Annotated in this window: 113 protein-coding genes (2 of these 113 running past the window's edge); 67 read left to right on the top strand and 46 right to left on the bottom strand. The window is 68.8% G+C overall.

Features of this window, described 5'->3' with window-relative positions; translation table 11 throughout:
• Positions 1-173, bottom strand: partial view of a choice-of-anchor P family protein gene (locus tag ACLJRL_RS13855; RefSeq protein WP_410656542.1) — the start only. Its footprint begins 604 nt before the window's first position; 173 of the gene's 777 nt are visible here — the first part of the coding sequence; it begins with the start codon at positions 171-173; its stop codon lies beyond the left edge, outside the window.
• Between the two features lie 294 nt (positions 174-467).
• Entirely contained in the window at positions 468-617 is a 150-nt protein-coding gene (locus ACLJRL_RS13850) for a hypothetical protein (protein ID WP_410656541.1), read from the bottom strand.
• Between ACLJRL_RS13850 and xrtP the strand changes: the two genes are divergently transcribed.
• A complete protein-coding gene (gene xrtP, locus ACLJRL_RS13845) occupies positions 604-1,101 on the top strand; it encodes an exosortase P (protein ID WP_410656540.1) in 498 nt (165 codons plus the stop codon). The two genes, ACLJRL_RS13850 and xrtP, sit on opposite strands and share 14 nt — an antisense overlap.
• Entirely contained in the window at positions 1,101-2,489 is a 1,389-nt protein-coding gene (locus ACLJRL_RS13840) for a glycosyltransferase (RefSeq protein ID WP_410656539.1), read from the top strand. The genes xrtP and ACLJRL_RS13840 overlap by 1 nt, the downstream gene beginning before the upstream one ends.
• Positions 2,490-2,568: 79 nt before the next feature.
• Here ACLJRL_RS13840 and ACLJRL_RS13835 read toward each other — a convergent pair whose 3' ends face one another.
• Positions 2,569-4,494 (bottom strand): N-acetylmuramoyl-L-alanine amidase, encoded by a 1,926-nt coding sequence (locus ACLJRL_RS13835; protein WP_410656538.1) that lies wholly within the window; start codon positions 4,492-4,494, stop codon positions 2,569-2,571.
• A gap of 142 nt (positions 4,495-4,636) precedes the next feature.
• Between ACLJRL_RS13835 and ACLJRL_RS13830 the strand changes: the two genes are divergently transcribed.
• The 3 genes from ACLJRL_RS13830 (at position 4,637) to groL (ending at position 7,539) form a co-directional block, all read left to right on the top strand.
• Positions 4,637-5,299 (top strand): HAD family hydrolase, encoded by a 663-nt coding sequence (locus ACLJRL_RS13830; protein WP_410656537.1) that lies wholly within the window; start codon positions 4,637-4,639, stop codon positions 5,297-5,299.
• Positions 5,300-5,532: 233 nt separating this feature from the next.
• Complete coding sequence (gene groES, locus ACLJRL_RS13825) at positions 5,533-5,826, top strand: co-chaperone GroES (protein WP_007031106.1); 294 nt, start codon at positions 5,533-5,535, stop codon at positions 5,824-5,826.
• A gap of 99 nt (positions 5,827-5,925) precedes the next feature.
• Positions 5,926-7,539, top strand: a complete 1,614-nt coding sequence (gene groL / locus ACLJRL_RS13820; RefSeq protein ID WP_410656536.1) for a chaperonin GroEL — start codon at positions 5,926-5,928, stop codon at positions 7,537-7,539.
• A 261-nt stretch (positions 7,540-7,800) separates the two neighbouring features.
• On the opposite strand, the gene ACLJRL_RS13815 is transcribed toward groL, so the two are convergent.
• On the bottom strand, positions 7,801-8,121 hold the full coding sequence (locus tag ACLJRL_RS13815; RefSeq protein WP_410656535.1) for a WhiB family transcriptional regulator: 321 nt from the start codon (positions 8,119-8,121) through the stop codon (positions 7,801-7,803).
• 230 nt (positions 8,122-8,351) lie between these two features.
• Here ACLJRL_RS13815 and ACLJRL_RS13810 point away from each other — a divergent pair, with 230 nt between their 5' ends.
• From ACLJRL_RS13810 to ACLJRL_RS13790, 5 genes are all read left to right on the top strand, one after another.
• Positions 8,352-9,272, top strand: coding sequence for a MerR family transcriptional regulator (locus ACLJRL_RS13810; protein ID WP_410656922.1), 921 nt, complete (start codon positions 8,352-8,354; stop codon positions 9,270-9,272).
• A 9-nt stretch (positions 9,273-9,281) separates the two neighbouring features.
• Complete coding sequence (locus tag ACLJRL_RS13805) at positions 9,282-10,118, top strand: hypothetical protein (protein ID WP_410656534.1); 837 nt, start codon at positions 9,282-9,284, stop codon at positions 10,116-10,118.
• Between the two features lie 140 nt (positions 10,119-10,258).
• Positions 10,259-10,855 carry a response regulator transcription factor gene (locus tag ACLJRL_RS13800; RefSeq protein ID WP_003073605.1) on the top strand — a complete coding sequence of 199 codons (597 nt, stop codon included), beginning with the start codon at positions 10,259-10,261 and terminating at the stop codon, positions 10,853-10,855.
• Between the two features lie 394 nt (positions 10,856-11,249).
• Entirely contained in the window at positions 11,250-11,822 is a 573-nt protein-coding gene (locus ACLJRL_RS13795; RefSeq protein WP_125789073.1) for a sigma-70 family RNA polymerase sigma factor, read from the top strand.
• On the top strand, positions 11,823-12,767 hold the full coding sequence (locus tag ACLJRL_RS13790) for an anti-sigma-D factor RsdA (RefSeq protein ID WP_410656533.1): 945 nt from the start codon (positions 11,823-11,825) through the stop codon (positions 12,765-12,767). It abuts the gene before it with no gap.
• A gap of 67 nt (positions 12,768-12,834) precedes the next feature.
• Here ACLJRL_RS13790 and ACLJRL_RS13785 read toward each other — a convergent pair whose 3' ends face one another.
• Positions 12,835-13,221 carry a DUF5319 domain-containing protein gene (locus ACLJRL_RS13785; RefSeq protein ID WP_410656532.1) on the bottom strand — a complete coding sequence of 129 codons (387 nt, stop codon included), beginning with the start codon at positions 13,219-13,221 and terminating at the stop codon, positions 12,835-12,837.
• A gap of 134 nt (positions 13,222-13,355) precedes the next feature.
• On the opposite strand from ACLJRL_RS13785, the gene guaB reads away from it, so the two are divergent.
• The 7 genes from guaB (at position 13,356) to ACLJRL_RS13750 (ending at position 21,639) form a co-directional block, all read left to right on the top strand.
• Positions 13,356-14,867: an IMP dehydrogenase gene (gene guaB / locus ACLJRL_RS13780; protein ID WP_410656531.1), complete on the top strand. Its 1,512-nt coding sequence runs from the start codon at positions 13,356-13,358 to the stop codon at positions 14,865-14,867.
• Positions 14,868-14,948: 81 nt separating this feature from the next.
• The gene (locus tag ACLJRL_RS13775) at positions 14,949-15,422 is read left to right on the top strand and encodes a DUF3574 domain-containing protein (RefSeq protein WP_410656530.1); all 474 of its coding nucleotides are present in this window, start codon (positions 14,949-14,951) and stop codon (positions 15,420-15,422) included.
• Between the two features lie 161 nt (positions 15,423-15,583).
• Positions 15,584-16,717: a GuaB3 family IMP dehydrogenase-related protein gene (locus tag ACLJRL_RS13770; RefSeq protein WP_410656529.1), complete on the top strand. Its 1,134-nt coding sequence runs from the start codon at positions 15,584-15,586 to the stop codon at positions 16,715-16,717.
• A gap of 579 nt (positions 16,718-17,296) precedes the next feature.
• The gene (locus ACLJRL_RS13765) at positions 17,297-17,551 is read left to right on the top strand and encodes a hypothetical protein (protein ID WP_410656528.1); all 255 of its coding nucleotides are present in this window, start codon (positions 17,297-17,299) and stop codon (positions 17,549-17,551) included.
• Positions 17,552-17,693: 142 nt separating this feature from the next.
• Entirely contained in the window at positions 17,694-19,400 is a 1,707-nt protein-coding gene (locus ACLJRL_RS13760) for a GMC family oxidoreductase N-terminal domain-containing protein (protein WP_410656527.1), read from the top strand.
• Between the two features lie 9 nt (positions 19,401-19,409).
• The gene (locus tag ACLJRL_RS13755) at positions 19,410-20,132 is read left to right on the top strand and encodes a maleylpyruvate isomerase family mycothiol-dependent enzyme (RefSeq protein ID WP_410656526.1); all 723 of its coding nucleotides are present in this window, start codon (positions 19,410-19,412) and stop codon (positions 20,130-20,132) included.
• A 52-nt stretch (positions 20,133-20,184) separates the two neighbouring features.
• Positions 20,185-21,639 carry an FAD-binding oxidoreductase gene (locus tag ACLJRL_RS13750; RefSeq protein WP_410656525.1) on the top strand — a complete coding sequence of 485 codons (1,455 nt, stop codon included), beginning with the start codon at positions 20,185-20,187 and terminating at the stop codon, positions 21,637-21,639.
• Here the strand turns inward: ACLJRL_RS13750 and ACLJRL_RS13745 are convergent.
• Genes ACLJRL_RS13745 through ACLJRL_RS13735 form a run of 3 tightly spaced genes read right to left on the bottom strand, consistent with a single transcriptional unit; the run spans position 21,636 to position 24,767 of the window.
• Entirely contained in the window at positions 21,636-23,081 is a 1,446-nt protein-coding gene (locus ACLJRL_RS13745) for an aldehyde dehydrogenase family protein (RefSeq protein WP_410656524.1), read from the bottom strand. The two genes, ACLJRL_RS13750 and ACLJRL_RS13745, sit on opposite strands and share 4 nt — an antisense overlap.
• Positions 23,082-23,136: 55 nt before the next feature.
• Positions 23,137-24,171: a zinc-dependent alcohol dehydrogenase family protein gene (locus ACLJRL_RS13740; protein ID WP_410656523.1), complete on the bottom strand. Its 1,035-nt coding sequence runs from the start codon at positions 24,169-24,171 to the stop codon at positions 23,137-23,139.
• Between the two features lie 53 nt (positions 24,172-24,224).
• Positions 24,225-24,767, bottom strand: coding sequence for a DinB family protein (locus ACLJRL_RS13735; protein WP_410656522.1), 543 nt, complete (start codon positions 24,765-24,767; stop codon positions 24,225-24,227).
• Between the two features lie 127 nt (positions 24,768-24,894).
• On the opposite strand from ACLJRL_RS13735, the gene guaA reads away from it, so the two are divergent.
• Complete coding sequence (guaA, locus tag ACLJRL_RS13730) at positions 24,895-26,451, top strand: glutamine-hydrolyzing GMP synthase (RefSeq protein WP_410656521.1); 1,557 nt, start codon at positions 24,895-24,897, stop codon at positions 26,449-26,451.
• 178 nt (positions 26,452-26,629) lie between these two features.
• Here the strand turns inward: guaA and ACLJRL_RS13725 are convergent, their stop codons facing one another.
• A complete protein-coding gene (locus ACLJRL_RS13725; RefSeq protein WP_410656520.1) occupies positions 26,630-26,869 on the bottom strand; it encodes a hypothetical protein in 240 nt (79 codons plus the stop codon).
• Positions 26,862-28,130: a PspC domain-containing protein gene (locus ACLJRL_RS13720; protein WP_410656519.1), complete on the bottom strand. Its 1,269-nt coding sequence runs from the start codon at positions 28,128-28,130 to the stop codon at positions 26,862-26,864. Before ACLJRL_RS13720 ends, ACLJRL_RS13725 begins: the two co-directional genes overlap by 8 nt.
• A gap of 109 nt (positions 28,131-28,239) precedes the next feature.
• Here ACLJRL_RS13720 and ACLJRL_RS13715 point away from each other — a divergent pair, with 109 nt between their 5' ends.
• Both ACLJRL_RS13715 and ACLJRL_RS13710 read left to right on the top strand, forming a co-directional pair.
• The gene (locus ACLJRL_RS13715; protein WP_410656518.1) at positions 28,240-29,601 is read left to right on the top strand and encodes a PspC domain-containing protein; all 1,362 of its coding nucleotides are present in this window, start codon (positions 28,240-28,242) and stop codon (positions 29,599-29,601) included.
• 7 nt (positions 29,602-29,608) lie between these two features.
• Positions 29,609-30,316, top strand: a complete 708-nt coding sequence (locus ACLJRL_RS13710; protein ID WP_410656517.1) for a response regulator — start codon at positions 29,609-29,611, stop codon at positions 30,314-30,316.
• An 89-nt stretch (positions 30,317-30,405) separates the two neighbouring features.
• Here the strand turns inward: ACLJRL_RS13710 and ACLJRL_RS13705 are convergent, their stop codons facing one another.
• Together ACLJRL_RS13705 and ACLJRL_RS13700 are read right to left on the bottom strand one after the other, a co-directional pair.
• On the bottom strand, positions 30,406-30,759 hold the full coding sequence (locus tag ACLJRL_RS13705; RefSeq protein WP_410656516.1) for a hypothetical protein: 354 nt from the start codon (positions 30,757-30,759) through the stop codon (positions 30,406-30,408).
• Complete coding sequence (locus tag ACLJRL_RS13700) at positions 30,756-31,691, bottom strand: DMT family transporter (protein WP_410656515.1); 936 nt, start codon at positions 31,689-31,691, stop codon at positions 30,756-30,758. Before ACLJRL_RS13700 ends, ACLJRL_RS13705 begins: the two co-directional genes overlap by 4 nt.
• 101 nt (positions 31,692-31,792) lie before the next feature.
• Here ACLJRL_RS13700 and ACLJRL_RS13695 point away from each other — a divergent pair, with 101 nt between their 5' ends.
• A complete protein-coding gene (locus tag ACLJRL_RS13695; protein ID WP_410656514.1) occupies positions 31,793-32,692 on the top strand; it encodes a LysR family transcriptional regulator in 900 nt (299 codons plus the stop codon).
• On the opposite strand, the gene ACLJRL_RS13690 is transcribed toward ACLJRL_RS13695, so the two are convergent.
• The 7 genes from ACLJRL_RS13690 to ACLJRL_RS13660 all read right to left on the bottom strand — a co-directional run bounded on the left by ACLJRL_RS13690 (position 32,689) and on the right by ACLJRL_RS13660 (position 39,659).
• Positions 32,689-33,747, bottom strand: a complete 1,059-nt coding sequence (locus tag ACLJRL_RS13690) for a serine/threonine-protein kinase (RefSeq protein WP_410656513.1) — start codon at positions 33,745-33,747, stop codon at positions 32,689-32,691. The genes ACLJRL_RS13695 and ACLJRL_RS13690 overlap by 4 nt on opposite strands.
• Positions 33,748-33,760: 13 nt before the next feature.
• Entirely contained in the window at positions 33,761-35,362 is a 1,602-nt protein-coding gene (locus ACLJRL_RS13685; protein ID WP_410656512.1) for a serine/threonine-protein kinase, read from the bottom strand.
• Positions 35,363-35,580: 218 nt separating this feature from the next.
• Complete coding sequence (locus ACLJRL_RS13680) at positions 35,581-36,420, bottom strand: hypothetical protein (protein WP_410656511.1); 840 nt, start codon at positions 36,418-36,420, stop codon at positions 35,581-35,583.
• A gap of 256 nt (positions 36,421-36,676) precedes the next feature.
• Positions 36,677-37,939, bottom strand: coding sequence for a hypothetical protein (locus ACLJRL_RS13675; RefSeq protein ID WP_410656510.1), 1,263 nt, complete (start codon positions 37,937-37,939; stop codon positions 36,677-36,679).
• Positions 37,940-38,279: 340 nt separating this feature from the next.
• Positions 38,280-38,585: a hypothetical protein gene (locus ACLJRL_RS13670; protein WP_410656509.1), complete on the bottom strand. Its 306-nt coding sequence runs from the start codon at positions 38,583-38,585 to the stop codon at positions 38,280-38,282.
• Between the two features lie 197 nt (positions 38,586-38,782).
• Positions 38,783-39,070: a chorismate mutase gene (locus tag ACLJRL_RS13665; RefSeq protein WP_410656508.1), complete on the bottom strand. Its 288-nt coding sequence runs from the start codon at positions 39,068-39,070 to the stop codon at positions 38,783-38,785.
• 169 nt (positions 39,071-39,239) lie between these two features.
• Positions 39,240-39,659, bottom strand: a complete 420-nt coding sequence (locus ACLJRL_RS13660; RefSeq protein ID WP_410656507.1) for a DUF1707 domain-containing protein — start codon at positions 39,657-39,659, stop codon at positions 39,240-39,242.
• A gap of 90 nt (positions 39,660-39,749) precedes the next feature.
• Here ACLJRL_RS13660 and pcrA point away from each other — a divergent pair, with 90 nt between their 5' ends.
• Complete coding sequence (gene pcrA / locus ACLJRL_RS13655) at positions 39,750-42,161, top strand: DNA helicase PcrA (RefSeq protein ID WP_410656506.1); 2,412 nt, start codon at positions 39,750-39,752, stop codon at positions 42,159-42,161.
• Between the two features lie 673 nt (positions 42,162-42,834).
• On the opposite strand, the gene ACLJRL_RS13650 is transcribed toward pcrA, so the two are convergent.
• On the bottom strand, positions 42,835-43,521 hold the full coding sequence (locus ACLJRL_RS13650; RefSeq protein ID WP_410656921.1) for a M23 family metallopeptidase: 687 nt from the start codon (positions 43,519-43,521) through the stop codon (positions 42,835-42,837).
• Between the two features lie 532 nt (positions 43,522-44,053).
• On the opposite strand from ACLJRL_RS13650, the gene ACLJRL_RS13645 reads away from it, so the two are divergent.
• The 8 genes from ACLJRL_RS13645 to purH all read left to right on the top strand — a co-directional run bounded on the left by ACLJRL_RS13645 (position 44,054) and on the right by purH (position 53,549).
• Positions 44,054-45,895: a hypothetical protein gene (locus ACLJRL_RS13645; RefSeq protein ID WP_410656505.1), complete on the top strand. Its 1,842-nt coding sequence runs from the start codon at positions 44,054-44,056 to the stop codon at positions 45,893-45,895.
• Positions 45,892-46,275: a hypothetical protein gene (locus ACLJRL_RS13640; protein ID WP_410656504.1), complete on the top strand. Its 384-nt coding sequence runs from the start codon at positions 45,892-45,894 to the stop codon at positions 46,273-46,275. The genes ACLJRL_RS13645 and ACLJRL_RS13640 overlap by 4 nt, the downstream gene beginning before the upstream one ends.
• Positions 46,276-46,392: 117 nt before the next feature.
• Entirely contained in the window at positions 46,393-47,562 is a 1,170-nt protein-coding gene (gene sucC, locus ACLJRL_RS13635) for an ADP-forming succinate--CoA ligase subunit beta (RefSeq protein ID WP_410656503.1), read from the top strand.
• Position 47,563: 1 nt separating this feature from the next.
• Complete coding sequence (gene sucD, locus ACLJRL_RS13630) at positions 47,564-48,451, top strand: succinate--CoA ligase subunit alpha (protein WP_410656502.1); 888 nt, start codon at positions 47,564-47,566, stop codon at positions 48,449-48,451.
• A gap of 311 nt (positions 48,452-48,762) precedes the next feature.
• A complete protein-coding gene (locus ACLJRL_RS13625) occupies positions 48,763-49,587 on the top strand; it encodes a DUF5336 domain-containing protein (RefSeq protein ID WP_410656501.1) in 825 nt (274 codons plus the stop codon).
• Between the two features lie 167 nt (positions 49,588-49,754).
• Complete coding sequence (locus ACLJRL_RS13620; RefSeq protein ID WP_410656500.1) at positions 49,755-51,296, top strand: DUF6350 family protein; 1,542 nt, start codon at positions 49,755-49,757, stop codon at positions 51,294-51,296.
• 76 nt (positions 51,297-51,372) lie between these two features.
• Entirely contained in the window at positions 51,373-51,990 is a 618-nt protein-coding gene (gene purN / locus ACLJRL_RS13615; protein ID WP_410656499.1) for a phosphoribosylglycinamide formyltransferase, read from the top strand.
• On the top strand, positions 51,987-53,549 hold the full coding sequence (purH, locus tag ACLJRL_RS13610) for a bifunctional phosphoribosylaminoimidazolecarboxamide formyltransferase/IMP cyclohydrolase (RefSeq protein WP_410656498.1): 1,563 nt from the start codon (positions 51,987-51,989) through the stop codon (positions 53,547-53,549). The genes purN and purH overlap by 4 nt, the downstream gene beginning before the upstream one ends.
• 125 nt (positions 53,550-53,674) lie before the next feature.
• Here the strand turns inward: purH and ACLJRL_RS13605 are convergent, their stop codons facing one another.
• Entirely contained in the window at positions 53,675-54,394 is a 720-nt protein-coding gene (locus ACLJRL_RS13605; protein ID WP_410656497.1) for an SRPBCC domain-containing protein, read from the bottom strand.
• A 183-nt stretch (positions 54,395-54,577) separates the two neighbouring features.
• Here ACLJRL_RS13605 and ACLJRL_RS13600 point away from each other — a divergent pair, with 183 nt between their 5' ends.
• The 10 genes from ACLJRL_RS13600 (at position 54,578) to ACLJRL_RS13555 (ending at position 64,907) form a co-directional block, all read left to right on the top strand.
• Positions 54,578-55,075, top strand: a complete 498-nt coding sequence (locus ACLJRL_RS13600; protein WP_410656496.1) for a pyridoxamine 5'-phosphate oxidase family protein — start codon at positions 54,578-54,580, stop codon at positions 55,073-55,075.
• Between the two features lie 32 nt (positions 55,076-55,107).
• Positions 55,108-55,545: a VOC family protein gene (locus ACLJRL_RS13595; protein ID WP_410656495.1), complete on the top strand. Its 438-nt coding sequence runs from the start codon at positions 55,108-55,110 to the stop codon at positions 55,543-55,545.
• A gap of 497 nt (positions 55,546-56,042) precedes the next feature.
• Positions 56,043-56,747 (top strand): hypothetical protein, encoded by a 705-nt coding sequence (locus tag ACLJRL_RS13590; RefSeq protein ID WP_410656494.1) that lies wholly within the window; start codon positions 56,043-56,045, stop codon positions 56,745-56,747.
• 14 nt (positions 56,748-56,761) lie between these two features.
• Entirely contained in the window at positions 56,762-58,354 is a 1,593-nt protein-coding gene (locus ACLJRL_RS13585) for a DNA polymerase Y family protein (RefSeq protein ID WP_410656920.1), read from the top strand.
• A gap of 2 nt (positions 58,355-58,356) precedes the next feature.
• The gene (locus ACLJRL_RS13580; RefSeq protein WP_410656493.1) at positions 58,357-58,509 is read left to right on the top strand and encodes a hypothetical protein; all 153 of its coding nucleotides are present in this window, start codon (positions 58,357-58,359) and stop codon (positions 58,507-58,509) included.
• Positions 58,510-58,512: 3 nt separating this feature from the next.
• Positions 58,513-61,866 carry an error-prone DNA polymerase gene (locus ACLJRL_RS13575; protein ID WP_410656492.1) on the top strand — a complete coding sequence of 1,118 codons (3,354 nt, stop codon included), beginning with the start codon at positions 58,513-58,515 and terminating at the stop codon, positions 61,864-61,866.
• Between the two features lie 106 nt (positions 61,867-61,972).
• A complete protein-coding gene (locus ACLJRL_RS13570; RefSeq protein WP_410656491.1) occupies positions 61,973-62,482 on the top strand; it encodes a hemerythrin domain-containing protein in 510 nt (169 codons plus the stop codon).
• A 68-nt stretch (positions 62,483-62,550) separates the two neighbouring features.
• On the top strand, positions 62,551-63,051 hold the full coding sequence (locus ACLJRL_RS13565; RefSeq protein WP_410656490.1) for a VOC family protein: 501 nt from the start codon (positions 62,551-62,553) through the stop codon (positions 63,049-63,051).
• Positions 63,052-63,190: 139 nt separating this feature from the next.
• A complete protein-coding gene (locus ACLJRL_RS13560) occupies positions 63,191-64,258 on the top strand; it encodes a reverse transcriptase family protein (RefSeq protein WP_410656489.1) in 1,068 nt (355 codons plus the stop codon).
• A 25-nt stretch (positions 64,259-64,283) separates the two neighbouring features.
• Positions 64,284-64,907: a pentapeptide repeat-containing protein gene (locus ACLJRL_RS13555; RefSeq protein WP_410656919.1), complete on the top strand. Its 624-nt coding sequence runs from the start codon at positions 64,284-64,286 to the stop codon at positions 64,905-64,907.
• A 72-nt stretch (positions 64,908-64,979) separates the two neighbouring features.
• Here the strand turns inward: ACLJRL_RS13555 and ACLJRL_RS13550 are convergent, their stop codons facing one another.
• Complete coding sequence (locus tag ACLJRL_RS13550; RefSeq protein ID WP_410656488.1) at positions 64,980-67,841, bottom strand: glycohydrolase toxin TNT-related protein; 2,862 nt, start codon at positions 67,839-67,841, stop codon at positions 64,980-64,982.
• A 117-nt stretch (positions 67,842-67,958) separates the two neighbouring features.
• On the opposite strand from ACLJRL_RS13550, the gene ACLJRL_RS13545 reads away from it, so the two are divergent.
• Positions 67,959-68,258 (top strand): DUF3017 domain-containing protein, encoded by a 300-nt coding sequence (locus ACLJRL_RS13545; protein ID WP_410656487.1) that lies wholly within the window; start codon positions 67,959-67,961, stop codon positions 68,256-68,258.
• A gap of 47 nt (positions 68,259-68,305) precedes the next feature.
• Here the strand turns inward: ACLJRL_RS13545 and ACLJRL_RS13540 are convergent, their stop codons facing one another.
• Both ACLJRL_RS13540 and ACLJRL_RS13535 read right to left on the bottom strand, forming a co-directional pair.
• Positions 68,306-69,478 (bottom strand): MFS transporter, encoded by a 1,173-nt coding sequence (locus ACLJRL_RS13540; RefSeq protein ID WP_410656486.1) that lies wholly within the window; start codon positions 69,476-69,478, stop codon positions 68,306-68,308.
• A 197-nt stretch (positions 69,479-69,675) separates the two neighbouring features.
• Positions 69,676-69,996 carry an ArsR/SmtB family transcription factor gene (locus ACLJRL_RS13535; protein WP_410656485.1) on the bottom strand — a complete coding sequence of 107 codons (321 nt, stop codon included), beginning with the start codon at positions 69,994-69,996 and terminating at the stop codon, positions 69,676-69,678.
• Positions 69,997-70,162: 166 nt separating this feature from the next.
• On the opposite strand from ACLJRL_RS13535, the gene ACLJRL_RS13530 reads away from it, so the two are divergent.
• A complete protein-coding gene (locus tag ACLJRL_RS13530) occupies positions 70,163-71,332 on the top strand; it encodes an MFS transporter (protein ID WP_410656484.1) in 1,170 nt (389 codons plus the stop codon).
• 3 nt (positions 71,333-71,335) lie between these two features.
• On the opposite strand, the gene ACLJRL_RS13525 is transcribed toward ACLJRL_RS13530, so the two are convergent.
• A complete protein-coding gene (locus ACLJRL_RS13525) occupies positions 71,336-71,524 on the bottom strand; it encodes a DUF1918 domain-containing protein (protein ID WP_410656483.1) in 189 nt (62 codons plus the stop codon).
• A gap of 113 nt (positions 71,525-71,637) precedes the next feature.
• Between ACLJRL_RS13525 and ACLJRL_RS13520 the strand changes: the two genes are divergently transcribed.
• The gene (locus ACLJRL_RS13520; protein ID WP_410656482.1) at positions 71,638-72,282 is read left to right on the top strand and encodes a spermidine synthase; all 645 of its coding nucleotides are present in this window, start codon (positions 71,638-71,640) and stop codon (positions 72,280-72,282) included.
• 16 nt (positions 72,283-72,298) lie between these two features.
• Complete coding sequence (locus ACLJRL_RS13515; RefSeq protein WP_410656481.1) at positions 72,299-72,880, top strand: GNAT family N-acetyltransferase; 582 nt, start codon at positions 72,299-72,301, stop codon at positions 72,878-72,880.
• 19 nt (positions 72,881-72,899) lie between these two features.
• On the opposite strand, the gene ACLJRL_RS13510 is transcribed toward ACLJRL_RS13515, so the two are convergent.
• From ACLJRL_RS13510 to ACLJRL_RS13485, 6 genes are all read right to left on the bottom strand, one after another.
• Positions 72,900-73,529 (bottom strand): response regulator, encoded by a 630-nt coding sequence (locus ACLJRL_RS13510; protein ID WP_410656480.1) that lies wholly within the window; start codon positions 73,527-73,529, stop codon positions 72,900-72,902.
• Complete coding sequence (locus ACLJRL_RS13505; protein WP_410656479.1) at positions 73,526-74,809, bottom strand: sensor histidine kinase; 1,284 nt, start codon at positions 74,807-74,809, stop codon at positions 73,526-73,528. Before ACLJRL_RS13505 ends, ACLJRL_RS13510 begins: the two co-directional genes overlap by 4 nt.
• A 3-nt stretch (positions 74,810-74,812) precedes the next feature.
• Positions 74,813-75,553 (bottom strand): ABC transporter permease, encoded by a 741-nt coding sequence (locus tag ACLJRL_RS13500; RefSeq protein ID WP_410656478.1) that lies wholly within the window; start codon positions 75,551-75,553, stop codon positions 74,813-74,815.
• 10 nt (positions 75,554-75,563) lie between these two features.
• Positions 75,564-76,472, bottom strand: coding sequence for an ABC transporter ATP-binding protein (locus ACLJRL_RS13495; RefSeq protein ID WP_410656477.1), 909 nt, complete (start codon positions 76,470-76,472; stop codon positions 75,564-75,566).
• A gap of 105 nt (positions 76,473-76,577) precedes the next feature.
• Positions 76,578-77,159, bottom strand: a complete 582-nt coding sequence (locus tag ACLJRL_RS13490) for an HhH-GPD-type base excision DNA repair protein (protein ID WP_410656476.1) — start codon at positions 77,157-77,159, stop codon at positions 76,578-76,580.
• A gap of 38 nt (positions 77,160-77,197) precedes the next feature.
• Positions 77,198-78,070 carry a LysR family transcriptional regulator ArgP gene (locus ACLJRL_RS13485; protein WP_410656475.1) on the bottom strand — a complete coding sequence of 291 codons (873 nt, stop codon included), beginning with the start codon at positions 78,068-78,070 and terminating at the stop codon, positions 77,198-77,200.
• A 66-nt stretch (positions 78,071-78,136) separates the two neighbouring features.
• On the opposite strand from ACLJRL_RS13485, the gene ACLJRL_RS13480 reads away from it, so the two are divergent.
• Positions 78,137-78,751, top strand: coding sequence for a LysE/ArgO family amino acid transporter (locus ACLJRL_RS13480; RefSeq protein WP_410656474.1), 615 nt, complete (start codon positions 78,137-78,139; stop codon positions 78,749-78,751).
• A gap of 3 nt (positions 78,752-78,754) precedes the next feature.
• Here ACLJRL_RS13480 and ACLJRL_RS13475 read toward each other — a convergent pair whose 3' ends face one another.
• Positions 78,755-79,609: an aldo/keto reductase gene (locus ACLJRL_RS13475; protein ID WP_410656473.1), complete on the bottom strand. Its 855-nt coding sequence runs from the start codon at positions 79,607-79,609 to the stop codon at positions 78,755-78,757.
• A 2-nt stretch (positions 79,610-79,611) separates the two neighbouring features.
• Positions 79,612-80,475, bottom strand: coding sequence for an NAD-dependent epimerase/dehydratase family protein (locus ACLJRL_RS13470; protein ID WP_410656472.1), 864 nt, complete (start codon positions 80,473-80,475; stop codon positions 79,612-79,614).
• A 115-nt stretch (positions 80,476-80,590) separates the two neighbouring features.
• Here ACLJRL_RS13470 and ACLJRL_RS13465 point away from each other — a divergent pair, with 115 nt between their 5' ends.
• Positions 80,591-81,025: an Lrp/AsnC family transcriptional regulator gene (locus tag ACLJRL_RS13465; protein ID WP_410656471.1), complete on the top strand. Its 435-nt coding sequence runs from the start codon at positions 80,591-80,593 to the stop codon at positions 81,023-81,025.
• Positions 81,026-81,133: 108 nt separating this feature from the next.
• On the top strand, positions 81,134-82,021 hold the full coding sequence (locus ACLJRL_RS13460; protein ID WP_410656470.1) for an esterase/lipase family protein: 888 nt from the start codon (positions 81,134-81,136) through the stop codon (positions 82,019-82,021).
• Positions 82,022-82,024: 3 nt separating this feature from the next.
• Here ACLJRL_RS13460 and ACLJRL_RS13455 read toward each other — a convergent pair whose 3' ends face one another.
• The 3 genes from ACLJRL_RS13455 to ACLJRL_RS13445 all read right to left on the bottom strand — a co-directional run bounded on the left by ACLJRL_RS13455 (position 82,025) and on the right by ACLJRL_RS13445 (position 84,226).
• Positions 82,025-83,026, bottom strand: a complete 1,002-nt coding sequence (locus ACLJRL_RS13455) for a DUF2203 family protein (RefSeq protein ID WP_410656469.1) — start codon at positions 83,024-83,026, stop codon at positions 82,025-82,027.
• Positions 83,027-83,047: 21 nt separating this feature from the next.
• Complete coding sequence (locus tag ACLJRL_RS13450; protein ID WP_410656468.1) at positions 83,048-83,638, bottom strand: hypothetical protein; 591 nt, start codon at positions 83,636-83,638, stop codon at positions 83,048-83,050.
• 84 nt (positions 83,639-83,722) lie between these two features.
• Complete coding sequence (locus tag ACLJRL_RS13445) at positions 83,723-84,226, bottom strand: hypothetical protein (protein ID WP_410656467.1); 504 nt, start codon at positions 84,224-84,226, stop codon at positions 83,723-83,725.
• 243 nt (positions 84,227-84,469) lie between these two features.
• Between ACLJRL_RS13445 and ACLJRL_RS13440 the strand changes: the two genes are divergently transcribed.
• Together ACLJRL_RS13440 and ACLJRL_RS13435 are read left to right on the top strand one after the other, a co-directional pair.
• Positions 84,470-85,687: an NADP-dependent isocitrate dehydrogenase gene (locus ACLJRL_RS13440; protein WP_410656466.1), complete on the top strand. Its 1,218-nt coding sequence runs from the start codon at positions 84,470-84,472 to the stop codon at positions 85,685-85,687.
• Positions 85,688-85,921: 234 nt separating this feature from the next.
• Positions 85,922-86,227: an SH3 domain-containing protein gene (locus tag ACLJRL_RS13435; protein ID WP_410656465.1), complete on the top strand. Its 306-nt coding sequence runs from the start codon at positions 85,922-85,924 to the stop codon at positions 86,225-86,227.
• Positions 86,228-86,246: 19 nt separating this feature from the next.
• Here the strand turns inward: ACLJRL_RS13435 and ACLJRL_RS13430 are convergent, their stop codons facing one another.
• Positions 86,247-86,990 (bottom strand): MBL fold metallo-hydrolase, encoded by a 744-nt coding sequence (locus tag ACLJRL_RS13430; protein WP_410656464.1) that lies wholly within the window; start codon positions 86,988-86,990, stop codon positions 86,247-86,249.
• An 83-nt stretch (positions 86,991-87,073) separates the two neighbouring features.
• Between ACLJRL_RS13430 and ACLJRL_RS13425 the strand changes: the two genes are divergently transcribed.
• Genes ACLJRL_RS13425 through ACLJRL_RS13405 form a run of 5 tightly spaced genes read left to right on the top strand, consistent with a single transcriptional unit; the run spans position 87,074 to position 89,965 of the window.
• Positions 87,074-87,508 carry an SRPBCC family protein gene (locus tag ACLJRL_RS13425; protein WP_410656463.1) on the top strand — a complete coding sequence of 145 codons (435 nt, stop codon included), beginning with the start codon at positions 87,074-87,076 and terminating at the stop codon, positions 87,506-87,508.
• Positions 87,509-87,543: 35 nt separating this feature from the next.
• The gene (locus tag ACLJRL_RS13420) at positions 87,544-88,341 is read left to right on the top strand and encodes an exodeoxyribonuclease III (RefSeq protein ID WP_410656918.1); all 798 of its coding nucleotides are present in this window, start codon (positions 87,544-87,546) and stop codon (positions 88,339-88,341) included.
• 31 nt (positions 88,342-88,372) lie between these two features.
• Positions 88,373-88,681 carry a nucleotidyltransferase family protein gene (locus ACLJRL_RS13415; protein WP_410656462.1) on the top strand — a complete coding sequence of 103 codons (309 nt, stop codon included), beginning with the start codon at positions 88,373-88,375 and terminating at the stop codon, positions 88,679-88,681.
• Positions 88,671-89,009, top strand: coding sequence for a DUF86 domain-containing protein (locus tag ACLJRL_RS13410; protein WP_410656461.1), 339 nt, complete (start codon positions 88,671-88,673; stop codon positions 89,007-89,009). The genes ACLJRL_RS13415 and ACLJRL_RS13410 overlap by 11 nt, the downstream gene beginning before the upstream one ends.
• Positions 89,010-89,065: 56 nt before the next feature.
• Positions 89,066-89,965 (top strand): hypothetical protein, encoded by a 900-nt coding sequence (locus ACLJRL_RS13405; protein ID WP_410656460.1) that lies wholly within the window; start codon positions 89,066-89,068, stop codon positions 89,963-89,965.
• On the opposite strand, the gene ACLJRL_RS13400 is transcribed toward ACLJRL_RS13405, so the two are convergent.
• Positions 89,959-90,459: a cupin domain-containing protein gene (locus ACLJRL_RS13400; protein ID WP_410656459.1), complete on the bottom strand. Its 501-nt coding sequence runs from the start codon at positions 90,457-90,459 to the stop codon at positions 89,959-89,961. The two genes, ACLJRL_RS13405 and ACLJRL_RS13400, sit on opposite strands and share 7 nt — an antisense overlap.
• Positions 90,460-90,523: 64 nt before the next feature.
• Between ACLJRL_RS13400 and ACLJRL_RS13395 the strand changes: the two genes are divergently transcribed.
• Positions 90,524-91,045, top strand: a complete 522-nt coding sequence (locus tag ACLJRL_RS13395) for a MarR family winged helix-turn-helix transcriptional regulator (protein ID WP_410656458.1) — start codon at positions 90,524-90,526, stop codon at positions 91,043-91,045.
• A 59-nt stretch (positions 91,046-91,104) separates the two neighbouring features.
• Here the strand turns inward: ACLJRL_RS13395 and ACLJRL_RS13390 are convergent, their stop codons facing one another.
• Positions 91,105-91,986, bottom strand: a complete 882-nt coding sequence (locus ACLJRL_RS13390) for a glycoside hydrolase family 19 protein (RefSeq protein ID WP_410656457.1) — start codon at positions 91,984-91,986, stop codon at positions 91,105-91,107.
• 398 nt (positions 91,987-92,384) lie between these two features.
• Between ACLJRL_RS13390 and ACLJRL_RS13385 the strand changes: the two genes are divergently transcribed.
• Positions 92,385-92,714 carry a hypothetical protein gene (locus ACLJRL_RS13385; protein WP_410656917.1) on the top strand — a complete coding sequence of 110 codons (330 nt, stop codon included), beginning with the start codon at positions 92,385-92,387 and terminating at the stop codon, positions 92,712-92,714.
• Between the two features lie 427 nt (positions 92,715-93,141).
• Here ACLJRL_RS13385 and ACLJRL_RS13380 read toward each other — a convergent pair whose 3' ends face one another.
• The gene (locus tag ACLJRL_RS13380) at positions 93,142-93,888 is read right to left on the bottom strand and encodes a S1 family peptidase (RefSeq protein WP_410656456.1); all 747 of its coding nucleotides are present in this window, start codon (positions 93,886-93,888) and stop codon (positions 93,142-93,144) included.
• A gap of 163 nt (positions 93,889-94,051) precedes the next feature.
• On the opposite strand from ACLJRL_RS13380, the gene trpS reads away from it, so the two are divergent.
• The gene (trpS, locus tag ACLJRL_RS13375; protein ID WP_410656455.1) at positions 94,052-95,071 is read left to right on the top strand and encodes a tryptophan--tRNA ligase; all 1,020 of its coding nucleotides are present in this window, start codon (positions 94,052-94,054) and stop codon (positions 95,069-95,071) included.
• 38 nt (positions 95,072-95,109) lie between these two features.
• Positions 95,110-96,135 (top strand): YhjD/YihY/BrkB family envelope integrity protein, encoded by a 1,026-nt coding sequence (locus ACLJRL_RS13370; RefSeq protein WP_410656454.1) that lies wholly within the window; start codon positions 95,110-95,112, stop codon positions 96,133-96,135.
• Position 96,136: 1 nt separating this feature from the next.
• Here ACLJRL_RS13370 and ACLJRL_RS13365 read toward each other — a convergent pair whose 3' ends face one another.
• Positions 96,137-97,378, bottom strand: coding sequence for a D-alanyl-D-alanine carboxypeptidase family protein (locus ACLJRL_RS13365; protein WP_410656453.1), 1,242 nt, complete (start codon positions 97,376-97,378; stop codon positions 96,137-96,139).
• 43 nt (positions 97,379-97,421) lie between these two features.
• Here ACLJRL_RS13365 and ACLJRL_RS13360 point away from each other — a divergent pair, with 43 nt between their 5' ends.
• From ACLJRL_RS13360 to ACLJRL_RS13350, 3 genes are all read left to right on the top strand, one after another.
• On the top strand, positions 97,422-97,676 hold the full coding sequence (locus tag ACLJRL_RS13360; RefSeq protein ID WP_410656452.1) for an SCO4848 family membrane protein: 255 nt from the start codon (positions 97,422-97,424) through the stop codon (positions 97,674-97,676).
• Between the two features lie 79 nt (positions 97,677-97,755).
• Positions 97,756-99,180, top strand: a complete 1,425-nt coding sequence (locus tag ACLJRL_RS13355) for a S8 family peptidase (RefSeq protein ID WP_410656451.1) — start codon at positions 97,756-97,758, stop codon at positions 99,178-99,180.
• 84 nt (positions 99,181-99,264) lie between these two features.
• A complete protein-coding gene (locus ACLJRL_RS13350) occupies positions 99,265-100,497 on the top strand; it encodes a M14 family zinc carboxypeptidase (RefSeq protein WP_410656450.1) in 1,233 nt (410 codons plus the stop codon).
• Between the two features lie 55 nt (positions 100,498-100,552).
• On the opposite strand, the gene ACLJRL_RS13345 is transcribed toward ACLJRL_RS13350, so the two are convergent.
• From ACLJRL_RS13345 to sdhC, 5 genes are all read right to left on the bottom strand, one after another.
• Positions 100,553-101,518: a hypothetical protein gene (locus ACLJRL_RS13345; RefSeq protein ID WP_410656449.1), complete on the bottom strand. Its 966-nt coding sequence runs from the start codon at positions 101,516-101,518 to the stop codon at positions 100,553-100,555.
• Positions 101,519-101,674: 156 nt separating this feature from the next.
• Positions 101,675-102,445: a succinate dehydrogenase iron-sulfur subunit gene (locus ACLJRL_RS13340; protein WP_410656448.1), complete on the bottom strand. Its 771-nt coding sequence runs from the start codon at positions 102,443-102,445 to the stop codon at positions 101,675-101,677.
• Positions 102,445-104,199 carry a succinate dehydrogenase flavoprotein subunit gene (gene sdhA / locus ACLJRL_RS13335; protein WP_410656447.1) on the bottom strand — a complete coding sequence of 585 codons (1,755 nt, stop codon included), beginning with the start codon at positions 104,197-104,199 and terminating at the stop codon, positions 102,445-102,447. The genes ACLJRL_RS13340 and sdhA overlap by 1 nt, the downstream gene beginning before the upstream one ends.
• Positions 104,200-104,230: 31 nt before the next feature.
• Entirely contained in the window at positions 104,231-104,644 is a 414-nt protein-coding gene (locus ACLJRL_RS13330; protein WP_410656446.1) for a succinate dehydrogenase hydrophobic membrane anchor subunit, read from the bottom strand.
• Between the two features lie 2 nt (positions 104,645-104,646).
• On the bottom strand, positions 104,647-105,090 hold the full coding sequence (gene sdhC / locus ACLJRL_RS13325; RefSeq protein WP_410656445.1) for a succinate dehydrogenase, cytochrome b556 subunit: 444 nt from the start codon (positions 105,088-105,090) through the stop codon (positions 104,647-104,649).
• A gap of 458 nt (positions 105,091-105,548) precedes the next feature.
• Between sdhC and ACLJRL_RS13320 the strand changes: the two genes are divergently transcribed.
• From ACLJRL_RS13320 to ACLJRL_RS13295, 6 genes are all read left to right on the top strand, one after another.
• Entirely contained in the window at positions 105,549-106,688 is a 1,140-nt protein-coding gene (locus ACLJRL_RS13320; RefSeq protein ID WP_410656444.1) for a BMP family lipoprotein, read from the top strand.
• An 82-nt stretch (positions 106,689-106,770) separates the two neighbouring features.
• Complete coding sequence (locus tag ACLJRL_RS13315; RefSeq protein ID WP_410656443.1) at positions 106,771-108,345, top strand: ABC transporter ATP-binding protein; 1,575 nt, start codon at positions 106,771-106,773, stop codon at positions 108,343-108,345.
• Complete coding sequence (locus ACLJRL_RS13310) at positions 108,342-109,433, top strand: ABC transporter permease (RefSeq protein ID WP_410656442.1); 1,092 nt, start codon at positions 108,342-108,344, stop codon at positions 109,431-109,433. The genes ACLJRL_RS13315 and ACLJRL_RS13310 overlap by 4 nt, the downstream gene beginning before the upstream one ends.
• A gap of 38 nt (positions 109,434-109,471) precedes the next feature.
• On the top strand, positions 109,472-110,701 hold the full coding sequence (locus ACLJRL_RS13305; RefSeq protein ID WP_410656916.1) for an ABC transporter permease: 1,230 nt from the start codon (positions 109,472-109,474) through the stop codon (positions 110,699-110,701).
• A gap of 1 nt (position 110,702) precedes the next feature.
• Positions 110,703-111,140 (top strand): cytidine deaminase, encoded by a 438-nt coding sequence (locus ACLJRL_RS13300; protein WP_410656441.1) that lies wholly within the window; start codon positions 110,703-110,705, stop codon positions 111,138-111,140.
• Positions 111,137-111,418, top strand: the 5' portion of a protein-coding gene (locus ACLJRL_RS13295) for a thymidine phosphorylase (RefSeq protein ID WP_410656440.1). 999 nt of this gene lie beyond the right edge of the window; the window shows 282 of its 1,281 coding nt (coding positions 1-282); it begins with the start codon at positions 111,137-111,139; its stop codon lies beyond the right edge, outside the window. The genes ACLJRL_RS13300 and ACLJRL_RS13295 overlap by 4 nt, the downstream gene beginning before the upstream one ends.

The raw sequence follows: 111,418 nt of genomic DNA, 5'->3' as shown, positions 1-111,418 counted from the left end.
GCGAGAGGCCCGGCCTTCACCGCGTCCTGGCCGAGGAGTTGCACGTCGACCTTGACGCCATACGCGGAGCCGTCACCGGGGGCCGCCGAGGCGGGCACCGCACCGGCGAGAGCCACGCTCGCCACCACAGCGGCGAGCAATCCGCCTCGTCGCAAGAGGTGCGTGTTCTTCAACTGGTCCTCCGAATTGATTCGTGGGGGTTTTCCTTTAGCGGCCGTTGCTAAGGCGCGACCGTTGCGGACGAATCACTGCTGGCCTGATTCGGCTCGCGGATCGTCTATCGTCGAGTGTTTCTCAATTTGTACAGAAAACTGCGACGATCACCGGATCAGGTGGTCTTGCGGCCATTCTTCGCAGGTCATCGGAAGCGTCACTCGTTCGGCGTAGTAAGTTTCTTCACGATCGTGCCGAAAGGGGTCATGATCACCTTGAAAAGGCGAACCCCGGTCGAAAGGGCCGGTTCCCGCTCACTTACTCTCGTCGGCGAGCTCCCTGTCCGCTTCGTCGAATCCCATCGTCCGCAGCGTCTTTTCCGAGAGGGTCACCGTGGCTGTTGCGAGCGCTCCCTTGCCGAGTTTCAGCCGGTTTCCGCTGCGTGTCGCGGTGCTGGCGGTCATCGCCGTCGCGGTCGGCCTGGTGCTGGCCGAACGCGCCTACCGGGTCTTCGAAGTGCAGTTCGCCGGGGCGATACTGAGGATCATCACCACATCGGGTGTTTTTGTCGCCGGTGAACGCGAGACGGTCTACTTTGGGTTGTCAGGCGATACTCCACTCGGGTTGCGAATGACGCCGGAATGCTCTTCGGCATTCATGTTGCTGCCCCTGTTGTTGGTGACCGCCGCCATGTTGTATTTCCGGCCGAGAAATGCGAAGAGGCTGTTCACTTCGCTGGCCATTTCGGCGGTAGTGGTGATTCTTGTCAATCAGATGAGGATTTTGGCCATCTTCGGCCTCGTGAACTGGCTCGGGGTCGACGAAGGTTATTACTGGGGTCATACTTTGCTCGGTTCGATGGTCAGCGTTCTCGGCGGCGCGATCGCCCTCGTGCTGTTCGTCTGGCTGAGCACCCGCAAGCCCCGCGCCGAACGCCGGGCCGCCTGATGGGCGGCGGCTCGATCAAGATCCTGCTGGCGATCACCCAGGCGTTCGCGCTCACCATGAGCGTCGCGTTCATCGTGTACGTCGTCGTGATCGTCGTGCCTTACCTGCGCCGCAGACCCGCGCCCGTCGGCGATCCCGGCGACTTCACCTGGCACTTCTTCGTACCGTGCCGCGACGAGCAGACCGTCATCCGCGAGACCGTGCGCTACCTGCGCTCCACGTTCCGGCACGCGCACGTCTGGGTCGTCGACGACGACTCCGAGGACCGCACCGCCCGGGTGGTGCGGTCGATCTGGCGGCGCAACGGCGGTTTCGACCCGTACCTGCACCTCGTTCCCCGCCGCCGTCCGGAGGCGAGGACGGGCAAGGGCGACGCGCTCAACGCCGCGTACCAGGCGCTCAACGACTGGATGGGGCCGGGCGCGAGCCGGGAAGACGTGGTCGTCGTGGTGGTCGACGCGGACGGTCGTCCGGCCGCGAACTGCCTCGAGGTCTGCGCCGCGGACCACCTGTTCGGCGACGAGACGATCGGCGCGGTCCAGCTCGACGTCTGGATGGGCAACGCCGACAGCCGTCCGCCGGGGAAGAACTGGTTCTCGCGTGCCTTCGGGCTGAAACTGGCGCAGATGCAGGACCTCGAGTTCCGCACGGCCATCGCGGCGATCCAGACCTCACGCGGGTTCACCGGCACGATCTCCATGGGCGGCAACGGTCAGTTCACGCGACTGTCCGCTTTGGACTCGATCGCCGGGCCGGACGAACAGCCGTGGCGCGGCTCGCTGCTCGAGGACTTCGAACTCGGCGTGCACCTGCTGACCGCGGGCTGGCGTACCGGGTACACGCCCGACTCCCACGTGAAGCAGGAAGGGCTCTACAGCCTGCGGCGGTTCCTCGTGCAGCGCACGAGATGGGGGCAGGGGACCATGCAGTGCTCGCGGTACCTGCGGCGGATCTGGGACTCGCCGCATGTGAGCACGCTGGGCGCGGCGGAGATGATGTACTACCTGGCGCAGCCGTGGATGCAGCTGCTCGGCTCGCTGCTGTACCCGATCCCGTTCATCCTGCTGATGTTCAGCACCGCGGGGGATCCGGCGCAGGTGTGGACCTGGTTCGCCGACGACGGCGCGTGGATCCTGTTCGCGATCTACGGGTCGTTCGGGCTGCTGCCGTTCATCGTGTGGGGCCCGATCTATCAGTTCAAATGCCTGAAGAGCCGCAATCTCCTGCGCGGGCTCGGGATGGGTTTCGCCTACGCGCTGTACATCTACACGTTCTACATCACGTCGTGGCGAGCGCTGTTCCGCCTGGTCCGCGGCCGGAACGGCTGGTCGAAGACGCGGCGGAACACCGAACACGCCCCGGGCGTCAAGGTCGCCCTCGACTCCTGACCTGCGTTCAGCCCCCTAATCGCGATCCGGTGGGCCGGATCCCGCACCTGACCTGGGGCGGTGCGGGATCCGGGGCCGGTCAGAACGCGGGCAGGATCCGGACGTCGTCCGCCTTCACGAACGCGATGCGGTGCCCGAACTGGATCTGGACGTACCGCGTCTTGCCCTTGACGACCACGTGATTCGCCGGGTCGAACGTCGTCGCCGAGTAGTACTCGGAGCCGAGCACGTTGCCGAGCGAGTACCGCTGCCCGGCCGCGAACGTGTAGGGCAGCGGGATGACCTGCTGCACCGGCACGTTCGCCGGGTAGGCCTCGGCTTCGGGGTACGCGCGTCCGAAGACCGGCACGGTCTCCAGCCCGGGCTTCGGCGTGACGACCAAGCCGAACGCCGGGCTCGTCGCCGGCGTCGTCCGGGTGTCCCGGAACCAGCCCTTCTGGCCGAGGTACCAGACCGCCGTCCAGCCGTCACGCCGCTCGGCGACCACATAGCGTTGGCCGGTTTCCGCGCGGCTGCCGATGTCGGAAACGGCCATCGTGCTCACCGAACCGTCCGGGCGCAGGCCGATGTCCTTGAGCAGCGGCGCCGAGTCGGTCGGCTCACTGCGCAGCACGACCGAGCCGGAACCCCTTGCGGGACAAGGCTTCCCGGCGGTCTCGCAGCCGGTGAACGCGGGCTGGTTCGTGGCGAAGTCCGGCGTGATGGTGACCAGCGGCGAACCGGGACGGCCGAAGCCCGCCAGCGGCGCGCCCATCAGGTCGAAGTAGTGCGACCAGTCCCAGTACGGGCCCGGGTCCCAGTGCATGCCCTTGATCGTCGACGGGATCGTGCCCGGCACGTTGTCGTGGCCGATGATGTGCGCGCGGTCCAGCGGGACGTCGTACTTCTTCGCGAGGTAGCCGACCAACTTCGCGGAGGTGCGGTACATCGCCTCCGTGTACCAAGTGCCCTTCGCGGCGAAGCCCTCGTGCTCGATGCCGACGGACTTCGCGTTGACGTACCAGTTGCCCGCGTGCCAGCCGACGTCTTTGGTCGGCACATGCTGCGCGATCTGGCCGTCGGCGGAGCGGATCGTGTAGTGCCAGCTCACGTACGTCGGGTCGGTGACCAGGTCCATCGCCGTGTCCCAGTAGCCCTCGGTGTCGTGGATGACGATGTATTCGACCTTCTGGCTCTTCGGCCGGTTCGCCTTGTCGTGGTTGCCGTAGTCGTTGTTCGGCAGTTCCTGGTACGGCGCCGGCACCGAAAGGCACGAGACCTTCTTCGGGCACTCGGCCTTCGGGTTGTCGGCCTGTGCACGCGCCGGGCTCACCGGGGTCGCGGCCAGGGCGACGGTCTGCCCGTCGTCGGTCTTGCGGGTGACGCCCGCCGAGATCGTGTTGAAGACTTCGTCGGCGAAGGCCTGCGAGCCCGCTGTGTCCTTCGCGCCGCTGTAACGCGCGACGGCGGGGTACCAGTCCTGGGCCTTTTCGCTGCGTACGCCGGTCTCGCGCTGGTACTTGGCCAGAAGTGCGGCGCCACCGCGGATGTTCTGCGTGGTGTTCGTCCGCAGCGTCGCGACGTCCTGGCCGATCAGCGCCGAGGCCTCGTCGATGGTCTGCAGGCCGGGCGGGGGAGTCGTCGGCGCCGGTGTCGCCGGGAGCAGCGCGGGACGGGCGTCGTCACCACGCGGGTCTTCCTCGCCTTCGTCGTGATGCGTGCCTGTGCCGGCTTCGCGCAGGTCGGTCAGGTGCATCGGGCCGTACCCGGCGGACGTGCTCGGCGTGCCGGCGTTGAAATCCCAGCGCGATTCGAGGAAGGAGACGCCGAGCAGGACGCTCTCGGGCACGCCGAACTCCTGCGCGGCGGCCGCGAAGTCCCGCTGACGCTGCTGGTCCGCCGGAGCGGCGTCGGCGGGGACAGCGGCGAGGAGGCTTGTAGCGAGGGTGAGGACCGCGAGTCCGGCGGCCCGTTTGGACCTGCGCCGGAGCGGTTCTAGGGAGATGGGACGGAAGGGACGCGGCATGGGCGTGAACCCCCAGAGTGTCTAGGTCTGCTGAACAGGACCGACCCCGATGTCGGAACCTAACCAGAAACGCGCCCCCTTCGTAAGGTCCCTCCGACTTGCGTTTAGCCCCCTGATCGCGATCCGGTGGCAAGGTGGATGTATGACCGGGGTGAAGGAGCTCATGCAGGAGAAGGACCACGTGTTCCTCGACTTCGACGGACCCGTGTGCGACGTGTTCGCCGAACTGCCGGCGAGGGAGGTGGCCGACCGGCTCAAGCGACTCGTCGGGCCCGATCTGCCTGCCGAGGTGGCTGCCTCGGCCGACCCGTTCGACGTGCTCGCGTACGCGGTGTCGTGCGGTCCGAACGCCGCACACGTCGTCGAGCGGCAGCTCAGTCGCCTGGAGGGCGAGGCCGTCTCGCTGATCGCGCCCGCGCCCGGTGCGCTGGAGACGATTCGCGAGTGGGGCGCGCAGGGATTCACGGTGACGATCGTCAGCAACAACTCCGTCGACGCGATCCGGTCCTTCCTCACGGTGCACGAACTCACTTCGCACGTCCGCCGGATCAGCGCGCGGACCACTAGCGACCCGGATCACCTGAAGCCGAACCCGACGCTGCTCCAAGCCGCGATGCGAGCCCTCGGAGCTTCGCCCGGGCAATGCGTGATGATCGGCGACTCGGTCGCGGACATCCTGGCCGCACGCGCCGCGGGGATCGCTTCGATCGCCCTGGCGAGCGCCTCCGAGAAGCGGAAACGCCTCGCCGCCCTCGACCCCGATGCTCTGGTGACCGACCTCACTGACCTGCGTTCAGCGGCCTAAGTGCGATCCGGTGGCAGGTGAACGTGGGGTCGCCCTCAGTGCCCCGACCTGCGTTTCGCCCCCTAATCGCGACCGGGGCGCAGGAGAACGGGACCCTCCTTGCGAGACTGGCACTCACATGGCTAGAGTGCTAATTGCACGGCCCGAACACGCCCCGGCACCCGCGACGGCGGGGGTGGTAGGAGCCGTAACTCATCCTGCCAACGCTTTCGACGACCGTGGAGGTCAACCCGGTGAGCGTGAACATCAAGCCGCTCGAGGACAAGATCGTTGTCCAGACGAGTGAGGCCGAGGAGACGACCGCTTCCGGCCTCGTCATCCCCGACACCGCCAAGGAGAAGCCCCAGGAGGGCAAGGTTCTGGCCGTGGGCCCGGGCCGCATCGATGACAAGGGCAACCGCGTCCCGCTGGACGTGTCTGTCGGCGACGTCGTCATCTACTCCAAGTACGGCGGCACCGAAGTCAAGTACAACGGCGAGGACTACCTGATCCTTTCCGCTCGCGACGTGCTGGCCGTCATCAACTGACGTCCGCTCTCAGCGCATGACGCCCCGGGCCCCGCATTGCCGGGGAACGGGGCGTTCGTGTTTTCCGTGCATTAGAACTGGAAGGTAAGCGGAACCGGTATGCCCAAGCAGATCAGTTTCGACGAGGACGCTCGTCGCGCACTGGAGCGCGGGGTGAACAAGCTCGCCGACGCGGTCAAGGTCACCCTCGGCCCGCGCGGTCGCCACGTCGTGCTCGACAAGAAGTTCGGCGGCCCCACCATCACCCTCGATGGCGTCACCGTCGCTCGCGAGATCGACCTCGACGACCCGTTCGAGAACCTCGGCGCGCAGCTCGCCAAGAGCGTCGCCACCAAGACCAACGACGTCGCCGGTGACGGCACCACGACCGCGACCGTGCTCGCGCAGTCGCTGGTGAAGGTCGGCCTGCGCAACGTCGCCGCCGGCGCCAACCCGACGGCCATCGGTCGCGGTATCGAGGCCGCCGCGGAGAAGGTCATCGCGGTCCTCAAGGAGAAGGCGACCCCGGTCAAGGGCCGCGACAACATCGCCCAGGTCGGCACCGTCACCTCGCGTGACGCGGCCATCGGCGCCCTGCTCGGCGAAGCCGTCGAGCGGGTCGGCGAAGACGGCGTGATCACGATCGAGGAGTCGTCCACCCTGGCGACCGAGCTCGTGATCACCGAGGGTGTGCAGTTCGACAAGGGTTTCCTGTCGGCGCACTTCGCGACCAACCCGGAGGAGCAGAAGGCGATCCTCGAGGACGCCTACATCCTGCTGGTCCGCGAGAAGATCTCGTCGCTGGCCGACCTGCTCCCCGTGCTGGAGAAGGTCGTCGAGGCCAAGAAGCCGCTGCTGATCGTCGCCGAGGACGTCGATGGCGAAGCGCTGTCGACCCTCGTGGTGAACTCGCTGCGGAAGACGATCGTCGCCGTCGCGGTCAAGGCGCCGTTCTTCGGTGACCGCCGCAAGGCGTTCCTGGACGACCTCGCGGTCGTCACCGGTGGCGAGGTCATCTCGGCCGAGATCGGGCACAAGCTGTCCGAGACCACGATCGCCCAGCTGGGCAACGCGCGCCGGATCGTCGTCACCAAGGACGACACCACGCTCGTCGACGGCGGCGGCACCAAGGACGACATCGCCGCGCGGGTCTCGCAGATCCGCAAGGAGATCGAGCACACCGACTCCGACTGGGACCGCGAGAAGCTGCAGGAACGGCTCGCGAAGCTGGGCGGCGGTGTCGCGGTGATCAAGGTCGGCGCGGCCACCGAGACCGAGCTCAACGAGCGCAAGCACCGCATCGAGGACGCCGTGGCGGCGACCAAGGCGGCCGTCGAAGAGGGCATCCTGCCCGGCGGTGGCTCGGCCCTGGTCCACGCTGTCAAGGAGCTCGAGGACGGCCTCGGCCTCGAGGGCGACGAAGCGACCGGCGTGCGAATCGTCCGCGACGCGCTCTCCGCCCCGCTGTTCTGGATCGCGACCAACGCGGGCCACGAGGGTGCGGTCATCGTGAACAAGGTCCGGGAGCAGAGCTGGGGGCACGGTTTCAACGCCGCCACCGGTGAGCTGACCGACCTGCTGGCCGCCGGAATCGTCGACCCGGTCAAGGTGACCCGGTCCGCGGTGGCGAACGCCGCTTCCATCGCCCGGCTCGTGCTCACGACGGAGAGCTCCATCGTCGAGAAGCCGGCCGACGCGGAGCCCGCCGCGGGCGGGCACGGTCACGCGCACTAGCTCCACCGTTCCACCTGAAAGCGGGGCGGCACCCCAGCCTGGGTGCCGCCCCGCTTTCTTGTCCCGTCCACCCCCCGCGGACTTGCGTTTCGCCCCCTAATCGCGACGCGTAGGCACGCTAAGGACCGGTCGGGATGTCGGTCACCGCTACCGCACCGACCTGCGTTTCGCCCCCTGATCGCGATCCGGTGGCCCGCGGAAACGCGGAAGGGCGGCACCCCCACCCGGGTGCCGCCCTTCCGCGTCGTCGAAGCAGCCGGATCAGCTGCTCGACATGCTCAAGGTGCGCTTGTCCGCCTTGATCAGGTGCTCGCGCTCCGACTCGGACAGGCCACCCCATATCCCGTACGGCTCGTGGACGGCGAGCGCGTGGCTCCGGCACATGGCCAGTACCGGGCAGGCCAGGCACACGGCTTTGGCCCTGGCCTCACGCCGGGCTCTGGCCGGCCCGCGTTCGCCGTCAGGGTGAAAGAAGGACGCGCTGTCCATACCGCGGCACGACCCTTCCAACTGCCAGTCCCATACGTCAGCGTTGGGTCCTGGGAGCCTGCGCGTGTCTGCCATCCTGACCGCCTCCGTCATCCGGTCGAAGCGTTTACCTGCTCTGCTGCGCTGCGGATACTCCATTCGGTGCAACGGCGGTAACGTTAGAAGCGCGCCAATACTTGTTCAAGAGATTCGGAATGATTCAGCCGTTAGGCATCCCCCGGACGTGGGAGCGGTGATTTCGGCTCCGGTTGCCCGCATCCCCGCCTGCCTGGATATTGGGACGAGTGGGATCTCGGATCAGCAGTGAAGAACCCACCCTGCCGGTGGCCTCGGTCGCTCGCCGGCTCGGGGTCGCACCGTCCACCCTGCGAACCTGGGACCGCCGGTACGGCGTAGGACCGAGCCGCCACACCAACGGCCGCCATCGCCGCTACGGCACTTCCGACATCGGCCGCCTCGAACTGATGCAGCGCGCGTTGCTTCGCGGCGCGTCGACGGCGGAGGCGGCGAAGTACGCGCTCGAGCAGATGCCCCGGGCCGTGACCGAAACCGTCAAAACGCCGGTAGTCCGACCGGAGGAACCGGTCGCGGCACCGTCGCCGCCTCCCGAGGACCACGACGTCCCGTCCCGGCTCGCCAGACGGCTGAGCACGGCCGCGCTCGCGATGGACTTCGGCGCGGTCCAGCGGATGCTCGCCGACACGATCCGCGAACTCGGTGTCCTGCCGGCCTGGAGCGGTGTCGTGTCGCCGGTTTTGACCGCCCTCGGCGCCCGCTGGCGCGGTGTCAGCGCCGGAGCCGAGGTCGAGTACCTGCTCGCCGAATGCGTCTACGCCGCCCTCGTCCGGGCGACGCCGGTGCTCCGCGAACCGCGCAACCAGCGGCCGGTCCTGCTCACCTGCGTCCCGGACGAACGCGACAACCTGCCGATGTACGCGCTCGCCGCCGCGCTCGCGGGACGGCGGATCGGGACCCAGCTCTTCGGCGCGTCCCTGCCGGCCGAGGTGCTGGCGGTGACGGTCCGCCGCAGCGTCCCCGCCGCGGTGGTGCTGTGGTCGGGCCGCCGGACGACCGCGGACCCGCGCCTGTTCGCCAGGGTGTCCCGCGGCCGCCAGCGCAGCCGCCTGTTCGCCTGCGGGCCCGGCTGGGATCCCGCGATGCTTCCCGACAAGGTCGAACTGCTCAGCGAGCTGACGACGGCCGCCGACCGGATCGAGCATGTTCTTGTCGGTGCGAGGCGCTAGAAAGGACCGATGGAAGCGTCCTTGCGGTCCGCCGCGTTCGGCGACGGAGTGCCGCCCGACGCGCCGTTCGCGATGCCCGAGTCCCCCCGTGGCCGGCTGCTCGCCGCGATCGGTCTCGGTGCTCGCGGCCGGTACGCGGCGGCGGCCACGGCGCTGGAGGGCTTGCGGACGGGCAAGGACACCGTGCTCGCGTCACTGGCCGCGAGCACGCTGGCGTCGCACCGGCGGCAGCTGGGCGGGCACGCGGCGGCGCTCGTCCTCGACGGCGAGGCCTTCGCGCTGGCGATGACGGCGCGAGGCGAACCCGATCCGGACGGGCTGGACGCAGAAGGGGCGCGGGCGGACGCCCTCCTCGGTCTCGCGGCGGACAATCTCGGCCGCGGCAGGCTCGCTGCGGCCCGGCGGCTGGCGGCCCGCGCCGGCGCCCACACCGGCAATTGGCGCACCCGGACCAGGGCCGGTTGGGTGGCCGCGGAAATCGAACTGGCGAGTAACATTTCCGGTGCGGCTATCGCACCTGCGGAAAGGGCTTGGGAAACCGCGCGGGACCGAGGCGCGTGCCGACATGTCGTCAAATCGCAGCTGGTACTCGGCGTGGCGATCGCGAATGGAAGTTCCGCTGAGCGGGATCGCGCGGAAGCGCTGGTCGAGAACGCTCGAGAGACCGCCGAGAAATGCGAACTCAATTCACTTTTATGGGTCGCGTACCTGGTGGGGGCCGACCTGCGGGCAGGACACGCCGATGAGTATCGATCCAGAAGTGCCGAACTGTTGCACGCAGTGTTACGGCACGCAGATCCTTGCGGGAGGTGGCTCGCCCGGGAATCTCCGTGGGTTCGCCTCTGAGGGCGTCTAGCCTGTTGGAGGGCCCATTCCGGCAACCGGGCTAAGAACTTTCAAAAAAAGCCACCGGATCGTGTCAAGGTTCGGGCTAAAGCGTCCGATAGGGGAAGTGGAATGTCACCCGGCTGCAGGAAGGAAACCCCGTGACGACGGTCTTGATCTGCGACGACCGACGCAGTGTCCGCGAAGGGCTCACTCGAGTGATGTCCGCGGTACCAGGGGTCAGTCGCATCGACTGCGTAGCGCACGGTGACGAGCTGCTGGCCCGGTACTCCCGTCAGCCCGTCGACGTTGTGCTGGTCGGTACCCAGCGCGCGGTACCGACAGGTGTCGAAGCCACCCGGCGGCTCGTCTCGGCGAACCCCCAAGCGAACGTGATCGTGTTCGGAGCCCCCGACGACGCCGGCAGCATCGCCGCCGCCATCGCCGGTGGCGCCCGCGGCTACCTGCGCTGGGACGCCTCGCGTCCCGAGCTGGTCGCCGCACTGGCGCACACCCTCGCCAGCACCTCGGTGCCGGCGCCGCGCCAGCCGTCCGACCCCGGCGTCCAGCTCACCGAGCGCGAGCTCCAGGTGCTGCGTGGGATGAGCCAGGGCAAGAGCAACGGGCAGATCGGCCGCGAGCTGTATCTGTCCGAGGACACCGTGAAAACCCACGCCCGCCGGCTGTTCCGCAAGCTCGGCGTGCGGGACCGCGCACAGGCGGTCGCCCACGGATTCCGCCGTGGACTGGTTTCGTGACAAGTGGTTTTGGCACACAGCCTGACTTCTAGAACCTGATTCTGTAGACGGGTGACAACGGGCCGGGGGCAAGCCCCCTGGCCCGTACCTGTGTTACCCGTCACGCTTCGCGCTTTTCCGTTTACCGCTCGGGCAAGGTTGCCCGGGCGTGTCCGCCTCCTGGCGGACCGTCGTACCTGTCTGTGTTCTGGCTCGTTGAAAGTTCGACTACGAGCGAAAGGGACCAGGAAGACCCGGGTTTCCGCGCGCGCCGATTCGGCGGCGCGCCGGTGGCGGCCGTCAGTGAAGGCGGCGGGCCCGGGCGGTACGGTAGATGTCACCGGTGTGGTGGCCTCCGAAGTCACACGCCGGACTCTTTGCACGCCTATACGTAACACTGGGACTGTTGTCTGCGATGGCCAATGTGGGGGACGGACTGGATGAGCCGGTCGCCGCTGCTGTTGAGGGAGATCCTCAAGCGGTCGAGCGGCTGCTGGCGGCCATCCGTCCTTTGGTAGTGCGGTATTGCCGCGCTCGGGTTGGCAGGCAGGAGCGTTCGTTCGCTTCTGCGGACGACGTTGCGCAGGAGGTGTGTCTCGCGGTGCTCACGGCATTGCCTTCGTACCGTGATCAGGGCCGCCCGTTCCTGGCCTTCGTCTACGGGATCGCCCAGCACAAGGTGGCCGACGCACATCGTGCGGCGGCCCGTAATCGTGCCGAACCGGTCGCCGAAGTCCCCGACGAGATCGAGGGCGGCGTCGGTCCGGAGCAGCGCGCCCTCCAAGGCGAGCTGAACGAGCGCATGTCGCAGCTGCTGCGTGTTCTTCCCGACAAACAGCGTGAGATCGTGGTCCTGCGGGTGGTCGTGGGACTGTCCGCCGAGGAGACGGCCGACGCGGTGGGGTCCACCCCCGGCGCTGTCCGGGTGGCTCAGCATCGCGCCCTCGCGCGCCTACGTAAGGTTCTGGCCGCTGAGGAGGTGATCTGAGTGACCGATCGCGACCATCGGTTCTCCCCTGGGACCGATCGTGAACTGACGGCCTTCGAGAGAGGGCTGACGTCTTCCGAGGCCGAGTTCGCCGCGGATCTGTCGGCCGTGCAGGCCGACGACGCGCTGCTCGACGCACTCGGCGGTTCGGACCCGAAGATGGCCGACGACCTCGGCGATCAGGACCTCAACGCGCTGCTGCTGGCTTGGCGGCGCGATATCGACAGTGAGCCGCTGGCGGAACTCGTCGACGTCGACACCGCCGTCACCACCGTGAAGACCGCCGCGCTCGCCCGCAAACACGGGGGAAGACGCCGGCTGCTGGTCCCGGTGGCCGCCGCGGCGGCCGTCCTGGCCATCGCCTTCGCCGGTACCGGTCTCGCCGCGAAGGACGCGCAGCCTGGTGACACTCTCTGGGGCCTGACCAAGGTGCTTTACGCCGACCACGCCCGGTCGGTCGAGGCCGCGGCGACGGCCAAGCTGGATCTCGAGAAAGCCAACCTCGCGCTCGCCGGCGGGCGCCTCGACGACGCGCGTAAGGCGCTCGACGAAGCACAGGCCGCGCTGAGCCAGGTGACCGATGAGGAAAACCGTGATCAGCTGCTCGAGCAGCACCGCCAGCTGAGCGCGCAGCTGCAGAACCCCGGCCAGCCTCCGTTGCCGCCGGATCAGCAGTCCCAGTCGCAGGCTCCGCAACCGACCACTCCGCTGCCGACGCAGCAGCCGACCGCTTCGCCGACGTCGCTGCCCGGAGGCGGTAACCCCGGCACGAGCCTGCCGGGAACCACGACTCCCACGCCGACTCCCACCGAGACGAGCGAACCTCCGCCGCCCACGACGACGACCACGCCGTCGGCCTCGGGCAACGATCCCGGAGGCCCGCGCAACGAGACGTCGCCGGGTGCCGGCGCGCAGGCGCCCGCCGAGGCGGGAACGACGCCGTAGCAACCCTCTAAACCGACAAAGGGCCTGGTGAGATCTCTCTCACCAGGCCCTTTCGTTTTGTCAGAACTCAGTAGGCGCTCTCGTTGGCCGTGACACCGTCCGCGAAACCGCGGCAGTAGTCCCAGCTCACGTAGTCACCGGGATTCGGATCGAAGGCAGGCTCGTGGGGCCGCATGCGGCCGTCGGCGAGCAGCTGTTCGAGGCTGGCGCGCAGCAGGTGCCAGTCGTGGTAGTGGGGTTCGTCGCATTCACCACAGTCGACCACGATCCCGCGTACTCCACGCGGTTCGAGAAGCGCCTGGTAGACGGCCAGATCGGAGAGGTCGGCCAGCAGCTCTGTGCGCTCTTCGTCGCTGATCGGCTCGTCGAGCCGGTCAGTGTCGTCGATGAACGCGCGGGCCGGGTCGTCCGGGTCATCCGCGAACGGGTCTGGGGGCAACGCATCTTGCGGCACGTCTGCACGCTACCGGGCGCCCACCCGAGCCGGGCGGCCGCCCGGCCCGGATATCATGAGGGGCAGGCCCGCGCCGTGATGTCTCCAGCCACGGCGGCCCCCATTACCACCGCCAGGAAGGCCGTTCGCCTGCTATGACCAGCGACAGCGTCAACGCCCCCGTCCCGAGCAAATTCGCCATGCTCGGGCTGACCTTCGACGACGTGCTGCTGCTGCCGGCCGAGTCCGACGTGGTGCCCAGTGCGGCCAGCACCCGCACTCGGCTCTCCCGCAACGTCACCCTGAACATCCCGCTGGTTTCCGCCGCCATGGACACGGTCACCGAGGGCCGGATGGCGATCGCGATGGCGCGCCAGGGCGGGATGGGCGTGCTGCAGCGCAACCTGCCGATCGACGACCAGGCCGCCGCCGTCGAGGTCGTGAAGCGGTCCGAAGCCGGCATGGTGACCGACCCGGTCACGTGCTCGCCGGAGGACACCCTCGCCGAGGTCGACGCGCTGTGCGCGCGGTTCCGGATCTCCGGGGTGCCGGTGACCGACGCCGCCGGGAGCCTGGTCGGCATCATCACCAACCGCGACATGCGGTTCGAGGTCGACCACACCCGTGCGGTGCACGAGGTGATGACGAAGCTGCCGCTGGTCACCGCGCAGGTCGGGGTCACCGCGGAAGCCGCGCTGGGGCTGCTCCGCCGTCACAAGATCGAGAAGCTGCCGATCGTCGACGGCGCGGGCAAGCTGCGCGGCCTGATCACGGTCAAGGACTTCGTCAAGACCGAGCAGTACCCCAACGCCACGAAGGACACCAACGGCAGGCTGATCGTCGGTGCCGCCGTCGGCGTCGGCCCGGACGGGCACAAGCGCGCGATGGCGCTGGCCGACGCGGGCGTCGACGTCCTGATGGTCGACACCGCGCACGGGCACTCCCGCGCCGTCGTCGAGACTGTCGCGCTGCTGAAGAAGGAACTCGGCGAGACCGTCGACATCGTCGGCGGCAACGTCGCGACCCGGGCCGGCGCGCAGGCGCTGGTGGACGCGGGCGCGGACGGCATCAAGGTCGGTGTCGGCCCGGGCTCGATCTGCACCACCCGGATCGTCGCCGGTGTCGGCGTCCCGCAGATCTCGGCGATCTACGAAGCCGACCAGGCGGCCCGCCCGGCCGGTATCCCGGTGATCGGCGACGGTGGCATCCAGTACTCGGGTGACATCGCGAAGGCGATCGCGGCGGGCGCGTCCTCGGTCATGCTCGGCAGCCTGCTCGCGGGCACCGCCGAATCGCCAGGCGACCTGATCCTGGTCAACGGCAAGCAGTTCAAGACCTACCGCGGGATGGGCTCGCTGGGCGCCATGCAGTCGCGCGGGCAGGCGAAGTCCTACTCGAAGGACCGCTACGCCCAGGACGACGTGCTGAGCGAGGACAAGCTGGTCCCCGAAGGCATCGAAGGGCGCATCCCGTTCCGCGGGCCGCTCGCGAACGTCGTCCACCAGCTGATCGGCGGACTGCGTTCGGGCATGGGCTACGCGGGCGCGTCGACGATCCCCGAGCTGCAGGAGGCGCAGCTGGTGCGGATCACCGCGGCCGGGCTCAAGGAGAGCCACCCGCACGACATCACGATGACCGTCGAGGCGCCGAACTACACCACCCGGTAGTCCGCCCTTTAGGACACTTACGCATCCGGTTCCGTTCTCGGGAGACTTGGTCCGCTGATCAAGTCTCCCGAGAGGAAACCGATGTCTTTCTCGCTGACCGCTTCTCGACGTACCGTGCTGGCCGTCTTCGCCGCCGCGGCCCTCGGCCTCGGCGGTGGAGTGGCGGCGTCGGCCGCTCCCGCCGTCTCGCCCGCTCCGGCCGTCGAGACCGGCCTTCAGGCTTCGCCGGGTGAGCTGTGGAAGCGCACCGAGCTGTACTTCGGCACCACGAAGCCGGGCGGGGGCGAGCTGACCGACGCGGAGTTCACCGCGTTCACCGACAAGGTCGTCACCCCGCGGTTCCCGGACGGGTTCACCGAGCTGACCGGGCGCGGCCAGTGGCGCGGGGCGGACGGGGTGATCTCGCGGGAGAAGTCCAAGGTGATCGTCGTCGTGTGCCCGTTCGGCGACCGGGACGCGAACCGCGAGATCGAGGAGATCCGGACGGCGTACAAGAAGGAGTTCTCGCAGGAATCCGTCCTCCGGACCGACTCCGTCGAGAAGGTCTCCTTCTGACCCCGGGCCCGCCGTTTCGCGTTTAGCCGCCTAATCGTGAAACAGGTGGGGCAGGAGGGGCTGGTGTGACGTCGGGCCCGGTTCGGGTGCCCCGTGCGCAGGTCACCCACGCGGCCTAGCGACAATGGGGTGTAACGGTCGTCGGCGAGAAGGGACTTGACGTGCGGGATCTGGTCGAGATCGGCATGGGCCGCACCGCGCGGCGGGCGTATGACCTCGATGACGTGGAGATCGTGCCGTCGCGGCGCACCAGGTCGTCTTCGGTCGTGTCCACCGCCTGGCAGATCGACGCGTACCGGTTCGAGCTGCCGCTGGTCACCCACCCCACCGACGCGATCGTGTCGCCGGGCACCGCGGTGGCCGTGGGCGAGCTCGGCGGGCTGGGCGTCCTCAACGCCGAAGGCCTCTGGGCACGGCACCCGAACGTCGAGGACGCGATCTTCCGCCTCGTCCGGGCCGCCGAGGACACCGAGGACCCGACCGCGATCGTGCGTGAGCTGCAGGAACTGCACTCCGCCCCGATCCGGCTCGACCTGCTGTCCGAGGCGATCAAGACCGTCCGCGAGTCCGGGGTCACGGTGGCGGCGCGGGTCAGCCCGCAGCACGCCGCCGAGCTCACGCCGGACCTGCTCGCGGCCGGCGTCGAGATCCTGGTCGTGCAGGGCACGATCATCTCCGCGGAGCACGTGCAGCGTGACGTCGAGCCGCTGAACCTCAAGGACTTCATCGGACGGCTCGACGTCCCGGTGATCGCGGGCGGCGTCAGCGACTACCGCACCGCGATGCACCTGATGCGCACCGGCGCGGCCGGCGTCATCGTGGGCCACGGGGCCACCCGCGGCGTGACGAGCACCGACAGCGTGCTCGGGATCGGCACGCCGATGGCGACCGCGATCGTCGACGCCGCGGCCGCGCGCCGTGACTACCTCGACGAGACCGGCGGCCGGTACGTGCACGTGCTCGCCGACGGCGGGATGAGCGTGTCCGGCGACATCGCGAAGGCGATCGCCTGCGGTGCCGACGCGGTCATGCTGGGCGCGCCGCTGGCCGCCGCTTCCGAGGCGCCGGGTCAGGGCCTCTACTGGACCGCCGCGGCGGCACACCCGTCGCTGCCGCGTTCGCGTGTGGCCTTGGGCCCGGACTACGCCGTCGACCTCAAGACGCTGCTCTTCGGCCCGTCCGCGGACGCTGAGGGCGTCGTGAACCTCTTCGGTGCGCTTCGCCGCGCGATGGCGAAGACGGGCTACTCGGACCTGAAGGAGTTCCAGCGGGTCGGTCTGACCGTCCGCCCTTGACGCTCGCTCTCCGGCCCGGATCGCGTTTCGCCCCCTAATCGCGATCCGGGCCGCTTTGCGTCCATGCAGCCCCACCAGTCACACGTGTCCCTCCTGTTTCGCAGTTAGGCCGCAAAAGGCGCTCCGATGGGGCGTTCGGCGGTGGAGTGGAGTACCCGGGTGGGCTAGCGGACCGGCCGTAAAATGGACCTACCCGCGAAGGGTCCTTCTCGAGTTGCGACGGTCGACGTCGCGCCGATCGAGGGAGCACGCGGCGCTCTCAGCCATGCCGAGACCGGCCGGTACGGAGTTCGCTCGCGAATGTCCGTGCTTCGGCCGTGTGCCCTGAGAGGTGCCGATGAACTCCGTGGCCGTGAGCCCTGAGCACGTTCTTTGGTTGGGCGGTGCCGTCGTGGGCGGCCTGCTGACACGCTTGCTCGCACTCTTGATCGCTCTGCGAGGGAGCAGCCCGAGCGAGCGCCCGGCGATCATCCGGGCCTTGGGGGACTTCTTTCGCATCGTGCCCCGACGCCGCTGACCCCGGTCGCACGTGCCTCACCGAGTTGCGTTTCGCCCCCTAATCGCGATCCGGGCCGCTCTGTGCCGGATTCGTCCGTATCGCCGACGGCGCAGGCCGCGAGTTACACCGCCTCCCACGCCGAGGGGAAGAACCTGCTGAGGGGTGAGACCGTCTCCGTGGTCAAGAACCAGTCGGAGGTGCGCACCGCCACCTCCCCGGCCGATGGATCGACCATCAGCACGGCCTCGTTCTGCAGCAGGGGATCCTCGTACCACGGCGTGCTCGATCTGCGCGCCCCCGACGTCTTCGTCAACACGGGACCTTGGGCGTCGTGACCCTGGCGTAGTGATGTGACTGAGAGGGCTGGATGGCCGAAGTGTCATCCAGCCCCCTCTTTCGTCGTGCAGACGGGTGGAAGGTGACTGGCCGGTAACTTACCTCTGGTCAGGAGGAGTGGGCGGGGTTACAGTCGAGGGTGTGACTGCCAGTAACACCACCACTGAAGACGCCTTCGACTACGACGTGATCGTCGTCGGCTCCGGGTTCGGCGGCAGTGTCGCCGCCCTGCGCCTGACGGAGAAGGGCTATCGCGTGGCCGTCATCGAGGCGGGCCGCCGCTTCGCCGACGACGAGTTCGCGAAGACGTCCTGGGACCTTCGCCGCTACGTCTGGGCGCCCCAGGTCGGCTGCTTCGGCATCCAGCGCATCCACATGCTCAAGGACGTCATGGTGCTCGCCGGCGCGGGCGTCGGCGGCGGCTCGCTGGTCTACGCGAACACGCTGTACCGGCCGCTGAGGCCGTTCTACGTCGACCCGCAGTGGTCTCACATCACCGACTGGGAGTCCGAGCTCGGCCCGCACTACGAGCAGGCCAGCCGCATGCTGGGTGTCGTCACCAACCCCAGCGTCACGCCGTCGGACGTCGTGATGAAGGGCGTCGCCGAGGACATGGGCGTCCCCGAGTCGTACCACCCGACGCCGGTCGGCGTGTACTTCGGCAAGCCGGGGGAGCGCACCGAGGACCCGTACTTCGGTGGCGCGGGCCCGGCTCGCACCGGCTGTACCGAATGCGGCGCCTGTATGACCGGCTGCCGCGTCGGCGCCAAGAACACGCTGGTCAAGAACTATCTGTACCTCGCGGAGAAGGACGGCGCGCAGGTCATCCCGCTCACCACGGTGAGCGCGATCAGGCCGCTGAACGCAGGTGGCTACGAGGTGAGCATCAAGAAGACGGGGACGACCTCGCGGAAGTTCCGGCACAAGCTCACCGCCGGGCAGGTGGTGCTCGCCGCCGGCACCTGGGGCACGCAGAACCTGCTCCACAGCATGCGCGACACGGCCAACCTGCCGAAGCTCTCGCCGAAGCTCGGCGAACTGACCCGCACCAACTCCGAGGCCATCATCGGCGCCGCCCGCACCTCGGTGGACGAGGACCGGAACTTCAGCCGCGGCGTCGCGATCACGTCGTCGATCCACCCCGACGACAACACGCATATCGAGCCCGTCCGCTATGGCAAGGGCAGCAACGCGATGAGCCTGCTCCAGACCATCGCGACCGAGGGCGATTCGGCGGTCCCGCGCTGGCGCCAGGCGGTGAACTTCATGGTCAAGCACCCCGTCCAGACGGTCCGGCTGCTCAACGGCTACCGCTGGAGCGAGCGCACGGTGATCCTGCTGGTGATGCAGAGCCTCGACAACTCCATCACCACCTACACCAAGCGTGGTCTCTTCGGCCGCCGCAAGTACACGTCGAAGCAGGGCCACGGCGAGCCGAACCCCAGCTTCATCCCCGCCGGGCACGAAGCCAACCTCCGCACCGCCGAGCGCATCGGCGGGATGGCGGGCGGCACCTGGGGCGAGATCTTCGACATCCCGCTCACCGCGCACTTCATCGGCGGCGCACCGATCGGCACGGCGGCCGACAACGGCGTGATCGACCCGTACCACCGGGTCTTCAACTACCCCGGTATGTCCATTGTGGATGGATCGGCGATCACCGCGAACCTCGGCGTGAATCCCTCGCTCACCATCACCGCGCAGGCCGAGCGGGCGTTCTCACTGTGGCCCAACAAGGGCGAAACGGACAGCCGGCCGTCGCAGGACTCCCCGTATGCGCGGCTCGAGCCGATCGCGCCGAAGAACCCCTCTGTTCCGGCGGACGCACCGGCGGCCCTGCGGCGGTAAGTTGGGGGCGTGACAGCCTCCGAACGTGCGCACGTCCTGCTGGCCCGCGTACTCGCTCTGCACGACGAATGGGCCCTCGTGGCCCGCGGGCTCGACGAGACGGCCTTGCACGCTCCCAGCGCGCTTCCCGGCTGGGCGAGGGCGCACCTGCTGTCGCACGTCGCGCGCAACGCCGATGGCCTCGGCAACCTGCTCGCCTGGGCGAAGACCGGCGTGGAGACGCCGATGTACGCCACCGCCACGGAGCGGGACGAGGGGATCGAGGCCGGTGCCGATCGCAGTCTCGCGGAGATCGCCGACGACGTCGTCGCCTCGGGCGAGCGGTTCACGGACCTGGCCGCGTCCCTGAAGGACGAGGCGTGGACCGGCGAGGCACGTGACCGGCAGGGCAGGCCGATCACCGGCGAAGGCGTGTTGCGCAAGCGGCTCGCCGAAGCCTCGATCCACCTGGCCGACCTGGACCTCGGCTACGACTTCGCCCGCGTCGCCGGGCTGCTCGGAAATGAGTTCGAAGTGGTCGTGAGCAGCGCGATCGGGTCGTACGGCGAGGGACTGCCGTCCGTCCTCGTGGTCGCCGCCGACAGCGACGGGACGCGGCACGAGTGGCGGATGGGCACCGGCGATCCGGTCACCGTGACCGGCACGCCGGGTGACGTCCTGGCCTGGATCACCGGCCGTTCCGACGGATCCACTTTGGACGGTCAAGCGCCGTCGTTGCCGCACTGGCTGTGACCCGCTCGGGTGAACACGGCAACCTCGTCGCGGGTCGCACGTCTTCACAGACATGAAGCTGGGGCGAAGGACGTTCCTCAAGCTCGCCGGTGCGACCGCGGTCGGGGCGGCCGCGACGGCGTGCTCTGCCGCGCCTCCGGCGTCAACGCCCTCCTCCGCGCCCGGGACCTCGTTACCGCCGAGCACCAGCGTCGCACCGCCGACCGGTCCGCCGGACTGGGAGGCGCTGCGAAACAAGGTTTCGCTGCTGCTCCCGGGGGATTCCGGCTACGACAACGCCAAACGCGTGTTCAATCCCGCTTTCGACGGCCTCAAGCCCGCCGCGATCGCGAAGTGCGCGAGACCTGAAGACGTCCAGGCCGGTGTGTCCGCGGCCGCGCTGCGTGTGCCGATCGCCGCGCGCGCCGGTGGGCACAGCTACGCCGGATACTCCGTTCCGGACGGCGGGCTCATGCTCGACCTCGGCGCGATGTCCTCAGTGGACGTTCAGGGCGAACAGGCCGTGATCGGCGCCGGCGCGAAATTGAAGGACGTCTACGCCGCACTCGGTCGTGCGGGCCGTTGCCTGCCCGCGGGTTCCTGTCCCAGCGTCGGGATCGCCGGGCTGGCACTCGGCGGCGGGATCGGTGTCCTCTCCCGCAAATACGGACTCACCTGCGATCATCTGGTGTCCGCACAAGTCGTTACGGCGGACGGGAAACTCCGGACCGCTTCGGCGGATTCCGAACCGGACCTGTTCTGGGCTCTGCGGGGTGGAGGCGGCGGGAACTTCGGGGTCGTCACCTCGTTCACCTTCCGTACCGATCCCGCTCCCTCGGCCGTTTCGGTGTTCTCACTGCATTTCCCGGCCGGTAGCGCGAACGAGGTCCTCGCCGAATGGCAGCGATGGCTTCCGGAAGCGCCGCCGGAGTTGTGGGCCAACGTCGTCCTGTCGGGTGGATCACCGGTCGGAGTTCGGGTTTCCGGTTGCTACGTAGGCGATTCCGCTTCGCTGGGCAAGGTTCTGAACAGCTTCGCGGGAAGGACCGGCGCTACGAAGACGGTCAAGCAACTCGACTTTCTCGGTGCCATGAAGTACTTCTCCGGCAGCGAGAACCGACAGTCCTTTGTGGCCTCTTCTCGCATCATCGGCGAACCGGTGGATCCGGCGAAGCTGACGTCGGCAGTTACCGGCAGGCGTGGAATGGACCTGTTGATCGACGGCCTCGGCGGCGCGGTCGCCGACGTCGCGCCGGACGCGACAGCCTTCTGGCATCGGAAAGCCATCGGGAGCGTGCAGATCTACAGCCAGGCGGACGTGCGAAACCGTTCCGTGGCAACGGACTCCGTCGCCGAAGTGGTGAACGGGATCGGACTGGGCGGGGGCTACGTCAACTACATCGACCCCGCCCTGCCCGACTGGATGACGGCCTACTACGGCGACAACGCCACCCGCCTCAAGCAGGTGGCGAAGACCTACGATCCGGACAAGGTGTTCGGGTTCGCGCAGGCCGTCACCCCCGCCTAAAGATCGATGCCGGTGAAGACGGTGACCCTTTCCTCGGTGAGGTCGTGCATCGCGGCGAGCACGCCTTCCCTGCCGACACCCGATCCCTTGACACCGCCATAGGGCATCTGGTCCGCACGGTAGGACGGGACGTCGCCGATGATCACGCCGCCGACTTCGAGCTCGGTGGACGCGTAGAAGGCGAGATGCACGTCGCGGGTGAACACTCCGGCCTGCAATCCGTACGCGGATTCGTTCACCGAAGCGAAAGCCTCGTCGACTCCCTCCACAATGGACACTGCGAGCACTGGTCCGAAGATCTCTTCCGACCAGGCCTTTGTGGACGGTGGGACGTCGGTGAGCACGGTCGGCTCCACGGTCGCCCCGTCTCGTTTGCCGCCGGTGAGGATCTTCGCGCCCGCGGCGACGGCCTCGTCGATCCAGGCCACGATCCGTTCCGCGGCCGCCTCGTCGACGACCGGTCCCACGTCGGTGTTCTTGTCGTAGGGATCGCCTGTTCGCTGTGACTGCACCGCTTCCACCAACGCCGGTACGAATTCTTCGGCGACCTCGCGTTCGACGATCACGCGCTGCACCGCGATACACGACTGCCCGGCCTGGTAGTTGCCGAAGGTCGCGATGCGGTGCGCCGCGCCCTCGGGGTCCGGCCAATCGCGGAGCACCACGGCGGCCGCGTTGCCGCCGAGTTCGAGCACGATGTGCTTGCGCGGCGCGGCGTCCGCCAGCGACCAGCCGACCGGGCCCGAACCGGTGAACGACACGACGGGCAGCCTCGGGTCGGCGACCAGCGCCGAAGTCTCCTCGTTGCCGAGCGGCAGCACTGAGAACGCGCCTTCCGGAAGCTCCGTCTCGGCCAGGATCTCGCCGAGGATCAGGGCGGAGAGGGGGGTGCGCGGCGCGGGTTTGACGATGATCGGCGCCCCGACCGCGAGCGACGGCGCGACCTTGTGCGCCACCAGGTTCAGCGGGAAGTTGAACGGCGCGATGCCCAGGACCGGGCCGCGCGGGATGCGGCGGGTGAGCGCCAGCCTGCCCTCGCCCGCAGGGTCGGTGTCGAGGCGCTGCAGGTCGCCGCTGAACCGGCGGGCCTCTTCGGCCGCGATCCGGAATACCGACACCGCGCGCCGCACCTCGGCGTCCGCCCACTTCAGCGGTTTGCCGTTCTCGGCGGTGATGACTTCGGCGATCTCCTCGGCCCGGCCGGCGAGGACCCGCGAAACATGGTCGAGCGCCGCGGCGCGGGAGTGCGCCGGGGATCGCCGGAACTCCTTCGCGACGCTCGCCGCCGCGCTCACCGCGCGTTCGACCTGCTCCGGGCCGGGCACCGCGACGGTGGCGACTTCACTTCCGTCGAAGGGGTGGTGCACGGTAAGCGTCGAGGCGCCCTGCTCGGGGCGTCCGGCGATCCAGGCCGGGCGCGGTTCCGGAGTGATCATGTCCATACGTGACAAGGTATTCCGAGTGGGTGTCCGCCGTGTGAACACCCACCCGACCGAGTCACGGTTTCACGAGCACCTTCAGCGCTTCGCGGTCCGCCATCGCGCGGTAGCCGTCGGGAACCTCTTCGAGCCCGATCGTCCGGTCGAAGACCTTGCCCGGCTGGTACCGGCCTTCGACGACGTCGTCGAGCAGTTCGGGAATGTAGTGACGCGCGGGGGCGACGCCGCCGGTGACGGTGATGTTGCGGCGGAACAGCGGCGGGCCGATCGGGCCCTCGTCGTACTGCGGCACGCCGACGCGGCTGATCGTCCCGCCCGCGCGAACGGCGCCGACACCCATCTCGAAGGCGGGCTTCGTGCCGACGCATTCGAGGACGGTGTGGGTGCCTTCGCCGTTCGTCAGGTCGCGGACCTTCTCGATGCCCTCGTCGCCGCGCTCGGAGACGACGTCGGTCGCGCCGAACTCGCGGCCGAGATCGGTGCGGGTCTGGTGGCGGCCCATCAGGATGACGCGCTCGGCGCCGAGGCGCTTCGCGGCGAGGACCGCGGAGAGCCCGACGGCGCCGTCGCCGATGACGGTGACCGTGGTGCGCTCGTTCACGCCCGCCTTGACCGCGGCGTGGTGGCCGGTCGGGAACACGTCGGCGAGGGTGACGAGCGAGGCGAGCAGGTCGTCGTCCTCGGTGTGCGGCAGTTTCACCAGCGTGCCGTCGGCCTGCGGGACGCGGACGGCCTCGCCCTGGCCTGCGTCGACGCCCTTCGCACCCCAGAAGCCGCCGTGCAGGCAGGAGGTGTGGAGGCCTTCGCGGCAGAACTGGCAGGTGTTGTCGGAGTAGACGAACGGCGCGACGACCAGGTCACCCGTTCTGACCGTGGTGACGTCGGCGCCGACAGCTTCGACGATGCCGAGGAACTCGTGGCCGATCCGGACGCCTCGGTCCCTGGCGGGCATGCTGCCGTAGGGCCAGAGGTCACTGCCGCAGATGCACGCGCGGACGACGCGGAGGACGGCGTCGGTCGGCTCGCTCAGCTTCGGGTCCGGGACGGTCTCGACGCGGACGTCGCCCGCGCCGTAGATGACGGTCGCTCGCAAGACTGGGTCCCTTCGTCGGCTCGCCTCAGTATGGGCGCGTCGCGTTTAGCCCGCTAAACGCGAGCTGTGCGAGACGACCGATAGAGGTCGCGAAGCAGGAGGACCTCGGCGCCGTGGTGGATGACCTCCCGGTTGATGTGCAGGACGAGCGCTCCGAACGGGTACTTCGCGTAGGGGCCTTCGGCCTCGCCGCACGGCCGCTCGAGGTCTTCGGCGGTGAGGGTGCGGACGCCGTCGCGCCAGCGTGCGTAGGCGTCGTCGAGCTGCTTCAGGGCTTCTTTGGCGGAGGCCGTGTAGGGGAAGGTCAGGTAGTCGGTGGCCGGGCCGTCGAAGTGCGACGCGTTCCTCATGGCGAGGACGCCGATGATGATGTGGTTCAGCCGCCAGGCGATCGTCGTCACCGGCGGCGGTGAGGGCGCCGGATACTCCCAGTCGATCATGAGACCGCCGTTTTCATCCGCCCGGATCGTCCAGCAGTCTTCGGCGGGTTCCCAGAGGTATTCGTCGTCGGTGAGGGTGTCGAGGCCGGGTCGGAGCTGCTCCTTCCAGTGCCAGTCGAGCTGCTCGGACAGTTCGGCGGTCCAGTCGATGCTCATGCCCTCGGACGGTAGGCCCCATCGCGGTCACCTACCGCCCTGAATGACGTGGGGGTTGGCGGCGGGGTGACCCGGCCCACCTGGGACGATGGTGGGGAAGCGTGCTGCTCTGATCTGGAGGTTTCAGGTGCCCAGTCCCACCGGTCCGGTAATCGTCGTGGACTTCGGGGCGCAGTACGCGCAGCTCATCGCGCGCCGTGTGCGCGAGGCTCAGGTGTACTCCGAGGTCGTCCCGCACACCGCCACCGCCGAGGACATCCTCGCGAAGGACCCGGCGGCGATCATCCTTTCGGGTGGACCGTCCAGCGTGTATGCGGAGAACGCCCCCGCGCTCGCCCCCGGCCTGGTCGACGCCGGCGTGCCGATCCTCGGCATCTGCTACGGCCACCAGGTGCTCGCGCAGGCCCTGGGCGGCACGGTCGAGCCGACCGGGACCCGCGAATTCGGCCGCACCGAGGTCCGCGTCGCCGGGGAAGGCGGTGTCCTGCACGCCGGGCTCCCGGAGCTCCAGCCCGCCTGGATGAGCCACAACGACAGCGTGACCAAAGCCCCCGAGGGCGCCACCGTGACCGCGTCCAGCGAGGGCGCCGCTGTCGCCGGCTTCGAAGACGTGAAGCGCCGCTTCGCCGGCGTCCAGTACCACCCCGAGGTCCACCACTCGCCGCACGGCCAAGAGGTGCTCCGCCGCTTCCTGCACGACATCGCGGGCATCCGGCCGCAGTGGACGACGTCGTCCATCGTCGACGACCAGGTCAAGCGCATCGCCGAGCAGGTCGGCGACGGCCGCGCGATCTGCGGGCTTTCCGGCGGTGTCGACTCGGCCGTGGCCGCCGCGCTGGTGCAGCGCGCCATCGGCGACCGGCTGACCTGCGTGTTCGTCGACCACGGTCTGCTGCGCTCGGGCGAGCGCACCCAGGTCGAGCGCGATTTCGTCGCCGCCACCGGGGTCAACCTGGTCACCATCGACGCGCGCGAGCGGTTCCTCGACGCGCTGGCCGGGGTCACCGACCCCGAGGAAAAGCGCAAGATCATCGGCCGCGAGTTCATCCGCGTGTTCGAGCAGGCCGAGCGCGACCTCAAGGCCGAGGGCGACTACAAGTTCCTGGTCCAGGGCACGCTCTACCCGGACGTCGTCGAGTCCGGCGGCGGCGAGGGCGCGGCGAACATCAAGAGCCACCACAACGTCGGCGGCCTGCCCGACGACCTGCAGTTCGAGCTCGTCGAGCCGCTGCGCCTCCTGTTCAAGGACGAGGTGCGGCGCGTCGGGCTGGAGGTCGGGCTGCCCGAGACGATCGTCCAGCGGCAGCCGTTCCCCGGCCCGGGGCTCGGCATCCGGATCATCGGCGCCGTCGACGCCGAGCGGCTCGAGACGCTGCGCGCGGCGGACGCCATCGCCCGCGAGGAGCTGACCGCGGCCGGGCTGGACCGCGCGATCTGGCAGTGCCCGGTGGTGCTGCTCGCCGACGTCCGCAGTGTCGGTGTCCAGGGCGACGGGCGCACGTACGGGCACCCGATCGTGCTGCGGCCGGTGTCGTCCGAGGACGCGATGACCGCGGACTGGACGCGCCTGCCCTACGAGGTGCTGGAGCGGATCTCGACCCGCATCACGAACGAGGTCGCCGAGGTGAACCGCGTGGTCCTGGACGTCACGTCCAAGCCGCCGGGCACCATCGAGTGGGAGTGACCCGTACCCGTCCGGACCTGCGTTTAGCGGCCTAAGTGCGATCTGGCCGCCTGGGGCATCGAGGCGACCCCGGATCGCGATTTGGGGGCTAAACGCAAGTCCTCCCGCAGGTGGACATGGCGAAGGCCCCGGCGAGGGGCCGGGGCCTTCGGGTGGGAGTGGTTCGTGAGGCGCGCCGCTAGCGGCGGCTCTTGCGCACCGAAGCGGCCAGCAGCAGGACGCCGACGAAGATCGCCCCGCCCGCCATCACCCAGCGGAAGTCGAACTGCGGCAGCCAGGACGCGCCGTCCGAGAGGACGTAGCCCGACACCAGCAGCGTCGCGATCCCGACGATCAGGGTGAACACGTCCACCCCGCGCTTCGCCGGTTGAGCCGACTGAGTCGCGCTGTCGTAATTGTCGTAGTCGTACTCAGCCACGACGCACCTCCACGTTTCCGACGCCGTTCTTGACCTGCAGGACGATCTTCTGGCCGGTGGTGCCCGGCGAGGTGAAGTCGACGGTGTCCAGGCCGACTCCCGAGCTGTTCTGGCCGAGACAGTCGATGTCGCCGGCCTCGGTCTCGCAGATGACGGCCACTTCGGCTCCCTGGGGCACGATGACCGTCGAGTTGCCGGCACCGTTGGTGATCTTCGTGGTGACGGGTGTCCCGGCGGGCAGCTTGGTCAGGTCGATGTCGATGTCCCCGGCCGAGCGGTGGTATTCCGGCCGCACCTCGGACGCCTGGTACGGCGTCGCCTTCAGGTCACCGAGGCCGCCCTGGGCCGAGAAGTTCTCGAACGGGATCGTGGTCAGCGCCATCCCGGCGATCGCCAGCGGCACCGCCAGCCCGATCAGCCCGCGACCGCCCCGGACGAACGAACCGGCCACCAGCCCGATCCCGACCACGGCCAGGGTCAGCCCGACGACGTGCTGCACGGTGAACCACGACTGGCCGTCCAGGTTCAGGACGACACCCGCACCGGCGACCAGCAGGGCGATCCCGAACGTCGCGCCACCGATCTTCGACTTCCGGCGGCGCGGCATCGGCGACGCGGGAGGCGGAGGCGGGCTCTGCGGCGGCAGGCCACCGGACGGCGACCCGGTGGGCAGATCCCAAGCGGCCGGATCGGCCGAGAGCGGGTCCCAGCTGCCGTCCGCCGCCGTCGCGGCCGGTGCCGACGCCGACGACATCGAGAACGCGGCGGTGGGATACGCCGGAGCGGGCATCACCGGCCGGTTGAACTGGCCGCGGTTGCGGTGCAGCAGGTACAGCGCGACGGCCATCAGCGCGAAACCGATCAGCCCGGTGCCGTCGGTCAGCCAGCCGCCGCTGAAGGTCCAGGTGAGACCGGGGAACAGCAGAACGATCAGCAGCACCGTGAACGCCGACGAAATCGACGAGCGGCCGCGGCCGATCAGGCCCTCGGCGGCGGACACCCGGTCGCCCTCCTGCGGCAGGAACAACCAGCCCAGCAGGTAGACGAAGACACCGAAACCGCCGAACACGGTCGCGGCGACCAGCGCCACCCGGATCACGATCGGGTCGATGCCGTACCGGTTGCCGATCGCGGCCGCCACGCCGGCCACCTTGCGGCCGTGCGCCGGGCGGACCGGCCTGCTCCGCCAGAAATCCTTGACGGTCTCTTCGAAACCGGCCATCGGGCTCGGCTTCGGTGTCTGTGTCTCACTCCCACTCATGCACTAAAGAATGCGCCCGGCGCCGGGTGCACACATCCGGGATCGTCCCTGAGGTTTCCCCAGGCGGAAGAGTCAGGGGTTTCCCCGATGGATCAGCGGTGCACTCCGTGTGACCATGGAGAACGTGCAGGAATCCGCCCCCCACGACATCGCCGAGCAGGTGCCGCCGACGATCATCGAGCGCCCCCTTCCGGTGCCCGTGCCCGGCAGTCTGCCCTCGACGCCGATCGATCCGCCCAAGATGTTCCGCCGCCGCTCCGGCCGCGCCATCGCGGGTGTCGCCGGCGGTCTCGCCGATCACCTCGGCGTCAAGGTGCTCTGGGTCCGGACCGCGTTCGCCTTGCTGGCCGCGCTCAACGGCGTCGGCCTCCTCGCGTATGGCCTGCTCTGGGTCTTCGTGCAGCAGGCCGTCCGCGAGGAGACCGCGCCGGACAAGGCGACGCCGAAAGAGAAGCAGCAGGCCTTCGGTCTGATGGCGCTCGGCGTCGGTCTCGCCGTCGCCAGTGGAACGCTGACCGGGTTCATCAGCGGCTGGGTCGCCATCCCGCTCGCGCTGGCCATGATCGGTGCGGCGGTCGTCTGGCGTGAGGCCGACGAGTCACAGCGGAGACGCTGGCGCACCGGCGCGAAGGGCGGCGTGGCCGGGGCGTTCCTCGGGGGCGGCGGCTGGTCGGCCGCGATCCGCGTGGTCGCGGGCGTCGCGCTGGTGATGACCGGGATCGGCGTGGTCGTCCTGCAGAGCGGCAGCATCGACCAGGTCAAGTTCGCGCTGGTCGCGGTGTTCGCGACGCTGTTCGGGGTGGCCGTGCTGACCGTCCCGTTCTGGCTGCGCCTGGTCCGTGACCTCTCCGACGAGCGCACCGCCCGCGTCCGCACCGACGAGCGCGCCGAGATCGCCGCGCACCTGCACGACTCGGTCCTGCAGACGCTGGCCCTGATCCAGAAGCAGTCGGAATCACCGCGTGAGGTCGCGAGGCTCGCGCGCGGGCAGGAACGTGAGCTGCGGGGGTGGCTGTACGGGCCGTCGGGGTACGGCAAGAGCCAGAAGACCGAAGAAGAGGCCATCAGCGGCCAGCTGTCCGAGGTGCTCGCGGCCGCCTGCGGCGAGGTCGAAGACGCCTTCGCCATCTCGGTGCAGCAGGTCGTCGTGGGGGAGGCCACGCTGAACGAACCGCTGACCGCGCTGGTCCAGGCGGCGCGCGAGGCGATCGTCAACGCCGCCAAGCACGCCGGCGTCGACGAGGTCAGTGTGTACGCCGAGGTCGAGCCGACAGCGGTGACGGTGTTCGTGCGCGACCGGGGCAAGGGGTTCGACCCCGACGTCGTCCCCGCGGACAGGCACGGGCTCGCCGATTCCATCCGGGGGCGGATGGAACGGCACGGGGGTAAGTGCAAGGTGCGGACCGCACCGGGTGAAGGAACCGAGGTTCAGCTGGAGATGCCGGTCAAGGCGGGGAAGGGTTCGGCGTGAGGTCGCTATGCTCAGGGGACAGGGCGAGCGAGGGAGCATCGTGACGGAGAACCAGCAGACGCGGGAGCCGGTCAAGGTCTTCCTCGTCGACGACCACGCGCTCTTCCGCGCCGGCGTGCGCACCGAACTGGACTCGATCACCGACGACGTACGCGTGGTCGGCGAGGCGGGTTCGGTGGCCGAGGCGGTGGCGGGGATCGCGAGGACCAAACCGCAGGTCGTGTTGCTCGACGTGCACATGCCGGACGGCGGCGGCGCCGAAGTGCTCCGCCGGGTCCGCCCGGACCTGCCGGACGTCGTGTTCCTCGCGCTTTCGGTCTCCGACGCCGCCGAAGACGTGATCGCCGTGATCCGCGCGGGGGCGCGGGGCTACGTCACGAAGACCATCTCGTCGAAGGAACTGGTGCGCGCGGTCGTGCGGGTCTCCGACGGTGACGCGGTGTTCTCGCCGCGGCTGGCCGGGTTCGTGCTCGACGCGTTCGCCGACCGGCCGGGTTCCGCGCCGATCAGCGACCCGGATCTGGACCTGCTGACCCCGCGGGAACGCGACGTGCTGCGGCTGCTCGCGCGCGGGTACGCGTACAAGGAGATCGCGTCCGAGCTGTTCATCTCGGTAAAGACTGTCGAGACGCACGTGTCGAGCGTTCTGCGTAAGACGCAGCTCTCGAACCGGTACGAGCTTTCGCGCTGGGCGTCCGACCGCCGTCTCGTCTAGCCGGATCGCGTTTAGCCCGCTAAACGCGATCGCGCCGGGGCCCGGGAGTCGTGCCGGGCTCAGATCGCGATTAGGGGGCTAAACGCAGGTCAGGCGGGTCGCCGGAATTCGCGGGTGACCTCGATCTTCCCCACGATGTGCGTGTTGAACTCGGCGAGCTCCTCGGCCGGGACCCAGAGCTCCAGGATCGTCTTCCCGCCCGCTTGCTGGACGGGGTACCGCGCGACGAAGTCGGTCTCGACCTCGAACCGCGTCACGAACCCCACGCCGTCGTGCGGCACGTTCCAGTCGCGGGCGATCTTGATCGCGTAGTCCTCGTTGAGCACCGGGTAGAAGATCGGCTGGTCCGGCAGCCGCGGCGGCCACTCCCGCCAGCCCGACTCGCGTACGAGGTCGAGCTCGGCCGGGCCCGTCGGCCGCCACAACGTCGTCGTCTCGGTCATGGGGTCTCCGCGGCGGCGAGGGGGCGCTCTGGCGCCGGGGCGGTAGCAAAGGTCCCCCGCTCCTTCGGGCGGAGGCGGGTCAGGGCGACGCCGCCCAGCACGACGACCATCCCGGCGATCACCCGGAAACTCAGCTCCTCGTGCAGGAACACCGCGCCCAGCAGCACCGACACGATCGGCAGCAGATATCCGACGATCGAAGCGGCGACGGCGCCTTCGCTCGCGAGGAGCTGGTAGTTCAGCGCGAACGCGATCCCGGTCGAGCCGATGCCCAGGACCACGATCGCGGCGATCGCGCCGGCGCTCAGGTTCACCGGCTCGAATCCGCCCATCGGCAGCGCCAGCACCAGGAACCCGGTCGCGAGCAGCATCTGCCCGCCGGCCAGTGCCATCGGCGAGTCACCGGTGCCGGTCAGGTACTTGCCCTCGTAGACGAACGCGAACCCGTAGCTCGCGGCCGCCGCGAGGCAGGCCAGGGCGCCCCAGCTGAGCAGGCCCGATGCCTGCCATGGCGCGAAGATCAGCAGGATCCCGGTGAGTCCGACGATGAGCCCGGCGGCCCGGACCGCGGTCATCTTCGTCCGTGAGCCCAGCATCGGCGCGGCGAGCAGCACCCACAGCGGCGTCGTCGAGTTCAGCACCCCGGTGATCCCGGAATCGACGGTCAGCTCACCCCACGCGAACAGTAGGAACGGCAGCGCGTTGTGGAAGAACGCCGCGACGGCCAGATGTCCCCAGACCCGCCGCTGCGACGGGAGCCTGTCGCGTCCCAGGTAGCAGAGGCCGATCAGGACGACGGCCCCGAGCGTCACCCTCGCCAGCACCAGCTGCACCGGGGAGAACGCCCCCAGCCCGATTTTGATCCAGAAGAAACTCGATCCCCACATGAGCGCCAACGCGCCGATCCGCAGCAGGGTCTTGGTCTCGCCCACCCCAGTCCTCCTTCGTGACCGGCTCAGCTTCGCCGCGTCGACGCGTAAGGACAAGCGAAAATTACTGCAGGCATCCTTAAGAAGAACTGTAAGATCGGGCCATGCTCGACGTCCGCCGAATGCAGGTCCTCCGAGCCGTGATCAGCAGCGGCTCGATCACGGCCGCCGCCCGGAACCTGGGCTACACGCCTTCCGCGATCAGCCAGCAGTTGTCCACCCTGGAAAGGGAAGCGGGTGTCGAACTGCTCGAACGCGTCGGACGCGGTGTGCGGCCGACCCCGGCCGGTTCGTTGCTGTCCGAACACGCGGAAACGCTGAGCACCCAGCTCGCCAAGGCCGAGGCGGCGCTCACCGAACTCAAGGAAGGCCGCACCGGCAGGCTCGCGATCCGCTACTTCGCCACGGCAGGCGCCTCGCTGGTCCCGCTGGCCGTCGCCGCGCTGCGCCAGGACTTCCCGGGTGTCCGCCTCGATCTGAAGCTGGTCGAGCCCGACGATTCGATGCCCGACATCGAGTCGGGCAAGGCCGACGTCGCGATGATCGTGCTCCCGACCAGCACTCCCCGGGTCAAGGGCGTCGAGTACATCCATCTGCTGGACGACCCGTATCGCGCGATCCTGCCGAAGAACCACCGGCTCGCCCGCAAACGCGTACTGGATCTCGCGGAACTCGCCGAAGACCCGTGGGTCGGCGTCGACGGTCTCCCGGGAGCCTGCCGCGACATCCTGCTCGACGCCTGCGGCGCGGCCGGATTCTCGCCGAACCATGTCGTCGAATCCGAGGATTACCAGACGGCACAAGGGTTCGTGGCCGCCGGGCTCGGCGTCGCGCTGATCCCGGAACTGGGCCTCGGCGCCCCGCACCCCGGCGTCGCCATCCGCAAGGTCCGCCGCCCCGACCCGGTGCGGTCCATCCACGCCGCCGTCGCCGCGCACGCCAGGAATCACCCCGCGGTACGACGGTTCCTCTCAGCGATCCGCGAAGCCGCGAAGGCCGGCTAGATCAAGAAGAGTTCGGCGAACAGCACGCCGACGAGGATCGCCACCACGACGGCTCCGGCCGTGATCAGCCATTTCCGGGTGTCGGCCGACTTCGTCGTGGCCGGAGGGGCCGGCGCGGGCGCGTACTGCGTCTGCGGCGGGAACTGCTGGTGCGGCGGCTGATACTGAGGCTGATGCTGCGGGAACTGCTGCTGCGCCTGGGGGATCTGCTGGTGAGGCGCCTGCTGCTGGGGGAACGGCGCCGACGCCACCCGGACCGTCGGCATCGCGGGCGCGGTCGGCGGGATGAACGCCGTCTGGCGCCCCTCCGTGATCGCGCCCAGCGAACGGACGGTGTCGGCCATCGTCGGCCGCGAATCCGGCTCCGCCCGCAGCATCTTGCGCAGCGCGCCGGCCAGCGGCCCGGCGGTCTGCGGTGGCCGCTCCGACGATTCGCCGTCCTCACCGAACGGCGGCACGCCCTCGACGGCCGTGTACAGCGTCGCGCCCAGCGAGAACACATCGGACGCCGACGTCGCCGGTTCACCGCGCGCCACCTCGGGCGCCCGGTAGGCGGCGGTCGCACCGCCACCGGTGATGCCGATGTCGGTGAGCTTCACGCCGCCGTCGTCGGCCAGGAGCACCGTGCCCGGCTCGACGGTCCGGTGCACCACCCCGCCCTCGTGCATCGCGGCCAGCGCCCGGCCGAGCATGATGCCCAGCGTGGCGGCCTGTTCCGCGGTCAGCCTGCCGTGCTCGGCCAGGAACGTCGCCATCCCGCGTGACGGGATGTACTCCATCACCAGCCAGACGTCCGGCCCCTCGGGCAGCACGTCGTACACCTTGATCGCGGTCGCGTGCTCGAACTTGGCCGCGACCTTGCCCTCTTGGACTACGACGGCCTTGGCCTGCTCGGCCCGGTCCGGCGGCAGGCCGACGGGCAGGTACATGCGCTTCATCGCGACCGTGCGGAGCAGTCGCGTGTCGAACGCCAGCCACACGATGCCCGCCCGGCCACGCCCGATGGGCTGGTCCAGGCGGTAGCGGCCGCCGACGATGGAACCTTCAGAACTCAATTGCTGCCTCGGGTCACGTTCCGGCTGGGGTCGATGTCGGGGTGGTCGTGGGCGTGGTTTCTGTCGGAGTCGTCGGAGTCGGCTTCGTCGGTGTCGTCGTCTTCGGGGTCGTCCTCGTCGGAGGCGGGTCCGGCTCCTTGGTCTGGCTCGCCTTGGTCGACGTCTTCTTCGACGAGGTCGTCTCCGGCGGCGGCTCGGCCGATTCCGTCTCGGTCGGCGATTCCGTCGTCTCCGGCGCCGACGACGTCGCGGACGGGGTCGGTTTCGTCGACGAGTTCCCGACCTGCGCGGGCGTCTCCGGGTTGTTCGGGCTGAACAGCCAGATCCCCAGTGCCGCCAGCGCGACGACCACTACGCCGCCGATGATCGCGGGCTTCTTCCACGCGCCCGGCTTCGACTCGTCGTCGTCCACCGGGCTGGTCTGCGCCCGGGTGGGCGGCGGCGGGGGAGGAGGCGGGTCGTCGTAGTCGTCGTAATCGTCGTCGTAATCGTTCGCGGGCAGAGGGACGGCGCGCGTGGGCGTCGGGCCGCCGGGGTGGCCGCGTTCGGACAGCAGCGCCGTCTCGTCGTAGTTGTCGTACCCGTCGTAGTCGTTTTCCGGGTACCCCGACGCGGGCTGGTGGTAGTCGTCTTCGTCGTAGAACGGCCCGGCGGCGGCCTGGCTGTCGAGCAGCGAGCCCGAATGCCCGGCGGATTCGCTGTCGAGCGCCTGGGTGACGCCCGCACCGGCGAGACCGCCCGCGACCGGGGCGGCGAGCAGGGTGTCGTCCGCGGGGCCGCCCAGCGGCGTCTCACCCCGCGCGACGGCGGCGAGGAGTTCTTCGCACTCGTCGGCGGTGGGCCGGTGCTGGATCTCCGGGTGCAGCAGCACGGCCAGCACGCTGGCGAGCGGGCCGGACTGGCGCGGCGGGATGATCTGCCCGGCCGCGACCGCGTGCAGCAGGCTGAGCGTGTTCTCGCTGAGGCCGAACGGCGGCTGGCCCTCGCAGGCCGCGTACAGCGTCGAGCCGAGAGAGAAGATGTCGGATTCCGGGCCGGGGTCGCCACCGATGGCCACTTCCGGCGCCAGGTAGGCCGGTGTTCCGGCGATCATCCCGGTCTTGGTGACCGTGACGTCGTCCTTCGCCCGCGAGATGCCGAAGTCGGTGATCTTCACGGTGCCGTTGGGCGCCAGCAGGATGTTGCCGGGCTTGATGTCCCGGTGCACGATGCCGACCGCGTGCGCCTCGTGCAGCGCCGCCGCGACCTGGGCGCCGATCCTGGCCACCTCCGTCGGCGGCAGCGTCCGCTCCTCCTGCAGCACCTGGGCGAGGCTGGTGGAGTTCAGGTACTCCATGATCAGACAGGGCTGCCCGTTGTCGTCGGTGACGACGTCGAACACCGAGATGGCGTTCGGGTGGTGCAGCCTGGCGGCGATCCGGCCCTCACGCATGGTGCGCTGGCGGGCGTCTTCGGCGCCTTGAGCCTCGAGGCCGGGCTGCAGCAGCAACTGCTTGATCGCCACCGTCCGGCCGAGTACCTCGTCATGCGCTTGCCAGACGGCACCCATCGCGCCCGTGCCGATCCGCCCGGCGATGCGATATCGACCGGCGACCAGGCGACCCTCGTCGCTCACGCGACCTCCCTTTGGGCTCCGTCTTCACGCCGCGGAGTCGTCCGCGTACGCGGTGCGGCCTTCAGCACGCCACAGCCTTGGAGCGTATGCACATGTAGTGGTCTGTGTGCCGGTTTTCCGAGACCGACCCGTGACAAGGCTAGGTGCTCACTCTGCGCACACACACGCGGCACACTCTGATTGCCCTGGGTAGAGGGCTGTTCAACGCGGGGTATCCGTCACATGTGCTGCGCGGAGAGCAGCCGGGCGTCGGTGATGAGGCCCGTCGTCTCGTCGGCGAATTCCAGCACCTGGGTGACCCGCAGCAGCCCGCCGTCGGGGTTGCGCATGGTCACCACGGCCAGGATCGCGCCGTCGGCCTGTTCCCGGATGTCCTGGATCTGGATGGCGTCCATGGCGCTCCACGCCTGGATCAGCCTGCCCGCTTCGGAATCGGCCAGCACCGGCGTGAGCAGCGACATCGCACCGTAAGGATCGGCGTCGACGGTCTGGTAGAACTTCCGGACCGCGTCGATCTTCTCCTCGGCGGTGCCGAGCGCGGCCGGCCGCGGGGCTGGCTGCGAGCTGGTTCCGCTGGACGTCGAGCCCTGCCGCGAAACCGAACCGGTGCCCGAGGACGGCCGAGCGACCGTGCTGGTGCCCGCCGGGGTGGACGACGTCTCCTGCTGCAGGGTCTCGGCGGCGTCCGGGACGGCGAGCCCGCCGAGCGCGGCGGCTCCGCTGATCACCTCGGGCGCGGCGGCGCCGGCCACCGGGCCGGTCCGCTGGGTGCCCGCGAGCACTCCGGCGGTGACGACGGCTCCGGCCACCAGGAAACCGGCGGCGACCAGGCCTGCCAGCTTGGCGCGCCGGGCACCGCGGCTCTCGGGCTCGTCTTCGGGCTCGGGCTGCGCGGAGGGCACGTCGCGGGTGCGAGCGGGGACGAACTTCTGAGGCTCGCGGAAGACCTGTTCGAGATACTCGCGGTCTACGCGGGTGTCGTTCAGGATTTCCGCCGGGATGACGTCCTCGACACGTACGGCATCCTGCTCACGCCGTATGCGCTGTCGATCAAGCACGAAATTCCTCGCTCTGGGTCCGGGGCAGGCGCTAGGCCGTTCGGCCGACACCTTTGGTCCGCGCGGCCGTCTCGTGGACGGTGCGAACCTTGCTGTCGTCAGGTAACCCTGTGCGGGCGGCCCTCGGCCAGACTCAGTCGCCGGAATGCCGTCGCGATACGACGAACGGCAGCTTAGGTCACCCACCCGGACCAGGGACAACCGCTCACCGCACCGCACGTGCAGAGGAACGGGACAACTGCACGTGCGCGAACGCTTACATGCCGTCGTCGACGATCTTGTCGTCGTCACCGAAGGTCAGCGTGCGCTGTTCCATGGTCTTCGTACCGTCTTTGTGAGTGACCTCGACGGTGTTGACCGTGACACCGCGGCGCTGGTCGATGCTGACCTTCTTGACCTCGAAATAGGCGACGTCGGCGTACCGCTCGCGAAGGCCCTGTGCGCCTTCTTCGTGCAGACCGCCCGAGGTCACCGTGGAGGCCTCGTGGGGGTCGGTGGTGACGGCGTTGAGGAAGATCTCGGAGTTGTCGCCCATCGTCTCCGCGTCCGGCTGCGACGCGTACCAGGGGGAGGGCGTGGTGGTGCGGGCGGCGGGCTGCACCGGCGGCTTCTGCGGCTCGCTCGACGGCGGTGCGGACGGCCCCGTCGTGACCGGTCCGCCGGTGTCCGGTCGTGAACCGCCGGAGCCGCCGTCGCGGTCGGTGGAGGTGCCGGAGTCGGCGGAGTTGGCGGAACTGCGGTCGTCCCGGGTGGAGGAGTCGGTCTCGGAATCGGGCGGGTTGCCCGCCGCGCCGCCCTGGGGCGGCGTCGTCGGATGGCCGGCGAGGCCCTCGTTGGTCAGCGGGCTCCCGCCGCGGTAGCCGGGCCAGCCGCCCTGGCTCTGCTGTTCGGGGGCCGGTTTCCCGACCAGGAACGAACCGGCGAAGAGGAGCCCGACGACGACCAGCGCGGACGCGGCCGCGGCGAACCACGCGGCCTTGCGCCAGGTCTTGGGCGGGGTCACCGAGGCGGGCACGGAGCCGAGGTCGAACGTGCTGAGGCCGTCGAGCGGCGGGGCGAGGTAGACGCGGACGTCGTCGTCGTCGGTCTCGACCGGCTCGGGACGGCGGGGAGAGGGCGCGGTCAGCGTGATCTTCGTGCGCTGCGCGGCCTTCTCACGTCGTTCTTCGACCGAGAGACGCGCCTGCCTGGCGGGCCGGGGAGCTTCGGTGAAGGAAACCTCGACGCGGTCCGGGCGTTCCACGGGAACCTCGCGAGCGGGCTGGGGGAGCGGCAGGCTGCCGCTCGAAGGGGCGTAGCCGGGGCTCGGCGCCCTCCTGTCCCGCGGTGGCGGCAGAGGGAGGGAACCGATGGAGGGCGGGGCGAACTCGCCGTGCGCGTGATGCCCGTGCCCGGTCGGTCGTTGCCGCTTGGGCGGCACAGGTGGGGTCCAGCTGCCGGTGCCGCCGGTCCGGTGGCGACCCGCGTGCGCGGCGCCGTCCCGTCCGGTCCGTCCTTGATGTTCCGCCCAGCCGTTCATGTCCGAGCGACCCCCTCGTGGGTCGGCTCTGACGGCGATGTGACACCGATTAAGCCGAACGGAGCAGTGGTTTCACGGGATCCCTCGTGAGCAGACTCCCGGGCAATCTCGTGAGCAAATGCACGCGCATGCGACTGTGGACGCGCGGGGCTATTGCCCCCGCGCGTCATACGGGCATCGCCCGACCCAGACGCAAGGGTCTTCACGGGATCCACAGTAAGGACTCGACGCCCCGGAAGTCTTCACCCACTCTGCAAGTTGCAGATCTTTCACTCTGTCGGGCGCGGCCGATCGGGCCTCGGCGGCGCTACACAGTGCTATACGCCCAGGTGAGGCGGTATCAGTTGCCGCTGCGGTACTTCTGCTGAGTCGACTGCAAGGCCTTCGCTGCCGTCACACCGCTACCCGCTGCAAGCAAAATGGCGATGATGTCGAGCGGGGTTCCCCCACTCGTGAGCAACCAGGCGAACAACGAGGCCGCGGTAGTACCCGCTGCGATCGGCCAGCGTGATTTGACGTACTGGGAGATGGGCGTGCCGCCCGCGCGCTTACCCGCCGCATTGTTCAACATGGCGAGATACCCGAGATGGCCCAGCGCGGCGAGCACGCCGGCGATCGCGATCACGACGGCGATGAGGTTAATCATGGTGTCCAGTCTGCCTGTTCTGTCGTCTTCATGGCTCGGGGAACACCCTGAGTTCCGCTTCACTGGACGAAATCGTGACGCGGCCTGGGTGGCGAGGAGCGCTGACCTGCGTTTAGCCCCCTAATCGCGATCTGGCGCCGGAGGGGCCCTGGGTGTGGGGGACTTGCGTTTCGCCCCCTAATCGCGATCTGCCTGCGTCAGCGGCCCAGGCGTCCTCGGCCCAGGTTCAGCAGCGCCATCGCCAGCTGCCGTCCTTCCGGCCCGAGTTCGCGGTAGCGCGCCAGCACGTCCATCTCGCGGTTGTAGACGATCTTCGTGCCGCCCGCGGCCATCCTCGCGGCGCCGATCGTCTTCGAAACCTCGACGCGGCGTTTGACGAGCCGCAGGATTTCACCGTCGAGCCAGTCGATCTCCTTGCGGAGGTCACCGATCTCCTCGGCGGTCGCGGAGGGTTCTTCGGCGTCCTGTGCCTGGGTGGTGTTCATCGGGACCTCTCTTCGGTCCGGACTCGCTGCCGGCCTCCGGGACGGCGAAAGCCCCGGGTCCGTGGACTCCGGGGCTTCAGGTGATGGCGTTAGAGGCACTACGCGATCACGGGAGCCGGAGTCCGGATCCCGTAGAAAAATCGAAACGCGTTGTGCCGCACGCCGATCATTATGCCACAGCGGCGCCACCACCTCGCCGGAAGCTGCCTCGCGCCCCGCGGATCCGCGCGTGCGCCAGCACGCTCACGGCCAGCCAGAACATCGGCATCGCGGGCCAGAAGAACGGCACGCCCGAAACCGTCCAGCGCACGATCAGCAGGACCGACAGCGCGACGGCGACCGCGAGATGGATCCGCACCGCCGGATGCCCGAAGGCGACCGGACGTCGCTTCGGCGCGGGCCGCGGGAGATCGGACGTGAGCCCGTCGAGTTCGTCGGTGTACTTGGTGGCGTAGACCGTGCTGAGCCGGTCTTCCACCTCTTCGAGGGTGAGACGGCCTTCGCCGCCGGCGGCCTGGATGAGCGAGGCGACCCGCTCCCGGTCGGTGTCGGCGGCGCGGAGCCGGGAGGGAATTCCGTTGGTGTCCATGGCAACGATCCTCGCACCGCGCGGGCCGTCCCCGCGTCGGACGACAGGCGGCAACGGCGCCTACGCCCGGCGCTGTAGCGTGGACCGGCGATGAACACCCTCTTCGATCTCCCAGCGGACGGCCCGGCCAAGTCCCGGCACGCGGACCTGCTCGACGACCTGAACCCGGCGCAGCGCGAGGCCGTGACCCACGCGGGAGCGCCGCTGCTGGTGGTCGCGGGCGCGGGTTCGGGCAAGACCCGGGTGCTGACCCGGCGGATCGCGTATCTGCTGGCCGAGCGGAACACCCATCCCGGCCAGATCCTGGCGATCACGTTCACCAACAAGGCCGCCGCTGAGATGCGGGAGCGGGTGAGCGACCTCGTCGGCAGGCGCGCGAACGCCATGTGGGTGTCAACGTTCCACTCCATGTGCGTGCGGATCCTGCGCCGTGAAGCCAAAACGCTGGAGATGTCGTCGAGTTTCTCCATCTACGACTCGGACGACACGAAGCGGCTCATCACGCTCGTCGCCCGGGATCTCGACATCGACCCGAAGAAGTACGCGGCGCGCACGCTGGCCGTGAACATCTCGAACCTGAAGAACGAACTCATCGACCCGGAGACGGCGGTCTCGAACGCGGGCAACGACCTGGAGCGCCGGGTCGCCGAGGTCTACGTCGAGTACCAGCGCCGGCTGAACCAGGCCAACGCGTTCGACTTCGACGACCTCATCATGCGAACGGTCGAACTTCTGCAGACCTTCCCGGACGTCGCCGAGTACTACCGGCGGCGGTTCCGGCACGTGCTGGTCGACGAGTACCAGGACACGAACCACGCGCAGTACACGCTGATCCGCGAACTGGTCGGCGCCGAGGAGAACGAGGCCGGGCTCGAGCCCGCCGAACTGTGCGTCGTGGGTGACGCGGACCAGTCGATCTATGCCTTCCGTGGCGCGACCATCCGCAACATCGAGGAATTCGAACGCGACTTCCCGAGCGCGCGGACGGTGCTGCTCGAACAGAACTACCGGTCCACGCAGACGATCCTTTCGGCGGCGAACGCGGTCATCGCGCGTAACCCCAACAGGCGCGCGAAGCGGCTGTGGACCGATTCCGGTGACGGCGAGAAGATCGTCGGCTACGTCGCGGACAACGAGCACGACGAGGCGGCGTTCGTCGCGGGCGAGATCGACGCGCTGGCGGACAAGGGCGAGGCGGACTACTCCGACGTCGCGGTCTTCTACCGCACCAACAACCAGTCGCGGGTCTTCGAAGAGATCTTCATCCGCCTCGGCCTGCCCTACAAGGTCGTCGGCGGCGTGCGGTTCTACGAGCGCCGCGAGGTCCGGGACATGCTCGCGTACCTGAGGGTGCTGGCGAACCCGGAGGACACGGTCAGCCTGCGCCGCGTCCTCAACGTCCCCAAACGTGGCATCGGCGATCGTGCCGAGGCCGTCATCGCGACCTTCGCCGAGCGGGAACGCGTCTCGTTCGCGCAGGCGCTGCGCGGGGCCGTCAACGGCGAGGTGCCGCTGCTGAACCCGCGCTCCGCCAAGGCGATCACCGGTTTCGTCGAGCTGATGGACGAACTCGGCGAGGTCGTCGAGAGCGGCGCCGAGGTCGCCGACATCCTCGAAGCGGTCCTCGAACGCACCGGCTACCGCGCCGAACTCGAGGAGTCCGACGACCCGCAGGACGCGTCGCGGGTGGAGAACCTGACCGAACTCGTCACCGTCGCGCGGGAGTTCACCGAATTCACCGCCGAGGTCGCCGGACCGGACGGCGAACTCCCCGAAGCAGGCCCCGTCGACCCTGGAGTGCCGGAGCCGGGCTCGCTGCCCGCGTTTCTGGAGCGGGTCTCGCTGGTGGCGGACGCCGATTCGATCCCCTCGCCGGACGGCGGAGAGGACGGTGACGGGCACGACGCGGGCGTGGTCACGCTGATGACCGTGCACACCGCGAAGGGCCTTGAGTACCCCGTCGTCTTCTGCACCGGCTGGGAGGACGGGATCTTCCCGCATATGCGCGCGCTCGGGGATCCCACCGAGCTGGCCGAAGAGCGGCGTCTCGCCTACGTCGCGATCACACGGGCCAGGAAGCGGCTGTACGTCTCCCGTTCGATGGTGCGCTCGGCCTGGGGCCAGCCGCAGATGAACCCGGCGTCGCGGTTCCTCGACGAGCTTCCCGCCGAACTGGTCGATTGGCGCAGGCTCGCGCCTTCGTCGTCCTCCAGCGGTTTCGGTCGTTCGGGTGGATCGCCGCGAGCGGCGACGACCTGGGGAGGCCGGTCCGCCGCCTCCTCGTCGAGTTCGTCCGGCACCAGCCCGTTCGGCAAGGGCTGGAAGGACACCGTCGCGCTCAAGCTCGACGTCGGCGACCGCGTGAGTCACGACAAGTACGGGCTCGGGACCGTCGTGGCGTGTGACGGCGCCGGCCCGCGAGCCACCGCGACGATCGACTTCGGCGCCGCGGGCAAGGTCCGGCTGATGCTCATCGGCAGCGTGCCGATGGTCAAGTTGTAGCTCTGACCTGCGGCTTCACCCCGCCAACCGAAAACTGTCGGACCCCTCCCGTATACCTGTCCCATCGAACACGAGTTCGAAGCGCTGGGGTATGCTGGGCTGGCCGGTGTACCTCGCCAGGGGAGGGGGCGCACCGGTGTGGACGCGATCTTGTTTGGGGTTCTCGCGGCAGGGGTACACGACTACTTGCGGGGTGTTGAAAAAAGAGCGGTACCGGATCGGGGTCCGGAGCCGCCGGAAGTGCTCAGGCTGGTCGCGGCCTGGCGCGCGTTACTGCGGATGCACGAGCCTGACGGGGTTGGCGGATGCGTCGTATGCGGGCACGCGCGGCAAAGGCTGTTCGGGCCGCGGCCAGCCGGATGCACAAGTCTTCTGCGGGGATTTCTCACCCGATGGCGGCCGATCACACGGCGCCCGGTGGGACTCTGCACGGTCTGGCAGGTCGCCCTGGGGTACTTCGTCCGGAAACTGCCTGACGGCGTTCCTTGACGGCACTGAGGGCACACATCGACTTCAGAGAGACCTGCGACGCGTCACTGATCCCGGAATCACTGTTCACGGAACGGGTGGTGCGGAGGTCCTGAAGGCGCGCGAGAGCGTCATTGCCCGGCGCGCCACCGCTTCAGGCGGATACGTCGGTGTTGCCGATAGTGCTGGGGAGAGAAGGCTTTCGTCAGCCGACCGAGACACCGCGAGCGGCGAGCCACGGGCGCGGGTCGATCTTCTTGGAGCCGTTCTGCCACACCTCGAAGTGCAGGTGCGGGCCGGTGCTCTGGCCACGGTTGCCGACCTCGGCGATCTCCTCGCCGCACTTGACCTTCTGGCCTTCGCGGACAGAGAAGGAGTTCATGTGGCCGTAGACGTGGACCGTGCCGTCGGAGAGCTCGACCTTGACCCAGAGGCCGAAACCGCTGGCCGGGCCGGCCTCGATGACCGTGCCGTCGGAGGCCGCGACGATCGGGGTGCCGATCGGGGCCGCGAGGTCGATGCCGAGGTGGCTCGTGCCCCACCGGGCACCGAAGCCCGAGGTGAAGCTGCCCTTGGTGGGCATGCAGGTCTTGGGCCGCTTGGCCTCTTCGGCCGCCTTGCGGGCCGCTTCGGCCTCACGCTTCACGCGGGCCTGGGTGAGGCTGTTGTTGTCCGTGAGCCGCTGGGCTTCAGCGGAGCCGTCGACCGACTGGCTGGTCGGCAGGAGCTCCGGTGCGCCACCCGCGGCTCCGCCACCGAGGGCGAACGAGGCGCTCGCGTCCTGGGCGCTGGCCAGCGGGGTGACAGCGGCGTCGGAGGAGTCCGAGATGGACTTCATGGTCTGCCCGGCAGCGGCGGCCGCGAAGGCGCCGGCTGCGACGGCCGCGACCACGACACGGCCGCGAAGGGCCGAAGACGGGGGCGAGAGCCGGTGCGAACCCCTGACGCGGACGACCGCACCATCCAGTGCGTTCTCGAGCGCCGGGGAAGGAGCTTGGCCGCCGGGGGAGCGGTGTGAAGCCAAGACGGGGCCTTCCATGTTCGGGGAGTCTGATCGAGAGCTCGGGCGGGGGATCCCGGTGAACAAACCTCGGGGGTGGTTCGTTCGGTGCTCTCATTCGTGATCTGACTGTAATGGGGACGCGGGAACAGTAACGAAGCGGTACCCCGCTCAGCAAGATCTGGCGGCTTCCTCGGCCGATCGGGCGACGGCGATCTGGTCGTTACGCAGTGAAGATTACCCAAAGTTAAACCAGGTTTACTCTTAACCTTGTGATTTGCGTTACAAGATCACGAGACGATTCGGGTGTCTCGAAGGCCCGGGGAGGGGGCAGAAGAGGGAAATAACCGGTTGCTCAGCGGCGTTGAACGGGGCTTACCCGCTGTCGCGCCCCTGCTCGGCAAGCTTGCTAGCGTCGCCGTCGATGACTTCGCGCTCACGGCACCCCGGTCGAGATTCCGCAGAACCCGCGGAACCCGCCGGACAGGCCGACCCCGGGTCCGCATCCGCCGAGCTTTTCCGGAGCGAACCGGGCTCTCACCCGCGTGCGCTCTTGCTCTCGGCCGGGCTGGTGTCGGCCGGCGCGGTCGCGCTGGCCGCGGGTGCGCTGGTGCCCGTCGTCCGGGACGGCTCACCCGGGTTCACCTCCTGGCCCTTGCTGGTCGTCCTGGCCCTGGTCCCCGCCATCGCCGTCCTGCGCGCGGTGGCGACCCGACGTCCCGGGCTCGCGGCCGGGCTGGTGCTGGGGCTGACCGCGCTCGCGCCCGGGCGGCTGCTGCTGGACCTGCAACTGCTCGCCGACGGGTCCCTCGCCGCACGGCCGGAACTGTTCCTGCCGGATCGCCTGCTCGCGCTGCCTTCGGCCGGGCCAGGGCTGTGGCTGCTGGTGGCCGGGCATCTGCTCACGCTCGCCGCCGGGGTGTTCGCGGCCGGGACCGCCCGTGACGAGGCGGAACTGGCGGGTGAACTCGACGGACGTCGCCGCTGGCGGCTGCTCGCGCCCGTGTTCGCCGTGGTGGGCGCGGTCGGCCTGCTGCTGGCGCCGATCGGTTCGGGCAACGCCTACCTCCTGGCGAAGAACGCCTTCGAGGGCCCGACCGTGACGATGGCCGGGTATCTGCTGCTCGCGGCCTTGCTCCCGTTGACCGTGCTGGTGGCGGTGAGCTCGCCCTCGACGGAGGTCGCCAAAGGCGGGTTCGCCGGTGGTGCGCTGGCGGCGCTCGCGGTCGGGGTGCCGCCGGTGGTGGCCGGGCTGGTCGTGGACCGGCTCGCGGTCGCGCCGGGTTCGGTCGCGGTGACCGTCGCGGGCCTGGTGCTGCTCGGGCTGGCGTTCACCCGGCTCGACGTCGCCGAAGAAGACGAGGCCGTCACCGATGACAAGGCCGGTGAGGCCAGGTTGCCCGGGTTGTTCTGGTGGCGGCTGGCCACCGGCGGGCTGGCACTGCTCGCGGCCGCGTCCGCGGCGGCGGGTGCGCTGGCCCCGGTCCTGACGGCCAACGGCGAGACACCCGCGCCCGAGACCCCGGCGCGCTGGCTGCTGCTCGGCGCCGCCGTCCTGCTCGCCGTGCCCGCGCTGTTCGTCTTCGTGCCCCGGCTTTCGGCGTTCGCCAGGGGAATCGTCGCGGCCGTGTGGGTGGGCGTCGTGGTCGCGGCGGCGGCCGTGCTGAGCGCGGCCTTGTCCGTCACCGAGGACAAGGCGACCGATCCGGCGCTGTTCGGGGTCACCCTCCCCGTCCCGGAGAACGACGGCTATTCGGCGGGACCAGGCGTCACGTGGACGTTCATCGCGCTGGCCCTCGCGGCGGTGGCCGCGCTCGCCGCGGTGATCACCGGTGTCGTGGAGCGCGATGTCGCCGACGACGCCGGGATGGACGGGCCGCGGGCGAGCGGGAACGTGCTCACCCCGGTCGTCGCCGCGGCGGTGCTGGCGATCGCCGCGTTCGGCACGCCGGTGTTCAGCGCGCCCGGCTACGCGCCGGCGGGGTTGTGGTCGGACTTCGGCGCGGCCTCGTGGGGCCTGCTCGGCGCGCTCGCGGTCGTGCTCGGCCTGTACGGGCTCGTCGTCCGCTCCCGGCCGGGGGCGGCGGCGTCCGCACTGGCCGGTGCCGCGCTGGTGCTCGGTCTCCGCGCGGCCGAGTTACCGCTGGTCGGTTCCGGATACGACGGGGCGTCGGCGGCGATCGGGTTCTGGCTCGCGCTGGGCGCGGCCGTGGTCTCCCTCGTCGCGGCCGGGATGGCCGTCGCCGGTGCACGGCGGCCTGAATGACGCGTCGTCTCCTTCGCGTCGTGCTCGCCGAGTTGGGCAGTGAAGACGCCGAAGACGCCGAAGACCACGAGAATGTCGCGATCGTGCTCGGGCGGCTGCTGCGCGACGACGGTGTCGAGGTCGTCTACGCCGGGCGGCTCGAGACCGTCGAGCACTTGATCCGGACGGTCGAACAGGAGGATCCGGACATCCTCGGCGTCGTCGGGACGACCGCCGGGACGGGCGGGCTCGCGCGGGCGCTCCCGGACGTCCTTCTCTTCGCCGTCGGTGACCGGCCGGGCGGGATCGAAAACGTTTTCGAAACCGCGGAACAGGCCGCGAACTGGGTCTCCGGTGTGCGGTCTCACACCGTGGAAACACCGTCTGACCGCATACGGTGACCGACTTCACCAGGTGCGGAGTCCCCTGCTTCTGCGCAGGTCGCTAACCTCGACTGGTCCGACAGCGCGGTCCGGCAACGGACCACCACAGTGGCGTGTCGTCAGGAGACTGGAGTAGTGGACCTCTACGAATACCAGGCGAGGGATCTCTTCGCCGCCCACGGAGTACCGGTTCTGCCGGGTGCCGTGGCAAACACCCCCGAAGAAGCCAAGGCCACCGCCGAGAAGATCGGCAACCAGGTCGTCATCAAGGCCCAGGTGAAAACCGGCGGCCGCGGAAAGGCCGGCGGCGTCAAGCTGGCCCAGACGCCCGACGAGGCCGCGGAAAAGGCCGAGGCGATCCTCGGTCTCGACATCAAGGGTCACATCACGCGTCGCGTGCTGGTGGCCGAAGCCTCGGACATCGCCGAGGAGTACTACTTCTCCTTCCTGCTGGACCGTGCGAACCGCACCTTCCTCGCGATGGCTTCGGCCGAAGGTGGCGTGGAGATCGAGCAGCTGGCCGTCGAGCGCCCCGAAGCGCTCGCGAAGATCCCGGTCGACGCGATCATCGGTGTCGACAAGGCCAAGGCCATCGAGATCCTGACCGCGGGCAAGTTCCCCGAGAAGATCCTCGACCAGGCCGCCGACGTCGTCGTGAAGCTCTGGGAGAGCTTCGTCTCCGAGGACGCGACGCTGGTCGAGGTCAACCCGCTGGTCCGTGACCCGCAGGACAAGATCATCGCCCTCGACGGCAAGGTCACCCTCGACGAGAACGCCTCGTTCCGTCAGCCGGGCCACGAGGCCCTGGTCGACAAGGACGCGGAGAACCCGCTCGAGGCGAAGGCCAAGGCCAAGGACCTCAACTACGTCAAGCTCGACGGCGAGGTCGGCATCATCGGCAACGGCGCGGGTCTCGTGATGTCCACTTTGGACGTCGTGGCCTACGCGGGCGAGAAGCACGGCGGCGTCAAGCCCGCCAACTTCCTCGACATCGGTGGCGGCGCTTCGGCGGAGGTCATGGCGGCCGGGCTGGACGTCATCCTCAACGACACCGACGTGAAGAGCGTGTTCGTCAACGTCTTCGGCGGCATCACCGCTTGCGACGCGGTCGCGAACGGCATCGTCGAAGCGCTGAAGATCCTGGGCGACGAGGCCACCAAGCCGCTCGTCGTGCGGCTCGACGGCAACAACGTCGTCGAGGGCCGTCAGATCCTGGCCGACGCGAACCACCCGCTCGTGACCGTGGTGGACACAATGGACAACGCGGCCGACAAGGCCGCCGAGCTCGCCGCGGCAGGTGCGTGAGATGTCGATCTTCATCAACGAGAACAGCAAGATCATCGTCCAGGGGCTCACCGGCTCCGAGGGCATGAAGCACGCGACGAAGATGCTGAAGTCCGGCACGAACATCGTGGGTGGCGTCAACGCCCGCAAGGCCGGCCAGACCGTCACCGTCGAGGGCAAGGACCTCACCGTGTTCGGCACGGTCGAGGAGGCCATCAAGGAGACCGGCGCCGACGTTTCGGTCATCTTCGTGCCGCCGAAGTTCGCCAAGGACGCGGTCATCGAGGCGATCGACGCCGAGATCCCGCTCGCCGTGGTGATCACCGAAGGCATCCCGGTGCACGACTCGGCCTACTTCTGGGCGCACGCGGTCGCGACGGGCAACAAGACCCGCATCATCGGGCCGAACTGCCCCGGCGTGATCAGCCCCGGTAAGTCGAACGCCGGCATCATCCCGGCCGACATCACCGATGCCGGCCCGATCGGTCTGGTGTCGAAGTCGGGCACGCTGACCTACCAGATGATGTACGAGCTGCGTGACATCGGTTTCTCCACCGGTGTCGGCATCGGTGGCGACCCGATCATCGGGACCACGCACATCGACGCTCTCGAGGCCTTCGAAGCCGACCCCGACACCAAGGTCATCGTGATGATCGGTGAGATCGGTGGAGACGCCGAAGAGCGCGCGGCCGCTTACATCAAGGACAACGTGACGAAGCCGGTCGTCGGCTACGTCGCGGGCTTCACCGCGCCCGAGGGCAAGACGATGGGCCACGCCGGCGCCATCGTCTCCGGCTCCTCCGGCACGGCAGCCGCCAAGAAGGAGGCCCTCGAGGCCGCCGGCGTCAAGGTCGGGAAGACCCCGAGCGAGACCGCCGTCCTGGCGCGCGAGCTGTACAACAGCCTCTGATCCTTCGGAGACTGACGCTTACCCCGGCAGGCCGGGCACCTACCCAGGTGCCCGGCCTGCCGTCTTTCCGCCTCAAATCGCGATTAGGGGGCGAAACGCAAGTCCCGGGCGGATCGCGATATGGGGGCTAAACGCAAGTCGGGGGCAGGCGCGGGGGTTTCGCAGGGAACCCGAACGGGTGTACAGACGTCTGAGAGCCCGAGGCGTGGGGTGACCGCGTGTGCGCTAGCGTTCGAGCATCACAGCGCCTCGTTTGTCCCGGGAGTCCCGCGTGCCCCGGGGTGCCGGTCGAACGACAGGAGAGCATTCGGATGTCCTACCCCAGCGGAGGGCCTGGCTACCCCCAGCAGGGTGGCGGCCAGCAACCCCCTCAGTCCCACCCAGGCTCGGGAGCCTTCCCGCAGCAGCAGGCTCCCGCGCAGGCGAGCCCGCTGAACCTGGCGCTGCTGCTCGCGCTCGCCGTCACGGTCCTCGGCTTGGTGCAGTTCTTCATCGGATTCTCCGATGAGGCCGACGCCGCCGAGTGGGAAATCCGTTTCCTGCTCGTCGGTAGCCTGCTCGCGGCGCTGCACGTGCTGCCGCGAGGCCCGAAGGTGCTGCCGTTCGCCGCGCTGTTCAGCGTGCTCGGCGCGTTCGGCGCGCTCGACCGGATCATCGGCTACCCGACCGTCGACGGCGGGGACGGGCGCACCGAGGTCTCGGTCCCGGGCATCCTCACCGTGGTGCTGATCCTCGGCATCCTGCAGATGCTGGTCGCGGTCGCCGCGCTGCTGTTCGAGCACGACGTCCTCAAGCTGCCGGCCGCGAAGCCGCAGCAGCAGGCACCGCAGGCTCCCTACAGCCAGCAGTTTCCGCAGCAGGGCCCGCAGGGTCCGTTCGGCCAGCAGGGTCCGCAGGGCCCGCCCGCCACGCAGGTCCAGCCGTTCCCCGGCGCCGGCCAGCAGGGACAGCAGCAGGGTGAGCCGTCCGGCCCGTTCGCGCAGCCGACCCAGTTCCAGCCGCCGGTCACGCAGCCGCCGGGCCAGCAGGCCACGACGTACGCGCCGCAGCAGGGCCAGTTCTTCCAGCAGCCGCCCTCCTCGCCGGAGGGTCAGAACCCGGGTACGCCGCCGGGTGGTTTCGGCCAGCAGAGCTGATTCCGCACGGCTGATTTCCTGACCGAAAAGCACCCACTGTGACTCTCCGTGTCACAGTGGGTGCTTTTCTTTCCGGGTGACCCGACCGGGTGGGTTGGGCCACGTGGGCCGTCCGGAGGCGGCGTGGCTCACCCGGACGGACCAGCGTGGATGTCAGGGTGCGGATCATGAAGCTGCTCACCCGCGACGAACGCCCGCCGGGCGAAGAGCCGGTGAGCGACCTCGTCCCCGAGCCGGAGGCATCCAGGGCGAAGCGGGTGCGGGTGTTGCTCACTGCCGCCTTCACGCCGCTGCTCTTCTCCTACACCGCCATCGCCGCCGTGCTCGCGGTCGTCTCGTTCGCCGCCGACCGGGGCCGGTTCTCCTCCGCCGGGGCACTGCTCGCCGCCGGACCCGGCTGGCTCGCCACCTACCAGGTGGAAGTCGAACTCGGCGGCCATCCGCTCGGGGTACTGCCGCTGCTGCCGACGATCCTCGTCGCGACACTGGTCGCGAGGACCGCCGCGCGCGCCGTGCGCCGGACCGGCGGCCGGACACCGGCCGACGCCGTGCCGGTGGTGGCGGCGATCGCCGGGACGCACGCGCTGTTCGGGGTGATCATCGCCCTGGCGACCGGTGGCTCGCCGGTCGCGGTGAACCCGCTGACGGCCTTCTGTGTACCGGGCCTGATCGCCGGGCTCGCCGCCGCGGCGGGAACCGCCAAACGGTGCGGGCTGCCCGCCACGCTGCGGGACCGCTTCGACCCGGTGGCGATCCAGGGCCTGCGGGCGGGCGCGCTCGGCCTCGCCGCGCTGGTCGCCTGTGGCGCCGTGGTGTTCACCGTCGCCACCGCGCTGTCCTGGTCCACTGTGGACAGTCTGTTCGAGCCGGGTATCGGCGCGAGCTTCGGGCTCTTCGTGCTTTCCGTGGCGTACCTGCCGAACGCCGTCGTCGCCTCACTGTCCTTCATCACCGGGCCGGGTTTCTCGGTCGGTTCGCTGACCGTCGGCATGTTCGGCTACGACGAAGGGCTGCTGCCGGGAGTGCCGGTGCTGGCCGGGATCCCCTCGCACCAGGCGGTCTGGTGGCCGGCGTTGCTGCTCCTGCCCGCGGCCGTGGGCGCGCTGGTCGGCTGGAAGATCCGCGGTATCGACGAGGATCCGATGCTGCGGATCCGGGCGGTCGCCGTCGCGGGCGCGCTCGTCGCGTTGGGCTGCGTCGTCCTCGGGACCCTGTCGGGCGGACGGCTCGGCGACGGACCGTTCGACCCGGTCAGCGTGCCGGTCGGGGTCGCGTCGGTGATCGCCTTCTGCTGGATCGTCATCCCGGGTGGTTTCGTCGCGTTCTTCGCCGGAGCGCACCAGCCGCCGGAACCGCCGGGCGAACCGGAAGAATTCGCCGGTGACGTCGAGGAATCCGACGACACCGATGACAGCGATGACACCGAAGACGTCGCGGAAGAGTCGGCGGAAGACGGCGAGACCGACGAGGAAGCCGTCGAGTCCGAAGAGGACGAATTCGCGGAACCGGCTGAAGAAGCCGAAGTTGACGTAGAACCTGAGGCCGCTGTCGACGACGAATTCGATGACGAAGCCGAGGCGGAACTGGCGCGCGAGCTGGGCGAGGACGTCGACGAGACGACCTCTGAACCCGAGCCCGAGCCGGACGCCGCTGTGACCGAGTCCACCGACGGGTCCGGCGACGACAGCGCCCCCGGCGGCGACCGTTAGGGTTGTCGCGACCAGGTGAAGCGTTGTACGCGCGAGTGCGTACAGCCGTGGCAAGGAGCCCGTTCTGGCTAGTCGGTTGGACCTGCCCACTCCGGTGAAGCTCGTCGTCCTCGCGTCCGGTTCCGGCACGCTGCTGCAGGCCGTGCTCGACGCCGTCGAAAAGCCGAACTACCCGGCGAAGGTGGTCGCCGTCGGAGCGGACCGCACCGGCATCGAAGCCCTCACGCGCGCCGAACGCGCCGACGTCCCGTCGTTCACCGTGCGGATGGCCGACCACCCGGATCGCGCGGCGTGGGACAAGGCGATGACCGAAGCCGTCGCCGCCTATCAGCCGGACCTGGTCGTCTCGGCGGGGTTCATGAAGATCCTCGGCGCCGAATTTCTCTCGCGGTTCCCGAACCGCGTCATCAACACGCATCCGGCGTTGCTGCCGTCGTTCCCCGGCGCGCACGCCGTGACCGACGCGCTGGCGATGGCCGTCAAGGTCACCGGGTCGACGGTGCATTTCGTCGACGCCGGGGTGGACACCGGTCCGATCATCGCGCAGGAGGCGGTGGTCGTGGAGACCGATGACGACGAGAACGTCCTGCACGAGCGGATCAAGGCCGTGGAACGCAGGCTCCTGGTGGAAACGATCGAAAAGCTCGGCCGGAGCGGGTGCGCGGTCGAGGGACGAAAGGTGAGGTTTTCGTGAGTACCGCACAGGGACAGCGTCCCGTCCGGCGCGCGCTGATCGGCGTCTCGGACAAGGCCGGCCTGCTCGAACTCGCCACCGGGCTGCACGCGGCGGGTGTCGAGATCGTGTCGACCGGCGGCACGGCGAAGGTCATCGCGAACGCCGGGGTGCCGGTGACGCCGGTCGAGCAGGTCACCGGGTTCCCCGAGTCGCTCGACGGCCGGGTCAAGACGCTGCACCCGCGGGTGCACGCCGGCCTGCTGGCCGACCGGGACCGCCCGGAGCACGTCGAGCAGCTCAAGCAGCTGGACATCGCGCCGTTCGACCTGCTCGTGGTCAACCTGTACCCGTTCACGCAGACCGTCGCTTCGGGCGCGAGCCCCGAGGACTGCGTCGAGAACATCGACATCGGCGGCCCGGCGATGGTGCGTGCCGCGGCGAAGAACCACAACAGCGTCGCCGTCGTGGTCGACCCGTCCCGGTACGAGTGGGTGCTGGAGCGCGTCGCCGCCGGCGGTTTCGAGCTGTCCGACCGTAAGCGGCTCGCCGCGCAGGCCTACGCGCACACGGCGGCCTACGACACCGCCGTCGCCTCGTGGTTCGCCAACGTCTACGCGCCCGCGGACGACTCCGGTTTCCCGGACTTCACCGGTGCGACCTGGGAGCGCGGCGATGTGCTGCGTTACGGCGAGAACCCGCACCAGAAGGCCGCGCTGTACAAGCACTGGCGGCCGGGCCTCGCGCACGCGGAACAGCTGCACGGCAAGGCCATGTCGTACAACAACTACGTCGACACGGACGCCGCGCGCCGCGCCGCCTACGACTTCGACGCCCCGGCCGTCGCGATCATCAAGCACGCCAACCCGTGCGGGATCGCCGTCGGCGAGGACATCGCCGACGCGCACCGGAAGGCGCACGCGTGCGACCCGGTTTCGGCCTACGGCGGGGTGATCGCGACCAACCGGCCGGTGAGCCGGGAGGCCGCCGAGCAGATCGCCGAAGTGTTCACCGAGGTCGTCCTGGCGCCGGACTTCGACGACGAGGCGCTGGAGATCCTGCAGCGTAAGAAGAACGTGCGGCTGCTGAAGCTGCCCGCGATCACCTCGCCGGATCCGATCGAGTTCCGGCCGATCTCGGGCGGCGTGCTGGTGCAGACCGTCGACACGATCGCCGCCGAGGGCGACGACCCGGCGAACTGGACCCTGGCGACCGGCGCCCCCGCGGACGAGCGGACGCTGACCGACCTCGAGTTCGCGTGGCGTTCGCTGCGCGCGGTGAAGTCGAACGCGATCCTGCTCGCCCACGACGGCGCGACCGTCGGCGTCGGCATGGGCCAGGTCAACCGGGTCGACTCCTCGCGGCTCGCGGTCGCGCGGGCAGGAGACCGGGCGAAGGGCGCTGTCGCCGCTTCGGACGCCTTCTTCCCGTTCCCGGACGGTCTCGAGGTCCTGCTGGAGGCCGGTGTCCGCGCCGTCGTCCAGCCGGGCGGGTCGATCCGCGACGCCGAGGTCATCGCCGCCGCCGAGGCCGCCGGGGTCACCCTGTACCTCACCGGCACGCGCCACTTCGCCCACTAGCCCCGACCTGCGTTTCGCGGCCTAATCGCGACGCGTAGCGCACGCAAGTAATCGGTGGGAGGGATCGGGGGTTCTTCGCGAACTCGCCGATCCCGCCCATCGAATCGGCTGAAGTACCTCCGGCGCTAGACCTGCGTGTACAGGGCGTTCAGCCAGGTCGTCCACGCTTTCTCGGCCTTGTCCGCGTCGGCGTCCTCGGCGAACAGGTGGTGCCCGATGCCGACCGGCCAGTCCCAGGCGTTGCGGCCGTAGAAGCGGTACAACGCGTCTTCGGTCCGGACGCCGATGAAGTGCGACGTCAGATAGTCGACGACACCTTCGACGGTGTCGACGCCCGGCACCTCGAAGCGCACTCGATCGCCTACGGCCGTCGCGCCGATCGCCGCCTGGACCGCTTCGAACGCCTCCGGCGCGGAGGACGCTTCGGGCGCGTCGGACGCGAAGTACCGCACTTGACGTCCGTTGAAGTGCGCCAGGTATTCGCCGAGCGAGTGGTAGTAGAACGCGGTGTGCCGCACGCAGGCGTCGTATTCGACGTCCCAGTCGTCGAGGACGGTGGTGTGCTCGAAGCGCAGGTAGGTGCCGTCGTCCTTCGGTTCGAGGAAGTACTCGAGGGTGTTGAACCAGCCCTTCTCGTCTTCGGCGTAGGTGACGAAGTGCCGTGACGGCTTCCAGACGGTGACCATCCCACCCTTCGGCGTGAGGCCGGATTCGGTACCGCCGTCGCGCGGCTCGTACTCGATCGGCCACAGCCAGCCGCCGGTCCCGGCGGTGATCGCGGTCCACGTGTCAGCGGGTGGGGTGGGCAGGAAGCCCTCGAAGCGGACCTCGGATTTCTTCGCCATGACTGTCCCTTTCTCGATGCCTACAGAGACGCGACGCCTGGCCAGGGGCGGATTCGACAAATACGCCGGTCGCGTTCAGTCCTCTAATTGCGCTTGTGGCACAGGTCACAGTCGGGACGATGTCGAAGTGCCGCGGGCAGGTGCGTCCCTGGGGCGTCCATACAGCGAGCGAAGGAGCACGACATGCGGCAGAGCGCGATCGACGAGATCCTGAACCGCCCGCTCAGCCGGGAACTCCTGGCCCGCGACCTGACCCGGATGTCCTTCACCGGCCTGGACGGCTTTCCTCGCGTACTGCCCACCGGCTTCGTCTGGAACGGCAAGGAGATCGTCATGTGCACCGCCAAGAACGCGCGGAAGCTGCCGGCGTTGCGCCGCAACCCCGCGGTCGCCCTGACGATCGACACCGAGTCGCACCCGCCGAAGGTCCTGCTCATCCGCGGCACCGCGGAGCTGGACGTCGTCGACGGCATCCCCGACGAGTACATGCAGTGGAACGGCAGCTACGAGATGACGCTCGAGCAGCGGGCCGAGTGGGAGGTGGGCGTGCGGGCGCTCTACGACGGCATGGTGCGGGTCGTGGTGACCCCGACCTGGGCCAAGCTGATCGACTTCGAGACGACCTTGCCCACCGCCATCGAGGAGCTCGTGCGGCTCCAGGCAGAACGTCAGAACGCCTGAACACCCATCCCGATTCGAAGAAGGAGATCATCATGACGGTCCTGCGGCTGGAACAAATCGGCATCGTCGTCCGCGACCTCACGGCGGCCAAGGTCTTCTTCATCGAGCTCGGACTCGAGCTGGAAGGCGAGGCCACGGTCGGGGGCGGCGCGGTGGATCGCATCAACGGGATCGAAGGCGTCCAGGCGGACATCGCGGTGATGCGGACGCCGGACGGCCACGGAAAGGTGGAGCTGATCAAGTGGCAGACGCCGTCGGCGCTGGACGGTGACCAGCGCACTCCGCCGAACACACCCGGCCTCCGGCACATCATGTTCTCGGTGGACGACATCGAGGACGTCCTCGGGCGCTTGCGGCCGCACGGCGCCGAACTCGTCGGTGAGCTGGTGCGGTACGAGGACAGTTACCGGCTCGCCTACATTCGCGGTCCCGAGGGGATCATCATCGAGCTCGCGGAAAAGATCACCTGAGGACGTCGGTGGGCGTAGGCGGAAAGCCGCGTCTCGACGGATTCCCGGAGGGCGCGCCGCTCTACGGCAAGCCACACGGGTTCTCGGCCCGCGAGGCGATACGCGACCAGACCGCGCCCGCCTTCAAACGGCACCATCTCGCCCCGCTGCCCCGTCCGTCCTGCAGGCGTGTGGAAATAAGGACACTCAACGTCCCTATTTCCACACAGGTCCCGCGACGTCCACACTGCCGGTGCCGGGCCGTTCTCCCAGATCGCGATGGCCGTGACGCCGTTGGCCGGCGGGGCGGCGGCATCCCGAACTCGCCGGTGACGTGCCCGGTGATCGTGGGTCAGGCTGGCCCGCCGCTGGTCCCTCTGGCCACGGTCGCTTGACAACCGCTGCGGCAGCCGGTCTACTGGAGGTATCGAACACCTGTTCGAGATGCCGCCTTCCCCGTGGCATGCCCGGAGCCGTCCACAAAGGACGGTCCAGGAGTCGTGGGGAGGCGAGGTCCGGTGACGGCGGAGGTGGTCGAGGCGCGGGCCTTGCCGTTGGCGAGGCTGGCGGCGATACCTGGGGTGAGCACGGCCAGTGGCGTGGCTTCCGCGGCCGAACACGCGAGGACGACGGGAAGGGTGCTCCCGGTGTCCCCGGCGTTGTCCGGTCTGCTGCCCGCCGCAGGGCTCCGGCGCGGGAGCACCGTTTCGGTGCTGGGGTCCACGTCACTGGTGCTCACCCTGCTCGCCGCCGCGACCGCCGGCGGTGCGTGGGCGGTCGCGGTCGGCCTGCCCGCGCTCGGGGTGGTCGCCGCCGCGGAACTCGGGGTCGAGGTGGGCAGGCTCGCGCTGGTCCCCCGTCCCGGTGCCGAGTTCCCGGCGGTGACCGCAGCCCTGCTCGACGGCTTCGATCTCGTGGTCGTCGGGCCGGGGCTCGCCCGGCCCGACGTGGCCAGGCGGCTGTCCGCGCGCGCCCGGAACCGGGAATCGGTGCTGCTTTCACTGGGTTCCTGGCCCGGTGCCGAGGTCGAACTGAGCTGCGGTCGTTCCCGCTGGACGGGGTTCGAGGGCGGCGGCGCGGGTCACCTGCGCACCCGCGAGGTCGAGGTGCGGGCCGGTGGCCGGGGTGCGGCCGCCCGGCCGATGTCGGCGCTGCTGCGCTTTCCCGGCGAAGGTGAGGTCGAGCGGGTGGACTTTCCCACGACCAGGTGGGGGACGGCGTGAACCGGCCCGTGCGCATGCTGGTCCTGTGGTGCCCGGACTGGCCCGCGGTCGCCGCCGCGGCCACGGCGGGCGAACCCGTCGGCCGCCCGGCCGCGGTCTTCTCCGCGAACAGGGTGGTCGCCTGTACCGCGGTGGCCAGGGGATCCGGGGTCCGCCGCGGGATGCGGCGGCGCGAAGCCCAGTCCTGCTGCCCGGAGCTGGCGGTCTTCGGCGAGGACGACGGCCGTGACGCCCGGCTCTTCGAGTCGGTCGCGCAGGCGGTGGAGGCGTTGGCCGTCGGGGTCGAGGTGGTCCGCCCGGGGATCGTCGCGGTCCCGGTCGAAGGCGCGGCCGGCTACTTCGGTGGTGAGCACGCCCTGCTCGAACGGCTGGTGGACGAGGTGTCCGTGGCGGCCGGGGTGGAATGCCAGGTCGGCGTCGCGGACGGGTTGTTCGCCGCGACCCTCGCCGCCCGCCGCTCGGCGCCGGTCGAACCCGGCGGGACCGCGGAATTCCTTGCCCCGCTGCCCATCCGGGAACTCGACCAGCCCGAATCCGGGCGAACCGAACTGGTCACCCTGCTCAAGCAACTCGGCCTTCGGACACTGGGCGCCTTCGCCGCGCTCGACGAAAGCGACGTCTCCGCGCGCTTCGGGATGGAAGGCGTGCTCGCCCACCGGCTGGCACGGGGCCGGTCCGAACGGCCGCCGTTGCGCCGCCGCCCACCGCCGGAACTGTCGCTCGCGAGGTCCTTCGACCCGCCGCTCGACCGGGTCGACGCCGCCGCGTTCGTGGCGAAGGGTCTCGGCGAACGGTTCCACGCCGGGCTCGCCGCGCACGGGCTGGCCTGCACCCGGCTCGGCATCTACGCCACCACCGAGAGCGGGGAACAACTCGGCCGGGTGTGGCGCTGCGCCGAACCGCTGACCCCGCTCGGTGTCGCGGACAGGGTGCGCTGGCAGTTCGAAGGCTGGCTGAAGGCCAAGGACCGCCCTGAATCCGGAGTCGTGCGGCTGCGGCTGGAACCGGAAGAGACCGTCGAAGGCCGGACACTGCAACTCGGCTTGTGGCAGGCGGGCGCGGCCGGCGCGTTGCGTCCGTGCACCGAGGACGACGGCCTGGCCGGAGAGCGCGCGGCCCGCGCTTTGGTGCGGGTACAAGGTCTTCTCGGTCCGGAGAGCGTCTTCACCGCGGTGCTCGACGGCGGCCGCGATCCCGGCGAGCGCGTCCGGCTGGTGCCGTGGGGCGACCGGCGGGAGAAGTCGGCGCAGGCGGAGGCCAACTGGGCCGGACGGCTCCCGTCGCCCTCCCCGGCGACCGTGTTCGCGCCTCCGGTGCCCGCTCAGGTACTGGACGTGGACGGCCGCGTCGTGGAGATCACCGCACGGCGCCGGATCACCGCCGCACCGTTCCTCGTGAGCGTCGAGGACGGGCTGCCACGCGAGGTCCTCTCCTGGGCCGGGCCATGGCTGGTCGGGGTCCGGGCCGGGGCCGGGAACGCGCGGTCGGGGACCCGGATCCGCCTGCAGGTGCTGCTGGCCGACGGGAACGGCGAGGAGGAAGCGGTCCTGCTCCGCTTCGAACGGCACAAGAATCCGATGTGGACACTGGAAGGGAAGTACGACTGACCATGGACGAGGAGTACACGCGCCTGGTGCGGCGATGGCTGGAAGAGCCGGTCATCCCGGTGCAGCGCGCGGAGTTGGACGAAGCCTGGGCGGTGTGCGTCCCTCGCGCCGAAGTGTTCGTCCCCGGGCCGAGACGCTCACCCGAGAACCGGTGACCGATGGGCTGGAACAACCCTCCGCGTCCCTGGAAGGACCTCGCCCGCTCACTCGCGGGTGAGGTCCCTCCCGGCGACGGCGGGGACAGCCCCGCCTGGAGCGCCAAGCGGCACGGCTATCAGCGCCCCGCCGACCTGACGGGACTGATCGGGGACGACGACGGGGCCACGGCGCGCCGGATGCCGTACGCCGAACTGCACTGCCATTCGAACTTCAGCTTCCTCGACGGGGCGAGCCATCCCGAGGAACTGGTGGAGGAGGCCGCCCGGCTGGGGCTGGACGCGATCGCGCTCACCGATCACGACGGCATGTACGGCGTGGTGCGGTTCGCCGAAGCCGCCAGGGAACTGGGCGTGCACACCGTCTTCGGCACGGAACTCAGCTTCGGGCTGTCCGGGCCGCAGAACGGGTTCGCCGATCCCGAAGGCGAGCATCTGCTGTTGCTGGCCAAGGGAATGAACGGCTACCTCAGCCTGAACCGGGCGATCACCGCCGGACAGTTGCACGGGTTCGACCGGGAGACGTTGTCCGCCAAGGAAAGGGCGGAGAAGGGCAGGCCGGTCTACGACCTGCGCGCGGTCGCCGAAGAGGTCGGCGGGCAGTGCGTGGTGCTCACCGGGTGCCGCAAGGGCGCGGTGCGGAAGGCACTCGTCACCGAAGGTCCCGCCGCGGCGGTGGTGAAACTGAAGGAACTCGTCGACTGCTTCGGCCGGGACAACGTCTACGTCGAACTGATCGACCACAGCCTTCCCTTGGACAGTACGCACAACGACCTGCTGAGCGAGATGGCCGAGGAGTTCGGGCTGCCGACGGTGGCGACCACGGCGGCGCACTACGCGCGCCCGGAACGGGCCCCGCTCGCCGACGCGCTCAGCGCCATCCGCGCGCGACGCGGGCTGGAGGAGATGGAGGGCTGGCTGCCCGCGGCGGGAACGGCGTTCCTGCGTTCGGGGGAGGAGATGGCCGAGATCTTCGCGCGGTACCCGGGTGCGGTGCAGCGGGCGGCGCTGCTCGGCCGGGAATGCGCGTTCGAACTCCACCACCTCCGGCCGGAACTGCCGCCGTTCGAACTGCCGGAAGGGCGCACCGAAGCCTCCTATCTCAGGGAACTCACCCTTGAAGGCGCGAAGAAGCACGAGAAGAACAAGAGCGAGGAGTACCGCGAGAAGGCGCGGAAGCTGATCCGGCACGAACTGGAGATCATCGAGAAACTTGAATTCCCCGGCTACTTCCTGATCGTGTGGGACATCGTGCGGTTCTGCCGTCAGGAAAACATCCTCTGCCAAGGCCGGGGATCGGCCGCGAACTCGGCGGTCTGCTACGCGCTCGGCATCACCAAGGTCGACGCCGTGCGCTACAACCTGCTCTTCGAACGGTTCCTCGCGCCCGACCGCGACGGCTACCCGGATATCGACCTCGACATCGAATCCGATCGCCGTGAGGAGGTCATCCAGTACGTCTACGGGAAATACGGCAGGCTGAACACCGCGCAGGTGGCGAACGTGATCACCTACCGGGCGCGGTCCGCGGTCCGGGACGCGGCGCGGGCACTGGGGTACTCGCCCGGCCAGCAGGACGCGTGGAGCAAGCAGATCGACCGCTGGGGAGCGTTGCGGTCCACGGAAAAGGACCACGATCACGACATCCCGGGCGAAGTCGTCGAACTGGCCTTCGCGCTCGAAGACTTCCCTCGGCATCTCGGCATCCATTCCGGCGGGATGGTGATCTGCAAGCAGCCGGTGAGCGAGGTCGTCCCGATCGAATGGGCCCGGATGGAGAACCGCAGTGTGGTGCAGTGGGAAAAGGACGACTGCGCCGCCGCGGGACTGGTCAAATTCGACCTGCTCGGGCTCGGAATGTTGTCGGCCCTCCATTATATGATCGACCTGGTTCACGACCACAAAGGGGAAGAGGTCGACATCTCCGAATTGGATCTCAAGGATCAGAACATCTACGAAATGCTCTGCCGTGCCGACGCGATCGGCGTCTTCCAGGTGGAGAGCCGGGCGCAACTGGCCACCCTGCCGCGCTTGAAACCGAAGACGTTCTACGACCTCGCCGTCGAGGTCGCGCTGATCCGCCCCGGGCCGATCCAGGGCGGTTCGGTACATCCCTACATCCGGCGTAAGAACGGCCAGGAGAAATGGGATTTCGACCATCCGAAGCTGGAGAACGCGCTGGAGAAGACCCTCGGCGTCCCGTTGTTCCAGGAACAGATGATGCAGATCGCCCTCGACGTCGCCGATTTCACCGCGGCGGAGGCCGATCAGTTGCGTCACGCGATGGGCGCCAAACGGTCGGAACGGAAGATGGAACGGCTCAAACGGCGTTTCCTCGACGGCGCCGCGAAAAACGACATCGGTGAGGAACTGGCGGAGAAGATCTTCGTCAAGCTCAAGGCGTTCGCGAATTTCGGCTTCCCGGAAAGCCACGCGCTGAGTTTTGCCCTGCTGGTGTTCGCGAGCGCGTATTTCAAGCACTACCATCCCGACGCGTTCCTGGCCGGATTGCTGCGCGCGCAACCGATGGGGTTCTACTCGCCGCAGTCACTGGTCGCCGACGCCCGGCGGCACGGGGTGCGGGTACTCGGCCCCGACATCAACGCCAGCCTCCCGCACGCGACGCTGGAACCCTTGCCGGACGGGGAAGAACTCCTCGCCGTGCGCGGCGGCCTGTCCACCGTGCGGATGATCGGCGAGAAACTGGCGAAGGAGATCGTCGAGGAGCGCACCCGCGGCGGACCGTTCGTGGACCTGTCCGAGGTCGCCCGGCGCGTGCGCCTGACCAAACCTCAGGTGGAGGCGCTGGCCACGGCCGGCGCGTTCGCTTGTTTCGGCGAGAGCAGGCGAAGCGCGCTCTGGGCGGCGGGCGCGGTCGCCGACGAAAGCCTGGAGAAACTGCCCGGCCTCACCACCGGGGCCAAGGCGCCGATGCTGCCGGGTATGGACGAAATCGACGTCGCGGCCGCGGACGTCTGGGCCACCGGGGTGTCACCGGACAGCTTCCCGACCCAGTTCGTCCGGGGCCACCTCGACGAACTCGGCGTCGTGACGTCGGCCGGCCTGCGCGAGATCCCGCACGGCACCAGGGTTCTGACCGGTGGCGCGGTGACCCACCGCCAGCGGCCGGCGACGGCGGGCGGCGTCACCTTCATGAACCTCGAGGACGAGACGGGGATGATCAACATCATCTGCACGATGGGGGTATGGCAGCGCTACCACCGGGTGGCGCGGGGCAGCCCCGCGCTGCTCGTGCGCGGCGTGGTCGAGCGCACCGGCGACGTGGTGAACATCCTCGCCGAACAGATCCGGTACCTGCCGCTGCGGATCACCGCCAAATCCCGTGACTTCCGCTGACCGCACTTGACGGCCCGGTGGTGCCCATGCTGTAGTTCGATCAACGTCGCAGTGCACCCGGCAAAGAGACCGTCGTGGGCGCGGAGGCGTCAGACCATGGGAAATCATGGAAACCCCTTCTTCATCGAACGGCCGGCTGACGGCGTTCGGAAATCAACTCGTTCAGGTTCACAACTGGCTGCGTAAAGAGCTGGCCACGCTGCATGACGACCTCGGGTCGGTCGCGGACGGGCGTGCCGCGCGGCTGCGCGATCTCCGGGCGCATTGCCTCACCTTCTGCTCCGCGCTGACCAGGCATCACACCGGGGAGGACGGCGGTGCTTTCCTCGTGCTGGCGGAGAAAATCCCCGAACTGCGGCCGGTGCTCGAAGAGCTCGCGCACGACCACGACGTCATGACCGGGATCATCGAACGGCTCGAAGAGCTGGTCGGCGGCGTCGGCCCGGCGTCGAGCCCGGCCGAGATCCTGCATTTCCAGCGGGAACTCGACGGGCTCACCGCGATCATGGAGACGCATTTCCGCTACGAGGAGAAGCGCATCGTCGAGGCGCTCAACTCCCTGGACATGCCGGAGTGGCGAGAGGCGAAACCGCCGTTCCTGCTGAGTTCGAATTAGGACGTAATCTGTCCTATACGGGTTCTAACGTTCTCCTCAACGCGGAAAACGACCGAGGAGAACCCCTGATGACCAGCACGAACGCCGCCGCCAGCCCGATCCCCGCCGGCTACCACTCGGTGACCCCTTGGATCATCTCGCGCGACACCGCGGGCGTGATCGACTTCCTCAAGCGGGTCTTCGACGCCGAGCCGATGGGCGAGCCGGTGTACGTCGGGGGCGGCAAGATCGGGCACGCCGAGGTCCGGGTCGGCGACTCCGTCGTCATGCTGTTCGACGCGCAGGACGACTGGGTCGAGACCCCGGCGTACCTGCGTCTCTACGTCGAGGACAGCGTGGAGACGCAGCGGCGGGCCGTCGAGGCGGGCGCCGAAGAGGTCACGAGGCAGACGGAACTCTTCTTCGGCGACCGCGTCGGCCGGGTCCGCGACCCGTTCGGCAACCTGTGGTGGATCCAGACCCGGCTCTTCGACCTCGACTACCCGGAGATGGAGCGCCGCATGAACGACCCCGGCTTCATCGAGGCGATGAAGTACGTCTCCGGCGCGGAGATCATCCCGGCCCGCTGAAATCGGTAGGGTGGTGATCGCGACGCGGAGGTGAGCCGGTGGATCACCACCCACTCCGGGGCAACCCCGGGGAGTACGAGGACGGCAAGACAAGGCGCCCCGCGCGAGAGCGGCATGCTTCGCGTACAGGTCCGCGCGGATGACAGGAGAAAAAGTCACCTCCGCGTCGCTTCTCGGGCCGATGCCGGTCTGGCGCTGGCAGGTGGCCCGGTGGGCGACCTTCGACGACTGTGCCGCCGCACTCGACCTGACTCCGGGCGAACTGTCCTGGTTCGCCGACGCGAAGGGCTGGAACCGGCGCGCCGCCGATCCGGTCCGGCACTACAGCCACCGCTGGATCCCGACGGCCTCGGGCGGCGTGCGGCTCATCGAACGACCGAAACCGCGGCTCGCCGAACTGCAGCGCAGGATCGTGCGGCACGTCGTCGAAGCCCTGCCGGTGCACGAGGCCGCGCACGGGTTCCGTCGCGGGCGTTCGGCGATGTCCTGTGCCGCCCCGCATGCCGGGCGCGGGATCGTGGTCAGGATGGACCTCGAAGGGTTCTTCCCCACCGTGTCCGCGCGCCGGATCACTTCGCTGCTCAAGCTCGCCGGGTATCCGGCCGCGGTGGCGGAGGCGCTGGCGGGCCTGCTCACCACGGCCGCCCCGCCCGATGTCCTCGCCACCGCTCCGGACGGGCGGCGGGATCCGGCCCGCGTGCGGATGCTGAACAACCTCGCGGCCACGCATCTGCCGCAGGGCGCGCCGTCGTCACCCGCGGTCGCGAACGCGATCACCTGCCATCTCGACCGGCGGCTCGCGGGCCTCGCGCGCTCCTTGGGCGCGGCCTACACGAGGTACGCCGACGATCTGGCGTTCTCCGGGGATTCCCTGCCGCTGCACCGGTTGCTGCCCGGCGTCCGGCGGATCGTCACCGACGAGGGCTTCCGGCTGCGCGACGACAAGACGTCGGTCGCCGCCGCGCACCAGCGGCAACGGGTCGCGGGCCTGGTGGTCAACAGCACGCCCGCGGCGGCCCGCGCCGACTACGACGCGCTGCGCGCCCTGCTCCACAACTGTGCCCGCACCGGGCCGGACGCGCAGAACCGCGCCGGGCACCCGGACTTCCGCGCCCACCTGCTCGGCCGGATCGGGTGGATCGCCGCGTCGTCGGAGGCGCGGGCGGCGAGACTGCGCGCGTTGTTCGACGGGATTTCCTGGCCCTGAGCGGGTATGCGATCCTGAACAGGTGATCGAGACTGCCGAGGACCCGTCCGATGAATTCTCAGCGGGAACGAGTGCTTCGAATTTCCGAGAAGCCGTACTTTCCCAGCAATGGTGGGAAAAACGCAGTTTCGTCGGCTGTGATTTCACCGAAGCCGACCTGCGCGGGCTGCGCACCCAGGGCTGCACCTTCGACCAGTGCGACTTCACCAAGGCCGACTTCGAGGGCTCGCGACACGAGGCGTCGGCGTTCCGGTCGTGCACCTTCGACCGCTCCGTCCTCGCCAGTACGCGGTGGAGTTCCTGCTCGATGCTCGGTTCGTCCTTTGTGGACTGCCGGTTCCAGAAGATCGCGTTCACCGAATGCGATCTCTCGCTGGTGTCGCTCAGCCTCGCCCGTCTGTCCAAAGTGGATCTGGCCGGTCTGCGGTTGCGCGAGGCCAACCTGCTCGAGGCGGACCTCACCGGCGCGGACCTGCGCGGCGCGGATCTCACCGGTGCCCGGCTGGCCGGGGCGAAAATGGCGGGGGCCGACCTGCGCGGCGCGCGGATCGACGCCAACGGCCTGGTGCAGGCGAACCTCGCGGGTGTGCACGTGGACGTCGACATCGCGATGGCCTACGCCGCCGCCCACGGTCTCGTCATCCACTGACCCCGGATGCTATGAACGGGCCTTTCCTTGCAAATTTTGCAAGGAAAGGCCCGTTCATAGCGCTGCGGGACCTCAGTCGATCGGCGGTTCGCCCGGGTCCAGCTCGATGAGGTCGCCCTCGGCGAGCAGTTCCTCGATGGACGCCGGCAGCAGGTACGCCGACCCGCCACCGGGCTGGTTGAACCACGGGATCGCCACTCCGGCGAGCGCTTCGAGCGGACGCTGAACGCGGTAGACGTGATACGGCCGGTTCACCCACTCCGGAACGAGCGAGCGCTCCTCGAACGGCGTCCCGGCCGCGTAGGTCAGGTTGCCGTTCGGGCCGCCGAAGCGGTCCAGCTCGCTGCCCGCGGGAAGCTCACGCAGTTCCTTGCCGCGGAACAACGTCAGCGGCGGTTCGCCGCCGAGCGGGGAGATCGGCCAGTTCTGCTTGCTGTCGGGGGCCCCGGCGCTCTGCGGGGCGGGCGGGCGGGCCGGTTCCTCGCGCCGCAACGGCGGCGGAGGCGCCACCGGCGGTTCACGCCGGGGCGGGGCGGGCGGCGGGCTCGCCAGCGTCGGGTTCGGCCGCACCGGGGGTGCGGGCGGGACCACCGCGGAGGCGGGCTCGTCGTCCAGGTCGTCCCCGAGCAGCTCCGCGGCCGTGGTGAACGCCGTCTGCTCCTGCGGCGGGATCGCTTCCCGCGGCGGCACCGGGTGTGAACCGGTGGCGATCTCGGGGGACAGCGTCGCCAGCACGGGCGGCGCCGGAGCCGGAGGAGGCTCCTCGACGGGCAGCTCTTCGATCGTGGGCTGCGCGTCGACGAGCTGGTCGTCGGCAGGCTGGTCGTCGACAGGCGGGGCGCCGTTCGGGTTCAGCAGGACCTTGCCGAGCATGAACGCGGCCGCGTCCTCGGCGTCGCCGAAGACCGCCGGGTTGGTCAGCTTCCCGTCGTACCAGCCGACTCGCCAGCCACCGCCGTCGACCTCTTCGACGCTCCAGCCGTGGTCGGCGGGGGAGCCGATGCGGTAGACGTCTTCGGCGACGTCGAGCTCGTCGAACTTCGACTGCAGCTCGTTCAGCACCGGCACGGGGTACTCGGGGCGGCGAGGCCGCTCCGGCGCCGCGCGACGCGGGGCGTCTGCACGCTGCGGTTCCGGCAAGGGCACGTGCGCGGCCGCCACGGGGGCGGGCCGCTCCGGCGCGGAGCCGTCGACCTGCGTGACCTCGGAGTCCGAAAACGGGGGCTCGCCGGGCACCTCCGCGTCGTGCGTGAGGAGGGGCAGCGGCGGGCCGGCGTCGGCCTGCTCGACCGGTGAATAGCCCGTGGTCGCCTCTTCCTCGTCGTTCTCCGGCGGGTAGGCGGCCGTCTCTTCGTTGTGGTGGTCGTAGCCGTCCACCTGCGCGGGCCGCGCGTACGTGGTGGCCTCGGGGTCCGCGGCGGGCGGCTGCAGGCCGCGGCTGAACGCCGGGGCGGCTTCCGGTGCCTGCTCGGGCTCGCCGTGCTGGCGCGGTTCCTCGTCCTGCCGGGCTTCGTCGGCGTAGACGTCCTGTTCGGACTCGTGGAACTGCGCCTCTTCGTGCGGGTACTGCCCGTCGTAGCCGTCGTGGTGGTACTGCTGCTCGGCGGCGGCCTCGTGGAAGTCCTGCGCCTGGTAGTCCTGAGTGTCGTAGTCCTCTTCGTACCGTTGGGCCTGCTCGGCCTGGTCCGGAGCGGCGACCTCGGCCGCCGAAGGGACCGCCGCGGCGGCGGCGACCGGAGCGGCAGCGGCAGCGGCCACCACCGCCGGTTCCGCGGCCGGCTGGTGCGGCGGCGGGACGGGCGGCTGCGCGGCCGGGTTCGGGCCGGGCGCACCCTGGTTCAGCGGCGGCACGGGGCCGTTCTGCCCGGGTCCACTCTGTACCGGACCGTTCTGTGCCGGACCGTTCTGGTGCGGGCCCTGCGGAGGTGGCCCACCGGGACCACCAGGCCCGCCGGGGCCGTTCGGTCCTCCGGGACCGCCTGGGCCGCCGAGGCCGCCGTTGAGTCCATTGGGGACGCCGTTGGGGCCACCGGGACCACCCGGGCCGTTGGGACGCTGCTGAGGGGGCTGATTCCCCCGGGTGAGGTACCCCGCCGCGGCCTGCAGCGTCGGTTCGTCCACCTCGGGGTGCGCGAAACCGTTCGTCCGGACGTGCTCGATCAGGTCGAGTTCCGGCGAGACGCCGTACTCGCGCAGGTAGAAGTTGACGGCGGCGGGCCAGATCCACTGGCCGTCGCTGTGGAAGGCGACCGGGACGGTGGCCTCGGGGGTCTGCGCGAGCCTGTCGATGTCGTAGCCGCGCTCGGTGACCACCAGCGGCGCGTGGTCGAGGTATTCGAGCAGCCTGTCCTGCTCTTCGATCTCGAGATCGGGCCGGTTGATCACCGGACGGCCCGCCGGGCCGATGGTGTCGAAGATGCGGGCGATGCGGAAATGCGGTCCGGAATGCTCGGGGCTGAGGCCGGACATGCGCCTGATCAGCCACTCGGGCACGTTCTCCTCGGAGCGGGGGAACATGCGCAGCTCGTCCGAAAGCGCCTGCGGAGGCGGTGCGAGTCGCCAGGTGGGCTCGTCGCGGTTGTACTCGAGGTTATAGCTGGACGGGTGGTCGAGCTGATAGCGCGCGTTGAACCACGTGCCACGGCCGTCGCGATACATGCCGGCGCGGAGCCTGCCGAAGAGCGTCGCGATGTCGTGGGTCGCGACCCACTCATGCGCGGTGCCGTCCTCCGTGACGATCTCGCCGGTCATCTCGTGGTACCTGCCGACGGCTCGGTACTCGGCGGTCACCTTCCGCCAATCGCGCGGCGCGGCCCGCAGCAGAGCGAGCCCGATCTGCTTGACCAGGGTGTCCTGCTCGGTCGCGTTCAACTGAGTCGTCGGTTGTGCCACGGTCACATTTTGACCGTATCCGCCGCTCTGTGCACCCCGCATGTGGGTTTTGCCGCTCTTGACAATTCGGAAGACGCCCTGACCTGCTGTCCGGTAACTCACCCGGGATACTGACGGTGTGAATCGACTTGCCCGCGAGACCGTGAAGGACGAGGACTGATGGCGGTGGCCGGACAGCGTCGTGACCGTGGGGCACTGCTCCATCACCTGCCGTTCCTGCTGGTGATGCTGGTGGTGGCCGTCGCCGCCCTGCGGATCGGCCAGTACCACTGGCGTCAGGGCGCCGCGCTGATCGGCGGGGCGCTGATGCTCGCGGGTCTGCTGAGGGCGGTCCTGCCGGACGCGAAGGCGGGGCTCCTGGCGATCCGGGGCAAGCCCGTCGACGTCCTCACTTATGGCGCGCTTTCTGTCTTGATCCTTTTCATCGCCTTCACGATCACCGGCGGCCCCTTCTCCTGAAGTACCTGAAGGCCCCCTTAAAGACAGGGGGCCTTCAGGTACTCGGGTCAGGAGGCCATCGCCGGGGTGAGCCGGGCTTCGCGGCGGTCGAGACCGCCGGAGACCACGGCCAGTGAGAGTCCCAGCACCGCCAGTAACGCGCCGACCCAGTTGGGCGCGACCAGGCCGAGGCCGCCCGCGATCACCAGGCCGCCGAGGTAGGCGCCGATCGAGTTGGCGATGTTGAACGCCGACTGCACCGCGGCCGACACCAGCGACGGTGTGCCGCCCGCCTTCTCCATGATCCTGGCCTGCATCATCGGGCCGATCATGAAGCCGGACAGGCCGACGAAGAAGATCGTCACCGCGGCGCCGACCTTCCCGTTCGCGGTGAAGGTGAAGATCGCCAGCACCGTGGCGAGCCCGATCAGGGCGACGTACAGGCTCGGCATCAGCGCCTTGTCGGCGAGCCTGCCGCCGACGTAGTTGCCGATCGTCATACCGACCCCGGCCAGCGAGAGCAGCAGGGTGACGTTCGACGGCGAGAAGCCGGTGACGTCGGTCAGCATCGGCGCGATGTAGGACAAGCAGGCGAACACGCCGCCGAGGCCGAAGGTGACGATCGCCAGCGCGAGCCACACCTGCGGGCGGCGGAAGGCGCCGAGTTCGCCGCGCAACGACGGCTCGGTGGGTTTGCCCTGGTGAGGGACCATTTTCGCGATGGCCGCGATGGCGACCAGCCCGATCAGGGCGACGACGCCGAAGGTGGCGCGCCAGCCGACCTTCTGGCCGAGCAGGGTCCCCAGCGGTACGCCGACGACGTTGGCCAGGGTCAGGCCCATGAACATCATCGAGACGGCCTTCGCGCGCTCACCCGGCTTGGCCAGGCTGGACGCGACGACGGCGCCGGCGCCGAAGAACGCGCCGTGCGGCAGGCCGGCGAGGAAGCGGAAGGCGACGCCGAACTCCTGGTTCGGCGACAGCGCGAAGAGGACGTTGCCGAGGGTGAACAGCCCCATCATCGCGAGCAGCATGGTCTTGCGCGGCAGCCGGACGGCGGCGGCGGTGAGCAGCGGGGCTCCGACCACCACGCCGAGGGCGTAGCCGGAGATGAGGTAACCGGCGGACGGGATCGACACGCCGAAATCCTTGGCGGCTTCGGGCAGCACGCCCATCATGACGAACTCGGTGGTTCCGATGCCGAAGGCACCGATGGCGAGCGCGAAAAGCGCGACGGGCACGGCTCTCCTTTCGAGGGTCGTACTGGGGGTAAACGATTACTCGCCCACCGTCGCGGATGGGCACCTGAATCGATTTAGGTGGTGGACATGAAAGAAGACAGCGCGTGCGGCCCCGACGTCGACGAGCTGTCCCGCGTTCTAGTTCAACGGATCAAGGGTGCCTTTGTCATCCCGCGACGGGGTGAGGCTGCCCACCCTCAGCGGCGGGCCGCGAGGACGCCCTGGAGCAGGCCCGGGAACAGCTGATCGAGATCGTTGCGGCGCAAGGAGTTGTAGCGCGCGGTGCCCTGCTGGCGGCCCCTGATGATGCCCGCTTCGCGGAGGGTGCGCAGGTGATGGGTGAGTGTGGACTTCGTCACCGAGACCTCGAAACCGCTGCACGAGATCTCCGTGCCGGGGTCCGCCAGCTGCCGGACCATGTCGAGCCGCACCGGGTCCGCGAGCGCGGCGAGGACCGCCTCGATCCGGATCTCGTCCTGCTCGGGGTAGACGTACTGCTGGGCAGTGGGCGCGGCCATGGATCCATAGTACGACGCCCCTCGAACTTCTGGCGAGTTCGTAGTACGGTCACCATCGAACTACGACAACCATCGAACAATGACCCCAAGTCGACTTTCGCGGCCTAAGTGCGATCTGGCGCCCTCCGCGGGAAGTGCGCGAAAAGGGGTCTGGAGCTGGGGAGTCATGACCTTCGCACCACCTAGGACCTCGGTGCTGGCGCTCGGCACGTTCGCGGTCGGCACCAGCGGCTACGTCGTCGCCGGGCTGCTGCCCGCGCTCACCGGCGAGCTCGGGGTCTCCGAGACGGCCGCCGCCCAGCTGGTCACCGTCTTCGCCATCGCGTACGCGATCGGCTCCCCGCTGTTCGCCGCGGTCACCGGCCGCTGGGAGCGGCGCACGTTGCTGGTCGCCGCCCTCGTCGTCACCGCGCTCGGCAACGCCCTCGCCGCCCTCGCGCCCGGCTACGTGACCTTGCTCCTGGCGCGGGTCGTCACCGCGATCGGCGCGGCCGTGTTCACCCCGGCCGCCAGCGCCGTCGCCGCCGAACTCACCTCGCCCGAACGCCGGGGCCGGGCGGTCGCGCTCGTCTTCGGCGGGCTGACCATCGCGACGATCCTGGGCGTCCCGCTCGGCAGTGTCCTTTCGCAGAGCGTCGGCTACCAAGCTGTCTTCGCGCTCGTCGCGGCCTTCTCACTCCTAGGCGCCTTCGCCGTCCGGATGGTCCTGCCCGCCGTCCCGGCGCCGCCTCCGGTCCGGCTGGCCGAGCGGTTCACCGTGGCCAGGGACCCGCGCGTGCTCGCCATGCTCGGCGCGACCGTGCTCGGCTGCCTCGCCGCGTTCTCCGTCTACACGTTCATCTCGCCGGTCCTGCTCGCCACGGCAGGCGTCCAAGGCACGACAGTGAGCCTGCTGCTGTTCGTCTACGGCGCGGGCGGCGCGCTCGGCAACGTCCTCGGCGGCCGCGCGACCGACCGCTGGGGCGCCCGGCGGCCGCTGCTGATCGTCTTCGGCGGGATCACCGTGGTACTCGCGATGCTGCCGCTGGTGGCGACCAGCATCGCCGGTGCGGCCGTGGTCCTCTTCCTCTGGGGCCTGGCCACCTGGTCGATCAACCCGCCGATCCAGCACCGCCTGATCGAGCTGTCCCCGCGGAACGCCGGGCTCGTCCTCTCGCTCAACGCGTCCGCGATCTACCTCGGCGTCGGACTCTCCGGCGTCGTCGGGGGAGCGGTGCTCAGCGGCGGCGGGCCGCTTCTGCTGCCCGAGATCGCGGCGGTGCTGACCGCGCTGAGCGCGGCCGTGGTCGTGGCGGGCTGGCGGAGCCGCGCGCGGCAGCCCGCCATGGCCGAGTGACGGCTACTCGCCGCGAGTCTGGACTTCGCAATCGGGGCCGGGATAGACCAGCCCTTCGTGCCCGTCCCGGAACCGGACGAGGTACGGCGGAGCGCCGTGTTCGCCGCGGACTTCGAGGATTTCACCGTGCTGTTCGGCCGAACCCACCGTGCGTCCGTGCACGTGGATCTCGTCTCCGACGGTCGCGTGCATGAGAACCACCTCCGACGCTTCAAGGTTAGAAGCGTCGGAGGCGATCCCGCTACAGCCTTCGCGGTTGTACGAATTGTCGGGACTGCTGTGACCATCGCCGCTAGGGTGCCCGGATGACCGACGTACTCGACGTGGTGGCCGGCAAGAGTGGCGAATTGGTGCTTCGTCGCGCCGGGGACGATTTCGAGGTCATCGCCAACGGGGTCTTCCTGATGGACACCCGCAACGGTGAATCGGAGCGGCTGCTGGTCTCGGTGGCGGCGGATCTGGTGCCGCGCAAGGCACGGATGCTCATCGGCGGACTCGGAGTCGGCTATTCGCTGCGCGCCGCGCTGGACCATCCAGGCGTCGGCGAGATCGTGGTCGTCGAACGCGAGCCCGCCGTGATCGGCTGGAATCGCGAGGGCCCGCTCAAGGACGTTCATGGCGACGCCCTCGCCGACGAACGGGTCACCGTCGTCGAGGCCGATCTGGTGAAGTGGTTGCGCCATACGGAGGAGCGCTTCGACGCGCTGTGTGTCGACATCGACAACGGTCCTGAGTGGACGGTCACCGACGGCAACGCCCGGCTGTACGCGAACGACGGTCTCGACATGCTCACCGCACGGCTGAAGCCGGGCGGCGTGCTCGGAATCTGGAGCGCCGAGGCGGTGCCCTCGTTCGCGAAGCGGTTGCGAGCGCGGTTCGGCGAGGTGCGCGAGCTGAAGATCCCGGTACCGCAAGGGGAACCGGACGTGCTGTGGTTCGCCCGGGTGTAGCTGAAATGATCGCCGGATGGAGATCACGACCTGGCATCTCGAACAGACCTCGCCGAGCGACCTGAGCGCGGCGAAACCGCCCGCCGTCCCGGTGGAGGTCACCCGCGCCGAACTGGTCAGCCCGGAGCTGAACCGCTACCTCTACACCGCCGTCGGCGGCGACTGGTTCTGGATCGACCGGCTCGGCTGGACCTGGCGGCAGTGGACCGAATGGCTGGACCGGCCGGGCGTCGAGACCTGGGTCGCCTACGCGCAGGGGACGCCGTGCGGCTTCTTCGAACTCGACGGCAGCGTGGAAGGCGTGGAAGGCATGGAAGGCACTGTCGAACTCGCGTACTTCGGCCTGATGTCGTCGTTCGTCGGAAAGGGTGTCGGCGGGCACCTGCTGACCGTCGCGCTGCGGGAGGCGTGGGCGCTCGCGGAGCGCTGGCCGGGCCATGCGTCGACGCGCCGCGTCACGGTCCACACCTGCACCACCGACGGCCCGGCCGCGCTCAAGAACTATCAGGCGCGCGGATTCCGGCTGGTCCGCACCGAAACCGAGCAGGCCGAGCTGCCGGCCGAGACGCCGGGTCCGTGGCCGGGAGCCGCGAAGTAGCCGCGACGCCGATCACCTGTCAGCCGCGTGGTGTGAGGTAGCCGTGGGAGAACGCGGCGGCCACGGCCGCTGCCCTGTCGTTGACTCCCAGCTTCGCGTACACGTGCAGCAGGTGTGTCTTGACCGTCGCTTCGCTGATGAACAGCTGCTTCGCCGCCTCGCGGTTCGTCGAGCCCTGGGCGATCAGTTTCAGGACCTCCAGCTCACGCTGCGAGAGCGACTCCGACGCCGGTTGCCGCATCTGCCCCATCAGCCGGGTCGCGACGGCCGGGGAGAGCGTCGCCTGCCCACGCGAGGCCGCCTCCACCGCGCGGAACAGTTCGTCCCTTGGCGCGTCTTTCAGCAGGTAGCCGGTGGCACCGGCCTGGATGGCCGGCAGCACGTCGCTGTCCGTGTCGTACGTGGTGAGCACGAGCACCCGCGAGGGCACCCCGCGTTTCGCCAGCTCCTTGATGGCGGTGACGCCGTCGGTCCCCGGCATCCGCAGATCCATCAGGATCACGTCAGGCCGGAGTTTCGCTCCGGCGGCGATGGCCGCCGCGCCGTCACCGGCCTCACCGAGGACCTCGAAGCGCGGGTCGGCGCTGAACATGCCCCGCAACCCGTCCCGTACCACCGGATGGTCGTCGACGATCAGCAACGAGATCATCGCTCACCCCCGGCCGGAATCGCCGGCACCGAAGCCGAGATCGCGGTGCCACCACCCGGCTCCGACTCGATCTCCAACCGTCCGGCGAGGCGCCGCACTCGCTGCCGCATACCGGCCAGCCCGAACCCGCCGTCGGTGGAATCGTTGGCACGCTTGGCGTCGGGCTCGAAGCCCACCCCGTCGTCGCGCACATCCAGCGTCACAAGATCCTCCATGTACGACAGGGTCAGGCCGACGCGGCCCGCCTGCGCGTGCTTGGCCACGTTGGCGAGCGCCTCTTGCGCGGCGCGCAGGAGCGTCACCTCGACGTCGGCATGCATCGGCCGGGGGTCGCCGGTGGTGGTCAGCACCGCGTCGATGCGGTGTACGTCCGACCAGCGCCTGGCCACGTCGCCGATCGCGTCCGGGAGCCGGGCCTCGGCCAGCGCCGAGGGCCCCACCGCGTGCACCGTCCGGCGGGCCTCGGCCAGGCTCTCCCTGGCCAGGTTCATCGCGTTCGTCAAACGGTGGTGCAGCGCCGAAGGCTCGTCCATGGTCTGCTCGGCGGCCTGGAGCTGGGTGAGGATGCCGGCCAGGCCCTGGGCCAGGGTGTCGTGGATGTCCCGCGCGATCCGCTGCCGCTCGTCGAGCACCCCGGCCTCGCGCGCCTGGACCAGCAGCTGGGCGTGCAGGCCGGCGTTCTCCTCCAGTGCCGCCTCCAGCTTGACGTTGGCCTTGTGCAACTCGACGAGCGCGCGCTTCTGCTTGTCGTTGCGCTGGTCGGCCATTTCGGCGAAGTAGAAGAAGAACGACGCCAGCACCGTGCTGATCAGACCGATCGCCAGCCATGCCCACCACAGGTCTTCGGCCATGATGTTGGCTATCCCGCCCAGGTACGCCGCCGCCGCGATCACCGCCGTAGCGGCGACGCCGGCGTACCTCCAGCGGCCTTTCAGGTATTGGAGCGCTTGGGGATAACCGATGAAGATGAAAAAGCCGTAGAAGGGCGCGATCGCCACCAGGCAGGCGGCGAGCATCAGCAGACCCGTGTAGTACAGGCCCATCAGCGGGAGGTTCTCGTGCCATTCCGGATGGAGCGTGTGGAACCAGAACAGCCAGGCCGTGACCACGACCGTGAGGCCGAGCACCGCCGGCACGTGCACCGAGGCGCCCTCGCCCGGCTGCGCCAGCGTGACGGCGGTGCTGACCGCCAGGAGGACGTACGGGAGGACCTTGAAGACGGTGGTCTCCCGGCGCTCCCAGCGGTCGAATTCCGCACGCAGCTCCGCTTCGATGCTCACGACTTACTCCCAGCGGAAGTACCGGGCGGCCAGCCCACCGGCCACGATCGTCCACCCCAGCAGGACGGCCGCGTGCAGCGGTTGTGGCCAGTGACCGGCGGTGGCGTCCTGCAATGATTGCACGCCTGCGCCCAGCGGGGTGAAGTCGCTGATCGTCCGCAGGACGTCGTTCATCTCGGCTCGCGGCACCCAGAGACCCGCGAAGAACGCGAGCGGGAAGAACAGCAAGGTCCCGATCGCGCCGGCGCTCTTGCCGTTCGGCGCGAGCGAAGCGACCAGCAGGCCGATCGTGAACATCGCCAGAGCTGCCAGCAGGTAACCGATCAGATAGGCGGGCAGCTGCCGGGGCAGGCTCACGTCGAACGCCAGCCTGCCGATGGCCAGCACGACCACCATCGTCGCCACGGACATAATCGTGGACATCAGCAACTGCGCGCCGATCATGACCCGCGGTTCGACCGGGGTGGTCCGCATGCGCCGCAGCACGCCCTTCTCCCGGTAGGTGGCGAACAGCTGGGACAGGCCGTTGAGCGCGAACAGGGCGAGACCCAGCGCGACGATGATCGGCACGTACAGGCTGATCGCCCGGGCGCCACCGAGGTCTTCGCTGGGTTCTCGCATCGCGGGGATCGCGCCGAGGATGACGAGCAGGATCGGAGGGAACGCGAGTACGAAGAACACGAGCATCGGCTCACGGAAGAAGAGTTTGGTCTCGGTGGCGGTGAGCCGGGACAAGGCGGACATGGTGCTCTCCTCAGGAGTCGCTGGGGCGGCCGGTGAGCGCGACGAACGCGTCGTCCAGCGAGGCCTGCTCGACTCGCAGACCGGCGGCGGTGACGTGGTTGCGGGCGAGCACGGTGGTCACGGCGAGCAGCAGGTTTCCGGTGCCGGTGACGACGAGCCGGCCGCCTGCCCGCTCGACCGAGATGACCTCGGGCAACGCGGTCAGCACGGCGTGGTCCAGCGGGGCGGACGGCCGGAACCGGATGCGTTGCCGGTCGTCGACGCTGGAGACCAGCCCGGCCGGGGTGTCGAGCGCGACGAGCCGGCCGGAGTCGATCACCGCGAGCCGGTCGCACAGTCGTTCCGCCTCTTCCATGAAGTGCGTGACCAGCAGGATCGTGACGCCGCGGTCGCGGATGCCCTCGATCAGGTCCCACGCGTCACGGCGGGCCTGCGGGTCGAGGCCGGTGGTGAGCTCGTCGAGCACCGCCACCTTCGGGTTGCCGATCAGCGCGAGCGCGATCGACAGCCGCTGCTTCTGCCCGCCGGACAGCCTGCGGAACTGGGTGTCGACCTTGTCGGTCAGGTCGAGGGTGCCGAGCAGTACCCGCCAGTCGGCCGGTTCGCGGTAGAAGGAGCTGTACAGCTCCATCGCCTCGCCGACCTTGAGCTTGTCCGGCAGCTCGCTTTGCTGCAGCTGCGCTCCGAGCAGCCGCCGCAGCTCACCGGTGTCGCGGTGCGGGTCGATCCCGCAGACCCGGATGGCCCCGCCGTCCGGAGTGCGCAGCCCTTCGATGCACTCGACGGTCGTGGTCTTTCCCGCTCCGTTGGGACCCAGAATGCCGAAGATCTCGCCCTCTTCGACGGCGAAACCGACCCCGTCCACCGCGGTGTGGTCGCCGTAGCGTTTGACGAGGTCTTCCACCTCGATGATGGCCATACGAGAACCATGCCGTTCGGCAAGGGTGCGCCGAATCGACCGCGCGGCCAGGGCTGTCGCGCAATGTGGTGGAGCCCGCCATCGACCAATCGGTGGATGCTCGGGTCAGCTTGTCCGTGCGGCTGCTTTGGCGGCTTTCTTGAAGGCGCGTACTTGGGCGAGGGTTTCGGCGCTCGTGACGTCGGCGATCGAACGCCGCGAGCCGCGGTCGCCGTACGAACCGGTGGCCGCGCGCCAGCCCTTGGGCTGCACGCCGAGCTGCTTGCCGAGCAGGGCCAGGAAGATCGCGGCCTTCTGGTCGCCGAAGCCGGGCAGCGCCTTGAGTCGTTTGAGGACCTCGGGGCCGTCCGGCTTGGGACGGCCCGCCGTCCAGATCCCGGCGGCGTCACCGTCGTAGAGGTCGACGACGTGCTGGGCGAGGTCCTTCACCCGCCGGGCCATTGACCCGCCGTAGCGGTGGATCGCGGGCGGGACCACGCAGAGCTCGACGAAGGTCTCAGTGTCGATTTCGTAGATCTTCCTGATGTCGAAACCGTCCATCCGGTCCGCGATCTTCTGCGGGCCACGGAACGCGTGTTCCATCGGGAACTGCTGGTCGAGGAGCATCCCGACGAGCAGCGCGAACGGGTCTTCGGTCAGCAGCCGGTCCGCTTCCTCTTCCCCGACCAGGTGCAATGCGCGCGTCATGCGCCCAGGATCTCACGAACGCGCCGGTGAGCGCGTCCTCATCCGTGTGGGTCGAGCAGCAGATCCGTGGCCGCGGAAATGACGGCCGCCGACACGGCGGCGAGCGCGGGGGAGTCGAGCTTCCATTGCTGCCAGAACAGCGGTACGTCGATCGGGTGGTCCGGGTCGAGACAGACGAAGGTGCCGTCGCGCAGGCGGTCCCCGATCTGCGCGAGCGGCAGCATGCCCCAGCCCATCCCGGCCGCGACGGCCTCGAAGAGCCCTTCGGACGACGGGACGTGGTGCCGCATCGGACCGGTGGTCGTGCCGCGCTCGCGGGCGAAGCGGTCCTGGAGGTCGTCGTGGCGGCCGAAGACGATCACGGGGGCCTCGGCGAGGTCCGTGCCGAGGCTCGGACTGGCGACGGCCAGGTAGCGCATGTGCCCGAGCCGGTGCACCGAACAGCCCGCGACCGGATCGGGCGACGACGTCACCGCCGCCATCACCACTCCTCCCCGCAGCAGGGCCATGGTGTGGTCCTGGTCCTCGCGGTGCAGTTCGAAGCAGATCTTCTGCTCCGGCGGCACCCGCGTGAGCGCGGGCAGGAACCAGGTCGCCAGTGAGTCGGCGTTCACCGCGATCGGCAGCCGGACCGGTCCGTCGCCCGCGGTCAGGCCGAGTTCGGCCCGGGTGTCGGCCTCCAGCAACGCCAGTTGACGGCCGAAGCGCACCACCGCCTGCCCGGACTCGGTCAGCCGCACCGGTTTCGTGCGGATCAGCAGGACCCGGCCGGTGCGCTGTTCGAGCGCCTTGACGCGCTGGCTGATCGCCGATGGCGTCACGTGCAGGGCCGCCGCGGCGGCGTCGAGCGTGCCTTCATCGGCGACCGCCAGGAGGGTGCGGACCAGGTCGACCGGCAGATCTGTCATCACGAGCGCTAATGTTACGTAAGAATCTTTAGCTGTACTGTTGGCATCACGCTTCCTAGTGTTCTTCGTATGGGAAACGTTCTGTTCAGCGCAGGCGCCGGTTTCGGCGCGACCCTGGCCCTCATCGTCGCGATCGGCGCGCAGAACGCCTTCGTGCTGCGCCAGGGCATCCGCCGGGAAGCGGTGCTCGTGGTGGTGCTGATCTGCATCGTCTCGGACGTCATCCTGGTCAGCCTCGGCGTCGGCGGTGTGGGCGCGCTGATCGGGACATCACCCGAAGCGCTGACCATCGTCGCCCTCGTCGGCGGCGCCTTCCTGCTCTGTTACGGCGCTCTCGCCGCCCGTCGTGCCTTCAAGCCGTCGACGCTGGAAACCGGGGGCCCGGAGACCGGCGGGTCGCGGCGCCGCATCGTGCTGACCACGCTGGCGCTCACCTGGCTGAACCCGCACGTCTACCTGGACACCCTGCTGCTGCTCGGCGCGATCGCCGCGGGGCACGGCGGCGGCCGGTGGGCGTTCGGCGTCGGCGCGGTGACCGCCAGCGTGAGCTGGTTCCTCGTGCTCGGCTTCGGGGCGCGCCTGCTCAGCGGGTTCTTCCGCAAGCCGTCGTCGTGGCGGGTGCTGGACGGCCTGGTCGCCGCGATGATGATCGCCCTCGGCGTGACGCTGGTGGCCAGCGCCTGATCGTCATGGCAGGCGGGCGAGGTCCGCGGCACTCAGCACGAGATCGGCCGCGGCCGCCGAATCCCGGATCGTCGCCGGCCTGGTGGACCCGGGGATCGCGATCACCGAAGGCGACTTCGCGAGCAGCCACGCCAGGCAGACCTGCTGCGGGCTGACGCCGTGTTCCTCCGCCACCGCGAGGAAACCCGCGTGCGCCGCGCCGATCTGAGCCGCGCCGGAGATCCCGCCGAGCGGGCCCCACGGGAGGTAGGCGAGCCCGAGTTCCGTGCTCAGAGCCAGTTCCGGTTCGTGCGCCAGTTCCGCGGGGGAGTGCTCGTTCTGCACCGAAACCAGTTTTTCGCCGAGGATCGCGCGGGCTTCGAGGATCTGCGCACTGGACACATTGGACACACCCGCGAGCCGGATCTTGCCTTCGTCGGCCAAGTCCTTGATGGCGCCGACGGAATCCGCCCACGGCACGTTGTCGTCGGGCTTGTGCAGTTGGTACAGCCCGATCGTGTCGACGCCGAGCCGTTTCAGTGAACCTTCGCAGGCGCTCTTGAGGTGCGCGGGTGTCCCGGTCACGGTCCAAGAGCCGTCACCGGGCCTGCCACGGCCGCCCTTGGTCGCGACGAGCACCGCGTCCGTGCCGCCGCCGTAGGTGGCCAGCGCGTCGGCGATCAGTACCTCGTTGTGCCCGGTTTCGCCCGCGTGCCAGTGATAGGAGTCGGCCGTGTCGATCAGCGTGACACCGGCGTCGAGTGCGGCGTGGATCGTGGCGATCGCGCGATCGCGGTCGGGCCGTCCTTCGATCGACAACGGCATCGCGCCCAGGCCGATCGCGCTGACCTCGACGTCCCCGATGCTGCGGTAGCGCATGCTCAAGCTGCCTTTCTGACGTTTTCGACGGCTTCGCGGAGCCAGTCGGTGGTGGTGGAGAAGGAAAAGCCGAGATCGGTCGCCCGCGAGGTGTCCAGGACGGCGTACCGGTCGAAGGAGAACGGCGAGGCGTCTCGCTCGACGACCCGGAAGCGGGGCTCGATCGCGATGGCGGCGGCGAGATCCACCGCGGTCAGCGCGCCGTGCGAGCCGGCGTTGACCGCTCCGGTGAAGTCTTCGGTGGTGGCCCAGGCGAGGAAGTCGGCGATCTCACGCTCGTGGATGAACGTCGAGGGGCGCGGGTTCGCGTGGATGTCGACGGTGTCGCCCGCGTCCACTCGTTCGACGTAATGCCGCAGCCGTCCGGTGAAGTCGCCGCCGCCGAGGACGTGCGCGACCCGCACGGAGGCGAACGGCACGTCTCCGGCGGCGAAGACGGCTTCGGCCTGTCGCTTGCCTTCGCCGTAGTTCTGTTCGAGGAAATCCTCGTCGTGCCAAGGAAGTCCGAAGTCGACCGGCGAAGCCGGGACAAGCGACTCGGTCATCGGGACGTCTGTCCGGACCCGGTCGTAGACCTCGATCGTGGACGTCATCACGTAGCGCTTCGTGCGGAGCACGCGCCGCGCGATCGCGGCCTGGACCGGGGTGTAGCAGACCTGGTCGAGCACGACGTCGAAGGAGCGGGAGCCCAGCGCGGCCGCGAGCCCGGCTTCGTCGTCGCGATCGGCGATCAGGTGGGCGACGCCGGTCGGCGCCGGCGTGGAACCGCGGTTGAGCACGGTGACGTCCAGCCCGGCGTCGCGCAGCCGCTCGACCACCCCGCGGCCGAAGTACCGGCTTCCACCCAGAACGAGCACTTTCTTCATGTCACCAAGTGTTACGGTGGCCAATAGGGCTCTTGAAGGGGAAACCATGGGTGAATCTGCTGAATCACTTAAAGAACATCGGCTGAATCGCGGTTCGACTGAAAGCTCACTGGACGTGATCGACCGACAACTGCTCGAACTCCTTCAGGAGGAAGGCCGCATCAGCCTGAGCGAACTCGGCCGCCGCGTCTCGCTGAGCCCGGCCGCCGTCGGCGAGCGCGTCAAACGGCTCGAAGCCGACGGCACGATCACCGGCTACGCGGCGCTGGTCTCGCCGTCCGGCGTCGGCCTCGGGCTGCGGGCGTTCGTCCGGATGGCGCCGCACAGCGGGTTCACCGTCCGCCACCCCCGCACGCGGAAGATCATGGACCGCCCCGAAATCCTGGAACTGCACCATGTGGTCGGGGAGGACTGCTGGATCCTCAAGATCGCCGTCCGCGACACCTCGCACCTGGAAGACCTGCTCGAAGACCTCTCCGCGCTGGGCTCCACGACGACGTCGATCGTCATGTCCAGCCCGATCGAGCGCCGCGTACTCCTGCCCTTGTGATCCGTCACAACGGACGGAGCGGAAGTCTGGTCGTTCTCCCGGTTCTCGGCAGGGGTTTGTGACGCATGATGACTCGCATCACTTACTGACGAGTAACCGGAGGCAGGGATGCGGGCTCGGGTCACCAACGGCGGTGCCACGAAGACCAGAAGGATCCTCACCACGCTTGTCGCGGCCTTGACGTTCACGATCGCCGCACCGGCGGTCGCGAGCGCGGCGCCGTCGAGCGGTTGGAACGACTGGTCGTGCAAGCCGAGCGCGAAACACCCCGAGCCCGTCGTGCTGGTGCACGGCCTCGGCGGCAACGCCACGACCAACTGGTTCTACCACGCACCGAAGCTCAAGAACGCCGGTTACTGCGTCTACTCGCTGACCTACGGCGCGACCGTTCTCGGCGGCCAGTTGTTCGGCGGCCTCGGTTCCATGCGCAAGAGCGCCGTCGAACTCGACACCTTCGTCGACCGGGTGCGGAAGAGCACCGGCGCGGACAAGGTCGACATCGTCGGGCACTCCGAGGGCACCACGATGCCCGCGTACTACCTCAAGTTCGAGGGCGGCGCGGAGAAGGTGAAGCACTTCGTCGGCTTCGGTTCGAACTTCAAGGGCACCACGCTCAACGGCCTTTCCGGGCTCGCCAGGGCCGTTCTCTCGCTCCCGGGCCTCGACCTGCTCGCCGACGGCGTCTGCGGGGCGTGCCGCGAATACCTCGCGCCGTCGGACTTCCTGGACGATCTAGGCCGGGGCGGGGTCACCGTGCCGGGACCGACCTACACGAGCATCGTCAGCCGCCACGACCTCGTCGTCACGCCGTACACCAGCGGCGTCCTGAACGAGCCCGGCGCGACCGACATCGTGCTGCAGGACAAGTGCGGGGCCGACACCTCCGGGCACCTGAGCCAGGCGATCGACCCGAACGTGACCAGCCAGATCCTCAAAGCACTCGATCCGGCGAACGCGCCCGCTCCGAAGTGCGTCCCGTTCTGGGCGCCGCTGTAGGGATCAGTGGCCGGGTTTGGTCGCGTGCACGACGAACACCGACCGGACCCGGTCACCGGACTCGACGTCCAGCCGCTTCACCGTCACCTCGGTGAAGCCCGCTTCGGCGGCGAGCCCGGCCGCGTCGTCCTCGGATTCCGGAAGCTCCAGATCGGTGGGGACGATCGCGGCGAACGCCTCGGACGGCCGGAACGCCGACGCCAGCGGCAGGCTGAAGCCCACCCGGCCGCCGGGGCGCAGCGCCCGCAGCCAGTCGCGGAGCGCGGCGGCGCCGAGGAAGTGCAGCGAGGACGCGCACAGCACGGCGTCCGCGCCTTCGTCCTCGACCGGCGAGGGCACCGCGGAGGCGACCTGCCAGGTGATGAGCTTGGCGGGGTCCAGCGTGGCGGCCTTCGCCTCGGCCTGGGCGATCATGCCCGGCGAGATGTCGATTGCGAGCACTTCGCGCGGCTTCAGGCGCAGCGCGGCGAAGGCGGCCAAGCCCGTGCCGGTCGCGACGTCGAGAACGCAATCGGGTGCCGTGCGGCCGAGGCCGTCGACGAGTGCGTCGGCGACGATGCCGTGAAAGGTGTCTTCGTCGTAGTGCGCGGCGACGCCGTCGAACAGCCCGGCAGCGATCTCCTCGCTCACCACGGCGACCCTGTCCGGCAGGCGGCGCCGTCCGGCGAAACCCAGGTCGACGCGGTGATACCAGCACAGTTCCGGATCGCCCTCGAGCCAGCACAGCAGGACGTCGGCGCCGTCGAGCTCGGCGGGGAAGTCGACCAGGAGCGGGGCGAACCCCTTCAGCTCCGCGCCCGTCCGCTGGACGGTGGTCATCAGATCGTCCAGCCGGGCCTGCGCGGCCTTCCACTCCGGCATCCCGCCCAGCGCGGTCTCGCGGCCGCCCGGGCGCAACGACGCGGCGAGCTCGGCCGCGTCGGCGCGCAGCCGGACGAGCTCGTCGAGCACGGGGCGTAGCCGGGCGAGTTCGGCGCGGGCTTCAGGAACGGTGAACAATCCCATCCGCCGATGGTCCCAGCTCGCTCAACGACGCCTTCGGGCGAGTCTCGACGCGAGGCCGGCGCCGATCAAAAGGAAGCCCGTCCCGAGTAGCCCGCCGATGAAAAGCCAGCTCGTGACGCCGTAGGTGACGTCGTTCTGCGGAAGATATTTCACCAGCTTGAAGCCCCATTCCGGGACCGCCGCCGCGGCCACGCCGGGCACGACGCCCCAGATGAACCCGCCGAGGATCGGGCCGGTCGCCGAAAGCGCGCCGAGCAGGCCGACCGCCAGCAGCAGGATGCCGCCGCCGACCAGCAGGCCGATGCTGAAGACGTCACGCTGGGTGCTGAGCGTCGCCTGGACCAGCATCTGCTGCCGCAGACCACCCCAGGCCAGCAGCCCGAGGGCGACCGGTGTCAGCACCAAGCCGCCGGCACCGCTGATCGCCCGGCGCGCGCCACGGCCCGCCCGGCTGTCTTCGGCGCCCAGCTCGTCGTCGAAAGCCTCGTACGGTTCGTACGACTCGACGTCCTCGTAGGGCCTGCGAGGGTCCCTGACGGGCTGCTGGTCGTACTCGCCGTACTCCTGGTAGTCCTCGTCGTCGTACTCCGCGACGTACCGGTGCGATGACATGAGCGGGTCACCTCCCTTAAAGCGGACTACGGCTCCCAGGCCCGGCCGGTTCACTTTGATCTCCGGCAGATCGCGATCTGGGGGCTAAACGCGACTTGACCGGCGCCGGGTGAGGGTCCCGACCAGGCCGGACCCGATCAGGAGGAACCCGCTCCCGAACAGGGCGCCCATGACCACCCACGTCACCAGGCCGACGCCGAACTCCCGGCCGCCGACGTCGTAGAAGAAGCTCAGGACGTCCCGCGGGCCCAGGAGGAAGGTCAGCCCCGGAATCACCCCCCAGACGAGCCCGCCGATCACCGGTCCGATCCCGGACAGCGCGCCGAGCAGCGCGACGCCGAGCAGGAGAAGGCCGCCGAGGAACAGCAGGACCAGGCTGAGGGGATCGTCGCCGATGGTGAAGGACTGCGCGAACGTCCGCTGAAGCCGTGTGCCGCCGTAGATCACCAGGCCGAGCGCGACCGGGGTGAGCAGAACCCCGCCCAGCGCGCTGAGCACGCGAGGCACGGCACGGCTGTCCTGCCTAGGCTGGGCGTAGGTCGCCTGAGGCTGCTCGTTCGGAGGCAAGGCGTAGGGGTTGGTGGACATGGGGACCGCCCTTTCGGTGGGCCGGTGAGAGGAGTGCGCTTCGATGATGTCGTGATTCCCGGTCCTTCCGTGACGGCCGGATGGCCGTCGTGCGACCGGGTGACGTCGGACACATCGGCCTCGTGGAGACTTGATACCGACCACTACTGGAACCATCCAGGACCGTTAAGCAGTACGCTTGTACCGCTACCGGAGAGACTTGAAGAAGTAACGTGAAGATCCGCGGAAGGAGCCCCGCAGCTCATGGCCAAGATCAAGGTCCAGGGCACCGTCGTCGAGCTTGACGGCGATGAGATGACCCGCATCATCTGGCAGTTCATCAAGGACAAGCTGGTCCACCCCTACCTGGACCTCAACCTCGAGTACTACGACCTGGGCATCGAGGAGCGGGACCGCACCGACGACCAGATCACCATCGATTCGGCGAACGCGATCAAGAAGCACGGCGTCGGCGTCAAGTGCGCCACGATCACGCCGGACGAGGCACGGGTCGAGGAGTTCGGCCTGAAGAAGATGTGGGTCTCGCCCAACGGCACGATCCGCAACATCCTCGGCGGCGTCATCTTCCGCGAGCCGATCGTCATCCAGAACATCCCGCGGCTCGTCCCGGGCTGGACGAAGCCGATCATCATCGGCCGTCACGCGCACGGTGACCAGTACAAGGCGACCAACTTCAAGGTCCCCGGCCCCGGCACCGCGACGATCACCTACACGCCGGACGACGGCTCCGCGCCGATCGAGTTCGACGTCGCCAAGTTCCCTGAGGGCGGCGGCGTCCTCATGGGGATGTACAACTACCGCAAGTCCATCGAGGACTTCGCGCGCGCCTCGCTGCAGTACGGCCTGGACCGCGAGATGCCGGTCTACCTGTCGACCAAGAACACGATCCTCAAGGCCTACGACGGCATGTTCAAGGACGTGTTCCAGGAGATCTTCGACGCGGAGTTCAAGACCGACTTCGACGCCAAGGGCATCACCTACGAGCACCGCCTCATCGACGACATGGTCGCCGCGGCGCTCAAGTGGGAGGGCGGCTACGTCTGGGCCTGCAAGAACTACGACGGTGACGTGCAGTCCGACACGGTCGCGCAGGGCTTCGGCTCGCTCGGCCTGATGACCTCGGTCCTGCGCACCCCGGACGGCCGGACCGTCGAGGCCGAGGCCGCGCACGGCACGGTGACCCGGCACTACCGCCAGCACCAGCAGGGCAAGCCGACGTCGACCAACCCGATCGCGTCCATCTACGCCTGGACCCGGGGCCTCGAGCACCGCGGCAAGCTGGACTCGAACCAGCAGCTGATCGGCTTCGCGAGCGACCTCGAGAAGGTCGTCATCGAGACCGTCGAGAGCGGCAAGATGACCAAGGACCTCGCGCTGCTCATCGGCAAGGAGCAGCCGTTCCAGACCACCGAGGAGTTCCTCGCGACGCTGGACGAGAACCTGGCCAAGAAGCTCGGCTGAGTTTCGCTGTAAGTACCTGAAGGCCCCCTTCCTTGCGTCAGGCGCAAGGAAGGGGGCCTTCGTGTACTTCGTCCCGCCGCCGGGACATACCACGAGTCCGTGACGGTGGGTAGTACGCGACCGCGCGGGTTGGCGCCTCCGGGTGGTTGGCATTCCAGGAACTGGGCCCCTGCCCCGGCTTCTGCCACTCTGGTCGTGGAAGAAAACGATTCCCTTGTTCGAGGAGCGACCGTCATGGCCATCTCGAAACCGGTCCTGTTCATCGGCGGCGCCTTGGCGCTGATCGTCGTCGTCGCCGTCTCGGGACAGGACAGGGAGTCGAGCGCTTCGAGCCCGACCGGTTGCCAAGTGGTGGTGACGGCCGACGTGCTCAACGCGCGCGACGTTCCCGGCGGGCAGAAGATCGTCGGCAAATACGTCAAGGACGCCAAGGTCGACGCGCTGCCGGTGGTCGAGAACGGCTTCCGCAAGATCGCCGAGGGCAAGTGGGTCTCGGCCCAGTACGCGCCCCCGGTCGAAGGCTCCAAGTGCGGCCCGTGACCCGTCGCCCGGATCGCGATCAGGGGGCGAAACGCAAGTGGGAGCCCTCCTCGGCCGCCAGTACCTCGCCACTGAACTCCTTCCGCGCCTCGGCCACCGAGACGTCGCGGTCGGAACCGGGCCAGAAGTGGGTCAGCAGCAGCCGCCGGGCGCCCGCGCGTTCCGCCCAGTACCCGGCCTCGCCCGCCGTCGAAACCAGGCGAGGAGTCGCCTCCGGTGACGGACCCTGCAGCGTGGCGTCGGCGATGAACAGATCCGCGTCCCGCGCCAGCTCCGCCAGCATCGGGCCGGGCCCGCAGTCACCGGTGTAGGCGACGGTCAGCCCCGGCGCGGTCAGCCGTACGCCGTAGTTCGGCACGTGATGGGGCAACAGGAACGCGGTCAGCCGGAACGGCCCGACCTCGCGCGGCGGGCCGAGCTCGTGGACGTCGAAGAGGGACGTCGGATGCGGCCGCGGCTCCAGCGCTTCGAGCCGTCGCACCGTGCCCGGCGTGCAGTGCAGCGGGAGTTTCGGCGCGGCCGGCAGCCGGTAATGGCGCGCCCGGCCCAGCGCGCTCACATCGACGCAGTGATCGGGGTGCTCATGGGTCACCACCACCGCGTCGACATCGCCGTCGGGGCAGTGCTCGAACAACCGTGACGCGGCGCCGTAGCCGAGGTCGAGCACCAACCGGAAACCGGCGTGGACCAGGAGAAAGCCGGCGCAGGCGCGGCCCGGCTCCGGCCAGGCGCCGCAGCTGCCCAGCACGGTCAGCTCGCTCATGCGCGCAGTCTCGCAGAACAGCGCCGGTAACGGTGCCCGATTTCCGGCGACTTCGTGACCGGGGGATCGCGAGGAGGTCCGTCATGAAACAGGTCCGGAGCCGGGTCGTCACGCCCAAGCCGATCGACGAGGTCTACGAATACCTCGCCGACTTCACCAACCAGCCGGAGTGGCGATTCGACGTGGTGTCGTGCTCACTCGCCGCGGGCGTCGGCGGTGCGCAGGGAGCGAAGTACCACCAGCGGGTGAAACCGCGGGGCAAGGAAGTGGACAGCGAGGTCGAGCTGACCCGCGCCGACAAACCAGCCGAGGTCGCGTTCCGCACGCTGGATCCCGGGCCGGTCACCGTGGCCGGCGCCTGGCACCTGAAGAGCACCGGCACGGGTACCGAGGTGATCTGCGAAGTCGTCATCGAGACGCACGGATTCCTGCGGTTGCTGGAGTTCACGATGGGTCCGTCGCTGCGGAAGATCTCGGACCGCTACGAACGGGACCTCTCGGCACGGCTCAACCCCTGACAATTCTGTCGGACCCTCCGAGTAGCGTGCCCAGGGTGCTGACCGTCTCCACTGTGAATGTCAACGGCCTCCGCGCCGCCGCGAAAAAGGGCTTCGTCGAGTGGCTCACCTCCACCAAGGCCGACGTCGTCGCCTGCCAGGAGGTCCGTGCCGAGCTGAAGGAGCTCCCGGCCGGCGCCGCCGAGCCCGAGGGCTGGCACGTGGTGCACGCGCCGTCGGACCAGAAGGGCCGCAACGGCGTCATGCTCTACAGCCGCGCGGAGCCGGAAGAGGTCCGCATCGGCTTCGGCGAGCCCGAATTCGAGGAGAGCGGCCGGTACGCCGAGATCCACCTGCCGAACGTCGTGGTCGCGAGCCTGTACCTGCCCAGCGGCGACGTCGGGACACCGCGCCAGGAGGAGAAGGAGCGCTTCATGGCGGCGTTCCTGCCATACCTCGTCGACCTGCGCGCCAAGGCCGAGGCCTCCGGCCGTGAAGTGGTCGTCGTCGGCGACTGGAACATCGCCTACGACAAGATCGATCTGAAGAACTGGCGCGGGAACCAGAAGAGCTCGGGCTTCCTGCCGGAGGAACGCGAGTGGCTCGGCCGGGTCTTCGGCGACGCCGGCTACGTCGACGTGCAGCGCAAGCTCGACCCGGAGGGCCCCGGCCCGTACACCTGGTGGTCCTACCGCGGCAAGGCGTTCGACAACGACACCGGCTGGCGCATCGACTGCCAGATCGCCACCCCCGGGCTGGCGGAACGGGTCACCTCGGTCGTGGTCGAACGCGCCGAGTCCTACGACCGGCGCTGGTCCGACCACGCGCCCGTCACCGTGACCTACCAGATCTGATCGGGCACAATCAGGTCAGGAGGTGGCGGTCGTGCATGAGTTGATCGAAGGCAAGAAGGGCGAAATCGAGGAGCTTTGCCGTGCGCTCTCGGTACGTCGGCTCGACTTGTTCGGTTCGGCCGTGAAGGAGTCGTTCGACGTCGTATCCAGTGACGTCGACGTACTCGTCGAGTTCGACGCGGGTCCCGGGTTCGACTACTTCGGGACCTACTTCGATCTGAAAGAGGGACTCGAACGAGTCCTGGGGCGCGCGGTCGACCTTGTGAGCGTCACCAGCATCCGCAATCCGTACTTCAAACAAGAGGTTCTGGACACCCGGGAGCTGCTCTATGCCGCGTGACGCCCGGGCCTACCTGTGGGACGCGGTCCATGCCGCGGATCTGCTCAGCGAGTTCAGCAAGGGAGAGGACTTCGCAGGCTACCGGGCGAATGCCATGCTGCGATCGGCGGTAGAGCGTCAGTTCGAGATCGTCGGCGAGGCGCTGAATCAGTTATCCAAAGTAGACGGTGAGCTTGCCGCACAAATACCCGATCTGGGCCGCATCGTTGCCTTTCGCAACATTCTCATTCACGGATACGCGACGGTCGACGACGCACTGGTTTGGCAAGTTCTCACTGAGAGACTCCCCGGGCTTGTCGATGTTCTGCGGCGGTTGCTGGAAGGGTAGGTCCCCCGGACTGGCTGGTTCCGGCTAGCCTGCAGACGGGAAACCGGGGGTCGGTCATGGAGACGAGCGAAGCCAGGCGCATCGAGGCGACGAACGCCGAGCGCCATCAGATGTCCGGCCAGTACGGGTGGGAGTTCAGCCCGGACGCGCCGAACATGCTCGAACGCTGGACGGTGCTGCCGTTCAGCCAGCGCGGCGACAAGCGGCTGGCGTTCGGCGCGCTCAGCGGCGCGTACCAGGGGCTGCGGTTCAGCGTTTTCGACTATCACCGCCGCCCGACGGTCACCAGCGTGCACACGCGCTGGACCAACAAGAAGGTCAACGAGCTCGAAGAGATCACCATCGACTCGGTCTGGGTGATCACCCTGCCCGCGCCGATGCCGAACTTCCAGATCGCGTCGAGCATCGAATCCGCCTGGGATGTCGAGCAGTACCCCGAACCCGCCACCGCGGACCGGAAGTTCAACCGCTGGTACAAGCTGATCGACACCGATCCGAACGTCGCGGTCCAGGTGCTCACGCCGCAGGTGGCCGCCGCGATGCGGTCCTTGAAGCTGCACAACTGGTCGCTGGTGGGAAGCGAACTGGTCTACACCGAGCACCCGATCTTCGGCCGGACCAAGCCGGAGGACGTGCTCGCGACGCTGGGCAAGCTCGCGCAACTGGTGCCGCAGCTGCCTTTCCACCTCGGGGGCGGGCAGCCTCAGCAGCCCGTGGCGCCCCAGTATCCGCAGGCGCCGCCGCCTCAACATCCGCCGCCCCAGTACCCGCCGCCCCAGTACCCGCAGCAGCCGTACCCGCCGCACCAGCCCGGGTATCCGCAGCAGTACCCGCCTCCGCCGCATTACGGATATCCGCCGCAGCAGCCGGGATATCCGCCCCAATACCCGCCGCAGGGATATCCGCCGCCAGGTCCCTACGGCCCGCCGCAGGGATATCCGCCGCGCGGCTACTGACACTGTCGCGCGCTCTCCGTCCACACAGGACTCTCGACGAAGTGGTTGTCGAACCTTTCCTGGTTGTCCAACAGATCCTGCACCGTCGCCTGGCCGTGCCCGACCTTCTCCAGCAGCCGGAAGTAGTCGAACCGTTCCACGCCGGGAATGAACACGATCAGTACGTCCGCCGGTGAGTCCGTCGCCGCGCGGAAAGCGTGCGTCGTCCGCGGCGGGACGACGAGCATGTCGCCTTCCGAGAGGGTGACGATCTCTTCTCCCACAAGGACTTCCAGTCGTCCGCCGACCATGAAGAACATCTCGGCGGAACCGGTGTGATAGTGCGGTGCCGCTCCGTCGGCGCCGACGCCGAGCTGGGTTCTCGCGCTGCTCATCACTCCGCCTGTGGTCGAGACGTCGGCGAGCAGGGTGACGAGCGTGGGGGCCGCGCCGACCTTTTCGGCTTCGATGGCGCGGACGAGGACGGGTTCGCGGGTTTCGATGCGCTGGGTCATACCAGGATGGTTCCACTGCTGATAGTTAGCTGTCAAACTATCTCCAGTCGAATAGACTGTGGTCGTGAGTGAAGAGCAGAACGAGGGCGACGCGATCGACGCCGTCGTCGGTGCATGGCATCGGGAGCGACCGGAGCTGGAACTGACCGCGATCGGGGTCGCCGGACGGCTCGGCCGCGTGGCGATGCTGACGACGCCGATGGTGGAGGCCGTGTTCGCGAAACATGGCCTCAAGCAGGGGGAGTTCGACGTGCTCGCGGCTCTCCGGCGATCGGGGAAGCCGTACACGCTGATGCCGTCCGAGCTGTCCGCGACGCTGATGATGTCCCGGGCGGGGATGACCAGCCGGATCGACCGGCTCGAGTCCGCGGGCCTGGTCGAGCGCGCGCTGGATCCGGAAGACCGGCGCAGTTTCCGGGTCTCGCTGACCGAGCGCGGGTTCGAGGTCGTCGACGCGGCGATGAGCGAGCACACCGCGAACGTCACGAAGCTGCTTTCGCCACTGGGCGACGACCTCGACGTCCTGGACCGTTCGCTGCGGCGCCTGCTCGGTTCCCTCGATGGGGATTCCCCACGTAAGACGTGACGAAGGGGCCTTTCACCGCGTGGCATGCGGTGAAAGGCCCCTTCAGCTCCCTGGAGGGATCAGCAGGACAGGTTGTTCCCGGCGGCGACGCCGAGGATCCCGACGAACTGCTGGTACTTGCTCACGCGGCTCTGCACCTGGCCGGGGTTCCCGCCATTGCACTCGATGCTGCCGTTGATGCTGCGGATGGTCTCGCCGAAGCCGCGGCTGTTGACCATCGCGTTGTGCGGGGTCATCGTGCCGGGACCGTTCTGGGTCATCCAGTACCAGATGCCGGTCTTCCAGGCGACCGCCGCGTCGTTCTGCACCAGCCACGGGTTGGTCAGCAGCGGCAGGCCCAGCGCGTCGCCGGCGGCCTTGTAGTTGAAGTTCCAGCTCAGCTGGATCGGGCCTCGGCCGTAGTAGGCGGCGGTGCCCGCCGGGCAGCCGTAGGACTGGCTCGTGTCGCAGTAGTGCGGGTAATTGGCCTGGTTCTGCTCGACGATGTGGACCAGGCCGCCGGTCTCGTGGCTGACGTTCGCCAGGAAGGCCGCCGCCTCCTGCTTCTTGATCGTGTCGTTGCCAGTACCCGCGAAGGCCGGGTACGCGCTCAGGGCGGTGACCAGGCCGCTGTAGGTGTAGAAGGAGTTCCGGCTCGGGAACATCTGGTTGAACTGGGCTTCGCTGACCACGAAGCCGGACGGGTTCGGCGGGTTGGTCGTGCCGCCGCAGGCGCCTTGGTCGGCCCAGACCTGCGCCGGGGGAGCTTCGTTCTGTGTCCACCACTTCGCGGACCAGTTGTGACCGTTGTGGGAGGCGGTGTTGCCGCCCCAGTAGACCGAACTCGCGTTCCATGGCGCGACGCAGTCCGCCGCGGAGGCGGTCTGGGCGGGGACGACGACGGCGACGGTGGTGGCTGCGAACGTGGCGGCGACCGCGGCGAGAATACGTCGAAGAGACATCGGTGGCTCCTTCGCACGAGGGGACCATGCAGGGGGATTGGTCTATACCTTTTAAGGGGTATGGCCAACAGGTATAGACCATTGCGTACAAGAAACCAACCGATGAACGGTAATTGCTCCCTGTTCGGCCGTGGCGTGACAGCCGAATGGCCTAACCCTGTCCGGTTTTGTCAGAAACCCTTCTACCTGCGACGACTTTGAGGAGAGGGGCGCTCGAAAGGGTCCCCCACTCGGGCGCTACTCTCGTGCCCCGGGTTGATCAGAACCCACAGGTCTTGACACGCTCGGTAGTTTTTTGACCAGCAACATGCAAATGCTCACTCGTTCGGGTTAGCGTTCATGTTCAGCAATGTCACGTCACGGGAGGCACTCCGGTGCGGAACCCAGTTCATCTCCTGATGCGGTCGGCTCTGCCCGCGGCCAGGGCGGCGGCGGTCGTCGCGATCCCGGTCGCGCTGCTCGTCGCGGGCGCTGGGCCGGCCTCGGCAGCCGATACGACTTCGCGTTCCGAGATGGCGTTCGGACTGCTCGGCCCGGTGGGCCTGATCGCCGTCGCGCTCGGCATCGTCGGCATGGCCTTCGGCGTCTTCCGCCAGCGCCGCAAGGCGCGCGCGACGGCCGTTCCCACCATCCCGGTCCCGGGCCGGCCCGCCGGCCAGGGCGTCACCGCCATGGCCGAAGCCGTGCTCGCCGAGGACGACGTCCTCACCCGCCCCCAGCGCCCCTGACCTGCACCCCTCCCGTCGCTCAGATCGCGATTAGGGGGCGAAACGCAAGTCGTCGGGATTACTTGGGTAGTGGCACCTAGTCCCCTCCGGATTGTTTAGCCGCGCACTGATCGCCACGCTCGGGTCCATGACGGTGACGCGGCGTCAAACCCGGCCCAGTGACCCTTTCCCCCGTGCCCTGGACCGGGCGATCGTGGACAGCGGCCTCGGCCTCGACCGGATCCGCCACCGGCTCGCCCAGCAGGGCGTCCGGGTCAGTGTCGCGACCCTGAGCTACTGGCGGACAGGAAGAAGCCGCCCCGAGCGGTGCGACTCCCTGAAGGCGGTCGCGCTGCTGGAGCGGCTCTTCGATCTTCCGCACGGTTCGTTGCTGAACCGGCTGGGCCCGCGCCGCCCTCGGGGACGTTGGGGCGACGCGGGTGCCGGATCAGACTCCGCTGTTGGTGCGGATCCAGCTGCGGAAGTAGGGGACGTCCACGTAGATCGACGGCCCGGTCGCGCAGGTGCTGCTGTTGTTGCCCGCGCGGCTGGTGGCGCCGACCAGCTGCCAGACACCGCTGACCTGCTTCACCTGCGGGCCGCCCGAGTCGCCGTAGCAGGCGCCCTTGTTCCCGCCGGGGTTGTTGGTGCAGATCTCGCTCGCGCCGCTGATGCCGAGGCACCTGGAGTCGGCGACGATCGAGGTGTTCAGTTCCTGCAGGGTGATCGGGGCGCCACAGCCGCCGGCCGGGGCACAGGTCTGGCCCCAGCCGATGATCCGCGTCGCGGTGCCGACGGCCCCGGACGAAGCGGCGATCGTGACCGGCGCCTGCGACACCGCCGTCGAGAGACGCAGCAGCGCCAGGTCGGCGCTCGGGTGGGCGATCCGCTGGGCCACGCGGGCCACGGTGCCGCCGCTGGTGCGGTTCGTGGTGCCGACGCGCACCTGGTACGGCGTGCCACAGTGCTTCGCGGTGACCACCCAGGTCGAGCTGATCAGTGAGCCGCCACACTGGTGCCCACCGCTGCTCGACTGCTGGGACACCATGAACGGGTAGACCTGGCTCGCGTTGCCGCCGCCGACGATGTTCGGCTGGACGCCACCGGTGGGCTCGGCCGCAGTCGCGACGCCGGGGAGTGTGAAGACGGCCGCGGCCGCGATGGCCAAGCCCATCAGCAGTGATCGTGCCTTCATCTGGGTTCTCCTTCGGTGTGGCCGGAAGATCCGGTGCCATGAACGCTAGGAATCGGACACCTCGCTCAGAACCGTCGGAAGTATGTGGCGGTTAACCGTTTAGACCTTTCGGCCGGGTCGACCTCGGGTGACCGGTCGCGGCCGGGCCTGACAGAATCCGGGCGTGTCCGATGAACTGAAGCGCCCTCGGGTCCTCTCCGGGATCCAGCCGACAGCCGACTCGTTCCACCTGGGCAACTACCTGGGTGCGCTGCGGCAATGGGTGCGGCTGCAGGACACGCACGACCCCTTCTACATGGTGGTCGACCTGCACGCGATCACCGTCGAGCAGGACCCGAAGGTGCTGCTCGACCGCACGCGCCGCTCGGCCGCGCAGTTGCTGGCGCTCGGCGTCGACCCGGCCCGCAGCGCGCTGTTCGTCCAGAGCCACGTGCCCGAGCACGCCCAGCTGGGCTGGGTGCTGGAATGCCAGACCGGCTTCGGCGAGGCGAGCCGGATGACGCAGTTCAAGGACAAGGCCGCCAAGCAGGGCACGGATCGCGCCAGCGTCGGCCTGTTCACCTACCCGGTCCTGCAGGCCGCGGACATCCTGCTGTACCAGGCGAACGAGGTCCCCGTCGGCGAAGACCAGCGGCAGCACCTGGAGCTGACGCGCAACCTCGCTCAGCGGTTCAACAACCGCTACGGCAAGACGTTCACCGTGCCGGAGCCGCATATCGTCAAGGACACCGCGAAGATCTACGACCTGCAGGACCCGACCGCGAAGATGAGCAAGTCCTCGTCGACCGGCAACGGCCTCATCGAGTTGCTCGAAGAGCCGAAGAAGTCGGCGAAGAAGGTGCGTTCGGCGGTCACCGACACCGGCCGCGAGATCGTCTTCGACACCGAGAACAAGCCGGGCGTCTCGAACCTGCTGACGATCCTTTCCGCGCTGACCGACCAGCCGGTCGCCGAACTCGAAACCGCTTACGAGGGCAAGGGTTACGGCGATCTGAAGAAGGGCGTCGCCGAGGCGTTCGTCGACTGGGTCACCCCGGTCCAGGCCCGCGTCCAGTCCTACATGGACGACGTCGCCGAGCTCGACAAGGCCCTCGCTCTCGGCGCGCAACGTGCCCGCGAAGTCGCCTCGGTGACCTTGCGGAACGTTTACGAGAACATCGGGTTCCTTCCCCCGGCAGGCTGACTCGCGCTGCGGTGTCGTCGCAGCGTGGTTAGCGTTTCATGGTGGCGAAAGATGACGGCGCGAAGCCGGACGAGGACAAGCTGCTACCGCGATTGAGGCGGAAGTACGGCTGGCTCGATCACCTCATCCGGGCGAACGACGCCTTCACCGAGCGCTACGGCAACCACTACGCCGCGGCCATCACCTACTTCAGTGTGCTTTCGGTGATCCCGATCCTGATGGTCGCCTTCGCGATCGTCGGGATGGTGGTCGCCGGCGATCAGACCGTGCTGAACCAGATCACCGACGGCATCAACAAGTCGGTGCCCGACGGCCTGCGCGACCTGGTCGGCGGCATCGTCGGCGCGGCACTGAAGTCCGGCGGCGGCATCGGGGTGTTCGGCCTGGTGCTCGCGCTGTACTCCGGCATCGGCTGGATGACGAACCTGCGTGACGCCCTGACAGCGCAGTGGGGCCAGGAAAAGCAGCAGCTGCCGCTGGTTTCGACGACGATCAAGGACCTGCTGTCCCTGGTCGGCCTCGGTCTCGCGCTGGCGGTCTCGTTCGGCCTCACCGCGGCGGGCAGCGGGATCGGGCGGTTCCTGCTCGAACTCGTCGGCCTGGAAGACCAGGGCTGGGCCGTGTTCCTGCTGAAGGTCGCGACGATCCTGCTCGGCCTGCTCGCGAACACGCTCGTGTTCCTCTGGGTCATCGCGAGGCTGCCCCGCGAGCACGTCGCGCTGCGCAGCGCTGTCAAGGGCGCGATCTTCGCCGCGGTCGGGTTCATCGTGCTCCAGCAGGGCGCGACCCTGTACCTCGGCAGCGTCACGAAATCCCCGGCGTTCACCCTGTTCGGGCCGGTGATCGGGCTGCTCGTGTTCGCCAACCTCGTTTCGAGGTTCCTGCTGTTCGTCACCGCGTGGACGGCGACGGCGAAGGAGAACCTGTCGACCGTCATCGAGCCGCCGGCCCCTGTGTCCATCCACCCGAGGGTGACCGTTCAGCAGGGGCCGGGGCTCGGTGCCGTCAGCGGGGCTTTCGCGACCGGCGCGCTGTTGGGCTGGTTCGGCCACCGGAAGTCCTGACCTAGCGCTGGTCGGTCATCGCCTTCTTGCGCTGGTGGCCGAGGACGAACGCCGTCACGATGATCAGGAAGACGAGCAGGGTGATGATCCAGCCCGTCGTGCCGAACGGATCTTCCGCGGCCGCGGCGGCACCGCTGCTCGTCGCGTTGTCGGCGTTGGGCGCGGCCTGGCCGGCGCCGGTGTCCACGGTCTCGGTCGGTTTGTAGTCGATCCGCCCGACCGATTCGGCCTTGTCCTCGCGCAGCGCGATGCCGTAGTCGAGCAGTTTCGCGGCCTGTTCGGAAACCCGCGTCGGCCGCTGCTCGGCGCGAAGGAGCACGACCGCGACCCGGTGCCCGTTCTGGAGCGCGCCGCCGACGTAGGTGTGGCGCGCGTCGTCGGTGAAGCCGGTCTTGCCGCCGAGGAACCCGGGATAGGACGAGAGAAGCTTGTTGTCGTTATAGACCGGAATGGCCGGTTTTCCGGCGCTGGCCGGGATTTCGAAGTTCTTGGTCTTGACCACCTTCGCGAATTCCGGCTGTTTCATCGCGTAGTGGAAGATCAGGCTCATGTCGTAGGCCGAGGTCGACATGCCGGGGCCGTCGAGCCCGGACGGCGTCGCGGCCCGCGTGTCGGTGGCGCCGATGCGGGCGGCCAGCGTGTTCATCTTCATGATCGTGGCCTCGACCCCGCCCAGCGTGCTGGCGAGCGCGTGCGCCACGTCATTGCCGGAGTGCATCAGCAGTCCGTGCAGCAGGTCGTCCACTGTGTACTGACCGCCGGCGACGATGCCGACGCAGGTGCACTCCTGCTCGGCGTCCTCCTTGGTCGGCGTGATGACCTTGCGCGGCGGCAGTTCGGTGACCACGACCAGCGCGAGCAGGGTCTTGATCAGCGACGCAGGCCGCTGACGGGCGTGCGGGTCCTTCGCGGCGAGGATGTCGCCGGTCTCCAGGTCCTGCAGCACCCAGGACGTGGCGGTGGTCCCCTCGGGCGGGTTCAGCGCGCGCTTCGGCAGCACGAGCCCGCATTCGGCCATCCGCTCGCCGCCCACCGGCACCGGCGGCACGGGCAGCGGCGCCGGTGCGGCCTCGCCGGGACGAGGTTTCTCGGAGGTGTCGATCGGCGGCGGAGGCGTCGACTTGTTCGCGCACGGCTGTGCCTGGGCTGGTGGCTTCGGCGCGGCTGTGGCCACGGGGGTCACCGCGAGGGCGAGCACACCGGAGATGAGGACCATGAGCGACCGGGAGATAGCGCTGTGCACCCGAGCAATGTAGCGTCGCCGCGCTCGCTGCATACTCAGGGGCATGCGCATTTCGCGAGGTACTTCGATGTTCCTGCTGGGTTTCGGCGTCTGGTCGTGGATCATCTGGATCACGTTCGCCAAGAACCTCTGGGACAGCGACCGCGCCTGGGCCGCCGACGGCTCGCCCACCGCCTACTTCATCGTGCACGCCGTGCTGACGGTCGTCTCGTTCGTGCTCGGCACCATCGTCGGTGTGATCGGTCTGCGCACGCTTCGTGGCGCCAAGTCACGAGACGCGGAAAAGGCTGACGCCTGATCAGGTTTGTCGTCCTTTTGACGGTGGCGGTCCCGGCGTCGGCTCCTTTACGTTCACTCCACCGAATCATGGAGGTTGAATGTCCCGGATCAGACGCCTGCTCGTCCCCGCGCTCGTCGCGGCGGCGGCGGGAAGCGTGTTCGCGGCCCCGTCGGCGAGTGCCGCGCCCGCGCCCGCACTCGCATCACAGTGCGACACCGCGAGCACGCCGTTCAACTACGTGGTGCTCTACAACCCGCGTACCCCGGAGCGCAAGGTCGACACCGAGCTGCGCGCCAAGTGCGGCGAGAAGGTGGCGTACTACCCGGAGATCGGGGTCGCGGTCGCGACCTCGCGCAACGCCGACTTCCAGGCGAAGATCGGCGTTTACCGCGCCTACTCGGGCGGCCGCGACGTGGCGTTCCCGCCGGCGGCCTCGGCCCGGTCGACCCGCTCGGCCGTGGTCGACACCAAGGAGAGCGAAGAGACCACCAGCGTCGCCGTCGAGGATGACCTCTCGGCCCAGCAGTGGGACATGCGGGCGATCCAGGCTCCCGAGGCGAACAAGGTCTCCGGTGGCAGCCGCTCGGTGACCGTCGGCGTGCTGGACTCGGGTATCGAGCCCACCCACCCCGCGCTGAAGAACGCCCTGGACCCGAAGACGTCGGCCGGGTGCAACTCCGGCGCGCCGGACACCACGCCCGCCTCCTGGGCGCCGACGAACTCCGATCACGGCACGCACGTCGCCGGCACGATCGCCGGCAAGGACGCCGCGCGCGGCTTCACGGGCATCGCGCCCGGTGTGAAGCTGGCGTCGGTGAAGGTCGTGAACGACGACGGCCTGATCCTTCCCGAAGCCGCCGTCTGCGGGTTCATGTGGGCCGCGAAGCACCGCTTCCCGGTGACGAACAACAGCTACTACATCGACCCGGGCATGTTCTACTGCTCGAAGGAGCCGGGCGACGCGGCCGCGTACGAAGCCGTCCGTCGCGCGGTGGCCTACTCGACCGGTCGTGGCGTGCTGAACGTCGCCGCCGCCGGCAACAGCGGTTTCGACCCGGACGAGCAGACCACCGACCCGAACCGCCCCCACCCGGTCGACCAGAGCTGCGGCATCCTGCCCAAGGCCATCGACGGCGTCGTCAACGTCTCGTCCATCGGCTACGCGGGCACGAAGTCGTCGTTCAGCAACTACGGTGACGACGTTTCGGTCACCGCCCCCGGTGGCGACCGCGCCCAGATTCCGCCCGCCGGCCAGGGTGCGGGCTGCCCGCTGTCGACGATCTTCAACGGTGCGTACGGCACCAAGTGCGGCACCTCGATGGCGTCCCCGCACGTCGCCGGCGTCGCCGCGCTGCTGGCGTCCCGTTTCCGGCACGCTCCGCCCGTGGCGCTGAGGTGGCTCCTCGAGCACCAGGCGGACGCTGTCGCGTGCGGCACCGCGGCGCCGGTCTGCGAAGGCCCGGCGAAGGACAACTCGTACTACGGCCACGGCCGCGTCAACGCTCTGGACGCGGTGAAGTAGTTCTTTCGAGTGCCGGGGCCGATCCACGTTCGTGGGCCGGCCCCGGTTTCGTTTCCGGCACTTTTCGGCTGATGGGAGTTCATGATGACGGTGTTCGGTCGGTTGGTTCCCGTGGTGGCGGGTCTGGCGATGGTCCCGCTTCTCAGCGCACCCGCGGCGGCGGTGGAAGCTCCTGCTCGACCTTGTAGCGAGGAACCGAGAGACCTGCCGATCAACGAGTTCACCGACTACCGGGAGATGGTCCGGGAACTCGGCAGGCTCGAACGGGTGAGCAAGGGGCGGGTCGCGGTCAAAGAGGCCGGGCGGTCCAACCGCGGCCGGGTGATCCACCAGGCGACCGTCGGGACCGGCCCGAAGGTCTTCGTGGTGTCCAGCGAGATCCACGGGAACGAGAAGACCGGCACCGACGCGCTTCTGCGCATTCTCGACTACCTCGGCACGTCGGAATCCCGGGACGCCGAGCGGCTGCGGAAGACCATCACCTTCGTCGCGGTCCCGAAGCTGAACCCGGACGGCGCCGAACTCGACCGGCGCGGCAACGATCTCTCCTGGGCGGAAGTGCAACAGAAGTTCCCCCAGCTCAAGGACCGTCCGCCGGCCTGGAACTACCTCAGCGACGTCCTCCAGGGCGACGACTACCGGAAGCGGCCCGGTTTCGACGTCAACCGCGACTTCAACCCGGACCTGAACTACGTCCCGCGCGCGGAAGACTTTCCTGGTGCGTCGGAGGAGCCCGGCTGGTTCATCACGCCCGAGGCGCGGGCGCTGCGCTCGGTGTACATGAATCTGACCAAGCAGCGCGGCAAGGTGCCCGACGTCTACGTCGATCTGCATCATCAAGGGGCGTGTGTCCGGCAGGACGGCAGCAACCGGCTCCTCGACGTCGGCATCGACTACCCGCCGCTGCCGGACAAGTTCTTCGAGCCCGGCCAGAAGTACGCGAAGTATCGCGACGTGTACACAAAGGACGAATCGCGGCAGCTGGCGATCAGCGGGTTCAACGGGATGACGTCGGGCGGCTTCGTCGGTGCGCGCTACCCACACGCGGCCGATCGTGACCTGCCGGGTCAGGCGCGGTGTTCGTTCGCGTTGAACGGGACGGGCACGGTGCTGTTCGAGGTGCGCGGTCAGACGCAGACGCTGGGGCAGCAGCACCGCGAACACTTCACGCGAGCGGTGATGGCCGGGCTGTACAACATGTTGCGGGATGTGAGCACAGGCGCTGTCGACTACATCGACCCGGACGCCTTCGACCTCCTTCCCGGCACCGCCTCCACCACCACCACCTCCGCTGCCGCTGCACGCACCCCCGAGTAGCCATTGGGTCGCGTGAAGGACTCCTTCCCTCGGCTCAGCCGAGGGAAGGAGTCCTTCACGCGGCGGCGGCGAGGCGTACAGCGGGGCGTGGGCGAGCGGCGGCGACTTCGTGCGCGGCGATCAGTTCGGTGAGCACGCCGGCCGGGTCGTCCCGGAGACGGGAAGGGAGTGTCTGCACGACGAGGATTCCTGATGCGGTGTAGCGAGCGTTTCGGTTCACGGTTCGTGAGTAGTCGGCCCGCCGGAAATGGAAATCGAACGAGTCTATTTCCCAAGCAAGGCCGACCTCGTCCCACCAGGCGTCCGGGCGACCGAGGTACTTGCCACGGTTGTCGAAGACCTCGCAGTTCCAATGGCTCGGTGGCGTGGGCAGGCGGCGGCTTAGTGTGCGTGCACGCGATTCAGCCATCGAACGGATATCGATCCAGCTCGAAAGCAGCCGGCGGGGGATCGCGGTTCCCCGTTGGGTGCCGTGGTTGAGCTCCCAGAGGAGGGCCTGCGGTGAGCAGCGACCACTTTGGACCGCTTCGATCAATACCTCTTCCACCGGACTTGATTCGCGAAGCCGCCGGACCGCGTCCGTGGTCGCGCGAACCAGAGGTGCCGTCGGCACTTCTCCGATCGTCTTCGGCTCCGGGAACCGGATTGTCCGTTCCATGGTGACGAAGCCGGTACTGCGGACCTTCCGTTCATGCGGGATGAGCATGTGCAGGTCGTCGCCCTTCGGAAGCGCCGCTGGGCGCAAGCCGTGCAGACGGCAGGCCGCGACGCCGGTGAGCATGCTCTTGGCACCGCTGTAGAGCAATGCGGCCGTGAGTAGTTCGTTCGGTGTCGGTTCGGTGTTGTGCAAAAGCACGATGCCCGGCAGGGGACGTTGCCAGGGCCCACCTGGCAGGCAGCGCGCGTAGATCGTGCTGCTGCTCATGTCCTCCGATTCCAGGTCGGCGACCCGGATGACGCCATTGCGACTTCTCGCCAGCAGCAGTTCGGGATGCTGAGCCCATTTCCCCCTGATGACCATGATGATCAGGATGAGCGCGGCATTGTCCTCAGCACCAGACCCATTTCTCGGACCTGTGGATAACCCGCCCCCTGTGGATAACTCCACTAGCGCGTGAAGGCCCCCTTCCCTCGGCTCAGCCGAGGGAAGGGGGCCTTCACGCGCTACGAGGAAGAGTTAGACGCGCTTGAAGAGGAGGGCGCGCTTGACTTCTTGGATTGCCTTCGTGACCTGGATGCCTCGGGGGCAGGCGTCGGTGCAGTTGAACGTCGTCCGGCAGCGCCACACGCCTTCGGCGTCGTTCAGGATGTCGAGCCGCTCTTCGGCGCCTTCGTCACGCGAGTCGAAGATGAACCGGTGCGCGTTGACGATCGCGGCCGGGCCGAAGTACGAGCCGTCGTTCCAGTACACCGGGCACGAGGACGTGCAGCAGGCGCACAGAATGCACTTGGTCGTGTCGTCGAACCGGTCGCGGTCGGCCTGCGACTGGATCCGCTCGCGCGTGGGCTCGTTGCCGTAGGCGATGAGGTACGGCTTGACCGCCCGGTACGCCTCGAAGAACGGGTCCATGTCGACGTAAAGGTCCTTGAGCGTCGTCAGGCCCTTGATCGGCGCGATGGTGATGGTGGTCTTCTTGCCGTTGCTCTCCAACAGGTCCTTCATCAGGACCTTGCACGCCAGCCGGTTGATGCCGTTGATCTGCATCGCGTCGGAACCGCAGACGCCGTGCGCGCACGAACGCCGGAACGCGAACGTCCCGTCGAGGTAGTCCTTCACGTAGAAGAGCAGGTTCAGCAGCCGGTCGGTGCGCTGCGCCGGGACGTCGTAGGACTCCCAGTGCGGCTCGTTGTCGACCTCGGGGTTGAACCGCAGGATCTTCAGGGTGACGGTGATCGGCGTGTGGTCGGAGGACACGGCCTCCGACTTCTCGGGGGTAGCCGTGGTCATCAGTACTTCCGCTCCATCGGTTCGTAGCGGGTGAAGGTCACCGGCTTGTAGTCGAGACGGATGTCCGACGCCAGTCCTTCACCTTGCTTGTAGGCCATGGTGTGCCGCATGAAGTTCGTGTCGTCGCGGGTCGGGTAGTCCTCGCGGGCGTGCCCGCCGCGGGATTCCTTGCGCGCCAGGGCGCCGACGACGAGGACTTCGGCGAGTTCGAGCAGGAAGCCCAGCTCGATGGCCTCGAGGACGTCGGTGTTGTACCGCTTCCCCTTGTCCGACACGGTGATCCGGCCGTAGCGCTCCTTGAGCGCCTGGACGTCGGTCAGCGCCTGCTTCAGCGTGTCCTCGGTCCGGTACACCGAAGCGTGCGAGTCCATCGTCTTCTGCAGCTCGGTGCGGATGTCGGCGACGCGCTCGTCGCCGTGCTCGGACAGCAGGCCCGAAAGCTGCTCTTCGACGATGGTGGTCGGGTTCTCCGGCAGCTCGACGTACTCGTGCGCCAGCGCGTACTCCGCGGCGGCGATGCCGGCGCGGCGGCCGAACACGTTGATGTCGAGCAGCGAGTTGGTGCCGAGACGGTTCGAGCCGTGCACGGACACGCAGGCCACCTCACCCGCGGCGTACAGGCCGGGGATGACGTTCTCGTTGTCCCGCAACGCTTCGCCGTGGATGTTGGTCGGGATTCCGCCCATCACGTAGTGGCAGGTCGGGAACACCGGCACCGGCTCCGTCACCGGGTCGACGCCCAGGTAGGTCCGGGAGAACTCCATGATGTCCGGGAGTTTCGCGTTCAGCGTCTCTTCCGGCAGGTGCGTGACGTCGAGGACGACGTAGTCCTTGTTCGGCCCGCAACCGCGGCCCTGCAGCACTTCCTGCACCATCGACCGGGCGACGATGTCGCGCGGCGCGAGGTCCTTGATGGTGGGGGCGTAGCGCTCCATGAACCGCTCGCCGTCGGCGTTGCGGAGGATGCCGCCCTCACCGCGCACGGCCTCGGAGATGAGGATGCCGAGCCCGGCCAGACCTGTCGGGTGGAACTGGAAGAACTCCATGTCCTCCAGCGGCAGGCCCTTGCGGAAGATGATGCCGAGGCCGTCACCGGTGAGGGTGTGCGCGTTCGACGTCGTCTTGAAGATCTTGCCCGCGCCGCCGGTGGCGAACACGATCGACTTCGCCTGGAAGACGTGCAGCTCGCCGGTGGCCAGCTCGTAGGCGACGACGCCGGAGGCGACCGGGTTGCCGTTCTCGTCCGGGGTCAGGACCAGGTCGAGGACGTAGAACTCGTTGAAGAACTCGGTGCCGTGCTTGACGCAGTTCTGGTACAGCGTCTGCAGGATCATGTGGCCGGTGCGGTCCGCGGCGTAGCAGGCGCGGCGCACCGCGGCCTTGCCGTGGTCACGGGTGTGCCCGCCGAAGCGGCGCTGGTCGATCTTGCCCTCGGGCGTCCGGTTGAACGGCAGGCCCATCTTCTCCAGGTCGAGGACGGCGTCGATGGCCTCTTTCGCCATGATCTCGGCGGCGTCCTGGTCGACCAGGTAGTCGCCGCCCTTGATCGTGTCGAAGGTGTGCCACTCCCAGTTGTCCTCTTCGACGTTCGCCAGCGCGGCGCACATCCCGCCCTGGGCGGCGCCGGTGTGCGAACGCGTGGGGTAGAGCTTGGTGAGGACCGCGGTGCGGGTGCGCTGGCCGGACTCGATGGCGGCGCGCATGCCGGCACCCCCGGCTCCGACGATCACCACGTCGTACTTGTGGAACTGCATTGAGGACTCCGCTTTGAACGTGTGGTGGGCGTCAGTTGGCCGAGAGACCCGGGTCGAAGGTGAAGATCACCATCGTGCCGACGGCGAGGATCAACACCATCGAGACGTAGAGCACGATCTTCAGCCAGAACCGGGTGCTGTCCTTGCGGGCGTAGTCGTCGATGATCGTCCGCAGCCCGTTGCCGCCGTGGATCTCGGCGAGCCAGAGCATCGAGAGGTCCCAGAACTGCCAGAACGGCGAGGCCCAGCGGCCGGCGACGAAGCCCCAGTTGATGCGGTGCACGCCGCCGTCGAGGATGTTCATGATGAACAGGTGGCCGAGCACCAGCACGATCAGGGCCATGCCCGAGATGCGCATGAACAGCCAGCTGTAGAGCTCGAAGTTGCTGCGGCGGGCGGCGGCGCGCTTCGGCGCGCGCGGGCGCTCGAGGGCGAGTTCAGCCATGGTCAGTGACCCCCGAACATGGTCTCGATGGTGCGCTTCATCATGAAGAAGGCCCCGGGAATCATCACCACGACCCAGATGGCCAGGATCGTCCAGAGCATCGGCTTCTGGAACTTCGGTCCCTTTTCCCAGAAGTCGACCAGCATGACCCGGATGCCGTTGAGCGCGTGGAACAGCACCGCGCCGACAAGGCCGACTTCGAGCAGGTTGACCAGCGGGGTCTTGTAGGTCTCGATGACCTCGTTGTACGTGTCGGGCGACACGCGCACGAGCGCGGTGTCGAGCACGTGCACGAAGAGGAAGAAGAAAGTGGCTACGCCGGTGATGCGATGCAGCACCCAGGACCACATACCGGGGTCTCCCCGGTAGAAGGTCCCTTGCCGGCGTGAGGCACCCGCCCGATCGCTCGCGGCCGCCTCGGTGGCGGTGCTAGCCGTGGTGGACATCGGTGAACGGCCTCCAACGTCATGGCTCGGGCCCGTTGACCGCTGGTTTCCGCGCCTGCCGCCGGGACGTCCACCTGGGACGGCTCCGGCGACGGTGCCGAGATCATGGTCATCGAGCGTGGATGAAAAGGATGCTAGACCCGCTCCTCACGGTGGGCTCACCTCCGGGTTCGTCTGTGTGATGGACCAGACATCGAGCGTTCCCGATCGAGTGACGGGGGTCGCAGACGACGCTGCTGGTGATCCCCTTGGCTCTACCGCCGTCGTGATCACCGTCAGTACTCCGTCAGTCGCACGTGCGACTCATGAGTAAACGTTTGTGTTACGTAGCGTGCCTTTCCTATGGCGGCCAAGCAGCCGTTAGGTACCGTCTCTCGGTCGAACCCGGCAGTGTCGCCGGGTCGTTTTCTTCGGACCATCCGCTGGATCAGCGGGGAGGGAGATACACGTTGCGTCGCATGCGTGGAACCGCGCTGACCGCCGCGGCTATGGCCGGTGCTCTTGTGCTGGCCGGGTGCGCGAAGGATTCCGGTGCGGGGAATAACAACAACAACGCCGGCTCGGGGGATCAGTCCGCCAGCTGCGTGACCGCGCAGAAGCCGCCCGCCGCGGCCGCCGCTTCGAGCAGCAGTGCCCAGGCGGAGAAGGTCGACGGCAGCAAGCTCAAGGTCGCGCTGGCCTTCGACGTCGGTGGTCGTGGTGACGCGTCGTTCAACGACTCGGCCGCCGCCGGTACCGACAAGGCGAAGAGCGAACTCGGCGTCGCCACGGTCAGCGAGAGCACCGCGGCGACGTCGGAGGACGAGGCCGCGAAGTCGCAGCGTCTCGACCAGCTCGCCGCGCAGGGCTTCAGCCCGGTCATCGCGGTCGGCTTCGCCTACGCCAAGGCCGTCGCCGCGATCGCGCCGAAGTTCCCGAACACCCAGTTCGCGATCGTCGACGACGACTCCGTCAAGGCCCCGAACGTCACCTCCCTGGTCTTCGCCGAAGAGCAGGGCTCGTTCCTGGCCGGTGTCGCCGCCGCCTACAAGTCGAAGAAGTGCCACGTCGGCTTCGTCGGCGGGGTCAACACGCCGCTGATCCAGAAGTTCGAGGCCGGTTTCCTGCAGGGTGTGAAGGCCGCTTCGTCCAAGGCCGTGATCGAGGACGAGTACCTCACCCCCGCCGGTGACTTCTCCGGGTTCCAGGACCCGGCGAAGGGCAACGTGAAGGCCGCCGCGCAGATCGCCAAGGGCGCGGACGTCGTCTATCACGCCGCCGGTGCCTCCGGTAAGGGCGTCTTCGAGGCCGCGAAGTCCAACAACGCGCTCGCCATCGGCGTGGACTCCGACCAGTACAACCAGAAGACGGTCGAGGCGTCGAAGGACGTCATCATCACCTCGATGCTCAAGCGCGTCGACGTGGCGGTGTTCGACTACCTCCGCGCGCTGGCCAAGGGCGACCTGACGTCGCTGCCGAAGCGGTTCGACCTCAAGGTCGACGGCGTCGGCTACGCCACCTCCGGCGGCAAGATCGACGACATCAAGGACGTCCTCGACGGATACAAGGCCCAGATCATCTCCGGGGCGATCACCGTTTCGGACAAGCCGCAGAAGTAAGGTTCTTCTTGCAGCGGGGCTCGGGAGGGTAACCCCTTCCGAGCCCCACCTGTTTTTAACTCCGAGAACTGGATGGCTTTTCATGAGCGCTCCCCAGGCCGAGGTCACCGACGCCCCCGACCGGGGTGAACCGGCCGTGCAGCTGACCGGGATCACGAAACGATTCCCGGGTGTGGTGGCCAACTCCGACGTCAACCTCACCGTCAGCAAGGGCGAGGTCCACGCCGTCTGCGGCGAGAACGGCGCGGGCAAATCGACCCTGATGAAGATCCTCTACGGCATGCAGCAGCCGGACGAGGGCAGCATCGCGATCAACGGCGAGCCGGTGAAACTGCGCAATCCGCAGGACGCCATCAAGGCCGGGATCGGGATGGTCCACCAGCACTTCATGCTGGCCGACAACCTCACCGTCGGGGAGAACGTCTTCCTCGGCGCCGAGAACCTGCACGGCATCGGCCGCGCGGCCAGGACGAAACTGGCGAAGTTCGCCGAACAGGTCGGCCTGCGCGCCCATCCCGAAACGCTGCTCGAAGAGCTCGGCGTCGCCGACCGCCAGCGCGTGGAGATCGTCAAGGTGCTCTACCGCGGCGCGCGGATCATCATCCTGGACGAGCCCACCGCGGTGCTCGTGCCGCAGGAGGTCGACGCGCTGTTCGAGACGGTCCGCGGGATGCAGGCGGAAGGCTTCACCTTCCTCTTCATCTCCCACAAGCTCGACGAGGTGCGCGCGATCGCCGACACGGTCACCGTGATCCGCCGCGGCACCACGGTCGGCTCGGCGGATCCGAAGAAGATCACCTCGCGCCAGCTGGCCGAGATGATGGTCGGTTCGGAACTGCCCAGCCCGGAGACCCGCGAGTCCACCGTCACCGACCGGGCCGTTCTGAGCCTGGACGACGTCTGCCTGAGTGTCGAGGGTTCCGAGCGGAACGTGCTCGACCACATCTCCTTCACCGTGCACGCGGGTGAAGTGCTGGGGATCGCCGGTGTCGAGGGCAACGGACAGACCGAGCTCGTCGAGACGGTCATGGGGATGCGCAAGGGCGGCGGCCGGATCGAACTGGCCGGCGCCGACGGCAAGACCGTCGAACTGCACAAACTGGGGACTCTCGCCCGCCGCGAAGCCGGCATCGGCTACATCGCCGAAGACCGCACACGGCACAGCCTCCTGCTCACCCAGCCGTTGTGGGTCAACCGGATCCTCGGCTACCAGACGCGGAAGCCGGTCGCGAAGGGCCAGCTCCTCGACATCCTCGGCGCACGCCAGGACACCCGCCGCATCGTCGAGCAGTACGACGTCCGCACCCCGGGCATCGACGTCCCGGCAGCCGCGCTTTCGGGTGGCAACCAGCAGAAGCTGATCGTCGGGCGTGAGCTTTCCGGGAACCCGGTGCTGCTGATCGCGTCGCATCCGACGCGCGGTGTCGACGTCGGCGCTCAGGCGCTGATCTGGGAGCAGATCCGCCAGGCACGGTCGGCCGGGCTGGCCGTGCTGCTGGTGTCGGCCGACCTCGACGAGCTGATCGGGCTTTCCGACACCATCCAGGTCATGCTCCGCGGGCGGCTGGTCGGCGAGGCCGACCCCGCGACCGTGACCCCGCAGCAACTGGGCTCCGCGATGACGGGTGCTTCCGAAGACGAAGAAGGTGCAGCGTGAGTTCCTGGCGTACGAGGCTGCTGCCGCCTCTGCTCGCGATCGTTTTCGCGGTCATCCTGACCGCGATCGCGCTGATCATCTCGGGCGCGAACCCGCTCGAGGCGTACGGCACCATGATCGGCCAGCTGTTCAAGGGTTCGACGGCGGTCGACACGGTCAACCTCGCGACCGTCTACTACCTGTCCGGGCTCGCGGTGGCCATCGGCTTCCAGATGAACCTCTTCAACATCGGTGTCGAGGGCCAGTACCGGTTCGCCGCCATCGTCACCGCCATCATCGGTGGGGCGCTGCGGCTGCCGCCGGTGATCCACACGCTGGCGATCCTGGTCGTCGCGGTCCTGAGCGGCATGTTGTACGCCGCCATCCCGGCCGTGCTGAAGGTGACCCGAGGCGTTTCCGAGGTCATCTCGACGATCATGCTGAACGCGATCGTCGGTGGCATCGTGGCGTTCCTGGTCAACGCCGACCAGTTCGGCGTGCAGACCGGCAACAACATCGCCACCCGCGAGATCCCCGAGTCCGGCCGGATCCCCGGCATCCCGATCGGCTCGGGCGAGCTGTTCGGGTTCGTGATCATCGCGGCGCTGATCGGGGCCGCCTACTGGTTCATGCTCAACCGGACCCGGTTCGGTTTCGAGCTGAAGGCCAGTGGTGAATCGACGACGGCGGCCGCCGCGGGCGGCGTGAACGCCAAGAAGATGACGCTGATCGCGATGCTGCTCTCCGGCGGCGTCGCCGGTCTGATCGCGATGCCGGAACTGCTCGGCCGCGACTTCACCTACGGCATCACCTCGACCCAGATGTACGGCTTCACCGGCATCGCGGTCGCCCTGCTCGGCCGCAACCATCCGGCCGGGATCGCGCTGGGCGCCCTGTTGTGGGCGTTCCTCGACCGGTCCGCGGTGTCGCTGGAGCAGATCAACGTGTCCAAAGAGATCGCGGTGATCATGCAGGGCGTGATCGTGCTGTCGGTCGTCATCGCGTACGAGATCGTGCGCCGCGCCGACCTGGCCGCCGAACAGCGTCGCGTGGGTCGCGCGCTGGCCGGGCGCAAGGGTTCGAGCGTTTCCGAGGGAGGTGCGGTGTGAGTACCGATGTTCTTTCGTCCAACGCGGGCGGGACGACCATGCCGGTGAAGCGGGAGAAGCGCCGCATTCCCGGCTGGGCCAAGGGCGCCATCTGGGGCCTGCTGGCGGTGGGCGTGCTTTCGATCGCGTCGTACGCCACCGGCGTCAACACCCTGACCTCCACCAACACCGCCCACACCGCGCTGCGGCTGGCGCTGCCGATCCTGCTGTGCGCGCTCGGCGGGCTCTGGGCGGAACGCGCGGGCGTGATCAACATCGGCCTCGAAGGCATGATGATTCTCGGCACCTGGGGTGCCGCGTGGGGTGCTTTCTACGGCGGTGTCTGGGCCGGGCTGCTCGCCGCGGTCGTCTTCGGTGCGCTCGGCGGTCTGCTGCATGCTGTCGCGACCGTGACCTTCAACGTCAACCACATCGTGTCCGGTGTGGCGATCAACCTGCTCGGTCTCGGCGTCGCGAAGTACCTCGCGAACCTGGTGTTCACGCCGCTTTCGGGTAACCCGCGCCAGTCGCCGACCGTGCCGAAGTTCGACACCTATTCGGCGACGTTCCTTTCGGACTGGTTGTCGGACCTGGAGAAGATGCAGCGCGTCTTCATCTCCGACCTCGCCGGTGTCCTCAATGGACTGGTCACCGAGGTCGCGCCGCTGACGATGATCGCGATCGCGCTGGTCCCGATCAGCTACCTCGTGTTGTGGCGGACGCGGTTCGGCCTTCGGCTGCGGTCCTGCGGGGAGAACCCGGTCGCGGCTGAGTCTCTCGGCGTGAAGGTCTACCTGCACAAGTACGTCGCCATGATCATCTCCGGCGGGCTCGCCGGAATGGGTGGCGCGTCGCTCGTGCTGCTCGCAGGCGGGGCGGACTACCTGGAGAACCAGACCAACAACCGCGGGTACATCGGTCTCGCGGCGATGATCTTCGGCAACTGGCGGCCGGGCGGCCTGCTCGGCGGCGCGGCGCTGTTCGGTTACGCGGACGGGCTCCAGCTCGCCGGTGGCGGGACCGCGGTGCTCGCGCTGCTGTACGGCGCGGTGATCCTGCTGGCCGTGATCGTGGCGGTGCAGCTGTTCCGCCGTCAGTGGATCGCTTCCGCGCTCGGTGTCGTCGGCGCCGGCGCGCTGTACGCGATCTACTGGACCAACGACGACCTGCCCAGCGACCTCATCCCGTACACGGCGCACTTCGTGACGCTGATCGTGCTCGCGGTGGCTTCGCAGCGGCTGCGGCCGCCCAAGGCGATCGGCGCCACCTATCGGCGAGGTGAGGACTGACATGGCGGAGTTCGAGGTACGTTTTCCCGCCGAGAACACATCGGCACAGTTCGATTGGGAAGCGCTCCGGGCTCAAGCCGTCCAGGCGGCGAAGTCGGCGTACGCGCCGTACTCGGGCTTGCACGTCGGGGTCGCGGGAGTCGTCGACGACGGCCGGATCGTCGTCGGCTGCAACGTCGAAAACGCGTCCTACGGCTTGGGCATGTGCGCGGAATGCACGATGGCGGGACAGCTGCGGCTGAGCGGCGGCGGCAAACTCGTCGCGGTCGCCTGCCGCAGCGGCTCCGGCGATCTGCTCATGCCCTGCGGGCGTTGCCGCCAGATCCTGTTCGAACACGGCGGCGCGGAGTGCCTTGTGGACACTCCCAGCGGCATCCTGCCGATGTCCGCGGTGCTGCCGGACGCGTTCGGTCCCGACGACCTGCCGGAGAACAAGTGAGCACTTTCGCCGCCGTCGACGTCATCCGGGCGAAGCGTGACGGCGGACGGCTCACCGACGAGCAGATCGACTGGACGATCGACGCCTACACGCACGGCGTCATCGCCGAGGAACAGATGGCGGCGCTCGCGATGGCCATCTTCCTGCGGGGCATGGACTCCGGCGAGATCGCGCGCTGGACCGGCGCGATGATCTCCTCGGGGGAGCGGCTGGACCTGAAGGTCAGCCGTCCGACGATCGACAAGCATTCGACGGGCGGGGTCGGCGACAAGATCACG

Origin of the sequence: Amycolatopsis sp. lyj-112, assembly GCF_046549055.1 — a bacterium.
GTDB lineage: Bacteria > Actinomycetota > Actinomycetes > Mycobacteriales > Pseudonocardiaceae > Amycolatopsis.
Note: the sequence above shows the minus strand (reverse complement) of the source record. Positions and strands in the feature narration are given on the sequence as shown.

Excerpts from the sequence above, each read along its gene's own strand:
- ACLJRL_RS13775 (WP_410656530.1), top strand. The coding sequence starts at position 14,949 with ATGTCTTTCTCGCTGACCGCTTCTCGACGTACCGTGCTGGCCGTCTTC.
- ACLJRL_RS13570 (WP_410656491.1), top strand. The coding sequence starts at position 61,973 with ATGGAAACCCCTTCTTCATCGAACGGCCGGCTGACGGCGTTCGGAAAT.
- ACLJRL_RS13710 (WP_410656517.1), top strand. The coding sequence starts at position 29,609 with ATGCTCAGGGGACAGGGCGAGCGAGGGAGCATCGTGACGGAGAACCAG.
- ACLJRL_RS13475 (WP_410656473.1), bottom strand. The coding sequence starts at position 79,609 with ATGCGCTACCGCAGCATCGGGGACGTCGAGGTCAGCGCGATCGGCCTG.
- ACLJRL_RS13400 (WP_410656459.1), bottom strand. The coding sequence starts at position 90,459 with ATGACCCAGCGCATCGAAACCCGCGAACCCGTCCTCGTCCGCGCCATC.
- ACLJRL_RS13370 (WP_410656454.1), top strand. The coding sequence starts at position 95,110 with ATGGTGGCGAAAGATGACGGCGCGAAGCCGGACGAGGACAAGCTGCTA.
- ACLJRL_RS13320 (WP_410656444.1), top strand. The coding sequence starts at position 105,549 with ATGCGTGGAACCGCGCTGACCGCCGCGGCTATGGCCGGTGCTCTTGTG.
- ACLJRL_RS13495 (WP_410656477.1), bottom strand. The coding sequence starts at position 76,472 with ATGGCCATCATCGAGGTGGAAGACCTCGTCAAACGCTACGGCGACCAC.
- ACLJRL_RS13385 (WP_410656917.1), top strand. The coding sequence starts at position 92,385 with ATGCGGTCGGCTCTGCCCGCGGCCAGGGCGGCGGCGGTCGTCGCGATC.
- ACLJRL_RS13510 (WP_410656480.1), bottom strand. The coding sequence starts at position 73,529 with ATGATCTCGTTGCTGATCGTCGACGACCATCCGGTGGTACGGGACGGG.
- sdhC (WP_410656445.1), bottom strand. The coding sequence starts at position 105,090 with ATGTCCACCACGGCTAGCACCGCCACCGAGGCGGCCGCGAGCGATCGG.
- ACLJRL_RS13515 (WP_410656481.1), top strand. The coding sequence starts at position 72,299 with ATGGAGATCACGACCTGGCATCTCGAACAGACCTCGCCGAGCGACCTG.
- ACLJRL_RS13545 (WP_410656487.1), top strand. The coding sequence starts at position 67,959 with ATGGCGGTGGCCGGACAGCGTCGTGACCGTGGGGCACTGCTCCATCAC.
- ACLJRL_RS13470 (WP_410656472.1), bottom strand. The coding sequence starts at position 80,475 with ATGAAGAAAGTGCTCGTTCTGGGTGGAAGCCGGTACTTCGGCCGCGGG.
- ACLJRL_RS13525 (WP_410656483.1), bottom strand. The coding sequence starts at position 71,524 with ATGCACGCGACCGTCGGAGACGAGATCCACGTGCACGGACGCACGGTG.
- ACLJRL_RS13520 (WP_410656482.1), top strand. The coding sequence starts at position 71,638 with ATGACCGACGTACTCGACGTGGTGGCCGGCAAGAGTGGCGAATTGGTG.
- ACLJRL_RS13550 (WP_410656488.1), bottom strand. The coding sequence starts at position 67,841 with ATGCGGGGTGCACAGAGCGGCGGATACGGTCAAAATGTGACCGTGGCA.
- guaB (WP_410656531.1), top strand. The coding sequence starts at position 13,356 with ATGACCAGCGACAGCGTCAACGCCCCCGTCCCGAGCAAATTCGCCATG.
- ACLJRL_RS13340 (WP_410656448.1), bottom strand. The coding sequence starts at position 102,445 with ATGACCACGGCTACCCCCGAGAAGTCGGAGGCCGTGTCCTCCGACCAC.
- ACLJRL_RS13350 (WP_410656450.1), top strand. The coding sequence starts at position 99,265 with ATGACGGTGTTCGGTCGGTTGGTTCCCGTGGTGGCGGGTCTGGCGATG.
- ACLJRL_RS13720 (WP_410656519.1), bottom strand. The coding sequence starts at position 28,130 with ATGAGTGGGAGTGAGACACAGACACCGAAGCCGAGCCCGATGGCCGGT.
- ACLJRL_RS13595 (WP_410656495.1), top strand. The coding sequence starts at position 55,108 with ATGACGGTCCTGCGGCTGGAACAAATCGGCATCGTCGTCCGCGACCTC.
- ACLJRL_RS13585 (WP_410656920.1), top strand. The coding sequence starts at position 56,762 with ATGCTGGTCCTGTGGTGCCCGGACTGGCCCGCGGTCGCCGCCGCGGCC.
- ACLJRL_RS13500 (WP_410656478.1), bottom strand. The coding sequence starts at position 75,553 with ATGTCCGCCTTGTCCCGGCTCACCGCCACCGAGACCAAACTCTTCTTC.
- ACLJRL_RS13450 (WP_410656468.1), bottom strand. The coding sequence starts at position 83,638 with ATGTCATCGCACCGGTACGTCGCGGAGTACGACGACGAGGACTACCAG.
- ACLJRL_RS13695 (WP_410656514.1), top strand. The coding sequence starts at position 31,793 with ATGCTCGACGTCCGCCGAATGCAGGTCCTCCGAGCCGTGATCAGCAGC.
- ACLJRL_RS13835 (WP_410656538.1), bottom strand. The coding sequence starts at position 4,494 with ATGCCGCGTCCCTTCCGTCCCATCTCCCTAGAACCGCTCCGGCGCAGG.
- ACLJRL_RS13430 (WP_410656464.1), bottom strand. The coding sequence starts at position 86,990 with ATGAGCGAGCTGACCGTGCTGGGCAGCTGCGGCGCCTGGCCGGAGCCG.
- ACLJRL_RS13380 (WP_410656456.1), bottom strand. The coding sequence starts at position 93,888 with ATGAAGGCACGATCACTGCTGATGGGCTTGGCCATCGCGGCCGCGGCC.
- ACLJRL_RS13705 (WP_410656516.1), bottom strand. The coding sequence starts at position 30,759 with ATGACCGAGACGACGACGTTGTGGCGGCCGACGGGCCCGGCCGAGCTC.
- ACLJRL_RS13750 (WP_410656525.1), top strand. The coding sequence starts at position 20,185 with ATGAAGCTGGGGCGAAGGACGTTCCTCAAGCTCGCCGGTGCGACCGCG.
- ACLJRL_RS13805 (WP_410656534.1), top strand. The coding sequence starts at position 9,282 with ATGGAAGCGTCCTTGCGGTCCGCCGCGTTCGGCGACGGAGTGCCGCCC.
- ACLJRL_RS13795 (WP_125789073.1), top strand. The coding sequence starts at position 11,250 with ATGGCCAATGTGGGGGACGGACTGGATGAGCCGGTCGCCGCTGCTGTT.
- ACLJRL_RS13625 (WP_410656501.1), top strand. The coding sequence starts at position 48,763 with ATGTCCTACCCCAGCGGAGGGCCTGGCTACCCCCAGCAGGGTGGCGGC.
- ACLJRL_RS13355 (WP_410656451.1), top strand. The coding sequence starts at position 97,756 with ATGTCCCGGATCAGACGCCTGCTCGTCCCCGCGCTCGTCGCGGCGGCG.
- ACLJRL_RS13660 (WP_410656507.1), bottom strand. The coding sequence starts at position 39,659 with ATGGACACCAACGGAATTCCCTCCCGGCTCCGCGCCGCCGACACCGAC.
- ACLJRL_RS13305 (WP_410656916.1), top strand. The coding sequence starts at position 109,472 with ATGCCGGTGAAGCGGGAGAAGCGCCGCATTCCCGGCTGGGCCAAGGGC.
- ACLJRL_RS13330 (WP_410656446.1), bottom strand. The coding sequence starts at position 104,644 with ATGGCTGAACTCGCCCTCGAGCGCCCGCGCGCGCCGAAGCGCGCCGCC.
- ACLJRL_RS13665 (WP_410656508.1), bottom strand. The coding sequence starts at position 39,070 with ATGAACACCACCCAGGCACAGGACGCCGAAGAACCCTCCGCGACCGCC.
- ACLJRL_RS13565 (WP_410656490.1), top strand. The coding sequence starts at position 62,551 with ATGACCAGCACGAACGCCGCCGCCAGCCCGATCCCCGCCGGCTACCAC.
- ACLJRL_RS13600 (WP_410656496.1), top strand. The coding sequence starts at position 54,578 with ATGCGGCAGAGCGCGATCGACGAGATCCTGAACCGCCCGCTCAGCCGG.
- groL (WP_410656536.1), top strand. The coding sequence starts at position 5,926 with ATGCCCAAGCAGATCAGTTTCGACGAGGACGCTCGTCGCGCACTGGAG.
- ACLJRL_RS13480 (WP_410656474.1), top strand. The coding sequence starts at position 78,137 with ATGGGAAACGTTCTGTTCAGCGCAGGCGCCGGTTTCGGCGCGACCCTG.
- ACLJRL_RS13455 (WP_410656469.1), bottom strand. The coding sequence starts at position 83,026 with ATGGGATTGTTCACCGTTCCTGAAGCCCGCGCCGAACTCGCCCGGCTA.
- ACLJRL_RS13850 (WP_410656541.1), bottom strand. The coding sequence starts at position 617 with ATGACCGCCAGCACCGCGACACGCAGCGGAAACCGGCTGAAACTCGGC.
- ACLJRL_RS13645 (WP_410656505.1), top strand. The coding sequence starts at position 44,054 with ATGACTTCGCGCTCACGGCACCCCGGTCGAGATTCCGCAGAACCCGCG.
- ACLJRL_RS13575 (WP_410656492.1), top strand. The coding sequence starts at position 58,513 with ATGGGCTGGAACAACCCTCCGCGTCCCTGGAAGGACCTCGCCCGCTCA.
- ACLJRL_RS13460 (WP_410656470.1), top strand. The coding sequence starts at position 81,134 with ATGCGGGCTCGGGTCACCAACGGCGGTGCCACGAAGACCAGAAGGATC.
- ACLJRL_RS13530 (WP_410656484.1), top strand. The coding sequence starts at position 70,163 with ATGACCTTCGCACCACCTAGGACCTCGGTGCTGGCGCTCGGCACGTTC.
- ACLJRL_RS13670 (WP_410656509.1), bottom strand. The coding sequence starts at position 38,585 with ATGATTAACCTCATCGCCGTCGTGATCGCGATCGCCGGCGTGCTCGCC.
- ACLJRL_RS13735 (WP_410656522.1), bottom strand. The coding sequence starts at position 24,767 with ATGAGCATCGACTGGACCGCCGAACTGTCCGAGCAGCTCGACTGGCAC.
- ACLJRL_RS13605 (WP_410656497.1), bottom strand. The coding sequence starts at position 54,394 with ATGGCGAAGAAATCCGAGGTCCGCTTCGAGGGCTTCCTGCCCACCCCA.
- ACLJRL_RS13410 (WP_410656461.1), top strand. The coding sequence starts at position 88,671 with ATGCCGCGTGACGCCCGGGCCTACCTGTGGGACGCGGTCCATGCCGCG.
- ACLJRL_RS13640 (WP_410656504.1), top strand. The coding sequence starts at position 45,892 with ATGACGCGTCGTCTCCTTCGCGTCGTGCTCGCCGAGTTGGGCAGTGAA.
- ACLJRL_RS13440 (WP_410656466.1), top strand. The coding sequence starts at position 84,470 with ATGGCCAAGATCAAGGTCCAGGGCACCGTCGTCGAGCTTGACGGCGAT.
- ACLJRL_RS13745 (WP_410656524.1), bottom strand. The coding sequence starts at position 23,081 with ATGGACATGATCACTCCGGAACCGCGCCCGGCCTGGATCGCCGGACGC.
- ACLJRL_RS13405 (WP_410656460.1), top strand. The coding sequence starts at position 89,066 with ATGGAGACGAGCGAAGCCAGGCGCATCGAGGCGACGAACGCCGAGCGC.
- ACLJRL_RS13490 (WP_410656476.1), bottom strand. The coding sequence starts at position 77,159 with ATGACGCGCGCATTGCACCTGGTCGGGGAAGAGGAAGCGGACCGGCTG.
- ACLJRL_RS13535 (WP_410656485.1), bottom strand. The coding sequence starts at position 69,996 with ATGGCCGCGCCCACTGCCCAGCAGTACGTCTACCCCGAGCAGGACGAG.
- ACLJRL_RS13445 (WP_410656467.1), bottom strand. The coding sequence starts at position 84,226 with ATGTCCACCAACCCCTACGCCTTGCCTCCGAACGAGCAGCCTCAGGCG.
- ACLJRL_RS13840 (WP_410656539.1), top strand. The coding sequence starts at position 1,101 with ATGGGCGGCGGCTCGATCAAGATCCTGCTGGCGATCACCCAGGCGTTC.
- ACLJRL_RS13620 (WP_410656500.1), top strand. The coding sequence starts at position 49,755 with ATGAAGCTGCTCACCCGCGACGAACGCCCGCCGGGCGAAGAGCCGGTG.
- ACLJRL_RS13315 (WP_410656443.1), top strand. The coding sequence starts at position 106,771 with ATGAGCGCTCCCCAGGCCGAGGTCACCGACGCCCCCGACCGGGGTGAA.
- sdhA (WP_410656447.1), bottom strand. The coding sequence starts at position 104,199 with ATGCAGTTCCACAAGTACGACGTGGTGATCGTCGGAGCCGGGGGTGCC.
- ACLJRL_RS13345 (WP_410656449.1), bottom strand. The coding sequence starts at position 101,518 with ATGGTCATCAGGGGGAAATGGGCTCAGCATCCCGAACTGCTGCTGGCG.
- ACLJRL_RS13300 (WP_410656441.1), top strand. The coding sequence starts at position 110,703 with ATGGCGGAGTTCGAGGTACGTTTTCCCGCCGAGAACACATCGGCACAG.
- ACLJRL_RS13830 (WP_410656537.1), top strand. The coding sequence starts at position 4,637 with ATGACCGGGGTGAAGGAGCTCATGCAGGAGAAGGACCACGTGTTCCTC.
- ACLJRL_RS13675 (WP_410656510.1), bottom strand. The coding sequence starts at position 37,939 with ATGAACGGCTGGGCGGAACATCAAGGACGGACCGGACGGGACGGCGCC.
- sucD (WP_410656502.1), top strand. The coding sequence starts at position 47,564 with ATGTCGATCTTCATCAACGAGAACAGCAAGATCATCGTCCAGGGGCTC.
- ACLJRL_RS13435 (WP_410656465.1), top strand. The coding sequence starts at position 85,922 with ATGGCCATCTCGAAACCGGTCCTGTTCATCGGCGGCGCCTTGGCGCTG.
- pcrA (WP_410656506.1), top strand. The coding sequence starts at position 39,750 with ATGAACACCCTCTTCGATCTCCCAGCGGACGGCCCGGCCAAGTCCCGG.
- ACLJRL_RS13580 (WP_410656493.1), top strand. The coding sequence starts at position 58,357 with ATGGACGAGGAGTACACGCGCCTGGTGCGGCGATGGCTGGAAGAGCCG.
- ACLJRL_RS13390 (WP_410656457.1), bottom strand. The coding sequence starts at position 91,986 with ATGTCTCTTCGACGTATTCTCGCCGCGGTCGCCGCCACGTTCGCAGCC.
- ACLJRL_RS13425 (WP_410656463.1), top strand. The coding sequence starts at position 87,074 with ATGAAACAGGTCCGGAGCCGGGTCGTCACGCCCAAGCCGATCGACGAG.
- ACLJRL_RS13360 (WP_410656452.1), top strand. The coding sequence starts at position 97,422 with ATGCGCATTTCGCGAGGTACTTCGATGTTCCTGCTGGGTTTCGGCGTC.
- ACLJRL_RS13815 (WP_410656535.1), bottom strand. The coding sequence starts at position 8,121 with ATGACGGAGGCGGTCAGGATGGCAGACACGCGCAGGCTCCCAGGACCC.
- ACLJRL_RS13560 (WP_410656489.1), top strand. The coding sequence starts at position 63,191 with ATGACAGGAGAAAAAGTCACCTCCGCGTCGCTTCTCGGGCCGATGCCG.